Origin of the sequence: Streptomyces sp. NPDC047072 (assembly GCF_040643855.1) — a bacterium.
GTDB lineage: Bacteria > Actinomycetota > Actinomycetes > Streptomycetales > Streptomycetaceae > Streptomyces.
On record NZ_JBEYVC010000016.1, the window covers coordinates 1 to 113,062 of the forward strand.

General features: G+C 68.5%; 85 protein-coding genes and 4 pseudogenes. 57 read left to right on the top strand and 32 right to left on the bottom strand.

The genetic code is table 11. The features are described 5' to 3' along the window. Nucleotides 1-126: 126 nt before the first annotated feature. The 15 genes and pseudogenes from serB to ABZ896_RS09885 form a co-directional block, all read right to left on the bottom strand. Nucleotides 127-1,341 carry a phosphoserine phosphatase SerB gene (serB, locus tag ABZ896_RS09815; protein ID WP_360924707.1) on the bottom strand — a complete coding sequence of 405 codons (1,215 nt, stop codon included), beginning with the start codon at nt 1,339-1,341 and terminating at the stop codon, nt 127-129. 203 nt (nt 1,342-1,544) lie between these two features. Then, a complete protein-coding gene (locus ABZ896_RS09820) occupies nt 1,545-2,657 on the bottom strand; it encodes a site-specific integrase (RefSeq protein ID WP_360924710.1) in 1,113 nt (370 codons plus the stop codon). Between the two features lie 1,069 nt (nt 2,658-3,726). After that, nucleotides 3,727-3,846, bottom strand: a pseudogene (locus tag ABZ896_RS09825) (IS5/IS1182 family transposase); the annotation flags it as partial. Between the two features lie 190 nt (nt 3,847-4,036). Next, the gene (locus ABZ896_RS09830) at nt 4,037-4,690 is read right to left on the bottom strand and encodes a PIG-L family deacetylase (protein WP_360924713.1); all 654 of its coding nucleotides are present in this window, start codon (nt 4,688-4,690) and stop codon (nt 4,037-4,039) included. Beyond that, nucleotides 4,687-6,000: a hypothetical protein gene (locus tag ABZ896_RS09835; RefSeq protein ID WP_360924716.1), complete on the bottom strand. Its 1,314-nt coding sequence runs from the start codon at nt 5,998-6,000 to the stop codon at nt 4,687-4,689. Before ABZ896_RS09835 ends, ABZ896_RS09830 begins: the two co-directional genes overlap by 4 nt. Continuing rightward, nucleotides 5,997-7,022, bottom strand: a complete 1,026-nt coding sequence (locus ABZ896_RS09840) for a phosphotransferase (RefSeq protein ID WP_360924719.1) — start codon at nt 7,020-7,022, stop codon at nt 5,997-5,999. The genes ABZ896_RS09835 and ABZ896_RS09840 overlap by 4 nt, the downstream gene beginning before the upstream one ends. After that, nucleotides 7,019-8,533 (bottom strand): Gfo/Idh/MocA family oxidoreductase, encoded by a 1,515-nt coding sequence (locus tag ABZ896_RS09845; RefSeq protein ID WP_360924722.1) that lies wholly within the window; start codon nt 8,531-8,533, stop codon nt 7,019-7,021. Before ABZ896_RS09845 ends, ABZ896_RS09840 begins: the two co-directional genes overlap by 4 nt. A gap of 55 nt (nt 8,534-8,588) precedes the next feature. Then, nucleotides 8,589-9,731, bottom strand: coding sequence for an LLM class flavin-dependent oxidoreductase (locus ABZ896_RS09850; protein ID WP_360924725.1), 1,143 nt, complete (start codon nt 9,729-9,731; stop codon nt 8,589-8,591). Nucleotides 9,732-9,765: 34 nt separating this feature from the next. After that, a complete protein-coding gene (locus tag ABZ896_RS09855; protein ID WP_360924728.1) occupies nt 9,766-10,758 on the bottom strand; it encodes an Ldh family oxidoreductase in 993 nt (330 codons plus the stop codon). Nucleotides 10,759-10,954: 196 nt separating this feature from the next. Then, a complete protein-coding gene (locus ABZ896_RS09860; RefSeq protein WP_360924732.1) occupies nt 10,955-11,893 on the bottom strand; it encodes an aminoglycoside phosphotransferase family protein in 939 nt (312 codons plus the stop codon). A 99-nt stretch (nt 11,894-11,992) separates the two neighbouring features. Continuing rightward, nucleotides 11,993-13,171 (bottom strand): GNAT family N-acetyltransferase, encoded by a 1,179-nt coding sequence (locus ABZ896_RS09865; RefSeq protein WP_360924735.1) that lies wholly within the window; start codon nt 13,169-13,171, stop codon nt 11,993-11,995. Between the two features lie 12 nt (nt 13,172-13,183). Then, nucleotides 13,184-13,717: a MaoC family dehydratase gene (locus tag ABZ896_RS09870; RefSeq protein ID WP_360924738.1), complete on the bottom strand. Its 534-nt coding sequence runs from the start codon at nt 13,715-13,717 to the stop codon at nt 13,184-13,186. Then, on the bottom strand, nt 13,710-14,633 hold the full coding sequence (locus ABZ896_RS09875; protein ID WP_360924741.1) for an aldolase/citrate lyase family protein: 924 nt from the start codon (nt 14,631-14,633) through the stop codon (nt 13,710-13,712). Before ABZ896_RS09875 ends, ABZ896_RS09870 begins: the two co-directional genes overlap by 8 nt. A gap of 338 nt (nt 14,634-14,971) precedes the next feature. Continuing rightward, complete coding sequence (locus ABZ896_RS09880; RefSeq protein WP_360924744.1) at nt 14,972-15,796, bottom strand: aminoglycoside phosphotransferase; 825 nt, start codon at nt 15,794-15,796, stop codon at nt 14,972-14,974. A gap of 44 nt (nt 15,797-15,840) precedes the next feature. Beyond that, nucleotides 15,841-16,677: a DUF6415 family natural product biosynthesis protein gene (locus tag ABZ896_RS09885; RefSeq protein ID WP_360924747.1), complete on the bottom strand. Its 837-nt coding sequence runs from the start codon at nt 16,675-16,677 to the stop codon at nt 15,841-15,843. A 195-nt stretch (nt 16,678-16,872) separates the two neighbouring features. Between ABZ896_RS09885 and ABZ896_RS09890 the strand changes: the two genes are divergently transcribed. Then, on the top strand, nt 16,873-18,264 hold the full coding sequence (locus ABZ896_RS09890) for a hypothetical protein (RefSeq protein ID WP_360924750.1): 1,392 nt from the start codon (nt 16,873-16,875) through the stop codon (nt 18,262-18,264). Nucleotides 18,265-18,275: 11 nt separating this feature from the next. Continuing rightward, nucleotides 18,276-18,827, top strand: a complete 552-nt coding sequence (locus ABZ896_RS09895; protein ID WP_360924753.1) for a GNAT family N-acetyltransferase — start codon at nt 18,276-18,278, stop codon at nt 18,825-18,827. Nucleotides 18,828-19,834: 1,007 nt separating this feature from the next. On the opposite strand, the gene ABZ896_RS09900 is transcribed toward ABZ896_RS09895, so the two are convergent. Together ABZ896_RS09900 and ABZ896_RS09905 are read right to left on the bottom strand one after the other, a co-directional pair. Beyond that, on the bottom strand, nt 19,835-20,458 hold the full coding sequence (locus ABZ896_RS09900) for a 2'-5' RNA ligase family protein (protein WP_360924756.1): 624 nt from the start codon (nt 20,456-20,458) through the stop codon (nt 19,835-19,837). 14 nt (nt 20,459-20,472) lie between these two features. Further along, a complete protein-coding gene (locus ABZ896_RS09905) occupies nt 20,473-21,897 on the bottom strand; it encodes an XRE family transcriptional regulator (RefSeq protein WP_360924759.1) in 1,425 nt (474 codons plus the stop codon). 379 nt (nt 21,898-22,276) lie between these two features. Between ABZ896_RS09905 and ABZ896_RS09910 the strand changes: the two genes are divergently transcribed. From ABZ896_RS09910 to ABZ896_RS09950, 9 genes are all read left to right on the top strand, one after another. Next, nucleotides 22,277-22,825, top strand: a complete 549-nt coding sequence (locus ABZ896_RS09910) for an ATP-binding protein (RefSeq protein WP_360924762.1) — start codon at nt 22,277-22,279, stop codon at nt 22,823-22,825. 69 nt (nt 22,826-22,894) lie between these two features. Next, complete coding sequence (locus ABZ896_RS09915; protein ID WP_360924765.1) at nt 22,895-23,404, top strand: ATP-binding protein; 510 nt, start codon at nt 22,895-22,897, stop codon at nt 23,402-23,404. 184 nt (nt 23,405-23,588) lie between these two features. Further along, entirely contained in the window at nt 23,589-24,962 is a 1,374-nt protein-coding gene (locus ABZ896_RS09920; protein WP_360924768.1) for an ATP-binding protein, read from the top strand. Further along, nucleotides 24,959-25,726, top strand: a complete 768-nt coding sequence (locus ABZ896_RS09925) for a roadblock/LC7 domain-containing protein (RefSeq protein WP_360924771.1) — start codon at nt 24,959-24,961, stop codon at nt 25,724-25,726. The genes ABZ896_RS09920 and ABZ896_RS09925 overlap by 4 nt, the downstream gene beginning before the upstream one ends. Beyond that, entirely contained in the window at nt 25,723-26,121 is a 399-nt protein-coding gene (locus tag ABZ896_RS09930; RefSeq protein WP_360924774.1) for a DUF742 domain-containing protein, read from the top strand. The genes ABZ896_RS09925 and ABZ896_RS09930 overlap by 4 nt, the downstream gene beginning before the upstream one ends. A 7-nt stretch (nt 26,122-26,128) precedes the next feature. Next, a complete protein-coding gene (locus tag ABZ896_RS09935) occupies nt 26,129-26,725 on the top strand; it encodes an ATP/GTP-binding protein (protein WP_360924777.1) in 597 nt (198 codons plus the stop codon). Then, nucleotides 26,725-27,312, top strand: a complete 588-nt coding sequence (locus ABZ896_RS09940) for a GAF domain-containing protein (RefSeq protein ID WP_360924780.1) — start codon at nt 26,725-26,727, stop codon at nt 27,310-27,312. Before ABZ896_RS09935 ends, ABZ896_RS09940 begins: the two co-directional genes overlap by 1 nt. Nucleotides 27,313-27,451: 139 nt before the next feature. Next, complete coding sequence (locus tag ABZ896_RS09945; RefSeq protein ID WP_360924783.1) at nt 27,452-28,696, top strand: acyl-CoA dehydrogenase family protein; 1,245 nt, start codon at nt 27,452-27,454, stop codon at nt 28,694-28,696. 1,424 nt (nt 28,697-30,120) lie between these two features. Continuing rightward, entirely contained in the window at nt 30,121-31,203 is a 1,083-nt protein-coding gene (locus tag ABZ896_RS09950) for a zinc-binding dehydrogenase (protein WP_360924786.1), read from the top strand. Here ABZ896_RS09950 and ABZ896_RS09955 read toward each other — a convergent pair. Further along, the gene (locus ABZ896_RS09955; protein ID WP_360924789.1) at nt 31,200-32,225 is read right to left on the bottom strand and encodes a phosphotransferase; all 1,026 of its coding nucleotides are present in this window, start codon (nt 32,223-32,225) and stop codon (nt 31,200-31,202) included. The two genes, ABZ896_RS09950 and ABZ896_RS09955, sit on opposite strands and share 4 nt — an antisense overlap. Nucleotides 32,226-32,294: 69 nt before the next feature. Between ABZ896_RS09955 and ABZ896_RS09960 the strand changes: the two genes are divergently transcribed. The 13 genes from ABZ896_RS09960 (at nt 32,295) to ABZ896_RS10020 (ending at nt 45,724) form a co-directional block, all read left to right on the top strand. Next, nucleotides 32,295-32,432: a hypothetical protein gene (locus ABZ896_RS09960; RefSeq protein WP_360924792.1), complete on the top strand. Its 138-nt coding sequence runs from the start codon at nt 32,295-32,297 to the stop codon at nt 32,430-32,432. A gap of 129 nt (nt 32,433-32,561) precedes the next feature. Beyond that, on the top strand, nt 32,562-34,148 hold the full coding sequence (locus ABZ896_RS09965; protein ID WP_360924795.1) for a hypothetical protein: 1,587 nt from the start codon (nt 32,562-32,564) through the stop codon (nt 34,146-34,148). A gap of 91 nt (nt 34,149-34,239) precedes the next feature. Continuing rightward, the gene (locus ABZ896_RS09970) at nt 34,240-36,609 is read left to right on the top strand and encodes a Helicase associated domain protein (protein WP_360924798.1); all 2,370 of its coding nucleotides are present in this window, start codon (nt 34,240-34,242) and stop codon (nt 36,607-36,609) included. A 531-nt stretch (nt 36,610-37,140) separates the two neighbouring features. Further along, nucleotides 37,141-38,031, top strand: a complete 891-nt coding sequence (locus ABZ896_RS09975; protein WP_360924801.1) for an aminoglycoside phosphotransferase family protein — start codon at nt 37,141-37,143, stop codon at nt 38,029-38,031. After that, the gene (locus ABZ896_RS09980) at nt 38,028-38,492 is read left to right on the top strand and encodes an NUDIX domain-containing protein (protein ID WP_360924804.1); all 465 of its coding nucleotides are present in this window, start codon (nt 38,028-38,030) and stop codon (nt 38,490-38,492) included. Before ABZ896_RS09975 ends, ABZ896_RS09980 begins: the two co-directional genes overlap by 4 nt. Before the next feature lie 116 nt (nt 38,493-38,608). Continuing rightward, nucleotides 38,609-40,402 carry an ABC transporter ATP-binding protein gene (locus tag ABZ896_RS09985; RefSeq protein ID WP_360924951.1) on the top strand — a complete coding sequence of 598 codons (1,794 nt, stop codon included), beginning with the start codon at nt 38,609-38,611 and terminating at the stop codon, nt 40,400-40,402. Nucleotides 40,403-40,571: 169 nt separating this feature from the next. Further along, entirely contained in the window at nt 40,572-41,261 is a 690-nt protein-coding gene (locus tag ABZ896_RS09990; protein ID WP_360924807.1) for a class I SAM-dependent methyltransferase, read from the top strand. Nucleotides 41,262-41,393: 132 nt separating this feature from the next. Continuing rightward, entirely contained in the window at nt 41,394-41,936 is a 543-nt protein-coding gene (locus ABZ896_RS09995) for an NUDIX domain-containing protein (protein WP_360924809.1), read from the top strand. 44 nt (nt 41,937-41,980) lie between these two features. Then, a complete protein-coding gene (locus ABZ896_RS10000; protein WP_360924812.1) occupies nt 41,981-42,949 on the top strand; it encodes an endonuclease/exonuclease/phosphatase family protein in 969 nt (322 codons plus the stop codon). Continuing rightward, the gene (locus ABZ896_RS10005; RefSeq protein ID WP_360924815.1) at nt 42,946-43,635 is read left to right on the top strand and encodes a hypothetical protein; all 690 of its coding nucleotides are present in this window, start codon (nt 42,946-42,948) and stop codon (nt 43,633-43,635) included. Before ABZ896_RS10000 ends, ABZ896_RS10005 begins: the two co-directional genes overlap by 4 nt. Beyond that, on the top strand, nt 43,632-44,276 hold the full coding sequence (locus ABZ896_RS10010) for a 2'-5' RNA ligase family protein (protein ID WP_360924818.1): 645 nt from the start codon (nt 43,632-43,634) through the stop codon (nt 44,274-44,276). Before ABZ896_RS10005 ends, ABZ896_RS10010 begins: the two co-directional genes overlap by 4 nt. A gap of 70 nt (nt 44,277-44,346) precedes the next feature. Continuing rightward, entirely contained in the window at nt 44,347-45,156 is an 810-nt protein-coding gene (locus ABZ896_RS10015; protein ID WP_360924821.1) for a tetratricopeptide repeat protein, read from the top strand. Nucleotides 45,157-45,265: 109 nt separating this feature from the next. Continuing rightward, nucleotides 45,266-45,724 (top strand): DUF6082 family protein, encoded by a 459-nt coding sequence (locus tag ABZ896_RS10020; RefSeq protein ID WP_360924824.1) that lies wholly within the window; start codon nt 45,266-45,268, stop codon nt 45,722-45,724. Between the two features lie 315 nt (nt 45,725-46,039). Here ABZ896_RS10020 and ABZ896_RS10025 read toward each other — a convergent pair whose 3' ends face one another. After that, nucleotides 46,040-46,840 (bottom strand): GntR family transcriptional regulator, encoded by an 801-nt coding sequence (locus ABZ896_RS10025; protein ID WP_360924827.1) that lies wholly within the window; start codon nt 46,838-46,840, stop codon nt 46,040-46,042. Nucleotides 46,841-46,954: 114 nt separating this feature from the next. Between ABZ896_RS10025 and ABZ896_RS10030 the strand changes: the two genes are divergently transcribed. After that, nucleotides 46,955-47,815 carry a PhzF family phenazine biosynthesis protein gene (locus ABZ896_RS10030; RefSeq protein ID WP_360924829.1) on the top strand — a complete coding sequence of 287 codons (861 nt, stop codon included), beginning with the start codon at nt 46,955-46,957 and terminating at the stop codon, nt 47,813-47,815. A 229-nt stretch (nt 47,816-48,044) separates the two neighbouring features. Here the strand turns inward: ABZ896_RS10030 and ABZ896_RS10035 are convergent, their stop codons facing one another. Further along, a complete protein-coding gene (locus ABZ896_RS10035) occupies nt 48,045-48,920 on the bottom strand; it encodes a 6-carboxytetrahydropterin synthase (RefSeq protein WP_360924833.1) in 876 nt (291 codons plus the stop codon). Nucleotides 48,921-49,362: 442 nt separating this feature from the next. On the opposite strand from ABZ896_RS10035, the gene ABZ896_RS10040 reads away from it, so the two are divergent. The 3 genes from ABZ896_RS10040 to ABZ896_RS10050 all read left to right on the top strand — a co-directional run bounded on the left by ABZ896_RS10040 (nt 49,363) and on the right by ABZ896_RS10050 (nt 52,154). Continuing rightward, nucleotides 49,363-50,961 (top strand): hypothetical protein, encoded by a 1,599-nt coding sequence (locus ABZ896_RS10040; RefSeq protein WP_360924836.1) that lies wholly within the window; start codon nt 49,363-49,365, stop codon nt 50,959-50,961. Nucleotides 50,962-51,070: 109 nt separating this feature from the next. Continuing rightward, nucleotides 51,071-51,571: a hypothetical protein gene (locus ABZ896_RS10045; RefSeq protein WP_360924839.1), complete on the top strand. Its 501-nt coding sequence runs from the start codon at nt 51,071-51,073 to the stop codon at nt 51,569-51,571. A 187-nt stretch (nt 51,572-51,758) separates the two neighbouring features. After that, complete coding sequence (locus tag ABZ896_RS10050) at nt 51,759-52,154, top strand: hypothetical protein (RefSeq protein ID WP_360924842.1); 396 nt, start codon at nt 51,759-51,761, stop codon at nt 52,152-52,154. 62 nt (nt 52,155-52,216) lie between these two features. On the opposite strand, the gene ABZ896_RS10055 is transcribed toward ABZ896_RS10050, so the two are convergent. After that, nucleotides 52,217-52,978: a hypothetical protein gene (locus ABZ896_RS10055; RefSeq protein WP_360924845.1), complete on the bottom strand. Its 762-nt coding sequence runs from the start codon at nt 52,976-52,978 to the stop codon at nt 52,217-52,219. Nucleotides 52,979-53,350: 372 nt separating this feature from the next. On the opposite strand from ABZ896_RS10055, the gene ABZ896_RS10060 reads away from it, so the two are divergent. Next, nucleotides 53,351-54,454 carry a zinc-ribbon domain-containing protein gene (locus ABZ896_RS10060; protein ID WP_360924848.1) on the top strand — a complete coding sequence of 368 codons (1,104 nt, stop codon included), beginning with the start codon at nt 53,351-53,353 and terminating at the stop codon, nt 54,452-54,454. Nucleotides 54,455-54,507: 53 nt separating this feature from the next. On the opposite strand, the gene ABZ896_RS10065 is transcribed toward ABZ896_RS10060, so the two are convergent. From ABZ896_RS10065 to amcB, 4 genes are all read right to left on the bottom strand, one after another. Continuing rightward, nucleotides 54,508-55,248 carry a hypothetical protein gene (locus ABZ896_RS10065; RefSeq protein WP_360924851.1) on the bottom strand — a complete coding sequence of 247 codons (741 nt, stop codon included), beginning with the start codon at nt 55,246-55,248 and terminating at the stop codon, nt 54,508-54,510. Between the two features lie 31 nt (nt 55,249-55,279). Continuing rightward, on the bottom strand, nt 55,280-55,966 hold the full coding sequence (locus ABZ896_RS10070) for a pentapeptide repeat-containing protein (RefSeq protein ID WP_360924853.1): 687 nt from the start codon (nt 55,964-55,966) through the stop codon (nt 55,280-55,282). 73 nt (nt 55,967-56,039) lie between these two features. Further along, nucleotides 56,040-56,231 (bottom strand): multiple cyclophane-containing RiPP AmcA, encoded by a 192-nt coding sequence (amcA, locus tag ABZ896_RS10075; RefSeq protein ID WP_360924855.1) that lies wholly within the window; start codon nt 56,229-56,231, stop codon nt 56,040-56,042. Continuing rightward, complete coding sequence (amcB, locus tag ABZ896_RS10080; protein ID WP_360924858.1) at nt 56,228-57,385, bottom strand: cyclophane-forming radical SAM peptide maturase AmcB; 1,158 nt, start codon at nt 57,383-57,385, stop codon at nt 56,228-56,230. Before amcB ends, amcA begins: the two co-directional genes overlap by 4 nt. A gap of 210 nt (nt 57,386-57,595) precedes the next feature. On the opposite strand from amcB, the gene ABZ896_RS10085 reads away from it, so the two are divergent. Together ABZ896_RS10085 and ABZ896_RS10090 are read left to right on the top strand one after the other, a co-directional pair. After that, nucleotides 57,596-58,117 carry an NUDIX hydrolase gene (locus ABZ896_RS10085; protein ID WP_360924861.1) on the top strand — a complete coding sequence of 174 codons (522 nt, stop codon included), beginning with the start codon at nt 57,596-57,598 and terminating at the stop codon, nt 58,115-58,117. A 36-nt stretch (nt 58,118-58,153) separates the two neighbouring features. Further along, nucleotides 58,154-59,080: a restriction endonuclease gene (locus ABZ896_RS10090; RefSeq protein ID WP_360924864.1), complete on the top strand. Its 927-nt coding sequence runs from the start codon at nt 58,154-58,156 to the stop codon at nt 59,078-59,080. Between the two features lie 40 nt (nt 59,081-59,120). On the opposite strand, the gene ABZ896_RS10095 is transcribed toward ABZ896_RS10090, so the two are convergent. Further along, nucleotides 59,121-60,461, bottom strand: coding sequence for a hypothetical protein (locus ABZ896_RS10095; protein ID WP_360924867.1), 1,341 nt, complete (start codon nt 60,459-60,461; stop codon nt 59,121-59,123). Between the two features lie 505 nt (nt 60,462-60,966). Here ABZ896_RS10095 and ABZ896_RS10100 point away from each other — a divergent pair. The 4 genes from ABZ896_RS10100 to ABZ896_RS10115 all read left to right on the top strand — a co-directional run bounded on the left by ABZ896_RS10100 (nt 60,967) and on the right by ABZ896_RS10115 (nt 65,863). Next, nucleotides 60,967-61,683: a hypothetical protein gene (locus tag ABZ896_RS10100; RefSeq protein ID WP_360924870.1), complete on the top strand. Its 717-nt coding sequence runs from the start codon at nt 60,967-60,969 to the stop codon at nt 61,681-61,683. A gap of 507 nt (nt 61,684-62,190) precedes the next feature. Continuing rightward, nucleotides 62,191-64,368 (top strand): hypothetical protein, encoded by a 2,178-nt coding sequence (locus tag ABZ896_RS10105; RefSeq protein ID WP_360924873.1) that lies wholly within the window; start codon nt 62,191-62,193, stop codon nt 64,366-64,368. A gap of 90 nt (nt 64,369-64,458) precedes the next feature. Then, nucleotides 64,459-65,202, top strand: a complete 744-nt coding sequence (locus ABZ896_RS10110) for a hypothetical protein (protein WP_360924876.1) — start codon at nt 64,459-64,461, stop codon at nt 65,200-65,202. Nucleotides 65,203-65,344: 142 nt separating this feature from the next. Further along, nucleotides 65,345-65,863: a hypothetical protein gene (locus ABZ896_RS10115; RefSeq protein ID WP_360924879.1), complete on the top strand. Its 519-nt coding sequence runs from the start codon at nt 65,345-65,347 to the stop codon at nt 65,861-65,863. Between the two features lie 287 nt (nt 65,864-66,150). Here ABZ896_RS10115 and ABZ896_RS10120 read toward each other — a convergent pair whose 3' ends face one another. After that, a complete protein-coding gene (locus tag ABZ896_RS10120; RefSeq protein WP_360924882.1) occupies nt 66,151-66,627 on the bottom strand; it encodes a hypothetical protein in 477 nt (158 codons plus the stop codon). A gap of 427 nt (nt 66,628-67,054) precedes the next feature. On the opposite strand from ABZ896_RS10120, the gene ABZ896_RS10125 reads away from it, so the two are divergent. Both ABZ896_RS10125 and ABZ896_RS10130 read left to right on the top strand, forming a co-directional pair. After that, a complete protein-coding gene (locus ABZ896_RS10125) occupies nt 67,055-67,690 on the top strand; it encodes a hypothetical protein (protein ID WP_360924885.1) in 636 nt (211 codons plus the stop codon). A gap of 224 nt (nt 67,691-67,914) precedes the next feature. Continuing rightward, entirely contained in the window at nt 67,915-69,096 is a 1,182-nt protein-coding gene (locus ABZ896_RS10130) for an NUDIX hydrolase (protein ID WP_360924888.1), read from the top strand. 296 nt (nt 69,097-69,392) lie between these two features. On the opposite strand, the gene ABZ896_RS10135 is transcribed toward ABZ896_RS10130, so the two are convergent. Further along, a complete protein-coding gene (locus tag ABZ896_RS10135; protein WP_360924891.1) occupies nt 69,393-70,187 on the bottom strand; it encodes a hypothetical protein in 795 nt (264 codons plus the stop codon). Next, nucleotides 70,184-71,377 carry a hypothetical protein gene (locus tag ABZ896_RS10140; protein WP_360924894.1) on the bottom strand — a complete coding sequence of 398 codons (1,194 nt, stop codon included), beginning with the start codon at nt 71,375-71,377 and terminating at the stop codon, nt 70,184-70,186. The genes ABZ896_RS10135 and ABZ896_RS10140 overlap by 4 nt, the downstream gene beginning before the upstream one ends. Nucleotides 71,378-71,803: 426 nt before the next feature. Here ABZ896_RS10140 and ABZ896_RS10145 point away from each other — a divergent pair, with 426 nt between their 5' ends. The 9 genes from ABZ896_RS10145 to ABZ896_RS10185 all read left to right on the top strand — a co-directional run bounded on the left by ABZ896_RS10145 (nt 71,804) and on the right by ABZ896_RS10185 (nt 101,433). Further along, nucleotides 71,804-72,127, top strand: coding sequence for a hypothetical protein (locus ABZ896_RS10145; RefSeq protein WP_360924897.1), 324 nt, complete (start codon nt 71,804-71,806; stop codon nt 72,125-72,127). 1 nt (nt 72,128) lies between these two features. Beyond that, the gene (locus ABZ896_RS10150; RefSeq protein ID WP_360924900.1) at nt 72,129-72,932 is read left to right on the top strand and encodes a hypothetical protein; all 804 of its coding nucleotides are present in this window, start codon (nt 72,129-72,131) and stop codon (nt 72,930-72,932) included. Then, on the top strand, nt 72,922-74,451 hold the full coding sequence (locus ABZ896_RS10155; protein ID WP_360924903.1) for a hypothetical protein: 1,530 nt from the start codon (nt 72,922-72,924) through the stop codon (nt 74,449-74,451). Before ABZ896_RS10150 ends, ABZ896_RS10155 begins: the two co-directional genes overlap by 11 nt. Continuing rightward, the gene (locus ABZ896_RS10160) at nt 74,451-75,983 is read left to right on the top strand and encodes an SCO6880 family protein (protein WP_360924906.1); all 1,533 of its coding nucleotides are present in this window, start codon (nt 74,451-74,453) and stop codon (nt 75,981-75,983) included. Before ABZ896_RS10155 ends, ABZ896_RS10160 begins: the two co-directional genes overlap by 1 nt. A 2-nt stretch (nt 75,984-75,985) precedes the next feature. Next, entirely contained in the window at nt 75,986-77,368 is a 1,383-nt protein-coding gene (locus ABZ896_RS10165; RefSeq protein WP_360924910.1) for an ATP/GTP-binding protein, read from the top strand. Further along, nucleotides 77,365-79,182: a TraM recognition domain-containing protein gene (locus tag ABZ896_RS10170; RefSeq protein WP_360924913.1), complete on the top strand. Its 1,818-nt coding sequence runs from the start codon at nt 77,365-77,367 to the stop codon at nt 79,180-79,182. Before ABZ896_RS10165 ends, ABZ896_RS10170 begins: the two co-directional genes overlap by 4 nt. Continuing rightward, nucleotides 79,175-79,780, top strand: a complete 606-nt coding sequence (locus ABZ896_RS10175; RefSeq protein ID WP_360924916.1) for a hypothetical protein — start codon at nt 79,175-79,177, stop codon at nt 79,778-79,780. The genes ABZ896_RS10170 and ABZ896_RS10175 overlap by 8 nt, the downstream gene beginning before the upstream one ends. A gap of 615 nt (nt 79,781-80,395) precedes the next feature. Next, nucleotides 80,396-80,668: a hypothetical protein gene (locus tag ABZ896_RS10180; RefSeq protein ID WP_360924919.1), complete on the top strand. Its 273-nt coding sequence runs from the start codon at nt 80,396-80,398 to the stop codon at nt 80,666-80,668. Nucleotides 80,669-80,730: 62 nt separating this feature from the next. Beyond that, a complete protein-coding gene (locus ABZ896_RS10185) occupies nt 80,731-101,433 on the top strand; it encodes a UvrD-helicase domain-containing protein (protein WP_360924922.1) in 20,703 nt (6,900 codons plus the stop codon). A gap of 35 nt (nt 101,434-101,468) precedes the next feature. Here the strand turns inward: ABZ896_RS10185 and ABZ896_RS10190 are convergent, their stop codons facing one another. After that, nucleotides 101,469-102,965 carry a hypothetical protein gene (locus tag ABZ896_RS10190; RefSeq protein ID WP_360924925.1) on the bottom strand — a complete coding sequence of 499 codons (1,497 nt, stop codon included), beginning with the start codon at nt 102,963-102,965 and terminating at the stop codon, nt 101,469-101,471. Between the two features lie 236 nt (nt 102,966-103,201). Between ABZ896_RS10190 and ABZ896_RS10195 the strand changes: the two genes are divergently transcribed. The 8 genes and pseudogenes from ABZ896_RS10195 to ABZ896_RS10230 all read left to right on the top strand — a co-directional run bounded on the left by ABZ896_RS10195 (nt 103,202) and on the right by ABZ896_RS10230 (nt 108,977). Further along, nucleotides 103,202-103,642: a hypothetical protein gene (locus tag ABZ896_RS10195; protein WP_360924927.1), complete on the top strand. Its 441-nt coding sequence runs from the start codon at nt 103,202-103,204 to the stop codon at nt 103,640-103,642. Beyond that, nucleotides 103,639-104,850, top strand: a complete 1,212-nt coding sequence (locus ABZ896_RS10200; protein WP_360924930.1) for a hypothetical protein — start codon at nt 103,639-103,641, stop codon at nt 104,848-104,850. Before ABZ896_RS10195 ends, ABZ896_RS10200 begins: the two co-directional genes overlap by 4 nt. Beyond that, nucleotides 104,847-106,148 (top strand): DUF1173 family protein, encoded by a 1,302-nt coding sequence (locus ABZ896_RS10205; protein WP_360924933.1) that lies wholly within the window; start codon nt 104,847-104,849, stop codon nt 106,146-106,148. Before ABZ896_RS10200 ends, ABZ896_RS10205 begins: the two co-directional genes overlap by 4 nt. Before the next feature lie 272 nt (nt 106,149-106,420). Beyond that, nucleotides 106,421-107,074 (top strand): annotated as a pseudogene (locus ABZ896_RS10210) (NUDIX domain-containing protein); the annotation flags it as partial. 188 nt (nt 107,075-107,262) lie between these two features. Continuing rightward, a complete protein-coding gene (locus ABZ896_RS10215) occupies nt 107,263-107,463 on the top strand; it encodes a hypothetical protein (protein WP_360924936.1) in 201 nt (66 codons plus the stop codon). A 98-nt stretch (nt 107,464-107,561) separates the two neighbouring features. Beyond that, nucleotides 107,562-108,134: a hypothetical protein gene (locus ABZ896_RS10220; protein ID WP_360924939.1), complete on the top strand. Its 573-nt coding sequence runs from the start codon at nt 107,562-107,564 to the stop codon at nt 108,132-108,134. Between the two features lie 151 nt (nt 108,135-108,285). Continuing rightward, entirely contained in the window at nt 108,286-108,540 is a 255-nt protein-coding gene (locus ABZ896_RS10225) for a hypothetical protein (protein ID WP_360924954.1), read from the top strand. A gap of 125 nt (nt 108,541-108,665) precedes the next feature. Continuing rightward, entirely contained in the window at nt 108,666-108,977 is a 312-nt protein-coding gene (locus tag ABZ896_RS10230; RefSeq protein WP_360924957.1) for a hypothetical protein, read from the top strand. Nucleotides 108,978-109,042: 65 nt separating this feature from the next. Here ABZ896_RS10230 and ABZ896_RS10235 read toward each other — a convergent pair. Next, a pseudogene (locus ABZ896_RS10235) lies at nt 109,043-109,366 on the bottom strand (DUF6233 domain-containing protein); the annotation flags it as partial. A 155-nt stretch (nt 109,367-109,521) separates the two neighbouring features. After that, nucleotides 109,522-110,238 (bottom strand): hypothetical protein, encoded by a 717-nt coding sequence (locus ABZ896_RS10240; protein ID WP_360924942.1) that lies wholly within the window; start codon nt 110,236-110,238, stop codon nt 109,522-109,524. 449 nt (nt 110,239-110,687) lie between these two features. Between ABZ896_RS10240 and ABZ896_RS10245 the strand changes: the two genes are divergently transcribed. From ABZ896_RS10245 to ABZ896_RS10255, 3 genes and pseudogenes are all read left to right on the top strand, one after another. Then, nucleotides 110,688-111,197, top strand: coding sequence for a hypothetical protein (locus tag ABZ896_RS10245; protein WP_360924945.1), 510 nt, complete (start codon nt 110,688-110,690; stop codon nt 111,195-111,197). Nucleotides 111,198-111,631: 434 nt separating this feature from the next. After that, nucleotides 111,632-112,636 carry a hypothetical protein gene (locus ABZ896_RS10250; RefSeq protein ID WP_360924948.1) on the top strand — a complete coding sequence of 335 codons (1,005 nt, stop codon included), beginning with the start codon at nt 111,632-111,634 and terminating at the stop codon, nt 112,634-112,636. A 120-nt stretch (nt 112,637-112,756) separates the two neighbouring features. Further along, nucleotides 112,757-112,900 (top strand): annotated as a pseudogene (locus ABZ896_RS10255) (tetratricopeptide repeat protein); the annotation flags it as partial. Nucleotides 112,901-113,062 lie beyond the last annotated feature (162 nt).

Sequence of the window (113,062 nt, forward strand, 5' to 3'; positions counted from 1 at the left end):
GAGGAAGGGCACGTTCACCGCGGTGTGCGCGGCCTCCCGCACCACCGGCTTGGCGTTGAAGGCGACCCCGAGCCCGGCCGCGTTGAGCATGGTGCCGGGCCCCTGATGCGTGCGGGTGCGCGCCGGTCAGTCCTCCTCGTGCGCGTCCGCCGCCTCGACCTCTTCGCGGGTGATGCCCAGCAGGTACAGCACGGTGTCGAGGAAGGGCACGTTCACCGCGGTGTGCGCGGCCTCCCGCACCACCGGCTTGGCGTTGAAGGCGACCCCGAGCCCGGCCGCGTTGAGCATGTCCAGGTCGTTGGCGCCGTCGCCGATCGCCACCGTCTGGGCCAGCGGCACCCCCGCCTCGGCGGCGAACCGGCGCAGCAGCCGCGCCTTGCCCGCACGGTCCACGATCTCTCCGGTGACCTTGCCGGTGAGCCTGCCGTCGATGATCTCCAGCGTGTTGGCCTGGGCGAAGTCCAGCCCCAGCCGCTCCTTGAGATCGTCGGTGACCTGGGTGAACCCGCCCGAGACGACGCCCACTTGGAAGCCGAGCCGCTTCAGCGTCCGGATCAGCGTGCGCGCACCCGGCGTCAGTCTGACCTCGCTGCGCACCTTGTCGACGACCGAGGTGTCCAGCCCCTCCAGGAGCGCCACGCGCGCGTGCAGCGACTGCTCGAAGTCCAGCTCACCGCGCATCGCGGCCGCCGTCACCTCGGCGACCTGGTCCTCGCAGCCGGCGTGCGCCGCGAACAGCTCGATGACCTCGTCCTGGATCAGCGTCGAGTCCACGTCCATGACGACGAGCCGCTGGGCCCGCCGGTGCAGACCCGCGGCGACGACGGCGACGTCCACGCCGAGCCTCGCCGCGTCCGTCACCAGCGCGGTGCGCAGGGGCTCGGTCTCCACGCCCGAGACCGCGAACTCGACCGCGGTGACCGGGTACTTGGCGAGCCGGAAGATACGGTCGATGTTGCCGCCCGCCTTGGCGATCTTGGCGGCGGTCGCGGCGGTGGCCTCCGCGGTGAGCGGGTGGCCCAGCACGGTGACCAGCGAACGGCCGAGGCCGCGCGGGCGGTTGTCGCCGAGGCCGGAGATGATCTCCGCCTGCATCTTGATCGACTCCGCCCAGCTGTGGACGGTCGCCCGCAGATCACCCTCCAGGGCGCGCGGCGGTGCGGTCACGAGCGCGCACAGCACCATCCGCCCACGGGTGACGACCTGTTCGATGTCGACCACGTCGACGGAGTAGGCGGCGAGGGTGTCGAAGAGACCTGCCGTGATGCCCGGCCTGTCCTTCCCGAAGATCTTCACGAGAAGGGTGGGCACGTCGGAGGACGGAATCTGCTCAGCGCTCATGGTGTACCCACCGTACATTCCGGTGTGTTCCCTCGCACCAGCCCCGCCCTGGTCAGAGCGGGTCTTCGCTGTTCCCTGCGCGTCCCGGGGCGAATCGGGGTCGAATCAGGCGAGTCAACCGTTCCACGGGTCAACTCACCCTTCGTGCCACGATGGTTAGCCTCGTTGCGTCAATGAGTCTTGCACATCAGGGGCCTCTGGGGTCAAGTGCCCAAGTCAGCCGATACTTGGACGAGATCAAGGCCATCGTGTCCGTACTCAACTGACTGATCGGCGCCGACGGGTTCTGTGGTCTCAGGGTCAGAGGTACCGAACAGTTGGCTGAACGTGTTCACCCTCACTCCCTGCACGGCGATCGGAGGGTGCGCATATGTGTCCCACGTCTCAGTGAACTGAGCATGGCGAGAGAGCGCCTGAACGGTCTTCGGGTCGTACCTTCCGTCGGCGCCCAACCTCGTTGTGTAGAAGTGTTTCAAGTCGTGGAAACGCGTTCCCTCGGGCAGGCCGGCGAACTGGACGGCTTCCCGCCATTTCTCATTGAAGGTGGTGGGTGCCACGGGCCGTCCAAGTCGCGTGGTCACGATCAGCCCCTCATCGAGTGGGGGGATGTAACCGCTCCGCCTGCGCATCCTTTGCGCGGCCTGGCTGACGGGTGCCGGGCCCCTGAAAAGGGTCATGTGCTTGGCTAGGCGCACGAGCAGGAAACGGTCGATCGGCAGCGTGGCGTAACTCGCTTTAGTCTTGAGCTTCGCCGCCCGGCGTCGTTGTCGTTGTTCCTCGACGTATAGCACACTCTCTTTCCAGTTCACCGAGGTTTCCTTGAGGCCAAATGCTTCACCCTCGCGCAGACCGGCACACGCGGCGATCCAGACGAGGATCTCGTAGCGCGGCTCAATATTTCTCATAGCCTGCGCTACCGCAGCCACCTGCTGCGGGGAGAGAGTCACGTTGACTCTGTCTTGAACTTCCGGCAGCTCTATCCGGGAAACGATGTTTGCTGGGAGCGGAACGTCTGCATCAATCATGTAGTTGACCAGGATGCGCCAAGTTTTGTAGATCTGGCCGATATAGTCGGCAGATTCCACACCGGGCTTTTCGATCAGGTAATCGACGAGAGCCGTTGTATCTCGACGTTTTAGTGTCTTGGCTGTCCTGCTTCCCAGGAACGGGATAATGTGCGTGCGTATGTGGCTTTCGTAGGTCTCAGTGGTGCCCTCGTTCTTATTGCGTTTCCTTCGGCCGTCGATCAGCTGCTGTGCGAAGGCTTCAACCTTCTCGTTTCCTAGGTCGGGGTCGACCCAGGTTCCGGTGCGCATGGTGACCCGAACCTCGTCGAGGTGGTCACGAGCCTCCTGCCATGTGTTGAATGCTGGCCGTCGCGGTTTCCCGTTTGGATCTGTGTAGCGCGCCTGCCACTGCTGCCCTCGGCCGTGGTCAGCAGACGGATGTAGGGGGGTCCTCCTCGTGCCGCACTTGCATTGAACGTCATCCTTCTTTGGGTAACTTTTGTGCCACCGATCGAACGGCACATCGGACTCGGCCATATTTCCCTTCCATGGAATGTTTGCAGCCTTTCTCTGTCTGCAGGGTCTAGGGTGCCATTGGTTTCGGCGGCCGGGCAAGCTCGCCCTGTTTGATTCGCTCAAAAAGATCGTTGACCTGTTTCTCGCTATAGCGCACCCGACTGCCGTTTCTGTTCCCTGCCCGGTTGTCTCCTGGTCCGGGGCGGTAGTGAGGGCCAAGAGGGATGGCGTGGAGTAGGCCGCGATTTGTCCATCTACGCCGCGTGGAAGGTGAAATACCCAGGCGGTGTTCGACCTCGCTTGGCATCATATAGCGATCTGCTGCTTTTGAAGCGGCGGTCTCGGATGAACTTTCCGCTCGTTTCATAGCAGTATCGCAATCGGAGTTGCGAGCGAAGTCGAGGAGGAAAACCTCCCGTGAGTCAATCTGCTGTCCGGCAAGATCGCGCCTCCCATGGCTGAGCTGTTCTCCCCTGGATGGGCGAGCTGGGCGAGGAGCCCATCCTTCGGAGCGGCTCTCCGGATCCATCAACAAATGTAGATGAATGAAGCAGACGGTAGCTCATGGAGAGGTGATGCAACAGGCGTCGCTGTGCCTATATGTGCTAGTTGGATACTTTATGTCGTAAACATTTGTAGATGAATGATGGGGCTCTGTGAGTGGCTGCGTGTGACAGGCTTGGGCGGAGGTCGTGGTGAACGTGGCTTGCCTCAGCGGAGGCTGACTGCTGGGCGAGCCCAGCTCGGTCCCGTGGAGGTCTAGCCAACCCCTGGCCGCAAGCTGCAAGGGAGGGGAGCAGAGGATGCTCCTTCTGTCAGCTGCTGCATCGCGAGCTAGGGTCCGTCTTCAAACTGATCTTGCTCAGAGCAGGAATGACGCGAGACTGACCGCTGCCTCGTAGGAGGTGGCAGTCTTGTCGCACCTGGTGGCGATGCCTCGAAAGCCTTTGAGGCGGTTGAAGCACCGTTCAACTGCGTTGCGGCGGCCGGCCACCGGCGTTCAGCCCTCACATTTATCGCCGCCGCAACGCAGCTGAACGGTGGCGTACTGCTCCGTCACCAGGCCAAGGGAGCTGTGGTGAACTTGCCTGACTGCACGTGAGCGCTGCCGCCCCCTCCGTTCGCGCGGTTCCGGGAGACACGGCTAGGGCGGCTTCTCTGAGGGGTGGAGTTCAGGTCACCGCTGCGGCGAAGTCAATCTGTCTCACGGTCCGAAAGAGTTCGGCGTAGGTCAAGCCTGGTGGGAACCGCTCGACTACCCGGTGATGTATGTGCTGGCGGTATCCGACCTCGGCCAGCATCCGGAAGACGTGCATGTCGAGTTGTCGCTGGGAGGCGAAGCATTTCAGTGCGGCTTCCTTCGCGTCCAGGAGTTCTTGAGTTCCCACGAAGACGTTGGTGGGTTCGAAGTTGGTGCTGTAAGGAGAGCGGTAGTAGGTGAGATTGTTCGCCTCGCGCAGAGCGACCGTTGTCGCCTCCTGCCCGGTGATGCTGTGGTCGAGGTGCTGGTCGTCGGGGAAATGGGTGTAGACGATGTCAGGGCGCGCCTCGCGGAAGATCCTGAACAACTCGGCGTTGATCTCGCCGCGGTGCTCGACGAAGCGGGTGTCGGGGATGTCGGAGAAGGTGTACTCGGCGACTCCGAGGATGGCGCCGGCAGCCTGGGACTCCTCCCGCCGCGGCGTCGTGCCGTCTGGGCTCACGCCGCCAGTGGTCAGGCAGTGCACCCGGACCCGGGCACCGTTGAGGGCGTACCAGCGCATCCGCATGGCCATGGCGATTTCGGGGTCGTCGGGGTGGGCTCCCACGACGAGGACGCTCGTCATCTCGGCCTTCCCCCGTGGTGGCTGCTGATGGCGATGGCGCTGTGCAGGACCCGGCCGTCCAGGCCCTGCCAGCGAAACTGGTCTCCTTGGCCGCGTGGCCATCGGAGGTAGTGCATGCTGCCGGCCACGTCAGTCGTGCCTGCGTTGGTGAAGGCGATCTTGGAGGAGGCCCCGCCGTCCAGGTGGTAGATGTGTCGGGGGTCAAGGCTCTCACGAGCGCAGAGTTCGGCGGTCTCCGCGGAGGTGACGCCGCGGAAGGTGGGCGCCGAGGGGGCGCCGTCGAGTACGTGGAGCCACAGTTTCTGTCCGTGCACGCCGATCAAGGTCCGGGCGTGGCGCGTGACGCGGAACGGGTCGGTGCCCAGGCACTGGTCGTAGCCGGTGGTGCGGCCTGCTGCGGCGTCGGCGACGCTGGGCCCGAGAGAGAGGCCGTCGCTGAGGGAGCATACGTCCAGCCCGCCGATCTGGGTGATCTCGACGGTCGAGCCCACCCGGAGGTGTTCGGCGTGCGTACGGTCGGCGCGCAGCACAAAGTTCCCGGCGAACAGGTCGGCGCCTCCGCCCGGATGGATTGCCGTCACCCGGTGGCCGCGCTCCGGTGTCCAGGAGACAACGACGTCGACAGCCGTGGGATCGGATGGGGTGATGTTGGTGGCCGGGTTCACATCGCGCAGGAAGCCGGTGCGTGGATCGTCGGTGTAGCGTACGCGGCAGTTCGCGGCGCCGAAGACGGTGAGCACGCCGGGTTCGCGCCGAGCGCTGCTCCGCGATTCCTTCGAGCCGACCCACCGGTAGGGCCGTCCCTGGATGGAAAGGCTCCCGGAGGCCTTCAGCATGCCGATCACGGCTTGGCCGTTGCGGGTGAGGAAGGCGGGCTTGGAGACCGTGGGCAGGCTTACGACGTGCCCGTTGCGGCAGCAGAAGTCAAGACATGGTTCGGCGGGCTGGTAGTCCGGGTCGTCGGAGATGAAGGAGAACGAGCCGCTGACAACCGCGAGCGTGCCACTGATTTCGACCAGATCGCGCAGATGAAAGCCGTCTGTGTGGGAGATCGCCTCGGCCCGGACCTGCTGCAGGTCGAGGCGGAGCGTGAAGGCGTTGGTAAAGGCTCCCTGCCCCAGTTCTATCGCCCTGGCCTGGAAGCCGGCCCCTGGGGCGATGCGATGTCGGCGTTCGGAAACGCGCACGGCGAAGGCCCGTTGATCGCGGGCGAGGGACTGGATGTCCGAGACGTTGTAGCCGAGCGCGCGCAGGGCGGCAATGGAGGTCGTATCCCCCTCGCCGGGTGGCGTGGAAACGGATGAGGTCATGGAGTCGTCTCCCGGGAAGTCGCCGCGGCCCGAACCACGTCCTGCACGGTGAACGTTTCGGCGTCGAGGAGCCGCAGCACCCGTGTGCGGCACTGGTCCGCCAGGACGGTCGGTCCCGGTAAGGGGTAGGGCACGGTTTCGTCCAGCCGGTACAAGACCACCCCGGCCACGACCTTGGCCAGGAGCAGCGCCTCCGCAGGAGCCAGACACAGCGGCGGCTCGGCATCGAAATACGCGGTGAGCAGGGCCGGCACGAGCGTCCGCAGGTGCCCGGGCCGGCCGAGGTGGTGGATCAGCAGGTGGGCCAGGAAGTAGGCGATGTCGTACGGCGGCCAGCCCGCGTGAACGTTGTCGAGGTCGCAGATTGCCACGGAGCTGGTGGTGAGATGGAGATTCTTGGGGGCGAGGTCGCCCAGGACCAACTGCGGGTGGGGTACGGCGGACAGTTCCTCGCACGTCTGCGCGAGTACATGGTGGCCGGTGGCACGCAGACAGAAGAGGAAGGACCGTTCCTGGAACCACTGGTTGCTGCGGGTCCGGAATGCGGTGTCGGCGTCCTGGGCGGCGTGGTGGATTCGGCGGAGGGTCCTGCCCAGGAGGGTCATCTCCGCGGCGGTGGCGGGGCGTTCGGTGAGCTGGTCGTGGTAGTTGCGGCCGCCGGGGAAGACGTCGGAAAGGATCATGGTGTGGGCCTCGGCGTGGAAGCCGAGGACCTGCGGGAAGACGGTCGGCGCGATGCTCCCGTAGACCGTCAGGGCCCGGCGTTCGTCATCGATGACGGTCGGGTCGGTGCGCAGCGACGGCATGCGGGCGTAGCGGTCTCTACGGATCTTCAGGATCACGCTCGTGTGCTCTCCGCGGACCCGGAAGACATGGGCAACGTTGCCGCCGTGGACGCGTTCGATACTGGTGATCAGCCCGACGCGCCGCCGGCAAGAGGTGAGGACGTCGGGCAGGTCAGGACCCAGCAGGCCGGACAGGCTCGGCAGCGGCGGTGCCGGTCGCGGCCGTCGGTCGTTCACAGTGCGGCCTCTAACCCGGCCGGAAGTGCCTGTGCGGGGAGCGGCGTGGCGAGGAAGGGCAGCCTGCTCACGAGGGAACCGCCGATCCGCTGCTGGGCCATGGACTGGTAGGCGCCTGCCATCAGTGTGGCTGCCCGGCGGTGCTGGGTGAGCTCGGAGCGCATCTCTTGCCGGCCCCGCTGGTCGTTCAGGTATTCGAGGAACTCCCACATCGCGCGATGCCGGGAGGACTCCTGGGTGGGCAGGGTCTCCACGGGGGCCGTGGCCGCACTGAGGGAACCGAAGTCGTAGCTGGTGTACTTCTTCCAGGTGGGGCGGAACGTGCTGTTGCGGAAGACGTGTACCTCGACATGACGTTCGCGGCCCAGCGCGTAGGGGTCGACGCTGGGGTGCCCGTCGCTGAGGGTCTGCAGGCAGTGAAGTTGGAGGGCCTGGAACGGGCCCTGTTCGATGATGTGGGTTTCGTGCCGCACCCGTCCGTTGCCCTTGTAGAGGCTGGCACGCGTGGGGGTCAGGCTGCCGCGCTGGGAGAAGCCAGTGTGCACCAGGTTGATGCTGCCCAGCGTCATGGTCCGGCCGTGGCTCTTGTAGGCCATGGATATGAAGGCGTCGATCTCCCCGAACCCCTCGGTCGCCGCGCGCAGTTCGGGCTCGGAATACGGGTTGCGGGCGGCGAAGCCGGGGACGAGCCGCTCGTGGTCGAGGACACCGAGTTGGGCCAGGAAGTCTTCTGGACGGGTGACATAAGCGTGGACGTCCACAGCGTCGAGTTCCTTGCCGGGCCTCTCGCCAGCGGCCAGCAGCCACGGCACGATGTCGAAAAAGTGGTAGCCGCTGTGGGCGGCCTTGCCATAGCCCTTGTCGAAGCCGTGGTAGGAGATGTCGAGCAGCTCGTCCGGCATCCGCCACTGCCCGTCGCTGTGAAAGGACTGGACACTGGTGACCGGGCAGTTGGTCTCCGCCGCGACCTCGGCGATGCACTGTCGCATCCGCCAGAAAGCCGGGTGGTAGCGCCGCTGGCTCTGGACGGTGACCAAGATCTTCGGAAACCGGCGCCGGGCCCGCCGGTAGCAGTCCAGGAGCTCGTCGAAGTCGTTGAGGATGGCTTCGGCCTTGCCCAGATTCAGCGAGCAGCCGGCGTGCACGCTGAGCGGCTTGTCCAGGAGCACGCTCAGCCCCCTCTCCAGTGCCCACCGGGTGTAGACCATGTGGTAAGCGGGCTCGGTGGACACGACGACGGCGTCGATGCCGCGGCGCTGCACTATTGCGTCCAGGACGTGGCGCACCGCCTCGGGCAGGGCTGCGACGTGGGAGTCGAACGGCCCGATCAGCGTCACCGGGATCGACCGAGACCCGTCGGCGGCGTCGTAGGCGACCAGAACGTCCGCTGTCCCCAGGAGATCTACTCCGCAGACGGTGCCGACGAGGCCAGCCGCCTGCCCTTCCGCCAGCGTCGGCAGGTGACTTCTGCGGGCGTGAGGTCCGACACCGACCACCAGAATGTTCTTCATCACGTCGTCCTCTCATACGCCGCTGGTCGAGATCGGTTGCGGGCAGGTGACGCTGTCACCGTGGCCCGGGGGCGGCCACGTGATGCCCGTGCAGTTCCGGCAGCAGGCCCTCGCCGACCATGTACGCCTCCTCCAGGTGCGGGAACCCGGAGAGGATGAACTCCTCGATTCCCAGGGCCGCGTACTCGGCGATGCGGTTGGCGACCTCGGTGTGGCTGCCGACCAGGGCGGTGCCGGCGCCGCCGCGCAGCAGCCCCACTCCGGCCCACACGTTGGGGTAGATCTCCAGGTCGGAGCTCTTCCCGCTGTCGCGGAACCGTTCGTGGAGCGCGCTCATCCGGGCCTGGCCCGTGGATTCACTGGCCGCCAGGGCACTCTGGACGCGGCTGACATGGCCCGCATCGATGCCCTCGATGAGGCGTTCGGCCGCCGCCCAGGCCTCCTGCGAGGTATCCCTGGTGATCACGTGAAAGCGGATCCCGAAGCGCATCTCGCGCTGGTGCTCGCGGGCGAGATCGCGTATCCAGGTGAGCTTCTGCGCAACCTGGTCAGGCGGCTCGCCCCAGGTGAGGTAGGTGTCCACGTGCCGGGCTGCGACCGGGCCCGCCTCCGGGGAGGATCCGCCGAAGTACAGCCGGGGCAGCGGATCAGGCGGAGCCAGGACGGTTGCGCCGCGGACGTTGTAGTGCTCACCCTGGAAGTCGAAGAGCTCACCGCTCCAGGCCCCCCGCAGCACGGCGAGGAACTCGTCGGTGCGGGCATAGCGATCTGCTTTGGTGAGGTGGTCGCCGAAGCGGGCCTGCTCCTCGCGTTCGCCACCGGTCACCACGTTCAGCAGCAGCCTGCCGCCGGACAGGCGCTGGAAGGTGCTGGCCTGCTGGGCGGCTAGTGTCGGGGAGATGAAGCCCGGCCGGAAGGCGACCAGGAACTTCAGCCGCTCGGTCTCGCGCGCGAGCGAGGCGCACATCAGCCAGGCGTCCTCGCACCAGGTGCCGGTCGGGGTGAGCACCGCGTCGAAGCCGAGGTCTTCGGCGGCCCTCGCGATCTGCGTCATGTAACGGATGGTCGGCGGCCTGAATCGGTCCGCGGTGGGGCGGAGCGCTCGGGCTGCTGCGGCCTCCGGCCCGTGGGTGCCCCGGGTGCCCACGGTCAGGGACCGGCCGTCGCTGATGGTAGGGAGGAACCAGTGAACCTGCATGCCGCACTCCGTCCAGCAGGATTGACAGGGGTAGTCAGTCGGACGTGAAATCGCCGGCCGCGCGTGCTTGCAGGCGGCGGTACACGGCCTCGTCCAGTTCGATCGTGTCGGTGTCCCGGGCATGGTCCGCACGCTGTTTGCTGGTCTGGCCGGGCAGGCGCACAGGGTTGCCGTTGCGTGTCACAGCGCTCCTCATCTCGTCCACGAACTTGGTGTTGCTCTCGGTGAACCCCGCGACCTGCCCGCCGAAGGACGGGTCGATGGCGAGGAACGTGTAGCCGGTGCTCCAGGTGGAGTCCACCTCGGCGCCCATGGGGAATCCGAAGAGCGATCCGGTGAGGATCTGCACGAGCAGGGAGATTGCGAAGCCGCGGTGTTCGCCGAACACCACCGCTGAGGTCGCGGCGTCGGGATCCTCGGTGGGGTTCCCGTGCTCGTCTACGAAGCAGCCGTGGGGTAGCGGGCGGTTGCCGCGCCGGGCCTCCCACAGGACTCCCATGGGCGCCATGGTGGTGGACATGTCCGCGACGACTGGTTCGCCGGCCGTGGGGATGGCGAAGGAGATCGGGTTCACCCCGAGGAGGGGGGTGCGGCCGCCGTGCACGGTTGCCTCGGCCCGGGAGGTGTTCATCGCGATGCCGAGGAAGCCCTGCCTGGCGATCCGCTCGCTCCACTGGGCGAGGATGCCGTACCGCTGGGTGTTGATCATCCCGACGATGCCAGCGCCGGCTCGGGCAGCCTTGTCCAGGGCGACGTCGACGGCGTACGCGGCGCTGAGTGGTCCGATCTCGCGGTGGGCATTGATGACGGCCAGTGCTCCGTACTCGCGGACGATCTGCGGGGCCCCCTGGCGCTGGGGGAAGAACCGGGATTCGAAGCAGAACTTTGCGACGCCGTGTACGTGTCTGCCGCGTATCTCGCCGGTCAGGTAGTGGTCGACGACGAAAGGGGTCTGGTCGGCGGGGACGCCTGCTGCGCGGCAGGCGTCGGCCATGAGCGTCCGCACGGCTTCGAGTTCCGTGAGCACGGTCTACTCCTCTCTGGGAGGGGGCACAAGCGGGGTCCCGGGCAGGACGCGGGGCCGGGCCGGTGGTACAACGGTGCGGGAGGCCAGCCTTGTCGAGGCCATGGGGCCGGTGATGCGGAGTCCCGGGCGTCGTCCGCCCGGTGTCCGGTGCACGGAGCAGGTACGGGTGGTGGTCCGCAGAGGCTGAGGGCGCGCCCTATGAACGGTGGGTGAGAACCTCGGCTAGCTGATCGAGCAGTGTGGTGAGCTGAAGGAGCTCTGGGCCGGTGCGCGCTCGGCGGAAACCGTGGCGGCGTCCGGAGAAGGTGGCCTGGACCGCGTGGAGTTGGGCCCATCGCCGGGCGCGCTCGCGGTCGAGTTCGGCTGCTTCGGTGAAGGCATCGAGGGTGCGCTGAGCGGTCTTGCCCAGGTCGTCGGCGTTCAGGAAGGCCGGAACACGCGACTTCAGGAGGGTACCGGCGTCATAAGCCGGATCTCCCGCGAGTCCCTTCGGATCGACGGCGAGCCACGGTTCGCGTTCCGCCCGCAGGATGTTGCGGGCGTGGAGGTCGCCGTGTACGACCCTGTCCGCCTGGTGGTGTCCCAGCTCTCGCACGGTGGCCACGGCGGCGTCCACCACATATGCGGGAAGCGTGTGGGACAGCTCCCGGGCGTCGGCGCGTAGCCGCTCTTCCCACTCCTGGGCCTGCTGGTGCAGGCGGGGCAGGCCGGCCGGGGCGGGAACCGCGAGGCGGCGGCTGAGCTGTCCGGCGATCGCGGCAACGTCCTCGTTGGTGTCGGACACCTGCGCCAGAGTTACCGGCTGAGCGCGCTCCAGCAGCATGGCAAAGCGTTCGTCGTCGCGCTCATACAGCTTGACCGCGCCGCGCCCGCGCCACACATCCAAAGCGTCCGGCTCCTGACGGTTGCCGGGATGTGGGAAGGACACCTTGACCACGGCCGCGTCGTTCACGCTGCGACGGCGGACCGGGACGATCAGGCCGATGCCCCCGTGCAGGACTTCACCGTCGAGAACACAGCCCCAGTGCTCCAGCAGGTCCTCCACGAGGCTTGGAAGACCGGCGAGCCACGACCGCCCGGAGTCACCCTCGCGCGCGAGGGTGGTGCGGACGAACGTCTGGGGCGTGGCGATCACCGGGGCATCGTACGGGGCGGGCGGCGAGTGGCGGGAGCGCATCACGAGATCCTGTCTATGCGTGAGGGGGAAGCCAGTAGGTCTGGCGGGTTGGCTGGGTCAGAAGTAGTCCGCCAGCCACGGTTCGCGCTCCGCGGTCGCCATCAGGAGGTGGGTGAGTGCGGTTTGATCGCCGCTCACTCCGGCCAGTGCGGCTGCGGCCCCGTTGCGGTATCCCCCGGCGTACCAGATGGCGAACTGGCCCCGGGTCAGCGTGAGCTGCCCGGCGCGGGTGGTGGGCGTCAGTTCTGCCTTGCCGTCGGCGATCTGGAGGGCGAACTGATCCGTGCTCTCGCCGCATTCTGTGACGACTTCGATCGGGAGGGCGAGGTCGACCTCCTCGCTCCAGCCGCGCAGGTGTATGGCCTGCTGCAGGTCCAGGATGCGCAGCATCCACGGGTGCCACGCCCGCGCGGCGAGCTGGCCGCAGCGGTGCAGGTGATGCAGTAGGAGCGGTGCGGGGGGTAGCCCTGTGCGCTGGAAGGAGACGGTGGGGATGCGGCTGTTGTGCCGGCCGAGGAAGGCGAACATGGCGGCGGCCGCCGCTTGGTCCGCGGCCCAGAACTCGTGCACCGTCAGCTGCCGTCCCTGGGTCGGATGCCGCTCGCCGGCCACGGACAGCACGCCGGTCGGCGTTTCGCCGGGCAGGTTGAAACAGTACGTGGCCAGGTCGGGGTGCTCCCCCTGCTGCCACTCCTCCCACCAGGACGGACGCTGCCACGGTCCGTTCCACCGTGCGGCAAGGCCGTTACGTAACCGGCGTATGTGCTCGTTGGTTCCGTAGGAGATCTCGAAGCGGGACTCGTGGAAGCTGCGCCGAAGTTCGTCGGTGGGGACGGTCCACGAGTACACCGGGGTGGGCGCCTCCCAGCCCAGGCGGCGGACGTAGCCGGTGGAGGCGGTCCAGAGCGTGGCCACCACCGCTCCCTGCTCCTTGAGGGGCCGCAGTCGCTCGGTGACCAGGTCGGCGGCGAGATGGCTGCCGCGTTCTTCGGGGGCTACGCATCCGCAGGCCATGCTGGCGGCGGGCACCGGGCGGCCGCCGAAGTACTGAGGGATCAGAAGCCCCAGGCCGCCGGCGACGATCTGCCCGTCGCGGACAGCGACACGGCGGTCGGCGTGCTTCCCAAGGCGCAGGATGTCTGGGACCGGGTGGCCGTACGCGCGCCGGGCCAGGGAGTCGTACCTCATCCACAGGTCGTCGTCCGCTTCCACGATCTCCAGTGCACGGGCTGGCATGCCGTGCCTCCTTCAGTAGTTGGTCGCGTCGCGCAGAACGCTCGCGTCGGCGGGGACGAGGAAGGTGCGGGTGCAGCTGAAGACCCGCTGGTCGTGCTGGTTGTAGCCCTCGATCCGGCACGACACGATCCCGGTTTCGGGGCGGCTTGCGGAGCGGCGGGCGCTGAGGACCATGCTCTGTGCACGCAGGGTGTCGCCGACGTGCACGGGCTGCTCGAAGCGCACCTCGTCCAGGGCGAGGTTCGCGGTCGTTAGGGCGCTTGTGGTGCGGACGGTGAGCCCCAGGACGATGTTCATGGTGAGGATCCCGCAGACCAGGACCTGATCGCGTCCGGTCCGCGTGCAGAACTCGGTATCGGAGTGGACCGGTGCCTCATTGCCGGTGAGCGCCAGAACCTGGACATGCTCCGTCTCCGTCACGGTGCGGGCCGGCCGGTGTTCGATCACCATGCCCACGATGTCGGCGAAGCCCTGAAGACCGAGCCCGACTGCTTCACGGATCCGGTTCTCGCTGATGCGCCGAAAGCCCTGCGGGACGCTACTCACTGCGTGCCTCCGTCGACGTGGCGAATGCGGGCGTGGCACCCGCACAGTCGGTTACCGCGCGGGCCGCGGCGACGAGCGGCGGCCCGATCATGTGACCGTCGACGGTGGTGATCTCTCCGTGGGCGGCCTCCGCGGCGGCCACCACGGCAAGCGCCGCCGCGAGTTCCTGGGGCGTGGGCCGGAACGCCTTCTGGATGACGGGAAGTTGCTGGGGATGTATGGCGACCTTGCCGAGGTATCCGAGATCCGCGGCTTCGTCGGCCTCGTGCTTGAGCCCGTCCGGATCACGCAGGTCGAAGTAGGGGGAGTCGATCGCGGGCAGGCCCGCGGCAGCCGCGCCGACAGCAAGAACGGAACGTGGCTGCCGCAGGGCCCGGCTGTTGAGGCGGCAGTGGGCGGCGGCCGCGTAGTCGGCGGCCCCGAACAGTACTCCCGCCAGAACGCGTGTCTGCAAGATCGTACTGAGGCGCTGAATGCCCACCGGCGTTTCGATCAGTGCCCAGACACACCGCTGTCCGTCTTCATCCGCGATGATCTCCGCGACGATTTCCACGTCCCGCGCGGATTCGACCTTGGGCACGACAAGCACGGCCGGCCGCACCCCTGACTCAGCCACCGCGAGGAGGTCTTTCAAGCCGTGCACCGTTCCCGGAGCGTTGATCCGCACCCCCGCCGCCGTAGTGCCTGAACCCTCAGCCGCCGCGCGTTGGGACAGCCAGGTGATCACTGCCTCGCGCGCGGCGTTCTTGCTGTCGGGCGCAACCGAGTCCTCCAAGTCCAGCAGGGCGACGTCCGCGCCTGAGCGGACAGCTGTGTCAAACCGTCCAGGCGCCGTACCCGGAGTGACGAGCCAGGTGCTGCGGCCTTGGGCGGACGCACCCTGGCGGCCTCCGGGGAGAGATCGAGAGCGCTGCACGCCGCCTCCTGAGGTCTGTTGTCGTCCCATCTGGTGTCACTCTCCGAGGATGGGCTCAGTTGTTCGATGGGGGCGACCGTGTGAAGGGCGTCCCGCAGGCGTCCCGCCCTGGCAAAGGAGTCACAAGACGAGTGCGCTGAGTGATGGGATGAAGGAGTGGATAGAGACCGCTTGTCTTCCGCTGACGGTGGCCCGCCGCGCGCACGGCCTGTCGATCCGTGACCTTGTCGCGACCACCTTGTGTCACATCCGGCCTGACAACGTGGGTGGTGCCTCGAAGTCGTGGCGCGGCGAAATTATTGGGGACAGTTTCTTGGCCTTCGCTGTGGGCCCATGAGCTAGGTCCAAGTGTTCTTCAGTAAGTAGGCCTTCAGCTCGGAGGCGTGGCTGGCCATGGCCACGGCGCCCGGGTCGACCTCGGCGATCTCTCGCCACATGCGGACCGTGACTGTGGCGAACGCCCGCAGGGCCTCCGGTGTGGCCTGGCGCCAGGACGGCAGGCGGCGTACCCAGCTCAGTGCATGGCCGACCTGGTGGCCAGCTTCCATCATCCGCAGGACCATCCCGAACGGGTCGATGAACGGGGCGCCACGGGCGGGACGCACCCAGTCGACGATGTACGCGTACTTGTCGATGAGGATGCTGTGCGGGCCGATGTCGGTGTGTAGCAACGTCCTGCCGGCGAAGTGCTTGGCCATGCCCTCGTCGGCGTATCGGGCGTACCGCTGTTCGGCCCAATCGATCTCGGTCAGTTGCCAGAACGACGCGTACTCGTCGGGGATGTGTGCCAGCGACACCTCGCGTAGGGCGTCGATGACGTACGTCAGGTCGCCGCTGTTGGTGAAGTTGGCGCGGTAGCCGTCGATGGCCTGGAAGCCGGTCATCAGCCAGCCGTCGGCGTCGACCCGCCACAGCAGGCGCGGGCACGCGTTCGGCAGATGCGGTGTGATGGTGGCTTCCCGCACGAGGGGCAGCGCCGTCGGGGAGTCGACGGGGGCCGCCTTCATGAAGACGGTTCCGCGCTCGGTGTCGAGGAACGCGGCCAGCTCGCAGCCGACCGGGTGGCGGTCCCTTCTGGCCCCGCTGACGCGGCCCGTCTGAGCTTCGACGGTGCGTCGGACTTCCTGTGGCAGATCCTCGAAGGTGTAGGCGGTAATGGACACAAGAGCGGTTCCTCGTCTGTCAGTTAAGTGTGAAAGCTCGATGGTCATGAGGGGTAGGTCGCCGTCAGCGCCGCGAGATCCGCCAGCGCCACGAGTGCGCGGGCCACATGGGCGAGCCCTTCCAGATGGTCGGCCGCGGTCAGGTCGTTCCCGCCAGCGCCCTTCTGTAGTTCCCTGCGCGCCGACGACACAGCCCATTCGGCGGCCCGGCGGTTGCCGTCGTTGGAGATGAACCTGATGAGCGCATCCACGTGTGGGAGGAGCGTCTCGACGTCAGTCCGTAAGAGCGGGGTCAGCTCTTCGACGCGCTGGCGTGCAGGCAGGGTCTGCGGCAGTTCACGGGTCGCCATCAGCGCTTCCTCGCAGCGGGCTCTGCAGGCCACCGCGTCCATACCCGCCGTCGGGGACTGTGCGACCTTCAGCTGGGCGCGCGCGGCTACCTGCTGGACCGCGGCCGGTGAGCACAGGGAGTGCGGGGAGTGCATCGGCACCGACCAGTAGGAGCGGCCGCCACCCGCGGTCGCGGCGGTTAGGTCGGGGCGCGGCACGCCAATGTAGTAGTCGGATCCGAGGAGCATCGCCCCGGGGATTCGCCAGTCGCGTGGGACGGTCGGCGGGAGCAGGAAGTAGAAGGCGGCGTTCCTCTCGTCCACGAAGGCCGGTCCGCCGTGCAGCGTCGCCTCCAGGTGAGAGGCGACGCCCTCGGGCTCCGTGGTGCCGGCCGCGAGGTGGACGAGGGCAGCGGGCATGCGCACGGCGGCGAACAGGACGCCGACCGAGAGCAGCGTGACGCCCCGCTTCTCCCACTCTGCAGAGGCGGCGGATGAGCTGGACGAAGCCAGCAATAGCCATGCCGCGACCCTCGGGTCTGTGCCACGCATGGCGGACATCCCAATCCCGGGCTCAAGGCCCTGATGGGATGCGAAAGCGCCTACTCCGGCCATACCGAGCCCCCAAGCGGCTGTTCCGTTAGCGGATACGGGGAGTAAAACGAGGACTACGCTGGAACGGGTAGTGCCTGTAAGCATCAACCGGTATACCGTGTATAACGCCCTGCTTGGGAGGGTGGACCGATAGTGACCAATGCACGTCAGCGCAACGAACGGCTCCAACAGGCTTTGAAAGATGCCAGCCTGACGTACGACGGCCTCGCTGCCGATGTGCGGGCCATCTCCGCTGAAGCAGGTGATCCGCTGCGTACCAACAGGTCCGGCGTCATGCAGTGGGTCAAGGGCAGGCCGCCCTCCCCTGTCACGGCCGGATACATTGCCGAAGCACTGAGCCGTCGGCTTGGCCGTCAACTGCGGCCTGCCGATCTGGGGTTCGACGCCCCGGACATGGAACAGCCCCACAGTCGGCTTGGGTTGGCTGTAGGGCTGGATCCAGTGGACACGCTACGGCGAATCGGGGAGGCAGACATCCATCGGCGCAAATTCCTCACGGCGGCCGCCTATTCCGTCGCCGCAGCGGCGCTGCCGCTGGGCACAGAGCAGGCCGTCGACTACGCGCAGCGCGCACGTACCGCCCACACCGGGCGAGCGGGCCAGGCCGAAATCGACGCCGTCCGCGACATGACCAACCTGTTCACCGCCGTTGATGAGCGCCACGGCGGACAGCACGGGCGCAGCGCGGTCGTGCAGTACCTTCGCACCGATGTCGCCGCCCTGTGCGAGGCGCAGTTCGCGACCGAGAGCGAGCACAAGCAGGCCATGTCGGCAGCCGCCGCAGTGGCCTATCTGTGCGGCTGGAAAGCCTACGATGCCTCCGAGCACGGTCTCGCCCAGCGCTACTACCTTCAAGCACTGGCACTGACCCGCGAGGCCGGGGACCGCCTCCACGAAGCGTGGATTCTGCGCATCCTCGCCCACAACGGCATGGACATCCGGCGACCAGAGCACACCCTCGCCCTCGCCGACTCCGCGCTCGCCCTCGTCAAGAACCGCGTCAACCCGGCGACCGAGGCCCTGTTCTCGGTAACCAGGGCACGCGCCCTCGCAGTCGCTCGGAGAGGGCCTGAGGCGGCCAGCCAGATCCGCGCCGCCCAGGATCTCGCCATGGCCGGCCAGGTCGAAGCGCTGCCCGAGTGGGCCGCACGCTGGGGCTCACCCCTGGCCACCGTGTCCAGCCACACCGCGAAGACGTTCCGCGCACTCGGCGACCACGCCAACGCCGAGCGCCACTACGGAGCCTCCGCGCGCGGACGAGTCCAGAACGAACAGCGCCGCATCAGCGCCCTCACCATGGCCGCGCAAGGCCGAGAACAGGCCGCCCAAGGGCACCTGGAAGAAGCCTGCGGCACCTGGTCGAAGTCGCTGACATCGTTCAGCGGGGTCCGCTCCGACCGGGCCGCGAAGGAAGTCCGGGCGATCCGACGGCATCTGCGGATCTTCCACGGCCGCGGTGTCCGCGCAGCCTCTGTCCTCGACGAACAGGCACACGCCTGGCAGAAGGCGTACGCCGCCAACTGACGGAGGGCTTCATGAACGAGGTGAGCTACCAGCGGCACGAGGATGGAGCAGCCGCCGGAGAGCTCGACACGTTCCTGGCCGCCTACCAGGAGGTGTACAAAGAGCCACCGTACTGTGAAGGGCCCAGCGACGTCAGCGAGTTCATGGAGCACTACCAGGTGCATGCGAGGCGCCCGGGGATGCGGCTCGTCCTGGCCCGCAACGAGGACCAGGTCGTCGGCTTCGGCTACGGCTACCACCTCGCACGGGACACCCGCTGGTGGGCGAACGTCCAGGACGTCGAGCTGCCCGCCGAGTTCATACAGGAGGATGGCAAGCGCACCTTCGTGATCATCGAGCTGGCTGTGCGCAAGCCTTTGCGGCGGCGGGGGATCGCCGCCGCGATCCACGCGCGGCTTCTGGACGGTCTGGACGCTGAGCGCGTCACGCTCACGATGCGGCCCGAGGCGGAAGCGGCGCCCGCGCAATCCGCATACGCCGCGTGGGGCTACCGGAAAATCGGCGTGTCACACCCGTGGGCCGAGGCACCGCTGTACGACTGCATGCTCCGCGACCTGCGCTGAACCGACCCCTCCGCCGATGTCAGCGGGCCACTGGACGGTGTACGTATGGCACCCACCCGGCCCGATAGCCTGGCGGCGCCCGATCCGAACAGCATCAAAGCGGGGGATCCGCTCGCTCGTTCAGCAGCCGGAAGACCCGACACGGACCGAGGTGCACGAACGCCGCCCAGGGCCAGGTATTCCTGCATCGGCATCACAGGCCTCCTCCGGCCATCACGAGACGGTTGATGACACGGTCAGCGCTGGCCCGTCCGGATCCGGCTTCGACGATGTTGAAGTTGTTCGTGATGCTGGGCCCCACGGGGGCCTGGGCGGCACGGCCACACTGGCGCCCGTACGTCTCCAGAGGTCCGCCGCCGTTGCCACCCCGCCCGCGCGGCCTGCGCGTGGGCGGGGTGAGGGTTCGGTGTCGGCATGGGCCGGTGCGGCGGCGAGGGTGATGATGGGGCGCGCGAATGGCTTTAACACCGCTGGACGGCCCCACTTTTCCGGCCTCAGCTGGACCAGCCCAAACCGGACGCCCGCTGATCCGGCCTCCGTTGGCCCCACCTGACACCTGCTGTAGATCCGTAGGAAGGGGCCAGAGCGGGCCGGAATCGAACCAACGAGTGGGTCCAGGTCGAGCCGAGTTTGGTGGGGCCAATTGCGCCGAGGAAGCCAGCGCGCGACACATCGAACAGCTGATGATCAACATCGTGAACGGAATGCAGACCGGGCGTTGTGGTCGCAGACGGGCTGGCCGCAGGAATCGACGCGGGTGATCCGGACCGTGTCGAGATTGGCGAAAAGGGGGGTAGGGCATAGGGTGCGTCTCCCTCGTCGTGCAGGAGGCTCCCGGCCCACAACCAGCGGTGCTACCGCGGAGCATAGCCAGCAGTAACGCTGTCACCCATCAGGGCGCAGGGGGCTCGTCCACGTCCGTCTCAGTCCCTGCCCTGCTCGTCGGCGCGCCTGCTTGCCTCGCAGGCGCGCCCGGGGCCCAGTCGAGCGGTGACTGGGGCAGCTGCTTAGCCAAGAGGCACCTTCGCGAAGGGCTCCCATTCGTACATCTGGTTATCTCGATGGATCACGATGAGTTCTGCGCTGGTAACGCTGGCGTGCGCCGGTGCGAGGTCGATGCCGTCGAGGATCTGCGCGAGCGTTTCGGCAGGCCCGTCTCCGGCGCTGTACGCCACGGAGACGTGCGGCGTGAACTCTTCGGCGTTTTCCGGGACCTCATCGAGGACATCGCCAATGGCCTGCCGGATGGAGTGCCGGACGTCCCGGACGGGGCCATCGGGATGAACGTGCAGCAGCACCGCTTCGGGATCGAGGACCTCCGGCCCGATCCGCAGGTTGAAAGCCGGAATGGCGGCCAGGCGTATGCGTGCCGCCTCCACAATGGCGTTCACGTCTGCTTCCCTAGCCTCGCCCACGAAACCGATCCCCTGCATGGTCAGGTGGAGCCACCGGTCAGGGATCGGAGTGAGGACATCTCCGAGAGGGGCGAGAGCGGACCGGTACTCAGCGGCCAGCCGGTGCACATCGTCTTGGCCTTCGAACGTCAGGTGCCAGGTGTAGAAGCGGCGGCCGACACTCCAACCGGGCCGCCACCACCAGTGGTTCTGCATGGTCTCGGGTCGCGTGGTCATAGTCCGTGATCAAATCAGGTGGAGCCCGACCCTGGCGAGAGGGCGGCTTGTCTGGGAGCGGAGTCGCGGCAGAACTCTTCGATGGCTTGGCGTAGCCCGGTGCCTGCGGTGCCGCCGCAGTTTGATCGGCCGATCCCAGAGCACAGTTCGCCGAGCCGGCGGGTGACCGGCGTCATACGGTGGTCCGAGGGGAGAGCGAAGACGGGCGCGAGGGCTTCGAGCGCTCCTTCTGCTTCGCCCGCGGCGAGATGGGCTGCGCCCTGGCTGATGTGGATCTGCGCCTCGGTGCCGTACGCCCGGATCGGCTGCGCGTGCAAGAGAGCGAGGGCGTTGTCGGCGGACCGCAGGGCATCGGCTGGCTGGCCGATACGCAGCTGAACGGCTGCCGCATAGTTCTCCTGCCGCGCGGGCGAGCAGGAGAATATGCCGCCGATCTCGTCCTCGGGAGTTGCTGCTGCGCGCGCGTCCTGGGCACGGAAGAGGGCTCCCGTGGCCTCTTCCTGCGCCCCGAGTTGAGACCAGGCGTCGGCTTCCTGGCAGGCGAGCAGCACCGCGACTGTGCCCGTGGTGTTGTACGTGGCGCCGCGCCGGGCGAAGTTGACCGCCTCGCGGAGTCGGCCATCCCAGAACGCCACCTTGGAGCGGGTCGACAGCACCCAGGCGCGCAGGTCGTTGTGCCCGGACAGTTCGGCGCACAGCCATGCCGTCCGTCCGTGGGTGTCCGCTTCGCGGAGTTGGCCCAAGTCGGAGGACATCCAGGCCAGGAGCCCGCACAGGTAGCCGGCGGCGACGTACAGGTCTGCCGACTGGCGGGGGTACTGGTGGCCTTCGAGAAGGGCGAAGACACGGTCGCGCAGTGCCCGGGTCCTCGCGAAGAGCGCCAGCGGTTCTGACGTGAGGTAGTCGGAGGCGAGCGTCCGCGTGTCAGCCACGAGTTGTTCAAGGGCAATGTCGCCGACGTTCGAGGATTCCGCCCACTGTGCCCATGTCGCGGACTCGTCGGCGGCGAGACGTAGAAGGTCCGTCCCGGCGGGGCCAGTTGGGGTGACGATGGGCGACGGCGTGATCGGTGCAATCGGCGGTGCGACGGATTGCGGCTGGCGGGTGAGCAGTTGGAGGTCTGCCTCCGGCAGCATACGCCGGTCTTCCAAATCGAGCAGGTCTTCGACCCGGCACCCCATGGCGTCCGCCGTGGCGAACAGGACGGGCAGGCTGGGTCGGCGCGATGAAGGGCCGGGCCATTTCTCCCACTTGCCCACGAGGGATGCGTCGGCGGCGACATATTCGCCTGAGGCTCTGGTACTGGCTTGGGTGATGCGGTCTGCTGCGTCTTGAAGCGTCCAGCCGTTGGCGTGCCGCCAAGCCTCTCTCGGACGCATACGGAAGCGCGTGCGCATCTCTATGGCGATGTCCGCGAGCGAGCATCCGGCGGCGGTCATGTCCTGGCGGAGGGCGTCCCGGTCTGCCTTGGAGCCAGGTTTTGAGGAAGCGTTCATCGGCATGCTCCCGGTGCGGTGTGTGACCTCAAAGTAGCCGCGTCGCCGCTCTCCCGGGCGGGGGTGACCTTGAAAGTGCGGGATACGCAGTCCAACCATCTACCTGGGCCTGTCAATCAGCCCAGGTCAAGGGGCTGTTGGGCGTCCAGAAAAGTTGGTCATTGGCGCCCGTGACGTGAGCTGTCCGGCTTGGAACCGTAGTAGCACCGCAAATAACTACAGCCCCAAGGACAGAGATGTCAGCTGGTCAGGACACGCGTGACTGGGACGGTCTCGCCACGCGGGCGACACCTGTCCCGGTGCCGGATCAAGGAGTCGTTGCATGACGCAGATGGTGAGCGCTGCTCTCACCGTTGTCTCGGCTCAGATGCGTGCAACCGATGCCCCTGCACTGTCTGTTGGACCGGACGGTGATGAGAGCGTGCACGATCCGAGCGACAGCAGGCCCGCCTTCCTTCATGGTCTGCGGCCGTTCGTGCGGGGATGGCCGGTGCATCCGACAGCGGTCCGGCTGGCGCGGGTGCATGCCCGGACCTGGCTGACGATGTCCGGGTGGCCGGGAGACCGGGATGAGGCCCTGCAAGTCGTGCACGAGATCGTGGACAACGCAGTCCTGCATCCCGTGGACGTTCTCGACGACGGGATGGTCGAACTGGCCTTGTCCCTCTCCGAGGACGGCGACTTGGTCATCGAGGTGACCGACCCGGACCCCCGGTTCCCCGGCTTCACCGACGCCGTCAACGCGGGGCCGGACACGGGACTTGGCCGTGTCCGTGCGCTCGGCGGCGAGATCGCCTGGGGAACGCCGGACGCCGAGCACGGTAAATCCGTGCGAGTGCGGCTGCGCCCATCCCCACCCTTCCGTGCCTGAACACCGCCCCCTCCCCCTGGCGTTACCCGTCCCGCCGGCCCCCGTGAACCACGACTTTTGAGGATTGTCATGCCGTCCCCCGCTGACGCCGCCCCCACCGAGCCTCATGCGACACCCGCCGACGCCCCCACCGCTCCGTTAGAGGTGCGCGAGGACATCGCGGCCGGCTTCGAGCTGAGTCTGACCGTCGTAGTCCGTCCGGACGCCGACGCGTACACGCGCGAGCTGGTACGGACCACGCTGGAAGGCAAACGCTGGCCGGGCAACGCCACCAGGGCCGCCAGCGTCGCCGCCATCCTCATCGACAACGCTGTCCGCCACGGCGCGGTTTTCCCCGACGGCACGGTCAGCCTGCGCCTGGCCGTGGACGCCGACACCCGCGAGCTGGCCATCGAGGTCGAGGACGCCTCCCACGAGTTCCCCGGCTTCGCCGGAGCCACGCAGCGCAACGACGGCAGGACGCCCAACGGGCTGTGGTGGGTCGCCCAGTACAAGGGCCGCCTGTCGTGGACCGTGACCAAGGACGACGACGCCCAGACCGTCGGCAAGCGCGTACAGGTCATCCTCCCCGCCTACTGAAGAGCGCCACCAGCCCGCTTTCCCCCTCTACGCCGAGGACCCCATGCCTTCCCCCCAGCCCGTCCCCCGCTCTTCCGGTCACCGTCGCCGCGGGCGAAACCGCCCCCGGATAGACCGCTACCTGCTCGACACGGTCGCCGGCGCGCTAGTCGCTCCTCTGGCCTGTATCACGGTGCTGTCCTGCGTGACCGTCGCCGCGACCGCGGCATTCGGCCTGACCGTCGTGCAGACCGCGATCGCTCTAGCGGGCAGTCTGCTGGTCACGGGGATCGTGGGCGGCGCACGCGTGCACGCGGTCGCTGCTTCCTTGCAGGCCGCCCGCGACGCCGACCTGGAGCGGGTCGCGAGCGCGGTGGCGGCCACGGAGAAGAGCCTCATCTGGACTGCGGAGGAGCTGTGCCGGGGAAAGGTTCCCCCGCTGCCCAAGGAGCCCGACCTGGAGGAGACCGGCGTCCTCGGTACGGTTTTGGCGGCAGTAGGGAACCTGAAGGTGCAGGGGGTCGCCGCGCAGCTGAGGGTGCACAACGAATCGCAGGCGGCCGTCCTGGTGACGATGCACCAGACCCTGGCTCGGCGCCAACACACCCTGATCGCAGGCATGTTGGAGCACCTGACGCTGCTCCAGGACAGTATCGAGGACCCGCATCTCCTCCACCGGATCTTCCGGATCGACCACCTGGCGACACGGTTGCGCCGTCTGGTCGAGAGCGTGGCGATCGTCCTGGGCGGGAAGTCGCTGCGTCAGCCCCGCAACGCGGCCCTGGTATCGAACGTGTTGCGCGGTGCGAAGAGCGAGGTCGTGAAGTACGAGCGGGTGCTGACCGCCAGCGCTGACGTGGGCGCGGCATTCGCGCTGCCCGCTCACGTGCACCCCGACGTCACGCACCTGCTGGCCGAACTCATCGACAACGGCCTGGACAGCTCGGACCCGAATTCCAAGGTGATTGTCCGGGCACAGAAGGTCGCCAAGGGCATAGTCATCGAGGTCGAGGACCGTGCGCTGCTCGTCATGGATCCCATCAAGAGGGCCCGGTTGAACGAGCTGCTGTGCGACCCGAACCCCGTCGACATCGCGGAGCAGGTCCGCACGGGCAACCTGGGTCTGATCGTCGCCGCCAAGACCGCCGCCAAATACGGTCTTGAGGTGTGGCTGTCGGTGAACCCGACGGGCGGTACCACGGCCAACGTTGTCGTGCCGAACCACTACCTTGTCCCGGCGGCGCCGGTCATCGGTACCGTCTCCGTCCCGGCCGTGCGGGAATCCGTGCGCACTCCCGGACGGGAGTCGGAGCGTACGGCCGATCGCGAGCCGCCTCCGCCGCCCGTCCCGGCCGCCGCTTCCGCCCCGCCGCCCGAGAGCGCGGGATCCGGGGGCCTGGATCCCCTCCCGAAGCGGAGGCGCGAGCCGATCCCCGCGGCGTCCCCCAAACAGGAGCCGGCCGTTGCGACCCAGGCCGCGAACCCGCGGACGGCGGCGAGCTGGCGCCGAAACCTGCGCGCCGGCCTCCAGGCCGATCGACCCCCCACCCACGACTCACCCCAGAGTTCCACCTCATGACCCACGCCCCCACCGCACCCCGGCCCTCGTCCAAGGAGATGCGGCAGGAGCTGGCCCAATTGCTCGACGCGTACGCCGCCGTCTGGTCTCTCGGCGTCACGCACTCTCTTCCGAAGCGCAGGCGGAAGCCGGCCCCCGTGCCGTCCCCCGAGCAGGAGCCGGCCGTAGCGCGCCAGGCCGCGAACCCCCGGACGGCAGCGGGATGGCGCCTCAATCTGCACGTCGGCCTCCAGGTCGATCCGTCCCCCACTCCACGACTCACCCCGGAGTTCCACGTCATGACCCACGACCCCACCACACCCCTTACCTCGCCCAAGGAAGTGCAGCAGCAGCTGGCCCGGCTGCTCGACGAGTACGTTGCCGACACCCCCGGCGCCACGCACGCTCTGCTCGCCTCCCGGGACGGCATGCTCCAGGCGGCCGTCACGCACATGGACAGAGACTGGGCGGAGAAGACGGCCGCCGCGTTCGCCTCGGTGGTCAGCCTCGCCAGGGGCCTGACCGGGCCGACGGACAAGCAGATGCCCGCGAAGCAGTGCCTCATCGATCGGGACGACGTCCTGTTCCTGGCGACCGAGGCGGGCGCGGGCAGCGCCTTCCACGACGACGGCAGGACTGTGGCGACGATCCTGGTCGTGTTCATCAGCCCGGACGCGGATGTGGACGGGGTCTCCTTCGAAGCCGGCCGACTGGTCCAGAGGTTCGCCCCGTTCATGACCACCCCTGTTCGTGTGCACGATGGTCTGGGCGCCGGTGTCGAATGAACTCCCGTCCCGGCCCGGATCCGGACCCTGCAAACGAGACGTCCAGCATCGTCCGCCTGTACACGCTGACCGGCGGGCGCACTCGCCCGCGTCACCGGCTCAGCATGCACACCGTGGTCGGTGCCGGGCGCCGCACGCCGCCCGATGTGTCCGAGGAGAGCGCGAAGATCATCGAGCTGTGCGGTCAGCACTCGCGCCCGCTCGTCGAGCTGTCCGGGCTTCTGAAGGTGCACCTGACCGCGGTGATGGTGCTCGTCTCCGACCTGATCGACGCCGGTGCGGTGAGCCTTCCAGTGCCGGAGACACCCGGCCAGGACCGCGATACGCAGAAACTGCTCGCGCTGAGCGCCGCGCTCAAGACCCGGTGGCCGCAGACGACCGTGAAGGCCGGGTGAGACCGGCATGACCCATCGTTCCCAGGCAGGCGAGCGGATGGTCTGCAAGGTGGTCATCTCCGGAGGGTTCGGCGTGGGCAAGACCACCGCGATCGGCTCCGTCAGCGACATCCCGCCCCTGCGCACCGAGGAACAAATCACCCAGCAGAGCGCGGCGACGGACAGCCTCAACGGGGTCGAACGGAAGACGACCACCACGGTCGCCATCGACTTCGGCCGGGTCGGATGGGACGTTCCCATCCCGATCGAGCTGTACCTGTTTGGAACACCGGGACAGCCCCGTTTCTGGGACTTCTGGTACGACCTGTCGGACGGCTCTTTCGGCGCGTTGCTCCTGGCCGACACCCGCCGGCTCGACACCAGTTTCCGCGCCGCCGACTTCTTCGAGGAGATCGGCCTCCCGTACGTCATCGCCGTCAACGTGTTCCCCGGCACCCCCCGTCGGCCCATCGCGGAGATCCGCGAGGCATTCGACGTCGAGGACCGTGTGCCGGTGTTGTTCTGCGACGCCCGCCGCCCGGAGTCCGTGGCCGGAGCACTGCGCGCTCTCATCAAGTACGTCGTACAGATTCGTTCCGCTACTTCCAGCCTCTTGGACGCGTGATGACCTCCCCTTATCCCCCGGCTGTAGCCCCCACCACCCAGCACCGGATCCAGACCTTCACGGACGACCCGGCCACCGAACTCGCAGAGATGTCCGCCCGCCTCACTCGCTTCGCCGAGCTGGGCATCACCATGCAGGGCCAGGAGATCCTCGACGACATCGCCACCGAGATGGCCAGCCAGAGCGGCTTCGTCCACGCCATGGTGAACGCCTTCGGCGAGCAGCAGACGTTCCTGGGCCTGCACAACCCGCCGCCGGAGTCGGGCTATCCCACCGTGGGCCGCACCATGCGCCGCGACCACGGCTACTGCCCGGAAGTCGTGCGCCGCAAGCTCGGCCTGCCCCTGCCCGACGTGGCCGCATCCCCTCGCTTCCAGAGCAACCACGTCGTCGATGCCATCGGCATCCAGTCCTACTTCGGCGAGCCCATCGTCGACCAGACGACCGGCCTGGTCCTGCTCACCGTCTGCATCGTCGACCCGGAGCCGAGGACCCTCGCCGACGCGGTCCGGCTGCAATCCACCGTCCGCAAGACCACGTTCATCACCGCCGACATCCTCAAGATCCCCATACCGACGACTCGTTGAGGCGCCGCCCGCGCAGGAACCCTCCGCACGCGGGTTGTGTCTACACCACGCCTTCGCCGCCCCCACCCGGCAGCCCCCCGAACCCCGGGGCCCGGCCGCACTGCGCCTTGCGACCCCGTACAGGGAGAGGGAGACGACCATGCCCACCACACCGCCGCCCGCGCTCACGACCCTCCTCAGACCCGACCACCATCGGCTGTGGAACGAGGCCGACGCCTTCGCCGCCGAACTCATCGCGCCCCGCGTGAAGTTCATGGAAGAACACCCGGACAAGATCGAGCGGAGGATTCCCCAACTCATGGCCCAGAGAGGATGGTTCGGTGTGACCATCCCCTCCCAGTACGGCGGGATGGCGGCCGGGCATGTCGCCAAGACCGTGTTGATCCACCGCGCAGCTGTAGTGTCCGGGGCCGCGGCGGCCATCCTCCAGGCCAGTCTGATACCCGTCGGCGCGGTGCAGAACTGGGGCACCCCCGAGCAGAAAACCCTGTGGCTGCCGCAGGCGGCCGCGGGGACGACGCTGTTCTCGATCGCGGTCACCGAGCCGGATGCGGGGGGCCACATCGGGGGTATCGAGACGGTCGCCGAGCAGGTAGGAGATTGGTGGGTGATCACCGGCGAGAAGCTCCACATCGGGAACAGCCACCTGGCCGGCCTCCATGTGGTCGTCGCCCGCACCGCCCCGCCCGACGTCCCCGCTTCCCGGGCTCTGACCGCGTTCCTCGTCGAGGACGGCCGCAAGGGGCTGACCAAGGACAAGCACCGGCGGGGACTGGGCATGCACGGCTTCAGCGCGGGCCGGCTGCGCCTGGACCACGTCCGGGTACCGGCGGGCAACGTCCTCGGCGAGGTCGGACGGGGCATGGCCGTGGCGCAAAGCTCCAGCATCCTCTACGGGCGCCCCAACCTCGGCGCAGTCTCCCTCGGTATCCACGAAGCTCTCGTGGAGACAACCGCCCGGTGGATGGCGGCCCGCCCCCGCTACGACGGGCACCTGTCCGACCTCCCCGTCCCCCGATTCCGCCTCGGCGCCATGCAGGACCGATTCCAGACCGCGCGGGGCGCCATCTATCAGGCTGTGAACCTGCTGGACGAAGGCGCGAGCTGTGACGCCGAGCTGATCGGCGCCAAGCACACCAGCCACCGGCTCGCCGCCGACTCCGCGCGCGAGGCGATGGAACTGCACGCCGCCGCTGCCCTCGGCATCGACTACCCCCTCCAGCGGTACTTCCGCGACGTCCAGTACACCTATCCGCCGGCCGGAACCGGGGAGGTCCAGCTCATCCATCTCGCGGCGGAGGCTCTCCACCAGCGCTTGATCAGCTGGTCGGAGTGGCTGGCCGCCGACGCGTCCTGGGCGCCCCCCGAACCGCCCCCCGCATAAGCCCCCGTACGCGGCAGCCCCCGTGAATCACAACCTGCCTCCCACGGGTCCGCGCCCTGACGCCGCGCCGATCCTTCCCGGTCCGGTGGCGGGGCGAAGTCCCTTTGTTCTTCCGGTTGTTGGCGTCTCCTGAAAGAACGAAGGGGCTGCTCCTGGCCCTGTGTCGCCGAGTGTGGGGTTCTGCGGCACAGGGCTGGAGCGACCAACCGGCCCGGACACCGGGCCTGCTCCAGCCAGCGATCGAATCAACCATGGGGAACCAGTGACCTCCCTCACCGGCCGCCACCTTGAGCTGCGCCATCGGATCACCACGATCGCGCGCACAGTGTCGTCCCTCGTTCAGGAGACAACCGGCCTCCCGGCGGAGGTCCGCTTCCGCCCCGTACCAGCGTTGCAGGAGCCCCATCCGTGTCCATGAGCCCGACCACGTCCGCCACTCAGGCATTCGCCGAGATACAAGCGGCTCAGTACCGTCACACCAGGGACGGGTTGCCTCCCCTCGTGTCGTCGGTGCTGCCGGTCGCCGTTGAATGCCTGGTGTGCGGCACTCCGCGCGTCGTGACCCTCAACCGCCTCCGAAGAGGACGCACTTGTAAGCACAAGAGTGTTGTTCCGCAGATGGCAGTGCAATTGGCTGCCCAGCACGGGTGGCGCCCACGTCGTACTTTCCCGGGCAGACGCTCCGATGCTTGGGCTCTTGAGTGCTCGACGTGCTCCAGACCCGATTCCCTCAGCCTGAACGACATAACGGAGAGGGGGGCCGTCTGCCCGTGCGCCGGGTTCGCCGCCGAGCTGCGCACTGCCGGGTACGAACCGAAGGTCCCCTATCCAGGGACCGCGAAGAAGCCTTGGCCGTCGGTCTGCACGGCCTGCGGAAGCGATCGGACCTGTTCCCTGAGTCACGTCCGTGCAGGTCTCCGTTGCAAGCACCGCGGGGCGCTGCCTGGCGGTGTTGGAGTGATGCTCGCCGGGAATCCCCTCGGCGCCAGCCGGTGACGGTGCACCGCGCTCACCTGCCGGATGAACGATGGGACCACATCGCGGCTGCCGTTCTGCCGATGCTGTTCGACCTGACGCAGCAGATTGCGCGCTTCGGCGCCGCTGCCGATCCGTGGAAACACCTGCCTGGCTACGACACCGAAGAGTTCGCTTCGCCCATCACGAACGGAACGGCGTAACCACACGATTCAGAAGCTTCCACCGGTAAGAGCCCCTGACTCTCCCTGAGTTGCTGGCTGCTGTCTCCGGACAGAGGTGATGCGGGGACAGCAGCCAGCCCCTCCATACGCGGGGCCGGTCAGGTCTGTCCGGCCCCGACGGCATCGCAGTGCACGGCACATCCCCTCGCCGCACTGACAGACGAGGAACTTCATGGCGACCCCAATTGGCCTCTTCAACCCCTGACCGCCCCAAGGAGCCCTGTTGTGACCCTCACCTGCCAGGCCGCCGTCCTGCCCGCCCCCGGCCAGCCCCTGGAGATCCGCGACATCCAGCTCACCGAGCCGCAGCCCGGCGAGGTCCTGGTCCGCACCGCCGCCGCCGGGATCTGCGGCACCGACCTCCACTTCGCCGTCGGCGCGTTCCCCTACCCCACCCCCACCGTCCTGGGACACGAGGCCAGCGGCACCGTCGCAGCCGTCGGCGCGGGCGTCACCTCCGTGGCCCCCGGGGACCGGGTCATCGTCTGCGACCAGACGTTCTGCGGGCAGTGCGCCGCCTGTCTGAGCGGCGCGATGGTCTACTGCACTGACCCATCGGCCAAACAGCGCCAGCACCAGAGGATGCGGCTGGGCGGCGATCCGATCCGCCAGTACCTGGGCGTCTCGGCCTTCGCCGAACTCATGGTCGTCGACGCGCACGCCCTCATCCCACTGCCCGACGGCATCTCCTTCGAGGCCGGCGCACTGCTCTCGTGCTGCCTGACCACCGGACTGGCCACCGTCTTCAACGTCAACCGGCCCGCGCCGGGCTCCGCCGTCGCCGTCATCGGCACCGGCGGGGTCGGCCTCGGCGCCGTCCAGGGCGCACGGATCGCCGGGGCCTCCCGCATCATCGCGGTCGACGAACACCCCCACCGCCTGGCCATAGCCGAGGAACTCGGCGCCACCGACACCCTGCTCGCCAACGTGGCCACGGCCGCCGACATCAAGGAACTCACCGGCGGCGGGGTCGACCACGCGATCGAAGCGGTCGGCTCGATCGACACCGCCGAGCAGGCTTTCTACGCTCTCGCCCCGGGCGGGCGGGCCACCGTCATCGGCATGCTGCCGGCCGACACCGACATCAACGTGCCCGGCCGTCTCCTACGCGGCGGCCGGTCCCTGACCGGCACCGTGATGGGCTCCGTACGGACCCAGGCCGACATCCCCCGCTACGCCGACATGCTGCTGCTCGGCGTGCTGCACGCCGAGCCCCTGATCACCTCGACACGGCCGCTGAAGGGCATCAACGACGCGCTCGGGGACGCCTCGGAGTGTGCCGGCGTGCGCGCGCTGATCCGGTTCTAGGCCACGAACGCCGTCTGGACCTCGTCGAAGTGACTCGTCCACCACTCCAAGAACAGCGAAGCCGAGAGGAACAGGTGATCACACGAGTGATCGCCGCGGTCGTAATGGAACTCCAGGTGCCAGTAATCGCACATCCGCTTCCACCACAGGCGCAGCACCGCGTCGTTAAGGTCCTCGTCGGCCAGAGGACGCACGGACCGGTAGCCGTGGACGAAGGCCGTCACCCGGGCCAGATCCAGGTCACCCTGCTCGCGTCCGAAGAGCAAGGTGGCCGAGCGGGCGACCTCCTCGCCGAACGAGCCGACCCGGATCCGGTCCCAGTCCAGCACCGCGCTGATCCGGCCCTCGTACCACTTCACGTTCAGGTGCTGGAAGTCGCCGTGCCGCCAGCCGAACGGGCCCAGCGGCGCATCGCTGGTCGGCCGCTGGCCCGCGTACTTGTCCAGCAGCACCAGGCGCTGCTGCACAAAGCCGGTCGCCTCGGCGGCGAACGCGCTGCCGTAAGCCGCGGCCAGGGCCAGGAAACGCTCCGCCTCGGAGCGTGCCCTGTCCGGGCTGGCCACCGACGCGGTCAGGCCGGCGGGCTTCTCGGGCAGCAGCTCCTTTCCGACCTCGTTGAGCGCCCCGTGGATGCGGGCGAGCACGGCGCCGAGCGCGCACGCCTGCTCCTCTCTCAGGTCGGTCCCGGCGATGTGCTCGCCCTCAACCCACGGGAACAGGGCGTAACCGCGGCCGTCCGTCTCGAAGACGAACTCCCCGCCGGTCGTCAGCGCGGCCGGGGCCGCCGGCACACCCGCCGTCGCAAGCGCAGCCACGACCGCGAGGTTGCGCCGCGCCAGGGGCAGCGACACATCGAGGATCTGTTTGAGCACGAAGTCGCCGCGCGCCGTGGAGAGGCGCCAGTTGCGATTCATCAGGCCCTCGGCCAAATAGCGCACCTCGTGGACCCGGCCCAGGTCGTACGCCTTCACCAAGGGCGCAAGGTCGGTGGACACGTCCGGTGCAGACGCCTCAGAAGTCACACCGGCAGGCTACCGATCTCCTCGATCGCCTGCGGCACGTACGGCGAACGCAGCCAGTGGACGACGTCTATGCCTGACCAGCGCGCCGTAATGCACGTCGCGGGCGTCGACATGACGGGCCTGAGCGATCACCACTGGCTGGTCGTGACGAATGTCCTCGACACGGCCGTCGATTTCCACCGAGACCGCTTCGCTCTCGCCACCTGATCCACCACCCGCCGGAACCGGACCGGCTCCGATTGCCGCTAGTTCCGTTCGTGCCCCCGTCACGGACCGAACTGGCCCCCGCACTACACACCGACCAACCACACCGAGAGCGCCGACAGCGACTAACTCATGTCCCTAACCATCGAACACCTCGACGACTTGCCGCCCGCCCCGGTCTCCGCCACGCGGCCCGCGCTGCCCGCCGGTACGCCGATTCTCCTGGAAACGGAGGACCTGACCGTCCTGCGCCTGATCGCCGCCGGTCACCGGCGCATCGACATCGCCGACATCACCTTCAGCAGCACGACCGCGATAGACACGCGCAGGCGGCGGCTGTGCGGCGCTCTCGCAGCGGACAGCAGCGAGCACCTCGCCGCCCTCGGCACGGTCTACGGTCTGATCACGCGCGACCACCTGCCCGACGCACCCAGGACATCGCCCGAAGTGTCCGAGGACGATCAGCAGATCCTCGATCTGATCGTGACCGGGTTGAACGGAACGCGCATCGCGGCCCGGCTCCAGCGCGACGTCGGCCCAGTGAACACCGCTATAGCACGGCTCGTAGGCGCGTTCCACGCGGACAACCGGTGCCAACTCGCCGTTCACGCCGTCCTGGTGGAGGCAGTGACCGGCCGTGCCGTCGATCGGCGCTTTGCCTCCAAGCCGTTGTCGAGTCTGCCTCCGTTCCACCTGACCGTCACGGACACCGGCATCCTCCTGCACACCGCGCCCGCGCAGCCGTCGGCGGATTCCGATCACCGAAGCCTCGCCGACAGCAGCCCGGCTGATCAGGAACCCGAACCGACCGGATCAGACCAAAGCCCGCAGAAGGACATGGCATCGATCCCGCCGGAGCTGGCCACCTGGGTCAGCAATCACGTTGGCCGCCACCACCCGTGGCCCCTGCCGATCGACGTGTCCGGTGCTCGCTCATGGCGGATGTCCTCACCAGAAGGAATCATCGAACTCCGGGTTCCCCGGACCTACGGTGACCTCCAGCGCGAGGTATCCGCACACCGGCACGCCATCAATCGGCTGGACGACGGACGTGCGCCCCACCTGGTCGGGTTCGACCCCAGACTGCGCGCGCTGTTGATCCGCGAGCCGCGGGGCGAACGCATGGACGGCACCCCAGGCACGGGCCTTCACCGGGAATCCGTGCACGAGCAGGCCGGGCAACTCCTGCGCACCCTGCACGACAGCACACTGGGAACCCACGACCGGCAGGCCCGAGCGGCAGAGAACACTCTGCGATACCTCGACTACGTCGACCGCGTGCTCGGCCGGATCGATTCCCCGGTGCTGACCGGACGACGAACGGCCGTCCGGCGCCGCATGCTCGTCCTGCGAGAGGCACTCCCTCAGCTGCCGGCCGCCTTCTGCCACGGCTGCTTCGGAGTCGGCGCCTGGCGGTGGCAACGGCCCACCAGGTCGCTGGCCCTGACCGGGTTCACCCGCTCCCAGTTGATGACCGCGGTCACCGACTTCGCCAGGCCGTCGCTTCTGTGGAGCGACCAGCCCACACTGCAGGACGCCTTCTTCCGGGGGTATGGCCGGCCTCTGGACGAGCGGGAGCAGCTCCTGCTCGGCGATTTCGCCCTCCTGGCCGCCCTTGAGGACCTGCACCACGCTATCCGCCTGGACGACACCGAGGCGCGCCTGTATCTCGCCGATGCCGTCTGTGCGGCCATGGACCGACTGCCCGGCCAACCGTAGCCCCACCCGTGTGAACCTCCCCGGAACCCCGCCCCGTTCCCCGCGATCGCCAGGTATCGGCAATCGCCTGCGGTCTTTCGCACCTCGAACCGTGCCCGACGCCGAAGAGGAATCCGTGCCTAGCCCTCTCATCGATCGCACCGCCAGCAGCAGGCCGCAACTATGGCCGCACCAGCAGGAGTTGGTCTCCGCAGCCGCCCGAACCCTGAGCACCGGCCCCCGGACCACCGGGGTGATGGCGTGCGGTCTCGGCAAAACGCGCGCCGCCTGCGAAGTCGCGCACCTCGTCGCTGCCGACGACCGCGTGCTGATCGTCGCGCCCACCATCGACCTGGTCGGGCAGATCCTGCGCGACTGGAGAGACCACCGGGGCGCCGCCCATCTGGGCCGCGTCGTCGCCGTGTGCTCCGACGACAGTGTCCTCCTGGACCAGGACGGAGAACCGCTGGCGCCGCAGCCGATGATGGTGACCACTGATCCGCAGCAGCTGGCCACTTTCACCAAGGGCCCCGGCCGCGTGACCGTGGCCATCACCTATCAGAGCCTGCCGACGCTGGCCGCGGCCCATGCCCATCACGGGCTTGCGCCCTGGCGCTTGGTGATCATCGATGAGGCGCACCGCAGTGCCGGACCGGTCACGAAGGCATGGGGCCTCGTGCACGACGACGTCGCTCTGCCCGCCGAACGGCGCCTGTATCTGACCGCGACGCCGCTGATCACCGGCGACAGCGCGATCAGCATGGACGACCCGAAAATCTACGGCCCCATCTGCACGAACATCCCGTTCTCCCGTGGTATTGAACTGGGCATGCTCGCCGACTACCGCCTCGTGGTCGCCGTGGCCACCAGCCACGAGGTGCGGGCGCTCGCCGAAGCGGAGACCCACTTCCGCGTCGGGCGGTCGGGAGTGTCCGCCGCCATGCTGGCCCGGCAGATCGCGATCTTGCGCGCGGCGCGGGAACACGACATCAGGAACCTGATCACCTTCCACCGACGCGTCAGCGACGCCCAGTGGTTCGCCGCGACACTCCCGGCTGTCGCCGACCTGCTCGACCCCGGCGAACGCCCGCCCGGATCTCTGTGGGCCGGCCACGTCCACGGCGGTCAGCCGGGCCATGAACGACGCGAGATCCTGGAGCGGCTCCGCACCCGCGACAACGGCCTTAAGGTCGTCTCCAACGCGCGGGTACTCACCGAAGGGGTCGACGCGCCGGATGTCGACGGGGTCGCGTTCTGCGATCCCCGCGAGTCGGTCATCGACATCGTCCAGGGCCTCGGGCGTGCCCTGCGCACCGGTGGCCGCACCGGCAAAGTCGCCTCCGTCATCGTCCCGCTCCTCCTCGAAGACGGCGACGATCCCGAAGAAGCCCTGCTGGGCACGAAGTTCGGGCCCGTCCTGCGCGTCGCCCAGGCTCTGCGGGCCACCGACGACACCCTCGGCCGGCGGCTCGACAGCGCACGCCAGGCCCTGGGCACCCGCGAGCACGGCAGACTGGACCTTGACCAGCGGGACGACCCTGATCCGCACAGCTCCCTTCCCGACTGGATCAGTTTCAGCGGGATTCCCGTGCCGCCGAGCTTCGCCCGCGCCATCTCCATACGGATCGTCCGGTCCGCCAGCAGCGACTGGGCGGAAGGAATCGCCGCCAGCGCTGCCTACTTCGAAACTCAGGGGCATTTGCAGCCTCCCCGCGGCTGGACGACCCCGGAGGGACTCCATCTCTTCCGATGGCTCACGCACCAAAAGATCCGGTATCGCGAGGGTCGGATGACTTCGCAGGAGGCCGCCGAACTCGAACGGCTCGGCATCATCTGGAACCAACGCGACCACATCTGGGAGCAATTCCTCGCAGACCTTGTCAGCTTCAGGAAGGAGCACGGGCACCTCGATGTCCCGCGGAAATATGTGACACCGGCTGGCGGGCCCCTCGGGATCCAGGTGACCGACCGGCGTTCGACCTGGGACAAGCTGAGCGCCGAGCGTCAAACCGAACTCCTTGAACTCGGCTTCATCCGTGACCGCATTGCACACTCCTGGGACCAAGGCTTTCCGGCCTGGCTGGAGTTCACGACGGAATATGGTCACCCTGTCGTTCCAAAGGACTACATCACCGCCAACGGAGTGAAACTCGGGGCATGGCGCATCCTGCAGCTCAGGAGACTCAAGCTTGGCAGGCTGCCACCTGAGCACGCCGAACTCATCACGGCCAACCAACTGCACGTCGACGGACCAGAGGTGCATGAGCGCCGGCATGTGCAGGCGCTCAAGGACTTCCACCAGGCGCATGGCCATGCCGAGGTGCCCTACGACCACGTCACGGCCGACGGTCTGAAACTCGGGACCTGGCTGAGCTACCAGAGGAAAAAACTCCGCGACAACGCCATCGGCGAAGAAATGGCCCGGGAATTCTCCCAGCTCGGCGTGCGAGCCGTACTTCGCAAACTGCCCGGAGGCGGCTGATGCCGAACCCCGCCAGCGTCCCCGGCCCCGCGTTTCCTTACGCCCGTGGAACGGGACGTCGCCGCGCAGCGGCGCACCGAACGCGGAAGCCGCGGCCGTCCTCAGGATCACGCTGCCGGTCCGCGGCGATTCGGCCACGACCAGAGCTCTCGTCCGCCGCTCCATTCAGGGGTGGGCGACATCCGCCCCGCGTAACCGCGGGGGTGCGGACGCGACTCAAACACGCGTGTTCGAAAGCGGTGTCCGGCTCGTTGTCCCGGTCATCATCAGTCATCCCCAACCCGGCCTGCGGGCCGCGCTGTTGGTGATGCGTGCTGGTCGCCGCCTTCGGCGCCTGCCACCGGCACGTTCTCGTTCTCTTGTCCTGTCGACCTGAGGAGTCTCCATGAACCCCGCCCTCGTCACCGCCCATCCTCTCCCTGGACAGCCCGGGGCCGTCCGGGCGGCTGCTGCTCTTTGCCTTGTGACGATGTGCGACAGCACCTCGGCCGGCATCGCGGAGATGTCACGTCCGGATCCGAGGTGGGGGGCATGAGCGTCACCACTCCGATTCCGGCCGCGCTACTGGAATGGGTCCAGAGCATCGTCGGTCCCGTGTCCGAACGCGACGTCTCCCACGACCGCCCCAATTCCCGCGTGTGGGAACTGACTTATGGCACCGGGCGGGCTTTCGTGAAGTTGTCCCCGAACCCGACGTCCTTCGCCCGGGAGACCCGCGCCTTGCGCGAAGTGGCACCCGGTCTGGAACCGGGCACCGTCCCCGTGCTGAGGGGAGCCGACGCGCACCAGCAGGCGCTGCTCCTCTCACCCGTCCCCGGCCGCCCGGTGAAGTCACTCTCTCTCACCCCCGGCGGCGAGCGCGCACTGCACCGCCACGCCGGAGGCTGGCTGCGGCGCTTCCACGGCGGCCCCGGCGATCTATCGGTCCAGGACCACAAGGACGCCGCCGCCGAGATCGCCCGGGCCGCAAGCGGTGCCGACAGGCACCTGGAACGGGCCGGGGATCTGATCAGCGCCCAGGAACAGCAGACCGTTCGGTGGCATGCCGCCGAGTTCAGCCACGTCGGACCGCTGCCCGCCGCATATGTCCACGGAGACTTCCAGCCCCGCAACTGGCTGCTGGACACCGACCGCGCGAGCACCACGTTCGGGACCGTGGACTTTGAACGCGCCCGACCGCACGCCGCAGTCGCCGATGTCGTCCTTCTCGCCTGCGGACCCTGGGTCGGGCGGCCCGACCTAGAGCGGGCGTTCTGGGACGGGTACGGCCGCGGACTTACCGGCGAGGAGGAACGGGCGCTGCGCTGTCTGTCCGCGCTGGACGCGGCGAGCGCCATCGCCTGGGGCGTGCCAGGCGGGGACCAGGAGATCGTCGAGCGCGGGCGGGCCACGCTGGCCCGGCTGGAGGTGCCGGCCGCGTGAGCGATCTGTACCTGAGCCCGGTGAACGTGATCGTTGTCCTGGTACGCGACGACGGCCGCGTTCTGGCGGTGCGGCACAACGCAGCATCCACGACCTCACCGCGTCAAGTCACCGTGGTCGGGGGCAAGTTGGAGGCCGGGGAGTTCGTGGACGAGGGCGCTCTGCGTGAACTCGCCGAGGAAACCGGTGTCCGTGTCGCGCCCGAGGATCTGGAGTTCTGCCAGCTGATGCACTACGAGGGCCCGGACGGAGTGCGGGTGATCGGGGCCGTGTTCACCGCTCAACGCTGGCAGGGCGAGGCTCACAACGCCGAGCCCGACAAGCACGACGCGATCGTATGGATCGATCCCGGGAATCCGCCGCCCGACTGCCACGCCTATACCCGGGAGGTCCTTACGAGTTTCACCGCCGGGCGGCGGTACACCACCCTCAGCGTGCCGGCGGGCGGGGGCGTGTCATGACCCAGCCGACCGTGCCCGCGCAGGGCTCCCGCCTCTCAACCGAGGCGGCCGGGACGACGGTTGCGTCGCCGGCGCCCGCGGAGATCAAGTACACCGGGCAGTACTCGGTCAACCCCATGGACGGGATCTCGTTTAGGGCGTTGTGCGCCCGGATCCCGTCGGTGATGAAGAGGATCGCGGGCATGTCGTGGGCGGTCGACCGGGCGGCGGTCGTCCTGCTGCTGGTCTGCCAGGTGACGGTCGGTCTGGCGGCGGCCGGGCAGCTGACCGCCACCTCGAAGGTCATGCGCTCGCTCCTGGGGGACGGCACCGTTGAGGAGCGGCTGCACCAGGCGCTGTCGGCGCTGGTCTTCGTCGCGGTGATGGCCGCCCTGTCCCGTACGGCGAGTGCGGTCTCGGCCTACGGGGACCGGCGGATCACCCCGAAGCTGACCACGGAGGCCGACACGGCGCTGGTCTCTGCGGTGTGCCGGGTGGAGGCCGCCGCCTACAGCGAGGACGGCTTCCACGACCGGCAGGAGGCTGCCGAGATGGGCGTGATCCGCACTCATGTGATGGTCGCCGACGCCCAGCAGCTGATGTCCTCGCTGATCCAGCTGGTCACGGCGTGCGGGGTCCTGGCGGTGCTGGACTGGCGGCTGCTGCCGTTCCTGCTGCTGGCCGTCCTCCCGGCGGGCGTCGGCTCGGTGCTCACCGCGCGCGTGGACTACGACATCCACTACGCGAACATCGCCAACCGCAACGCCCGGGGGATGATGCGCTGGTGGGCGACGAGCCCCAAGTACGGGGACGAGGTCCGCGCCAACTCGATGGCCGGCTACCTGCTGTACTGGTACTGGGCCTTGTCGCAGCAGGCTGATGCGCGTTCGCTGGCCGCGGCTCCCCGGATCCTGCGGATCAACCTGGGGGCGGCGGCGTGCGGCGGGCTGTTCCTGGTGGCCACCTGGGCGGCGCTGTACTGGCTGGCGGCCACCGGCCAGATCGCGGTGGCGATCGCCGCGACCGCGGTCTTCGCCGTACGGACCACCCTGGGTGCGCTGACCCAGCTGGTCCGCAGCGCCGCCGCGGTCTTCCACACCAGTCTCTACCTCGGCGACATGACCGCCTTCCTTGACGAGGCCCAGGAAAAGGCCCCGCACCGCGGCGAGTTGACCGTCTCGGCGCCCCTCGACGAGGTCCGGGTGCAGGAGGCGGTGTACCGCTATCCGGGCAAGGACAAGCCGGCCGTCGACGGGGTGTCGCTGACTCTGCGGCGCGGCCAGATCCTGGCGCTGGTCGGAGTCAACGGCTCGGGCAAGACCACCCTGACCCGGCTGCTCGCGGGGATCCTCACGGCCGACCAGGGCACCGTGACCTGGAACGGAACCGACCTCGCCGCGGTGGACCCGGACACCGTGTGGGCGCTGACCGGTCTGGTCCCGCAGGTCTTCGCGCAGTGGCCGCTGCGGCTGCGGGAGAACGTCAACCTTGGCCAGCCCCGCCCCGGCGGCGACGTGCCGGTGTGGGAGGCGATCGACGCTGTCGGACTGCGCGCGGCGGTCGAGGACCTGCCCGACCAGCTCGACACCCTGCTGGCGCGGGAGATCTTCAGCGGGGTGGAACTGTCCGGCGGGCAGTGGCAGCGGGTGGCGTGCGCCCGGGGTCTGCACCGGCTCCCGGAGCTGCTGATCATGGACGAGCCGACCTCCCAGGTCGACCCGGAAGGAGAGCACCGGGCGTTCGAGACGCTCAAGGCCATGGCGGCGGACCGCATCACGATCGTGGTGACGCACCGGCTGGAGAACACGAAGATCGCTGACGAGATCGTCGTGATGGAGGAGGGCCGGGTCACCGAGCACGGTACCTACCAGGACCTTGCCGCCGGCGGTGGAACCTTCGCCCGGCTGCTCGCCTTGTCACAGGACCGATGACTGCCCGGGTGCCGCCCCCTCACGTGTCGGGGCGGCACCCGCCCTCGCACCGATTGCGGATGTCCCCCCCTCCTGAAGGAACTGTGATGACGACCGAACGACATGAGGCAGATGCCGGGCAGCTGCAGCCGGGCTTCGTCTGGCCGAAGCTGACGGGCAGGACGACACGATGACGCCCGAGGAGTCAGCGAATCTTCAGGCGTGGACCGCCTACGGCAACTTCCAGCTGGACCGCGGATTCCGCACACCGGATCCCGACCAGATCCACTGGGGCACACCGGGAGGCACCGGGCCGGGCACCGCCGTGCTGGGTGACATCCGCGGCAAGCGGCTGCTCGACCTGGGCTGCGGCGGCGGCCACCACGCAGCCCACCTCGCCCGCGACCACTACGCCCAGGTCGATGCCATCGACGTCGCCCCCACCCAGCACCAGCGCGCGCTCGCCCAGTACGCCGCCGTCCCCGGCGTCCGCTACCTGCTCGGGGACGCCGTCGACCACCTCACCCGGTGCGAACCGTATGACCTGGTGTATTCCGTCCACGGTCTCGGCTACCTCGATCCCCACCGCAGCCTGCCCGCCGTACATCACGGACTGCGCCCGGGCGGGCGGCTCGTCTTCTCCGTCCTGCACACCGATCTGCGCACTCAGCCGCCCTCCAGCAGCGTCGAGCCGCGACAGCTGAAAGTCCAGCTCAAGGGCATGGAACCGCAGGACGTGCATCTGTGGGTGCTCTCTCCCCAGCTGTGGAAGGACGTGCTCACCGACCACGGCTTCACCGTCGAGGCGAACGACCTCCTTGGCCGCCCAGACGATGACCCGGTCGTCGACCAGCTCATTCAAGCCCGGCGCCGCCCTTGACCGCCCCGCCACCCCCAGCGTCAGGACAGCCGGCCGAAACCCCCACCTCACGACTCCCGCCTCCACCCGGCAACTCGTGCGCCGCCGCCCGCACCGCAAACCCGGTACACCACTCGATGATTCGGAGACCTGATGACCTCCCTGCCACCCGGCACTGCAACGAAGGCCGCCGAGTACGGGGCCTCCCGGGCCACCCTGTGGACCGGGGTGTCCGTGCTCATCACCGACACGGCGGGCCGCATCCTGCTCGAACGCGTCACCTACCGCAAAACACGGCTCCTGCCGGGCGGCGCCGTAGACCCCGAGGAAGCCCCCACCGAGGCCGCTGCTCGCGAGGTCCTGGAGGAACTGGGCGTCCACCTGCCCATCAGCCGGACACTGGCCGTGGACTGGGTCCCGTCGACCACACCCGGCTTCGACCCCGACGCCCGCTTCCCCGGCGAGATCATCTACGTCTTCGACGGCGGCACCTGGGACAGCGAACAGATCGCCGCGATCCGCCCGCGCCCCGGCGAGATCGAGGCCGTTGACTTCGTCGACCCCGCCGAACTCCCCGCGCTGATGGCGCCCGGGAACGCCCGCCGTGGCTTGGCCGCTCTCCACGCGCGCGCTACCGACGGCGCGGTGGTGCTGGAAGACGGCTACCCGATCACCCCACCTTCCCCTGCTTCCTGACCCGCCCGCGCACCTCAACTCACCTGCTGTGAAAGGACATACCGTTGCTGACGATAGGCAACTACAACGCCTACAAACTCAAGCTCAGCGACCACGGCACCGACGCCTGGAACGCCCGCACCGCCGCCGTCCGCGAACTCGACCCGGACATTCTGGGTGTCCAGGAAATCGTGGTCGACGCAGCGAACACCCCGCGCAAGCAGTGGGATGCCGTAGCCGCCGACACCGTGGCGGCTTTCGCCGACGACTGCGGACTGACCGCCGCGATCACACCCACCGACGGGTATCCGCACGGCACGGCGATGGCCGCCGACGGCCACCCCCACCGAGCCTGGTACACGGCCGCCCTGTGGAAGCCCCAGACGGCCGGCTACGTCCCGGACAGCTACCGTCCCCTGGGCGTACCCGACTTCTGGCACGGGCTGACCACCATCGCCTTCGACATCGGTGCCGCCGAACCCCTCACCGTCGTCAGTTACCAGGGGGACCCGTTCCGTCCGAACTGGCGGGCGGAGGAGGCCCTGCGCATCAAGGGCCTCCTGCGCCGCACCGGAGGCGTGAAGTCCGCCGTCGTCGTCGGTGATTTCAACGGCCTGTCCGCCGCCCGGGTACCGGGTCCGGACGGGGCGCTGGTCTACTACGACGGTGAGGCGTATGCCGCCCAGGACCACGACGATCTCGAATACCAGGTGCAGGCCGGCACCATCGGCGGGGAGCAGCTGGCCGACCGGCGCCAGAGTGAAATCCTGCTGCGCAACGGCTACATGGTCGATGTGGCGGCCCATCTGGGCGTTCCGTGGCAGGCGACGACGGGGCACTGGGAGGACGGCAAGGGCGACCCCGACCCCTGGGGAGCGCGCAGGATCGACCTGATCCTCGCTACCCGTCCCGTCGCGCCGGCCGTGACCGGGTACGGCGTTCTGGACAGTGAGATCGCTCTGGCCGGTTCGGACCACCGGATCATCTGGGCGGCCGTCGATCCCGCTCTCATTTCCGTGGAGGGTGGGCGGTGAGACGGTTCCTGAACCCGGAGCGGCTGTGGACGACCCCGGACGGGCTGGACGAGGACCGGATCACACCGCACGTGCTGTGGCTGCCGCACGACCAGCCCCAGGTACTGGCCTACTTCGCCCGCTTCCGTGACGTACTGGCCCCCTACCAGGACTTCATCACGCCGGTCGCCGAGCGTGACCTGCACGCGACCATGCAGAAGATCAAGCGCCGCGATCGCGACGGACGGCGCATCGACGCCAAACGCCTGCGGCAGGCCACGCCGGCCGTCCAGGAGGCACTCGCCGCTGTCGCGCCGATCGGGATCGAGATCGGCCCGCCTCGTGCGTCCGCGTCTGCAGCCGTCGCCGACATGTGGCCCGAGGAGGAACTGCACCAGCTCTACCTGGGCGTACGAGCAGGGCTCGATGCCGCAGGACTGCCCCTGCCCCCGCCCGCCGACTGGTACTGGGGACACATGACCGGAGGCTATGGCCTTGAGGACACCAATACGCCCGAACTCGCTACGCGCTCGGACCGGCTCGCTTCCGTACTCGGCCGGGCTCTTCGCCCGGGCGCCCGCGTCAGGGCCACCGTGTCTTCCCTCTGGCTAGTCCTGGAACGGCAGGATCCAGTGACGAACACCTACACCTTCGAACGCGTCCAGGAGATTCACCTGGGCCGCACCGAACCAGGAAAAGGATCATGAAGCAGTTCGTGCCGACCTTCCAAGGCCAGGACTGGGAATCCGGGGCAGGAGCACTCCATCTCTATGTCCGGCCCGAAGAAGCCGATACGGAGTTCCACGACCTCGTCGCGGCCTGCCGCGAGACCCTGGACGGTTATCCCGTATGGTGCGTGCCCGACGATCTCGTGCACATCACCGTCGAAATGGACGCCTCCGCCCCCAGCAGCGACATCGGTGCCGCCGAGCGTACGCGCCTCATCACCGCGCTCAAGGGTGAGCTGAAGCGCATCGAGCCGTTCACCGTGCTGTGCGGAAGTCCCCTGGCCAACCGCTCGGGGGCCGTCCTCGATACCCATCCCGACCAGCGCCTTGTAGCCCTGCGGAACCTGGCGCGTTGTGCGCTGTGGGAGGTACGCGACACCTCGGCGATCACCCATGAGGGGGGCCGCGGGCACGCCTCCCTGGGCTACGCCTACGACAGCGCCGACTCCGACCCGCTCCAGAGCGCCCTGCGCCGGATCAGCCCCAGCCACGCCCCGCTGACCGTGTCTCGCCTGCACCTGCTCGACGTGCGCTGGACCGCGCACCCACGAGCGGACGGAGGCGTCCGCTGGGAGGCGGACTGGGACCCCGTCGCCGTCCTGCCGCTGGGCACCTTCTAACCGGCCCGCAGACACCACCCTCCGTAGACCATGGCATGAGCATGCCTCGGTCTCACCGAAAGGATTCGCCATGAACGCGTCCGCGCTGGACGACAATCTGCGCCAGCAGGCCGAACGTGCCCTGAAGACCGGCGACTTCGCCGCCTCGGCCCGCCTGTACGAGCAGCTCCTCCCGGAGGTGTCCCCGGCCTCGGGCACCGAGGACGCCGATGCCCTCGCCGCGCGTGTGCAGTATGCGCTCGCGCTGTACGGTCTCGCCGACTACCCGGCCGGCGAAACCCAGCTCCGGCACGTCCTGCACGGACAGCAGCAGCTCCTGGGCCTGGACCATCCCGACACACTGACCACGACGGCCCGGCTCGCCGACAATCTGGGCGAGCAGGACCGCTGGACGGAGGCGGGACAACTGGCCCGCGCCGCCGTCGAGCGCGCCACCACCGTCCTGGGCACCGAGCACTCGGCCTCCCTGACCTGCCGCCTCACCCTGGCCTGGGTCCAGTACCACACGGCCCCGCACGAGTCCGAGGAGGTGATCCGCGCCACCGCACGGGACATCGTCGCCGTACACGGTGATGGTCACCGCGACGCCTGGGCCGCCCGCCACCTCCTGATAGAGACCCTTTGGGCCCTGAACCAGACCGACGAAGCCGAGTCCGAGGCCCACGCCCTGATCGCCTTGCGGGAAGAACGGCAGGGCGCCGAGCACCCGCATACCCTGCGCGCCCGTGCAGACCTCGCCCTGGTCCTGCACACCGCCGGGCAGACCGATCAGGCCCGGGCGCTGATCGACGACGTGGCGGAGACGAGCAGTCGCGTGCTGGGCGGCGACCACCCGTACACCGCCGGCATCCGCGCCACCCGCAGCACCATCGCCGCGTGAACACCGCCCTGCGGCAGACCGCCGCCCGGGGGTGCCGGGGTGGCCTTGTCACCCTCTCGATCACCGGGGACGATCAGGCGGCGGACGCCGAACAAACCCTGGAGGAAGCGTGATCGTGCTGCTCGCCGTGCATGCTGTGCTGATCGCTGCGGCGATCGCGCTGTGGGCCGTCTCGGTGGCCCAGCAGCGTACCCGGACTCGGGACGGGCTACGGCAGCAAGCCCTCCAGAGCCACCTCGACCTCCTGCGCCAGGGAATCGCGGACCCGGAGCTGGCCCGGCTGTGGATGACCGAGCGGCTGGAGGGTCTCAGCGACGGCGAGATCCGGGCCCACCTATTCCTGAACGCACGGATCATCGTGCTGGAGTTGGAGTGGGAGACCGGCGCGCTGACGCCCGTGCATCTCCGGGTGGCGGCCGAGTCGTTCCTCTCGACACCCCAGGCACGCCAGTACTGGGAGCGTGCTCGTACGGTCCGCGCCAGGGTCGCCGAACAGGCAGCACAGCGCACCTTTCACACGGCCTTCGAGGACGCCTACAACCGCTACGGAACCCCCGTCGCCGGCTGAGCACCGTACGTCCTGACGTCATCGGTGGTTCTCCGCTCCCGGCTGGAGGGGAGAACCACCGATGGCTGCTCCTTCCACGGCGGTGCACTTGGGGCCGGCGCAGGTCGTGTCCGCAAGCGATCAAGGTGGTCTCGGTGACGCGTCCGACTGCCGCCGACACGACCGGACAGCAGAGGCTCCTGGCATGCGCCGGTTTCAGCTCCGGAATTTCGCGCGATGGAGCACTCGTCTATTCGCGGCACCCGCACGGGTAATTGAAGGCGGGCATCGGCAAGGATGCCCGCCCAACAGAGGAGTTGACCTCGTCGCGTTTCCTCAACGCGGTTCGCCGCCGGTCCGCGGTACCTCCAGGGCGGGTGGCGGGGCGGGTGCTATGGGGTGCTGATAGGAGAGTTCCCAGTGGAGTGCGGGCACGAGCATGTCGGCTGTCTCGACAGCTCGGCCGTCGGATGCCGTGAGGGTGCGGGTGATCACGGTCGCCATCGAGCCCGCTGGGGAGGACACCCGCTGTGCCTGGGCACGGTCGAGAAGAACCGGCACGAGGGTCTCCTTCACGGCCGTCACCCTGACGTCTACCTGCGTCATCCGCTCGGCGACGGTACCGCTGGCGAAGGGGCCGTGTCCGGGCAGGACGATGAGACTGCTCCCGGTCAACTCCATCGGCTCCCAACTCGTCACCGCCAACAGCGGCCCCTCGGCCACAGCGTGAACGGTGTATTCCGTGCGCACGCACAGCGCACCCGGCTCGATGCCCAGCCGTTCGGCGATGGAGTGCGGCGCGGGCACCCGCGGCGCGCTCTGCGCCTGCCACGTTCCGTCGAACCCGGCCGGGAGGAGTCCGTAGAAGGGCGCTGTCAGCACGTGTCGGCGCCGGGGCGTACGAACATAGGTTCCCGAGCCCTTGCGGGCCTCCAGCACGCCGGCCTCGATCAGAACCTCCTGGGCCCGCCGGACCGCGTTCTCCCCGCCCGTGCCACCCAGCAGTTCGTGCGCGAGAGCCTGCCGTGAGGGCAGCCGGTGCCCCGGCGGCCAGACACCCGCCGCGACGCGCTCCCTGATCGCCAGAGCGACACGCTCATACGGGAAGCCGCTGTCGCTGTCGGAAGGACCGCTCACCGCCACCCTGTTCCTTTCACCAAGAGCCGCTGGGAACAGCCACCGTAATCCACGCACGACAAGCTAGTTCACCAGCTTTCCCGCCCCCCCTCGACCACGATCCCGGAGCCGCATGTGCGCTATGACCTCGCTGACGTCTTCGCCCAACAACCCCTGGAAGGAAACCAGTTGGCGGTCTTCACCGACGACGGCCGTCTGCCCGATGACCGGCACATGCAGGCGATCGCGAGGGAGCTGAACCTGTCCGAGACCGTTTTCCTCACCGCTCCCACCGACGGGGGCGATGCCAGGGTGCGGATGTTCTCCACCGTCACCGAGATCCACTTCGCCGGCCACCCCCTCCTCGGCACGGCCGCCGTCCTGGCTCACCGCCAGGGACGGGACGCGGCGACGCTGCACATCGAGACGAACGTCGGCCCCATCCCCGTCACCGTGACCCGCCACGGCGCGGGACGCTACACCGCCTCCATGAGCCAGCCCATTCCCCGGATCGAGCCCGTACCCGACGAGCAGGCCGCCCAGATCCTTGCCGTCCTCGGGCTCGCGCGCAGCGCACTGCCCATCACGCTCTACGACGCCGGCATCCCCCACCTGTACGTGATGGCCGACAGCGCCGACGCGGTCCGGAATATCGAGCCCGACTTCCCGGCCCTCGGCCGAGCCGGCGGCCCCGGCCGGCCCCGCATCAACGTGTTCGCCCTCACCGGACCGACCACGGCCCTGACCCGCATGTTTTCCGCCTTCGACCGGGGAATGCCCGAGGACCCGGCGTGCGGCTCCGCAGCCGGACCGCTCGCCGCGCAACTCGTACGCCACGGCCTCCTCGCGTCCGGAACCGAACTCATCCTCAGCCAGGGCGAATCCGTGGGCAGACCTTCCGTTCTGCACGCCACTGCCGATGCCGACGCCAGGGAGATCCGCGCGATCAAAGTCGCGGGCGGAGTCTGCCTCATCGGCTCGGGAACTCTGCACTAGCTGCAGATCGCGATGCCGTGGATGCACTCCGCGATGTCCCGTGAGGGGCGGCGCGGGCAGGTCGCTCGGCCTAAGCGGAGCTGGGGCATGCTCGGGTCTTCCTGGTGGTGAGGGAGCAGATCTTCAGTCCGTCGTGCTGCCGAGGCCCTGTTGGTCTCGGGCTGCGCGGTCGGGCGTGGCCCGGCAACCGCGCCACGCCCGAGATCGCGCTCGGCGATACCCTCCGTGTTCAGGATCGAGCGGTCACGGGCGGGGGCGGCGGCACCTCGTCCGGCGCCGGGCGGTGGGCCCGCTCCAGTGCCTTCACCCACTCAGGAGTGCCCTCGCCCATGGTGGCCAGTGACTGCTCGCGACGGGGCTCGATGACCTGGCCCGTCTCGTCGGCGTCCAGAGTCTGCGCACGGGTGTAACTCGACCACCACGCCGGCGCGGGCAACGTCGTGTACTGGTATTGGAAGGAGACCGACTCCACGCGCAGCAGCTGGGCGTCGGGGGCGGCCCAGTCGGACAGGACGTTCCCGCCGTACCGGCGGACATAGGGGTGGTGGCCGTCGGCGAAGCACACCGTGACGTTCCTGACCGTCTCCACCGTGCGGGCTCCCTCGGGCCCCATCCACAACTCTCCCCAGGACTCCTCGACCTCGGCGACCTGGATGGCGTCATTGTGCAGCACGTACCGACCGTAGCGAGGGTCGTCTTCGGGGCGGTACGTGAAGTCGTATCGCTCGATGGCCGGGAAGGCGCCATCCGAGCGAACCCTCCTCTGCGGGCCCTGCACATGCACTGCAGCAAGGTGCGGTACCCGATCGACCCAGGTAGCGAAGATCCACCGGCCCAGATCCCAGGGACCGCAGTTTCCCGTCAGGGAGTCACTCAGGTCGTTCAGGTAGTGGTGGACCAGCTGTTCGTCGACCCAGCTGTCGAACTCGGCGAACGCGATGTGCGCGGCGATCGATTCGTCCTCGGCGAGGTTGTCGTTCGCCACGACCTCCAGCCGTACCGCCCACTGATGTTCGTGGGGGTGGTGACATCCGTGCCAGGACGGCAGGAGCTGCTGGCTGTGGACCGCGGTGAACTCGGGACCTTCGTGGGTCAACGTCATCATCTGTGGCTTCTCCCCTGGGACTTCAACCGGCGCCGCCCCAACGAGCCGTCAACAATGCCGCGTTGGGGTCAGGGCGGAGCACTTCGTGGACACCCCTTGGGTAGACCGTAGATGATGAGCGTGCCGTCATGTTGATCACCTGCGGACTTCGGCCGCCGAGCCGACTACTCCTCGGGAAGCGCGGTGTTTCCGCAGGGGCGGCGGCGGGCGTTGGGTGCGGCCGGTCTGTGGGCGAGCGAGACGCGCGGGCGAAGGGGGCTAGGGAATGGCAGGAGATGCCGATGCTCATGAGTTTGCTCTGAGGGTGCGGTGTGTAGCCGTGGCGGAGGGAATGACGCGGTGGTGGATCGGTGCGTGGCCTGATCCCGCGAAGGCAGTCTTCTCCCGCTGGGCTGATTCGACGTCACGGGCGCCTTCCCGGTTGCGGGAGAGGGGTATGGGCATGGCCACGCTGGTGCTCGGCATGGTCCTTGACCGTCTGGCCCGCGACGCCGGCCTGACGGCCGAGACCCTCGATGGCCTGCGCTATCCGGCAGCCGTGGACATCCTGCGGGACGGGGAGCGGACTGCCGCTGTGGTGCGCGCGTTTCCCGCGCACCTTGCCTACAGCGGCCCGTCCTTCGACGGCTATGCCGCCAGCCTCGGCTTTGGTGATCACAGTCGGCTTGTCAGGCTGCTGGACAAGGACGCCGACCTCGTGGCCGGGAGCGACGCAGGGCTCAGCCCTTTGTCCGTGTTGGGGGAGGCCGCCGTGTCGGTCCTGGAAGCCCACGCCTTGGACTGCCCGCATTGCCTCGCCTCTCCCGACACATGCGAGCTTGCCCATCGTGGCAGCGACATCTTCCCGTGGGGGCCCGTCCGATCGGTGCGCCTGCTCGACCGTACGACCGAGGTCCTGACCCTGGCAGACCACCGTGTGGAGGAACCGGTCGACGACGCGCCCGCCGGCAAGCCCCGCGACCACCGGTGGCAGTTCACCACAGGGCGCATCCTGCTGGAGAGGTGGTCGGCCGCACCGGCGTGGGAACCCGGCCCGGTGCCGGGAGAGGCCGACGAGTTCCGCCACGTCAACCTGGACAGCTTGAAATGCCCTGCCTGCGGAAGTCACACAGCCTTTGAAGCCGAAGGCCGCTGGGGCGACCCGCTGACCCTGTACTGCCGCTGCGGCAGTACCCTGGCCACCCCCGACAACTCCTTGCCCGACGGCAGCAAGGGACGTCAGCTGTTCAAGCGGCTCATCCTGCGCGAGGCGGACCCCCTGTACGAGGTCCGCCTCGCCCAGGTTAGGGTCGCGGCCCTCCGGCACAACCAGGCGCGGGCGCGCGCCAACCAGCACTACATCGGCCCCAGCTCGGATGAGGTCCTCGTTGCCGAGAAGCTCGATCCCGACGCAGCCGACCCCACGCAGGCTCTGCTGCGGTGGGCCCGCTCACTGCGCGCAAGCCCCCCTGGAGGCGCGAACATCGGGTTCGTGGCGGTGCCGCTCGTGCGCGCGGGGATCGCCCTGGAGATGCCGGGAGCCCGGGGCAGCGACGCCGGCCGGGGCCTGGTGGCCGATATCCGGGAGATGGCCATCACGCTCCGGGAGCAGAGCGCCCGGTGGGCACACACTCGGCAGCTGGTGATGGACCGGGTACGAGGATGGCAAACCGAGGGCGGGCCCCAGCAGTGGCAAGAGGCGTTGGCGCACACGGTGCCCCTGGCCTCCCGCCGTCTGGCGGGTGAACAGGTCCTCGACGGCGAAGAATCCGAGGGCTGTGCGGCACTTGCCGTGGTCCTCTATGTCCTTTCCCGCGAGCAGGGCATTCACCCCGAACAGATCGACAAACAGGATCTAGTGGCCGCCTGGCGCCATGCGAAGGACCACCCGCACGCCGTGGAGCGGCGATGGCAGCAGCGGCTCCAGGCGCTCGGGCACGACCTGAGCGCGCCCGATGATCCTGTCGCCCGGCGCTGGCGGGAGATCTGCGCCTGTCCGGAGCTGGATTACATCGTGCGAAAAGGGCTGAGTCACAGGCATTCCTTCACGTTCCTCCTGTGAGACGGAGAGGAGCCGGTGGCCGTCTCCGGGGGCGATCGGGGTCGGCGGCTGCATGCTCGATCAGGCGGATACGGTGCGTCGCATCGCATAGCCGGGGCAGAATTGTTCCGTGACTTTTTGGCAGATGGTGATTGTCGCCGTTGGGTCGGCGGTGGCCGGCGGTCTGGTGACCTACGGGTTCGCCCGGCCAACCGGTCGGCCTGCCGCCGAGAAAGAGGAGCAGCCCCTGACCGCCGTTGCTCTGGCCTTGGCAGCGATCGCTGATACTCCTCGTCAGGAACGAGAGCGGGACGTCGAACGCTCGGCGTATGTCGAGTTCCTCGTTTGCGTCGAGGCCGCATTCCGTCATGCCGCGCCGGGCAGCGCATCGCCCTTGGCGCACCAACGGGCCGTGGGCGCGGCGCTCGACATCCTCAGGCTGGTCGGTCCCGACGAAGTCGCCGACGCCGCGCAGCGCCTGGCCTCGCTCGCAACCACCGACCATGGGTGCTTGCCTCACGAGGTGGAGGACGCGAGGAATGCGTTCCTCAACGCCGCCCGCAGCGCCCTGCAACGTTCTTCGGTTCTCGCCCCCGCCAGCGGGCTGGACGTCCCCGGTCCTCTCGGCTGAGCACGGACACAGTCAGGAGGACGGTGGCGCCGGCCGCAGGCTATCGGCCAGGGCAGCGGTCGGGGCGTCTCGGCCACAAGGCTACGGGCACGCCGACTCGGATCGGATATTCTCCCGGCCCGATGCGGCAAACTCGGACGTATCGCCACGTTGAACGCTTGACTCCGCCGGAGAACAGGACCTCCCCTTGCCCCCCACCACTGCGCCCGCCGCACGACTGACGGCAGCCGACCTGACGCTCGCCGATGTCGAGGCGCTCATCGGTTTCATCGACAGCAAGGTGAGCGGAGTCCTTTCCGCGCATCGGACAGAGACCGACACCTGGAAGGCCGCTCTGGGGCTGCGCATTGCCCTGAACAGCCGGGCGAAGCGGGTTCGTGAGGCGTACGGCCGAGCCGACCAGTTTCCCGAGACCGTGCAGGCTCGGTTCCGCCAGTGGAATCGCCTGGCCATGCTCGCTCTGGGCTGGGAGAAGGACGCGGGTTACGACCCGCGGTGGAAGATCGTCCGCCATCCCGACGCCGAAGGAGCCGCCCTCTTCGCAGCGCTCACGGGCCGCTCATACCCTGCGCCCCCTGCGTGATCCACATGTGTTCGAACCGGATGAGGATGACGTCGCTGGCCGGAACCGGCCCGGGCGGACAGCTACACCTCACCGTCAGTCAGGCGTAGCGCCTCTCTGACATTTTCGTTTCGCAGCGGCACGTAGCGCCCGTCAGAAATCCGTCCTCCGCCGAAGATCTTCATGAACTCGGCTGATGCCTCTTCGTCGAGCAGGGAAGAGTCTCCTTCAAGCATCCGGTTAATGCCGTCCGTGATATGCGGTGCCGCGAGTTTCCCTAGTGCGCTCTCCAACTCCAGGGAGGCGTCTTCACCTTCGATGCGCGCATTTTTCAGCACCCGCATTTGATCGGCGATGAACGCCGCAGCCATCAGTAGCGCGAGTAGGCGTCTGTGGGCTTCCGCGCTGCTCATGCTCGTTCTGTGCTCTTCGAGCACGGCATCAACTTCGCTGGAAAAGGCCGAAGAAGCAGCACTGTTCAGGGTGACCATCTCAGCGGCAGGGGCCTGGCCGTCGGCCTCGTTCCTTTCGGAAGCCTTGCTCCGTTTCGACCTGAGGTCCTTCAACCGGCTCTTCGCGCGCGCCGCAGCCTTGATGATCACGAGGGTCCCGGCAACGCCCGCCGCTACGCCAATGGCCACCTTGAGTACGGTTTCCGATACCTCGTGCTCGTCTTCATCCCCGGCCGGGAGTAGCGTGACCTGTGTTTCGAGTTCATTCGAGTCGTCGCCACGCACAAGAGGGCTGAATCCGCCGGAAGTTCGGGATCGCGATAGATGCGTTCCCTGTGGGCGCCCAACCAGCATTTTTTCCCAGACCATCTCGGTCGGGTCATCGGAAGCCATGCCGCAACTGTACTTGCGGCCAGGGGTGCTATGGCAGGAAACGGGCTCGTTCCCCCGTCGGGGCAGAGGTGGAGCAGCAGGCGGCAATCTCGCGAGTCCCAACGGCCGTGCCCCTGGCTCTCGGTCGCTGCCTCGGGCTCCGGACGATGTCGCGACCGCAGCCCTTCACGGATTGCCCAGGGACGGCCTTGCAGGTTTCCTCGTGTGGGGTTGCGCGCCTTCGGCAGATGCGTCGCCAGGGCGGCCGTGATCGCGGATCGTCGAGCCTCTTTTGAACCGATGTCGGTGGTGGCTGGTATACCCCGGGGCATGAGCGATGGACCCGCACCGGGGCCCGGAGGGCTCCTCCCGTCCCCCCGAAATGCCAGCGACGTGCTGCATCAGGATGATCCGGAGCGCCGCGCGGCGATGGAGTGGCTGCACGGTCAGGAGAAGGCTCTGGCCGAGGTGTTTGTGCAGGAAGGGATGCGTGAGCTTCCGGTGGACGGCAGCTACCTTCTGTGGCGGCAGGCCCAGCGGCGGCGCCTGGGGAAGTTCCGTCAGGGCTGGATGACGATGCTGGCCGAAGCGGGGTGGACCGGGCTGGGGAGCCGGTCGCTGGCCTACCTGCGTCCCGATCTGCTGGCCGAATACGACGGCGAGCATGAGGAGAACGCGCCGGGGGTGGCTGTGACCGGCCGGCTCACGGACGTGGAGAGCGTGTGGTGGCGGTGCCTGCGCGACGACAGTCACCGGTGGAAGACCTCGATCAACAACCGTCACGTCGCGGGCACGGGGTGTCCTCGGTGTGGGAGGAAAGGGGTCTCGCGGCGGGAACAGGAGATCTTCACGGCCCTGCGCCGGCGGCTGCCCGCCCTCGTCAGCCCGGGTACCGCAGTCCGCCGCACCGCTCCGGAGGGAAGCAAGCGACGTCAACGGTCGTGGAGGGTCGACATGCTGCTGCCGGGACCGTCTCCCGTCGCGGTGGAGTACGACGGCGCCTACTGGCATCGGGACGCCGCCCAGCGTGACCTGGACAAGGCAGCCGACCTGGCCGCCTCGGGCCACCATGTCATCCGTATCCGGGAACTGCCGCTGCCCACGCTGACCCCCAACGACATCGTCTGCACCGCAGACCAGCCGGCCGAGGAGATCGCCGAAGCGGTGTACGAGACGATCGTCCGGCTCACCGGGTTGCCCGGCTGCGAGACCTTGGCGGAGCCAGGCGCCCCGGACGCCACCCAGCTCGGTCTCTTCGACGACACTCACGAGACCGCGTCGGCTGACGGGAGCGGTGCCGGGAGGCGTCCCGTGGCCGTGTTGCTGACGCAGATGGTGCGGGAGGTGCACCGCGGGGACGTCGCCGCAGATGTGGCGTTGGCCCAGCACCTCGTGTGGGGTCTACCGCTGGACGCCGCGCTCATGACCGTTCAGCAGCAAGTGGGCGGTCTCCGCGCCCTGGCATCGGCCGTCGACCTGTTGATCGACCAACCTTGATCTGCCTGGCCTTCCCCGCGCTCGGGGGTCGGCGTACGGCTGGACGCGGGTGGTCAGGGCAACGAAGCCTCGTGGGCTTCGGGTTGCCGTCCGAGCCAGAAGGCGGCGACGGATGGCTCGGCCGAGTTCAGGGTGGATCCGTCGTGCACCAGCAGCTCGGTGGGGGCTATGTAGCCGTCGCCCGGGTCGAGGCGTAGGCGCAGGCAGCGAAGGCGGTGGCCGGCGGCGACGTAGCGGCGGACATCAGCGGTGTGGGGGTAGTGGTGGTCCAGGTCGCGGTAGAGGGTGCGGCAGATGTGCTGCACGTCGCGGTCGCCGATGAGCAGGTAGCGGGTGCCGGGGCCCAGGTTGAGGCACAGCCGTCGTCGGCTGTAGGGGCGCTTGGGGTACGGGAGCCGGTCGAAGTTGTCGACGTGGAGGCCGATACGGTGGCCGATGGCGGAGTCTTCGGTGGTGGTGGTCCAGTTGCCGGGGCTCGCGGTGCATCCCAGGAGGGTCGTGGGCCAGCCGCCGTTGAGGGGATCAAGGGTGGCGGCGGCTTCGAGGCGGCCGGTGAGGTTGTCGGGATCGAGGTCCGGGAGCGGCCGGTGGACGAGTTCGATCAGCGTCTGGCCGGGGGTTGTGTCGTCGGGGCGCAGGCTGTCCGCCTCGGTGGTGGTGAGGGGCTCCCAGTCGTCGCAGGGGATGAGGGCGCCGGGGTCGTAGCCCGGCTCGCTGCGGGTGAGCCGGACGGAGGCGATGTCGCATCGCCGGCGGAGGTCGCTGACGGTCCCGAAGAGCAGTCGTGGTCCCATGGCCGTGCCTTCCGGAGGGAGGGGTGTGCGGCTACTGGTGGTCGAGGTCTTCGCCGTAGGTGACCTCCAGCTGGGTGGCGAGCGCCTCGGCCAGCTGCAGCGTCTGTGCCCGGTCGATGATCACGCCTTTGAGCGAGGTGACGCCGGTCAGCCGGGACAGGTCGTTGCCCCGTAGGTCCAGGCCGCGATAGGTGCCGCCCGCGAATTCGGTCTGGCGCAGATCGCAGTCGTCGAGCAGGCAGTCGGCGAGGTCGGTCGCGGTGAGCGTCGTTTCCCGCAGGGAGCATGCGGAGAAGATCACGGGTCCGGCGGCGCGGACGCGGATGAGGGTGCTGTAGTCGAGCTTGCAGTTGTCGAAGAGGACGTCGTCGAGGGTGACGTCCTCCAGCGTGGCGCCCAGAAGTTTGCAGTCGCGGAAGACGACGCGGTTGAGTTTGCTGGCCGACCAGTGCAGGGAGGACAGGTCGCAGCCGGTGAACTCCACAGAGTTCACCCGGACTTCGTCCAGCCGGGCGCGCTGGGTGCGCAGGCCGGTGACACGGCCGTCCAGGAGGTGGGTGTCGGCCAGGTCGAGGGCGCGCAGGTCGGCGTCGGCGTGCTGGAACTCGCTGAGTCGGCCCCGGCCGCCTTCGAGCGAGGTGACGTTGGAGAGGTACAGGCCGGGCTCGTCCAGGGTGGGGAGGGTGACGCTCGTACGGCGGATCGTGCGGGTGCTCATCAGGTGCCTTCCATCGCGCGGGGGCGGCTGCCGGTGGCGCGGGCGGCGACGGTGTGCCGCCCGCACCGCCGGGTCAGCTCTTCTTGCTCCAGTTGTCCCAGGTCGGTCGGTTGTCGAAGGGGGACGGGGTCTTCTGCCAGTTGTCCCAGGTGGGCCGGTTGTCCCAGGACGCTCCCACGGTGACGGGCAGCGAGAGATCCGGGGTAGTGATCAAGTCCATCACGACGGGCGCGTCGGAGGTGGCCAGTTGGTCCAGGAGTGTCATGCGGCTGGCTCCGTTTCCTGTGTGGCGAGGGTGGACAGGGCGGTGATCAGGGCCTGCCGGGAGACCTGGCAGTAGTGGGTCTGGGTGGTGGCCAGGCTGCCGTTCTCGAAGTAGCGGTTGGCGGCTTGGGCGCCGCGGCAGTAGTCGAAGAACGCGCACGCGTCCCGGCAGCCCTCCAGGCCGGTGAGGAAGTCGCGCACGTAGCGCAACCGGTGGGCCTGGCCGAGGAGTTCGGGCAGGGGCCTGTGCAGGATGTTCCCGGCGAGGAAGTTGCCGTAGGCCGGTGCGGTGGTGTCGGCGAGTTCGGGCGAGAGCAGGACCACGTCGCCGTTGACGGACACGGTGGGGATGGGGTCGAGGCGGCGCTGGTCCCAGTCGGCACGCCGCCCGCTGCGGATGAGGCGCAGGTACTCGGACAGGCGGTCGATCTCGCGTACCCGCAGCCGGTTGCCGGGGCGGCGGGTCCAGGTGATGGTGCGGCGCCAGAATTCCTCGGCCTGCTCGATGGTGGGCGGTTGACGGACCGTGTTGACGCCTTCGATCTCCTCGATGTTGAAGCCGGCCTCGTGGCAGCCCAAGCCGGACAGGAAGTCCAGCAGTTCCTCGGGCCGCGCGATGGTGTCGGTGCCGACGACGCAGATCACGGAGAACGGGACGCCGTGCTCGCGCAGGCGCTGGATACCGCGCGTGATCCGGTCGAAGGCGGGTTGGCCCTTCAGGTCGACGCGGTGGGTGTTCGCCGAGGGTGGTCCGTCGATGCTCACGCCCACCCGGACGTCGTACGCGGCCAGCAGCTCGCACCACCTGCCGGTGATCAGCGTGGCGTTGGTCTGCACGTAGTGCTGGACCCGCTCTGCACGGCGCAGGTCCTCGAAGAGCGCGAGCAGGGTGGTGAACTGCTGCCGGCCGGTGGCCAGGGGCTCCCCGCCGTGCCAGACGACACCGACCGGACCGCCGTGTTCGGCGAGCCGGGCGACCGAGGAGGCCAGGGCCGCGGCGACCTCCAGGGGCATGGACCGCCGCAGCTTGCGCAGCGGCAGGTAGCAGTAGTCGCAGTCGAGGTTGCACCAGGTCGTGGGCTGGACCACGACGGTCTGCGGGGCGGTGAACCACTCCTTGTAGCGGGAACGCCAGTCGGCGGTGCGGGCGCGCATCGAGGTCCTCTCCCTCGGCGACGGGGACACGGCCCGTCCCGGCAGGACCAGGGCGGGCCGTGTCCACCATCCGCCGGTGGATGGCGTGTACCCGATGACATCGCGATGTCATCCGCGATGACGTGTCATCCGGGCGGCGATGACATGTCAGCCAACTCGGCTGAGCGGCAGTGAAGTTCGCCTGTCTGCGGGTGGGCTATCGTGACGGGCGTGCCTCGCTCGATTCTGATCCATGACGGCCAGACCTCCCGTGACATGGGCCTGGTGTACATCTGCTCGGGCTACCTGGTCGAGGGCGGCAAGGTGCTGCTCGTCCACCACAACCGCTTCGACAAGTGGGTGCCGCCCGGCGGTCACATCGAGCCCGGCGAGTCCTTCGCCGACACCGCGGTCCGCGAGTTCAAGGAAGAGACCGGGCTGCTGGTCGAGGCGATCTCCAGCCAGCCTGCCATCCACCCTGCCGACGACAATGCCACCCCGGAACCTGTGCCGTTCTATGCGGATATCGAGCGCGAAGGCTTCGCTGTCCCGGCCCTGGCCCAGTTCTACTTCGTACGCCGCCAGGCCAGCGCCCAGGGCAAGGCGGTGGAGGCGCAGCTCAAGGAAGTCCACGGAGCCGACTGGTTCGCCTTGGACGCACTCGCCGAATTGCGGACCTTCGAGCAGGTCCGCTCGCTGGCCCGCTTCGCTCTGCTCAACTATCCCATCGCCTCCGAGCGCGCCGCGCAGTAAACGCCCCACCCAACTTCGAGTCCGAGGACCGATCGCGTGGACCTACGTCAGGAGCTTGCCGACCTTGAGGCTCTGGCTGGTGGCATCAATGCCCAGACCCGCGGCCGCAAGTTCGAGAAGTGGCTGACCGAACTCCTGTCCCGGGACAATCTGGCCCCTCGCGCATCGTTTCGTCCGAGCGGTGAAGAGGTAGACGGCTCCTTCCTGTTCCAGGGCCGCTACTACCTTCTGGAGGCCAAATGGTGGGCGGACGGGGTGCCTGCTTCCGCGATCTACCAGTTCAAGGGGAAGGTCGACGGCAAACTCGTCGGCACTATCGGCGTGTTCATCTCCATGGCCGGCTACAGCGATGATGCCGTCGACGCACTGCGCGTCGGCAAGGACATGAACGTCGTCCTGTTCGACAAGAACGACATCGAGTACGCCGCCGGCGTCGGTTTCGCTGACGTGCTCAAGTTCAAGCTGCGGGAGGCTGCGGAGCAAGGGAACGTGTTCGTCCCTTACCGAGCTGCTGTCGCTCCGCCGGTGACAAGGGCGAAGCCACCGTTGACCATCGTGGTTGAGGGTCCAAGGGACGAACTCATCATCAAGGGAATCGCGGAGGCGCTGCGCCGCAGAGGCAAGAGTGTGCGTGACCTGAACGTTCTCGTCGGCAGGGGGGTGGGCGGCCTCGCCCCGGTCGCGGCAACGGCGGCGCAGACGGCCTCAGGAACCATTCTCATCATCGCCGACTCCGACGGAGTACGGACAACCATCCCCAACGCCGAACAGCTTGAAGGTTGTGACCACGAGATCATGGTCATCGACCCGCGGATCGAGAAGTGGCTCGGTGTGCCTTCGTTGGACGAAGCGAAGCGACTCCGCATGAAGGAAGCTCACCTACTTGCCATGGCGATCGATATCGATGACCAGGCGGCACAGGATGAGCAATTCGCGCTGCTGATCAAGTTCCTTACGTCCTAGTGCCCCGGGCTCCGGGGCCGGTGCCGGTCGGTCACGTCGCCTAATCCTCACTGGCCAGGCGATAGCCGCTGGCGCCCTCCACGGTGCTGGCGATCAGCAGCCGCACCGGCACGCCGCCGAACGCCGAGGACACGGCCTGATTGAGGCGCTGGATGTATTTGGGTACCGAGGACGGGGCGACGAACAAGGCGCTGGCGATCGTTTCGGTCGACAGTCCCTCGCCCGGACCGGCGTGGACGGTTTTCACCAGATCGAACAGCCGCTCCGACAGCACACACTCGACCGCCGCATCACGGTCCGGCGCGGACAGCAGGAGCGTACGGTCGGGGGCGAAGACCGTGCTGGTGATCCGAACCTCGCCGCTCACTCCGTCGGCGGCAGGCTCGTCGTCGCGCAGACCGAGACGAACGAGGCTCCGTTGGGCTTCCCGGTAGGCCGAGACGGTGTAGTACGCCGCGCGGATGGTGGCCCGCTTGCCTGGGGCTCCGGGCTCGTTCCACATCCCGGCCTCGGCGTCCCACAGGTCATTCATCAGCCGCCATGCCTTGGACAGCCGCGCGTCCCGCGGGCTGGCGCCGGAGCGGATGGCGGCCTGGGTGCACAGTGCGTACGCCATGTGCTCCCAGGCGGTGCCCTGCACGTCCTTGTCGTCCTCGACAAAAGTCTCCCAGCGGGGGTGGTTGCGCAGCAGCCACTGCCCGGCCTCCGTGACGGCCTCCGACAGCCGCTTCGCCTGTACCTGCCCGTGGACCCCGCCGGTCTCCCGGGGAACGTCCTCGTACGCGGGCTCGCCGGACGGGCCATTGCCTTCCACGACGGCGCAGAACGCCAGCAGGCACAGCGCGGTCTTGCTCGGGCTCGGATCGGTGTCGACGTAGGTACGCCAGCCCCACGATCCACTGGGGCGACGGTGATAGAGCAGGCCGTGCACCCCATGGCTGATCAGCGGTTGGACCCGCTCCAGGAGACTGCTGGTGTCGATCCCGTCAGCGAGCCGCAGCCCCGGCCCCAGCTCGTGCAGGGTGTCCCTCAGCTGTGCGAGGGCGTGGACGACGAGCGCAGTCTGGTGCAGCGACGTGTCGTCAAGGCCGAGCACCTCCGGCCACCCGTGATCGACCTGATGGTCTTCGAGCCAGCCCACACACCAGGCGACGGTCTCGGCGACACCGTCATGGTGGAAGAACCGCGGCTGCGACAACAAGCCGGCCAGTCCGAAGGCGACGAACCGGGTGTGCTCGCCTCGCCCACCCTTGGGACGCGGCCGGCAGTGGTCCGCGATCGCCGTGGTGAGAAAGCCCATCGCGTCACGCACGGGCTGGCCGGCGACACCAGCAGCTGTCAGGACGGGCAGCACCTCACTGGTGTTGACGATCGACGACACCGAGGTGAGCGTGAGCCCCCAACCTCCGTCATACCCCTGGTTCCGCAGCAAGGTACGGGCGGCCTGCCCGGCTCTCGCCTCAAACGACGAAAACCCCGCACGCGCCGCCTTCATACTGTCCCTCCACGTCAACAAACCGGACCGTCCAACGAGTCCGTACCCAACTCGCCGTGCAGGGAAGCCAGTTCGAGATCCAATCCGGCCACCTGGTAGTCGGGTGAACCCTACGAGGCTTGCTGCCCGACACCGCGGTGAACGAGGACGACGTCCCCGGCATGTCTGCCTGACCGCCCCCCTTCTGCCCGGGTGTCTCAGGAGCCTTATAGGTCCGGCCGCAATGATCACGTCACTCCGGGTGCGGGCGCTGCTCCTGTGCCACCCTGCTGCGGTGCCGTGAGGTTCATGGCCTCGTGAAGGAGGTGGCGATGCCGCAGGGAGCACTGTCGGCAGATTTCGAGCTTCTGCGAGCAGTGACGAACGCCTCACCGAGGACGAATCGGTCACGGTGCACACTGCCCTGGCCGAGTTCGACGCCTGGGTCGAGGCCGAGCTGGCCCACCAGTACCTCAACAGGCTGGACGACTCCCTGGCGGAAAACTGCGGCTCTTGGCAGCTGGGCCGGTGGGTCTACGCCACCTGGGTCAACCGCGTGCCTCACCTCGCGGCGGTGCACGTGCAAGGCCCGCGCAAGGCAGTCCGGTCGCAGGACTCCTTCCCGGCCCGCGAGCGGTACGAGGTCACCTACCGCCCCGAGGATGACCGTCGCTACGGCCGGTACCCCCTGGACAACGACGCTGTCGAGGTCGCCGAGGTCGAGGCGTCCTGGGGTGAGTTGTGGATGGGGCCCGACGGAGCCCGCACGGTGGAGACCGTCAGAAACGTCACGGTGCGCTTCGTCGACGGCCACCAGCCCTACGCCCGTTGGCACGGCGGGAACGTCCTGACCGACTGGGCCGCCCCCGACGCCCAGTTGCTGCGTGTGGAGTCGGTCTCCTTCGAGTACCGGTATACGACGTGGCCCGCGCCGGCGTGGTGGTCCGGTTACGCGGACGCGGTGACTCTGCACGCCGACGAGAGCGGCCGGGTCATCGAGCCCCGGCAAGAGGGGTCGCTGAGCACCATGGGCGAGGGGATTCCCGAGTGGGTGCGGACGCTGGAGCGGGCCTGCCGTCCCGCGCCGGAGGAGGCGCCACCAGCGCCGCCTCCGGCTGCTCGCCCCTGAACACGGCGCGGGGCGGGAGACGATGCCGGGCAGCGGCCCAGCGCAGTGGGCCCGCCACCAGCAGGAGTACGGCCGCCGAATTCTGCTGCCTAGCTCCCCTATTCTCTGGCAGCTGGTGCGTTGACCGATGATGACCTGAGCCGGCGTGCCGTCGGCTGGGGAGGGCCGGTCGACGGCGCCGTGGTCGTTGGCGAAGCGGTTGGCCGCAGCCTGCGAACCGCGGACGGTGCAGCCAGTGGCCGGATGCGATCGAGGCGATCTGTCGCTGGCCCAGGGCCAGCCGCCAACGCGTCCGCCTGGCTCAAGGACGCGCAGTGCCCATGGTCGGTGAGCCTGTTGGCTGCCCTTGAGTACGGGTGCGCTCGGGGGCAGTCGGGGATGAATCCGGGGCTGACTGCGGGAAGTTGACGCCAGCGCGGTTGTGGTGGGCGTAAGGCGGGCTGGGGCACGGCACTATGGTGACGTCAACGGCACGGAGAGCAAAGGAAGAAGAGGCGGGGAGCAGGAATGGGGGCGCACGAGCACGGGCCGGTGGATCTGCCCGGAGGACCGGTCAACGCCGAGGGACGAGCCGTCAACGAGCCGTTGCTGGCAGCTTTGACGGGAGCGGCCGTCAACTGCTGCATGCCGTGTGTGGAGCGGCTGCTGGACGAGGTCGCGGCCGAACCGGCCTGCGTGGCCCGCCTGGTGGAGGTAAGCCGGCTGACCGCGATCCGCATGGACCGGGGAGAACTTCCCGGGTACATGACCGACGATGACGACCCGTTCGGACCTGCCGCACCGGAGTTCAAGCGGCTGGTGCGTGCGGTCACCGCGGCGGAGCGGGTGACTGAGGTGTGCGAGCAGATGACGACCTCCGAACGCCGCGCGGCGGCCGACATGGCCATCGAGATGCTCGTGGGTCAGCTGACGATCGCGAACGAGACCGGCCTCGACGACAGGGCGACGCTGGCCGAGATGTGCCGCGGGGTCGCCGACCTGCTGGTCGAGTGGTGGTTCTCGACCGCGCCCGTGGCCCGCCGGGAGTTCACCACGACCTGGGAGCAGTACGCGTTCGGCCACCGGGAGGCAGGGCTGCCGGGCAACGGCGTCGACGCGCTGGCGCTGGTACTGGGCTCCTTCCTGCACCACCAAGCCCGTCAGGACCAGGTTCCGGTCGAGGACTTGGGGTCACTGGTGTTCACCCGTGTCCTGCCGGTGCTGGAGAACCCGCAGCAGGCCCGCGTGATTCTGGATGCGTTCGTGGCCCCGCCCGAAAACGACGCCATCACGGTGCCCGTCAAGCGCTATGCCCGTAGCAACCTCGACTTCTTCGCCGAGCTGTGCCGCTACGCCCGGCACGCGCTCACCTTGCACGTCAGGGACTGCCCGCACGGCCTGCGCGAGACGAACCACGCCTGCACCCTCTGGCATCGTGGGCCCGCCCTGGACCAGGGTGCGGGGGCCCAGGTGGCCGCACCCACACCGGAGGAAGGACCCAGGGTCGCCCTGCCCCTGATCGGCTTCAGCGCCGACGAGCCAGCCGAGGACGCGCCCGCCGGCCACAATTCGGACCACACCTGGCAGATCAACGTCGATCGGATCGTACTGGAGCGGTGGGACCACCAGGTCGCCCACTGGAACGAGGCCATCTCCGAGGACTCCTCGATCAGCGAGCCGAACTACCAGCACGAGGTCGGCCTGGAACCCTTGCGCTGCCCCGCATGCAACAGCCACGGCCCGTTCCTCGCCGAAGGATCCTGGGGCGATCCGCTGACACTGCACTGCCGCTGCGGTGTGACAATGATGTCGCCGCTCGACGCCACCGCGGACGACCTGGGCCGTCGCGTCCTGAAGCGGCTCATCCTCTGTGAGGCGGACCCCGCCTACGCCGCCCGCCGGGTAACGGCACTCCTGGTGGCACACCAGAAGCAGCAGATGAAAGGCCGGGCGAGCAGCTGGTACCGCGGCCCGGATAGCCAAGACATCTCGATCGCCGAAGCAGTCGATCTCACCAGCAGTGACGTCGTGGGAGCTCTGACCTCCGTACTCAAGCCCCGGCTTCCCGAGCGGCACGAGGGCCGGGCTCTCAACCTGCTGCTCGTACAGGTCGTCGACGCTGTGTCCGCCCCGGCCGTCCACGACAGCCCGGACGGCCAGCAGTTGGCCGAGGCCGTGCGCGACCTGTTGGCCGATCTCAAAGAGGAGAGCGACCGGTGGGCTCCGACCCGGGAACCGGTCGTGGACCGGCTGCGGACCTGGCAAGCCGAAGGAGGCCCCCAGCTGTGGCAGGACGCCTGGGCACGCACGCTGAGGATGGCCGAGACCCGTTTCGCCCGCTACCGCGTCGGGGACGGGCGAATCAGCGACGGCTGCGCCGGTGTGACCCTGGCCCAGTATCTACTGGCGCGTGAGGCGGAGACCGGTATCGAGCAGGTGACGACGGACGCCGTACGCAGCCTGATGCCGCCGACCGAGGAACAAGGAGCGGACCGGGACCCCGCAACCGTCATGCGCCGGTGGGCCGAGCGCCTTCAGGTACTGGGCCATGACCTGGACGCCCCCGACGATCCCGTCGCCCGACTCTGGCGGCATCTGTCGACCGACCGGCCCGCTGGCGTGCTCGGGAAGCGTCACGAGCCCGCCCTGACTCTCGGCCTGGACACTCTCCTGGGAAAGCACTCGGTCTATTGTGTTCGCCTCTGACGGCGCCGTGGACGGCGGACGGAACTCCTCGTATCCACACCGGGAGATCGGAAAGCACTACGTGGTCAAGGCCATCTGGGGGTTCGGCGCATGACAGAAGCGCAGCCGGGGACGTGGTCCGAGGCGGTTCGGCGTGCTGACCACATCGCAGCGGTGGACCATCATCCCGTCGGCTCGTGGGATGGGCGGGCCATTCGTGGCGTGCTCGCGGTGGTCCTCGCGGGCGTGGCCGCGCGGCAGGGCCGGGCCGTGGGCGAGGTGGACATCGGCAGCGTCGTGTGGCATCTCGATCGAGGACCCACGATGGTGTACGAGTTCGGCGCCGAGCTGGGGTTGGCGGCCCAAGGGGCTCGTCCTGAGGATGCGGCGGCCGAATGGGCGTGGCTGATCCGCCGGTGGCCGAATCAGCCCGCGCTGGCGAACAGCGGCGGGTTTCCTCGCGGGATCGGCCGTGGTTCCTCGGCCCCGGCGGTCGACGTGGTGACGCAGTGGGCGGGTGCAGCTGCGCAGGCCGCGCTCGCCGCCGAGCGTCCGGCGGGTTTGGCAGCGCGAACGCGCGTGCAGGTGGTGGACGGCGAGGACAAGGGGCGCACTGGTGAAGTCGTCGCGCCCGCTTGGTTGATGGACGACGAACACCGCACGGTAGTGCCGGGACCGCCGCCCGGCTACGAGATCGTCCTGACCGTCCCGGGGCAGGAATCCGGGTCCCGACAAGCGGTGATGGTGACCGTGGAAGGCGACGTCAGTGTCGAGGCCCCGGGCCCGCACGGCGAGCGCGCGATCATTCGGGCAGAGCACCTGGAGCCCGCGGACGCCGGTTCTGCCTCTCAGTGATCGTCGCCCCGCTCCTCGGCGAGCCGGTCCAGCTGGCGTCCCGCCTGCACTGCCAGGGCATGTCCCCGGTGGTGCCGCCACGCTCCCGTGGAGGTCTCCAGTTGGGTGAACGGTCCAAGTCGGCGGGATGCAGAATGAGCACATGACGCGATCGGCTCGCCTGCCTGCCAAAACCGACACCCGGACGGTATCGGCCACCGGAACCCGCTGCTCCTGGACGGTGGAGCCGGACAACACCGTCACGGTCACCTTCGACGGCACGCTCCTGATCGCCGGCCAGGAGATTCTCTCCCCGCACCAGCTGTTGCGGCTCTGGGAGGACCAGGCGCTCATGCAAGTGGAGATCGGTGACACGACCCTGCGCGACACTGATGTCATGCCTCCCGATCTGAAAGCCAAGATGGGCTTCTACGGCAGCGCGGTGGCGACCGTCAGGAGGGGGCGCGCCAAGGGACTTACCGACGCGCAGGTGCCGGAGTTCCTGGAACTAATGCAGCGCGCCGCGGCCGAGCAGGGGGAGCAACAGGCCAAGACCGCCAACCATTTCGAGGCATTCGAGTACGGTCAACGCCTATTTTCCGAGATGACAGATGCCTGGCGGCTGGCGCTGACCGTCGAGTGGCTCGACGATCCGGATGACGGCACGGCGGTTGAGTTGTAGGTCCACAACGACCGACGGCGCGGTTCGGTGTGGGCGCCGAGGAGCAGGGTGCTCGGACGACCGAAGGGACCGTGGTCGTCACGTCCTGGTTCATGGGGCACTTGGCGGGATTCCGGTGAGTGTCGGAGTCCGTTGTCGGTGTGCTGGCGGGTGGCGTGGCACGGCAGATTCGAGGAGTTGTTTGCCGGCGAATCCGCGGTCGTGGATCTGCGTCGTCTGGTGTGGCGTGCCGTTGGATGACCCGCCGTCGGCGTCCTCGGCGCTCGCCGTACCGATCCGATGGAGGATCAGGCCGCGCCGTGCTGGCGATGAGCGGCAAGGTCCCGTCCGGTGATGGACACCAGTTGCGGTTCGAGGGCGGCGAGTTGCTCCGTCAGCGTCCGAGTGCGGCGGCGCGCCGTCTTGTAGCGAGGCCAGTCTCGTACACGGCCCGGACTGGAAAACTCACGGTCCATGGCGAGGGTCTCGTCATCGGTGCCTGATCGTGCCTGCTCGGCGCAGTAGGCCACCCAGCTTTCGTGGAGCACGGACACGTCCGCGCAGGCGCACTTCGCCTGGACGACCGTGGAGGTCAGAGGATGGCTGGGGCCGAGGATGTTCAGCAGGCCGGTGAGTGCTTCCTCGATGGGGACGCTGTGCTCGACCGTCGCGCCGATGACGCTGTCCGGATCACCGGAAGGAGTGCGCGTGGCGAGTGTGAACTGGAGCCGCCACGCAGCGGCGTGAACCTGCTCGTCATGCGCCTCTGTACTGCGCCGCTTCATGGTCCATCGCATCCGCGGGGCCTCTCCCCTTGTTGTTTCTCTGATCGGCTTCTCCACTCTGCCAGCTGAGCACGCACCTGTGCCAGCGCTGTCGCCTCTGGGTGGTCGGCTGGGAGGGCTTGGCGGACTTCCGGTCCATGCGGAAGATCACCGCATGGAGCCCCGTCGTGGCCGCCCGGTCCGCGAGAACCCTGCCGGAATCGGACGAGCGCGGCCCAGGGCTCAAGATGCCGACTACCAGCAGGCATGCCGGAACCGTCCCCGCGCGACTGCGTCCAGGACACCTACCTTCAAGCGAGTCCGCACTGACGAGGCCGGCTGGGCACCGCACCGCGCTCCGGGTGGGGCAAGGCCAACTCCCTGTCCCACCAGGGGCGCTGCTGCGTAGGCCGCTTGCGCGAGGCCGCCACCGGGTAGATTCGATGCCATGGATTTCGTTGCTGACACCGTCCGTCTGACGCCGCTCAGTTCTCAGATGCTGGTCGTCGAGCGAGCGCCGCTCGTCCTGTCCGGTGTGAGCGTCCGCATCGCGGCAGGGCGTGAAAGGCTGCTGGCCGACGTGCTGGCAACGGGCGTTCTCATGCCGCGCCGCCATCCTGAAATGTGGAGGAAGTTGGAGGTCACCGTCACCGATTTGCCCGCGGGCCTGTCTGCCCCAGACGCAGGCAATCTGGTGCGAGCGATCACCCGCACGTCCCACGTGGCCCTCGAAGCCTGGTCCTCTCCGTGCGAGTCAGAAGGGCCGTGGCCGTACGCGGTGGTGCCGTGGTTCGACACCCAGAGCGTGGGGGCGTCGGTCGCCACGTCGCGGGACTGGATGGAGTTCGGCGGCGACCTCTTCGAATCCTGCTGGTGGGCGGGAGGGGAGACCTGGCATGACACCCTGGTCGGCGCCATCAGCACGGAGCGTTTCGTTCCGCTCGTACCGGTTGAAGAGGGAGCGCTGTGGGGCCTGGGCACGACCACGACGCCGCCGCCGGCCGCGACGAGCCTCCAGGAGCGAGAAGCTCTTCGCGCCCACGATGTGCAGTGGCAGCGCGAGAAGTACGGTGCCTACGTATGAGGTGTGGCCGCCGAGCGCGAACCGGTCGGAGAGGCCCTGGTACGCGGCGACCTGCGGAGGCTTAGGGCGGCATCCTCTGCGGCCCACCGCCGCCCCAGCATTCAACGCGCCCTCCTTGGCAAGGACCGCACTGTCCACGCCTCCGAAGCGCTGGACCTGATCGAGTCGTTCGGGACCAACGTGTCACGGCGACCGAGCGCAGGGGAAAGGAACACCGAGATCCCGTGAGCGCTCCCAGCCACGTACAGCCCGTCTACCTCGGAGAAGAGCCGCCCGAGGCCTATGCCGCGAGCCTCTTCTTGTCCGGATTTCCGGCTGCCGACGATCCGACGTGGCCCGAGCGGGCCCTTGCGGAGGCGACCCGCCAGTGGTGTCACCCTGGCACCCTCGTCATCTTTCTCCCCGCGGCCCGAAGCGGCTCCTCCCGCTTCGACGCGCCTCGTCGGCTCACCTGGGAACACGTCCAGCGCGCCCGCGCCGATGAGATCATCCAGTGGGTGCGCGACCCGCTGGCCGCTTCCGGCCAGCCCTTCGGAGCATGGCTCAGCGCCGATGCGGACGACGGTCGTTCCGTCCTCGGCGGCCTCACCGAAACAGAGGGCGCCAGCCAGAGCCTTCGCCTCCTCGCCGAGGAGCTCTGCATTCCCATCGCCGGGACCCTGCCGCAGTCCATCTTGCTGGCTCTCGACCGCATCGGCCCCGGCGCCCCGCGCTCCGCCGGACAGCGCGACGTGCCGCTCCTGCTCTGGCGCACCCCCTCTTTTCGCGCCTGGCTCGACGCCCAGGAGGACGCCGGCAACAGGCTGCTCGGCGGTCGGATCTCCTGGATCCTCCGGGTCGGCCCGAACCGTTCTCATGTCTTCTTGTGGGCGTACGCCGCCCGCGTCTGGGTCGGGGCGGAGAGCCGTGTGAAGGACAACGAAGTCGTCCTGGGGCGGCCCGATCTCACCAGCGTCGTGGCCTACCGGCCAGCGCCCCGCTGGGACGACACCGAGATCGTTGTCATCCGCGAGTTCCGCTCAGCAGCCCGAACCCCGGACGGCCTCATCCGCGAGGTCCCGGGCGGATCCAGTTTCCGGCCCGGTGATCCCCGAGCAGTGGCCGCTGCCGAGTTCACCGAGGAGACCGGTCTGCGGCTGTTGCCGGCACGGCTCCAACTCGTCGGCAGCCGCCAGGCGGTCGGCACACTATCGGCCCACACCCAGACCGTCTACGCCGTCGAACTCAGCGCCTACGAACTCGAACAGCTGCGAAGCGACACAACGAGCCACGGCAACACCGACGAGACCGAGCACACCTACGTGGAGGTCGCCCGGCTCGGCGACCTCCTACGACCGGACAATCCCCGACCAGTGGACTGGGCCACCCTGGGGGCCATTCTCCAAGCCGTACCACCGATGCGATAACCGGAAGTCTGAAACCCCCAGGTTGCGGCGAGAGCTGGAGGCCAGCTCGGTCACCGGCTGCGGCGATCGACAGGCCGTCAGGCTGCGTGGCTGCCTCGCCGACTACGCCGCCAAACCCAGAAAGCACCTATGGCGGCCACTGCCAGGGCCTCGAAGGCAGCGCCGGTGCCTCCGGGCGCGCTGGCGACCTTCGATGCAGCGAGGACTCCGGAGACGATGAGGAGGTACGGCAGGAGGAAGAGGACGGTACGGCCGAGACGGATGGGATCCATAGGCCAAGTATCCCTATTTGTCCGCTACTTGGCCAGAGCGATTCTCTGTGCCCGGTGGTATATGGTCCGCACTGCTGCTTCGCTGTCTGGGAATTCGACGTCCCGGAGGAATCTGACTATGTAGGGGACTGAGTCCGTTGCTTCGGAGGGTTCAAGCCGTCGCCAGCAGCCGAGCGCGTTGCCGACGGCGCGAATGGTGGTGCTGTGTCGGGGTCCGAGGTGGAGGTGCCAGGCCCGAGCCATGAAGACCCAACTCGTCAGGCTGTATGGAAAGTCCTGGTTGAGCCAGGCAATGTCGGCGCGTACGAGGCCGACGGCCAGGGTGTAGAGGTGGTCCGCGCCGAATTGGGCGGACAGCTCTGTGAGTAGGTGATCGGCGGCGCGGCCGGCTTCGGTGAAGAGGTTTTGGTTGGCGGTGGCGCAGATGGAAGCGAGCCGTCCGCGGTAGGGCTCGGGCAGTGGTTCGTACGGCCGGTCGGGTGGCACGGGGTCCACCGCGCGCGACGTCGGTGGCGACAGACGCGTCGGCGACGCCGCCGTCTGGGGGCGGCTTGGTGCGGCAGCGACCGGAGCGTTGCTGTCCAAGGGGTGGCTGGTGCCGTCGGCGTCGACCCGGATCGTGGTCGTGTACTGCGCCTGCTCGTCCTGGATCACTGCCCGGAGCGGCATCTCCAGTGCAGCAGCCTCCAGTTGGAGGTGCGCCAGGACGGCGTCGTTGAGCGGGACGCCGGGAGGCGGCGCGAAGTACTCCTCGTCTATGAAGCAGATCCCGTCGGGTGTGATCCGGATCTGCACCGATTCTGGAGAGATATCACTCACTGCTGGTCCACCTGCTTGCCCGGGAGGAGGGGGATGGTGCTGATTCCGCCGGCGCTCGGAAAGCTCGGTTCAGCCCATCCGCGATACCGCAGACGCCAAGCACCGTTGGTGAGTACTTTCCGCGAGACGATGGCGATCTTGCCCTGGTGTGGGTACTCGTCCCCCACGTCGTTGCTGGCTACCTGGTCGTTGCCGAGGTACAGGGCGACGTGTCCCGCCCTCTTGCCGGTGTCGTAGAACAGCAGCGCTCCTGCGGGCGGTGACATGTCGCCCGGGTGCGCGAGTCCGGCGTCGACGAGCCGGTTCCAGTGGACGTTGGCTGTTGCGGACCCGGACGAGCCCCAACCGTAGGCCTGAGCTACGAAGTTGTCGCACATCCGGTACCAGCCCGTCTTACCCGCTTCGTTCCGGGCGCTCGCGATCGCCTGGGCGGCGGTGCGAGGGTTCTTGACCTTGAACGTTGCCTTGGGATCCGCGCCGCCTGTGGCGGCCGGGTCGTCGCAGCCCGTGCTGATCGACGTGACGGCGTGTTCCCCCCAGGTTTTGGCGACGAGCGCGCCCGCTGTGGACTCCCACTTGGCGTACTCGTTTCGGTACTTCTCGGCGGGACGCTGGATGCTCGCGGCGACCTTGGTGAGGGCCTTCTCCTGCCAGTTGTCCATCTCGACGAGCTGGTCGTAGAACTGCCCGGACGCGTAGACCGGGTCGGTGAGGTCACTGACGGTCCCCCAGCCTTGGGAGGGCCGTTGCTGGAAGAGACCCACGCTGTCCGCGTGGCCGTGGTGCAGGTTGTTGAGGGTGCTTTCCTGCATGGCCACGGCCACGGCGATGACTGCGGCACGAGGCGCTAGGTGCCGGGTACGGGCGACGTTGGTGATGGTGCTGGCGTTGCGTACCTGCCGAGGAGTCCATTCGGCGCTGTTCTGGGCGCCTTGGGGATGCAGCGGAACTGTCACCTGGGCGGCGCCAGCATCCGGTTCGCCGTCGAACTTCGGCTTCTCGCCTCCCGCGCCGGCTCCGCTTTCCCCGTCGCCGACTGGCTGAAGGCCGCTTTGGCAGGTGTTGGCGTTGGCCTGGGTCGTGGCACCGCTGACCGCGAGCACGCAGAGAGAGAGCACCGAGACGCCTGCTGCGGTGACACCTATGGCGGCCTTCCCGATCCCGTTCATCCCCACCTCGACCATAAACATATGTAGATGACAGAAGGTCAGTGAACAACAGGAGCGCCGGAACGGCCACCCATCCCAGGCGACTCCGACGAGTATCCAACTTCCTCCTGCATGGCGAAGGGTGTACGCGGGCCACCATTCATCGCGCTGCATTCAAGGTGGCTGAGGTGTCACCCTGCACTCCACGGGGTGCCCTGCGACTGCCAGAGATAGATCTATGACCTGCAACTATGTGAGACTCCTCGGGCCCGACCGGGCCCGAGGAGTCCGAAGCTGATTCCTGTCGAGTGACTGGGGTGGGATGCGTCGCCCCGTCACCTCTAGGGCCCTCAAGGCAGGTCTCTCATTCTGTAAACGCTTGTTGTCAAGTTTACGTGTATGTACCTTTCATCGTCATGGCTCGGTTTCGAGCCAGTCTCCGTGACGAGGGTGGAAGGGAGTCGGGGGATGCCCGTTTCACAACACCTGGTGGATCTCGCGGCGAGTGGTGACATCGGCACCCTCGTGAACGGGCTGTCCCCGGACTGGGGTCCATTCGGTCAGCTCGGGAAGGTGGGGCGGACGGTGATCCAGGCCCTCATGGCCGGCGTCGTTCTGCTCCTGCTGGGCCGCGCGATCCTCGGCGCAGTGCACATGAAAGTCGGTGAGGGCCAGCACGACGTAGCCCAGGTCAGCAAGGGCAAGAAGGACATCGCCGGGAGCCTGGTCGGAGCTTTCGTCGTCGCCTCGATAGGGACGATCTTCACCATCGTGTACGGGATGGGCATCTGAGATGGCCCCCAAGAGCGCCCCGAGGAAGGGCACCCGCGTCCTGGTCGACGAGACGCCGACGGAGCGGACCGGAGGAAAGCCCTGGTGGCGGGGGATGGCTATCGCTGGAGGGATCTTCCTCGCGGTGCTCGTCCTCGCTGTGTTCATGGGCTTGTCCGGCGGCAGCAGCGGATCTGATTCCGACGGCTCGTCGGACGGCCGGAGCCAGACCGCCCCGGCGCAGCGGAACGGCACCGGAGGGGACCCCAAGAGCACGGCCAAGAAGCTGGTCAGCGGTGTCCCGGTGGGCTACTCCCACAATCAGGCCGGTGCCGTGCAGGCTGCGATCAACTATCAGGTGGCCCGATCGTCCGCCGCGTACTTCACCGACGAGACGGTCCGCCACCAGACCCTCACCGCGATGATGACCAGCCAGGCTCTGGACCGGCAGATCCGCAACGACGACAACGGGATGCGGCAGGTCCTCGCCTCCCTGGGCGTCACCAGCGACAACGAGGACGCGCTGGTCGCACGTGGGGCGGCGATGGGCACCCGGGTCACCACGTACACCGATCAGGTGGCCACCGTCGACGTGTGGATGACCGGTCTCGTCGGCGTCACGGACAACAACGCTCCGATGCCGGTCTCGGCGTCATGGACCACTTACACGTTGACGCTTCAGTGGGAGTCCGGTGACTGGAAGCTGTCCGCGATCACGTCGGTCAACGGTCCGACCCCCTTGGACGCCGGAAGCGACAGCCCCACCAGCGTCGACGAGTTCCGCACGGCAGATCGGGAGTTCAATGCGCCCCCGTATGTCGGCTGAGACCCAGCAGCGGGTCCGGACCCGGCTCATCTGGATCACCGGGCTGACGGCCACGCTCAGCATCATGCTCGCCCCGGGCCAGGCCCAGGCGAACGACTTCTCCGACTGGTCCTGCAAGAACATCCCGTTCGCGGACAGGGTCTGCAACGTCGTCGAGGCGACGAACCAGGCGATCGACTTCGCGAGCGACCCCCTGGGCTATATCGCCCAGTTCTTCAACAATGCCGTGACCAGCCTCTTCACCCAGATGATGAAGGCGTTGGGGTCGACCACGCGGATCGACTGGCAGGATCCCGGGTTTCTCCGCACCTACACCATGGCGTTCGCCGCCTCCACGGTGCTGACCGTGATCCTGTGGCTGGTCGCCGTGGCCAAGAGGGCGATTCAGGGAGTTTCACCGTTTCAGGCGCTCGGGGAGTCGATCGGTTTCCTGCTCATGTCGGTGCTGGTCTCCGCCTTCGCGCCGCTGGCGGTCGCCTACATCGTGCGGGTCTTCGACGAAGCCGCAGAGACGATGTTCAAGCCGGTGGCGGGAGACGCAGCCGACATGGTCGTCACCGTCACGACGGCGATGCTCTCGCTGATGGCGATACCCGGCGGCGCAATCATCGTGATCTTCTTCTGCATGGCAATGCTGGCGGCCGTGGCCGGCGTGTGGCTGGAGCTCATCGTCCGCAACGCGCTGATCCTGTCGGGCCTGGTGTTCGGTCCGACCGTTTTCAGCGGTCTGGTCGACCGTGACCTATGGGGGCACACCAAACGCTGGTGCGGCGTAATGGCCGCGATCATCGCCTCGAAGTACGTCACCTTCACTGTCCTCGCGCTCGCCACCGGCACGCTTGCGTCGGACCCTCCGAAACCCAGCCTCGCGCAGTCCTTCGCCACGGTCTTCACCGCGCTCGCGCTGCTGTTCCTCGCCCTCTACATGCCCTTCCAGCTCTCGAAGTTCCTGCCGGCGTTCGGTGACGAGGTGCGCGACATGTACGCGGCCCGTGACGAGCTCAAGGGCCGGGCCAAGAACGTCGGCAGCCAGATGGGCGACTCCTACGGGGAGCTGAAGTCGCGTATGGGCGGCGGTGGCGACGGCGGATCCGGCGACGAAGGCGACGGTGGGGATGCCGAGGTGGCGGACGGCGATGCCCTGAGCGGTGGCGGCGAGGAGGCGGCCGAGTCGGGGGCGGCCGAGGGGACAGCCGCCGCGACCGGTGTCGGTGCGGCGGCCGTGGCCGCGAAGAAGGGGGTCGACAAGACCAAGGACGAGGCCGAAGCCGCAGTAGAGCGCGGTGTCGACGGGGCAACCGCCGGTCTCGACTCCGATGGTTCCTCGGCCGGCTCGTCGGCGGGCGGCGACTCCGACGGAAGCGACGGTCACACCCCGGGCGGGACTCCCGACGCCGCAGTCCCGGACAGCAGGACGGCCGGTGGGGGGCCGGTGGATGAGGCAGGCCCGCAGTCCTGGCCTCCGCCAGAGCCACCGGACGAGCCGGAACCTCCGCCACCGGACGAGGAGATGCGCTGATGCCCGTCCCCTTCGCACGCCCAGGAGTAGTTGTGGCTCGCACCTTCACTTACCCACGGCCGAGGCCGCGCGGTTTGCTCGGCCGGAAGCTCGATGCCGACGAGCAGCTCGTCTTGGGAGCCGGCTTCGTCGGCGGACTCATCTCTGCCTGGATCCTCGGCGGCATCCTGCTGAAGATCGTCGGCTTCGTGCTGGTCGCGGGCGTCTGTGCCTGGGCCACGCTGGCGCCGCACAAAGGGCGCACGTACGTCCGGTGGTTCGAGATCAACCGGACCTACAAGAAGCTACTGCGCGACGGCTCGCTGCTGTACAAGTCCCGGGCGCCGTACGCCGGCCGGTACGCCGACGGCCGCCGTGTCCCTATCGACTTGCCGGTCGGCGTGCCCCGGAACATGCAGTGGATCACGGCGCGCACCGCGTTCGGTGAGATCGCGATCGTGCTGCAGCCGGACGAGCTGATGTTCACGGCCGCGGTCGAGGTCGAAGGCCTGCGCGACTTCGGCAGCCTCGACACCGCCGACAAGGAGGCCCTGATCCGGGCCTACGAGCACCTGCTGAAGACCACGGCCGACAGCGGCGGGCGGATCCGGCGCCTTCAGTGGATCAGCAGGGTCATCCCCACCGACCCCAACGCCCACGCCCGGGACGCCGCTGAGCGCCGGGACAGGAACAGCCCGACGGAACTGCAGCAGTCGTACGACGAGTTGATCCAGCGCGTCGCCGTCACCGCGGAAGACCGCCGGCTGCTGCTCGTGGTGGGCATCCCCTACACCTCCGGCCTGGTCGCCGAGGCCCGCCGCTACACCACCCTCCACGAGGGCTACGCGATCACGCTCGGGCAGGAGATCGAGAGCTTCATCCGGACGCTGGGGCGCGGGCAGCTTCGTCACGTCCGCAACCTCGACGAAGCCGGCCTGGCCTCCTACCTGCACCACTCCTACGACCCCAGTCACTGGATCGACGACACCGCCGGGATGGACCGGGTCACGTGCTGGCCCGCTGTTCTCGATGCCCGCAACAAGAAGTACATGGCCTCCCGCAGCTGGGAGGCGGCCGAGGACGACTGGTACTCGATGACGGCCTGGGTGAAGGAGTTGCCCGTCCTCCCGGTCGGCATCAACTTCCTCGCGCCCGTCCTGCTCTACGTCCAGGACATCATCCTGTCGGTGTCCGTGGTCATGGACCTCGTCAGCACGGACCAGGCGATCACCGAGGCGATGGCGGACGCCACCAACGAACTGGGCCAGGCCGACAAGAAGGCCGGACGCATCGAGGACCCGCGCGAGCAGAAGGCCCAGAGCGCCTCGATACGCACCATGCGGGACATCGCCGACGGCGCAGCGGGCACACGGCTCGCGGCCTGGATCACCGTCACCTCGCCCACCCTCGATGCCCTGCGCCGGGACGCCGACACGGTCCGCGCGGGCGCCACCCGTGCCGGACTGCGCATGGAGTGGTGCGACAGCGAGCACCACCGCGCCTTCGCCAACACCCTGCCCTTCACCGCCGGACTGCTGAAGGAAGGGCGGTAGCGATGCTGGAGATGCTGCGCCGCCAGACGCAGACCCGGCGACGGGCTGTGCGCTCGACCACCAGCCACGCCTGCGGCCTCTACCCGGCGGTCGGCGCGGCCAGCATGGACCCCCGCGGCGTGATCATCGGCCGGGAGGCCTACAGCGGCAAGGCCTACATCTACGACCCGTTCATCCTCTACAACCCGCTCGCCCGCGTACGGCTTGCCAGCGGGCACGCGCTGGTCCTCGGCAAGTCCGGCTACGGCAAGTCCGCGCTGGAGAAGACCTACGTCCTGCGCCAACTGCGCTTCAGGGACCGCAACTTCGCGATCCTGGACGCGCAGGGCGAGGACGGCGCGGGCGAATGGGACGGCATCGCACGGCAGCTGGGCATCACCCCGATCCGGCTCGTCTACGGCGCCTCAGACGCCGGCGAAGGAGTGCGGATCAACCCGCTCGATCCGCGGATTCCCGCCGAGCACCAGTTCAAGGTGCTTACGTCCATGATGGAGATCCTCACCGGCACGCTCACCTCGCAGACCAAGTTCGCCCTGGCCGAGGCCCACAAGAGGGCGATCGCTGCCGCCCGCGAGCGGCAGCGCGTGGCGATCCTCTCCGATGTCCTGGACGCCCTCACCGCCCCGCAGCCGACCCTGCTCGGTCAACAGCCGGTCACGCCGGAGGATTTGACGGAGTGGGGCCAGCCGGCCGCCCTGGCCCTGGACTCGCTGTGCAACCCCAGCCGGGACCTGGCGGGCATGTTCGACGGCCCGACGACCGAAGGCATCGACCTCGACCTCGACGCCCGGTTGATCATCTTCGACCTGACGAAACTGCCGCGTGAGGGCGAGGCCATGCCCCTGCTGATGGCGGTCATCGGGCCCTGGCTCAGGTTCGGATGGATCAAGCCGGACGACCGGATCAAAAGGACTTTGATCGTCGAGGAGGCCTGGCACATCCTCTCCCACCGCCCGGTCGCGCGGCTCTTCGAGGAACTGGTCCGCTACGGCCGACGCCTGGGACTGAGCTTCTGGGCGGTCCTGCACCACCTCGGAGATCTGCTGCTGGAGCAGGCCCCGGAGGCGGCAGCCATCCTCAAGTTGACGGCCACCCGGGTCCTGTACCACATGGACCGGGACGAGGCCGAGACCACCGCCGACTACCTGGGACTTCCCGACTGGGCGCGCAAGGCGCTCGCGGACGGCTCCAACGTGTGCGCGCCCGGACGGGCCATCTGGCAGGTGGGCTCCCGGATCAACCTCGTTGAACATATCCGGACAAAGCTGGAGATACATCTCACGGATACCAATCGCCGGATGTCCGAGCGGCTGCCCGGGTCCGCAGACCGCCATGGCCATGCCTCGGCTCCGATTATCCCCCTCCGCAAGGGGGCTGCGGCATGATGCCGAAAGCGGCCACCCCGAAGACAGCGGCACGCGTGCGCCTCGGGCGGGACGCCGTGTGGATCATCCCGCTGATCGCGGCGTTCGTGCTCACCGCGCTGCTGTGGACGACCGCGCTGGTGTCCGGAGTCCTGGCGCACGGCCGGCCCGCGTCCATCACCTGGGACTCGGCGGGCAAGGCGGTCGTCGCCGTCTTCCGGCACCCCGGCGACCCTGCGGCGGCCTGGCCGGGCGACGCGGGGGTTGCCGGTCCCTTCGTGTTCTGGCCCACCCTCCTGGTGCTGCTCGCCGTGGCTGTGTGGGGCACGTGGAAGACGTACTGGTGGTGGAAGCGCCGGGGTGCCGACGGCGCCGACGGGATGGCGACCCGTGTCCAGCTGGAGAAGGCCATGGGTGAGCCGCAGGCCCTGTCCCGCGCCGGGTCCCTGCGTCCCACGCTCGCCGAGCAGAACCCCAAGGCCATCTCCATCCGTGACGTCGCCGTCTACATCGGAAGCGCCGACCCCACGGACATCCCTCTGTGGATCACGATCGAGGAATCGATGATCCTGGTCGCTCCGCCCCGCGAGGGAAAGACCTCCCAGATCATCCTCCCGGAGATCCTCGAATTCCGCGGAACGGTCCTCGCCACCAGCAGCAAGACCGACGTCCTCTACAACACCGCACTTCTGCGGCAAGAACACGGTCCCGTCTGGGTTCTGGACCCGACCGGGCTGTCCGGCTGGCCGAATCAGCTGCGCTGGCCGTTGACCGCAGGATGCGAGGAGTACCAGGTCGCGCGAAAGCGGGCCGAGACCCTCGCGGCAACCACCAAAAGCGAAGAAGGGACAAAGAATGGCGGTTATTTCGCGCTCAACGCGAAAACCCTTATTACCTGCTGGCTGCACGCCGCAGCCCTGCACCGGCGTCCGGTCCTCGACGTGCTGGCCTGGGCGACCGACCCGGACAACCGCGAGGCGGTCGACCTGCTGGCGGCCAAGGGCAAGCACCTCCTCGCCGCCGCGCTGGCCGGCCAGCACGCGGCGGCTGAGGAGGAACGTTCCGCCACCTGGAGGACCGCGGAGCAGAGCTTCATCGCGCTCTATGACGAGAAGGTCGCCGAGATCTTCGCCCCTCAGGGGGACGTGGAGGTCTTCGACATCGAGACCTACCTCCGGCAGTCCGGAACCCTGTTTTTGATCGGCGAGGACGAAGAATCAAGCGCTCTCGCCCCGCTGAACGCGGCCTTCGCCAAAGCGATGTTCGACACCGCCAAGAGGGTTGCCGCCCGCAGCCCCAACGGCCGCCTTCCGATTCCGCTCGGCTGCTTCCTGGACGAGCTGGCCAATGTCGCGCCGCTGCCGGAAATTCCGAGCCTGATGAGCGTCAGCGGCTCGCAGAACATTTTCATCATGGCCGTACTCCAGGGCTATGCCCAGGCCGAGGAGCGCTGGGGCGCCCTGGGGGTCAGGAAGATGTTCGCCAGCGGCACCGTGAAGGTGTTCCTGGGCGGTATCAGCGACCCCGAGGAACTGAAGTCCTACAGCTCGCTCGCCGGTGAATTCGACGAGGACGTGGAGACCGTCTCCGACGACGGGGACCGGGTCTCGGTGTCCACGGCGGTCCGCCGCCGGGCGGTCGTCGAACCGGCCACCATACGCATGATCCCGGAACGCGGCGGGATGGTGTTCCACCGCCGCACCCCCGCGACCCTCGTCAGCTTCGTCCGGGCTCACGAGGGGCCGCGGGCGGCGGAGATCAAGGACGCCACGCGCCGGGCGCACGAGATGGTCGCCGATCGCGTCCGCCTGGAGAAGGCGGGCGGTCATGGCTAGCGGCTTCGAGGACATCTTCGCCGAGCTCACCAACATCAACGCTGAGCAGGTCCTGCTCAGCGAGCGCGTCAAGCTGCTGGAGGAGCAGCTGTCCGCCTCCGGTGCGTCCGGCGGCGGGGACGAGGACGGCGAGCGGGAGCGCCCGGCCGGCGAGCCGGTGCGCTGGCACGAACTCGACGCCGAGCAACACGCCGTGCTCTGGCCGCAGTTCGTGTCCTGGGTGATCTGGGCGGCCGACCGCTACGAGATGACCACCGATCAACTGCCGCGCCAGTGCTGGTGGCAGCACGGCGCGGTCGTCGAGGAACTCACCGCCCTGTGGACCTCCCACGAGTCGGCGTACGCGAACGGGGAGGATGGCGGCTCGGCGCCCTACCTGTGGCAGGACGCCCTGGCCCGCGCCCTGGAGCGCATGGGCCGGTTCTGGCTCGGCTCCTGCCGCAACGGCCAGCACAAACAACGGCACCGCGATGCCGCCTGGGGCGGCGACGCCGACTATCTGCTCCTCCTTCTGGCCGCCGGAGACCGTGAGCCCGGCGGCGACCCACCCGGACCGGGTCGCGCGGAGCCTCTGGACGACGAGGACGGCAACGGATGACGACACCACGCAGGAGGCTCTCCATGGTCAAGAACAGGTACGGGCGCACCGTATTCGCCCCCTGGCGAGAGCGCCTGCCGCACCGGTACGGGACGCGGCCAAATCCCCGGGAGTACTTCACCAGTTCGGATCGCGGCCGAGCAGCAGGCCGGGGAGTTACGGGACGCGATGGTCCTCGCCGGAACTCCCGTCGGCGGCGAGGCCGAGGAACGGCGGTCCCACCCGGACCGGCTCCGCCGGGGTCGAAGCCGACCGGATCGTCCTCCACGAGCTGATCCACCCGCTCGCCGCCACCCCTGCCCGCGGCATCCCTGTGCCGCTGCCCCTCTCCTAGCCACCGGCCCGCCGGTCGCACGCACCCCCGCGGCCCTGGGCCCCGATCCACGCATCTGCCTTTCGCACCCTGGGAGCAGGCGTTGAGTACACCGCAGCCGCCCGCCGACGACCAACCGACCAACAGTTCCGACGGCTTTCTGCCCGGTCTGGACCTCGATGCCGAGGCTCTTCAAGGGCGGAGCCGGTCTGCGGCACGCCCGGATGATACGCCGGCGGGAGAGGATGGGACGGGGAGCCCCACCCCGTCCGAGGGCGCTGAGCAGGCAGGAGACGTTGACGATGAACCGGTACGGCGAGCAGGCGATGGAGCACTGGAGGCAGAACCGGCCCCAGGCCTACCGGGAGCTGGAGGATCCTCAGGAGTACTTCACGGACCTGGGGACGCAGATCGAGCAGGAAGTCGAGGCGCGAGCCCGGCAGTTGGCGGGCACGGAGCCGGACGGGGAGGGCTACCTTCAGCGCCTCGGGCGGCTGAACACCGCCCGGTTGGAGGCGGAGGGCGCGGTACTGCGGGAGAGGGCGCTCCTGGAGGAGGAGCCGGAGCAGGACTAGGAGCGCCCGCCCGGCCCGGACCGCGTACGGAGCGGGAGCGGGTCGCCGCGAACATCGCGGCCGTGCATGTCGTCCTCCGCCTGCGGGCGGAGAACCGGCCGGCCACCGAGGCCGAGCAGCAGGTGCTCCAGCAGTGGACCGGCTGGGGCGCCACCCCCTACCTGTTCGACGAGCGGAAGAAGTTCGCCGCCACGTTCGCGGCCGAACGCGCCCATCTGCGGGACATCCTGTCGCAGGACGAATACGCCAAGGCCCGCTCCTCAACTCTGAACGCGCACTACACCGATCCGGTCTACGCCCGCGTCGTCTGGCAGGCCCTGCGGCAGTTCGGCGTACCGGCTGGCGCGCAACTGCGGGTGCTGGAACCCGGAGTGGGCGCGGGACGGTTCCTTGCCGATGCCCCTGCCGACGCCGAGATTGTCGGCGTCGAGGTCGACCCCATCACGGCGGCCGTGGCCCAGGCCCTCTACCCGAGCGCGCAGATCCTCACCGAGTCCTTCGCCGATACCCGGCCACCGGAAGAGGACTTCGATCTTGTCATCGGCAACGTCCCCTTCGGCAAGTACAAGCTCCGCGACCCGAAACATAACCCCGGCCGGCGCCAGTCGATCCACAACCACTTCATCCTCAAGAGCCTGGAACTCACCCGGCCCGGCGGCATCGTCGCCCTGATCACCTCCCGCTACACCCTGGACGGCACCGACGAGGCGCGCGAAGCCCGGGAACAGATGGCCGCGGTCGCTGACCTCCTCGGCGCCGTCCGGCTGCCCAGCAACTCCCACCAGGATGCCGCCGGCACCAACGTGGTGATGGATCTCCTCATCTTCCGGCGCCGCGCAGAAGGCGAGACACCGGCCGCAGCCGACTGGCTGACCGTTGAGCCGGCGGTCCTGCCAGGAGCCCGGCCCGGCGTCGCCGCGCAGCCCATCGAAATCAACAACTACTTCGTGCAGCACCCACAGATGGTCCTCGGCACGCCGAAGGCCGACGTCGTCCGATATGGCCCCAAGCTGGTTGTCGAAGGAAAACCGCAAGCCGAAGCCGCACTCCGCACAGCCCTAGACCACCTCGCGCAGCAGGCCCAGGACTCGGGCCGTGCGTTCACTGAGCGCCTGGTTTTCCACGGAACGCTGGAGAAATATGACGGGCTGCTGGAACTCGGCCCCGACGGCACCTTCACCGAGATCCGCAACGGCCGCCCCGTCCCGCACGTACCCGCCAAGTCACAGGCCCGGGAGCTGCGCGAGCTGATCGGCCTGCGCGACATCGCGGTGGCCCTGCTGGATGAGGAGTCGGAGAACCACCTCACCACCCCCCGCATGACGCAGCTGCGAGGCGAACTCAACCGCCGCTACGACGCGTACGTGACCCGGTTCGGTCCGATCAACCGCTTCAAGGTCAACAACCGCCCCTCCGCCGACGGGACACCCGCCGAGGAAGCGGCCGAACGTCGGACCTACCCGCGCATGGGCGGGTTCCGCAACGACCCCTTCGCCCCGTACGTCCTCGCACTGGAGAACTTCGACGAGGACACGCAGACCGCGAAGAAGGCCGACCTGTTCGCCAAGCGGGTCGTCGCACCGCCTGAGCCGCTCAAGCGCGCGGACAGCCCCGAGGACGCCGCGCTGATCTGCTGGGACCAGCACAACGACATCCGCCTCGACACGGTGGCCGCCCTCCTCGGCCTGGACAGCGAACAGGCCGCGCGCGAGGCGCTGGGCACCCTCGTCTACGACGATCCGGACGGCGGGCTGATCCGCCGCATGGAGTACCTCTCGGGCAACGTCCGCCGCAAGCTCGCGGCAGCCGAGCAGGCCGCGGCCAAGGACCCCAAGTACGCCGTCAACGTGGAGGCGTTGAGCGAGGTCATCCCCAGGGACCTGCAGCCCGCAGAGATCGAAAGCCGGCTCGGCGCTGCCTGGGTCTCCGCCAAGTACGTGCAGGAGTTCCTGCGCGAGATCCTCGAAGACGACGACGTCAAGGTCAGCAATCTCGGGGCCCGCTGGAGCGTCAAGGGCGGCGACACCGGCAGTCTGCTGGCCCGCACCGTCTGGGGCACCCAGGCCCGCTCGGCTCAGGCCCTGGCCAGCAACCTGCTCAACAACCAGGAAATCCTGGTCACCAAGAAGCTGCCCCCCGATGGGCCGACGGTCACGGATACGAAGGCGACGGCGTTCGCCCTGGCCAAGTCCAAGCAACTGGACGACCGCTTCCGGATGTGGCTCTGGGAGGACCCGGACCGGGCCGAAACCCTGCTGCGCTACTACAACAACCGCTACAACGCGATCGTCCCCCCGAACTACACCGGCGTGCAGATCACCGCCCCCGGCCTGTCCAAGGCCTACACCCTGCACCCCCACCAGAAGGCCGCGGTCGCCCGGATCCGCGCCACCAAGACCGGCGTCGGCCTCTACCACGGCACCGGCGCGGGCAAGACCCTCGAAATGATCGTCGGCGGGATGGAACTGACCCGCCTCGGCCTGGCCAAGAAGCCTGTCTACGCCGTCCCCAAGGGTGTCCTGGGCCAGTTCCAGCGGGAATTCCTCCAGGCCTACCCCCGAGCCCGGATCCTGGTCGCGGACTCTTCCGACCTCACCGGAGAGCGCCGTCACCAGTTCGTCGCCCGCTGGTCGACCGGCAACTGGGACGCGGTCATCATCAGCCACACCGCGTTCAAGAAGATCCCCATGTCCAAAGCGGCCCGCCTGGACTACATCAGCCAGGAGGTCAAGCGCCTGGAGGCGCACCTCGAAAACGCGGACGGCGGCGACAAGTTCACCGTCAAGGACATCGAGAACCAGATCGCCACCTTGAAGGGGCGCATCGAGGACGAGATCAAGACCCCGGGCGACTCCGGGGTGGAGTTCGAGCGGACCGGCTCCACCTACATCTTCTACGACGAAGCCCACACCCTGAAAAACCTGAGGGTGATCTCCTCCATCCGCGAACTCGCCCTCGAAGGCAACCAGATCACCGCGGACATGGACATGAAACTGTCCTACCTGCGCAAGAACTACGGCGGCCGGGTGACGACCCAGGCCACCGCCACGCCGGTGGACAACTCCCCGATGGAGATCCTGACCGCCATCAAGTACCTCGCCCCCGACCTGCTGCGCGACGAGTGGGGAATCGAGGAGGACGACCAGTTCGTCTCCACCTTCATCCAGCCCGTCAACCGGGTCGAGATGAGCCCGGACGGCAATTCCTTCTCCACTCGCGCCCGCTACGCCCGGTACGTCAACCAGACCGAGCTCAAGCGTGTGCTGTTCAGCATCGCCGACGTCAAACTCAAGCGCGATCTCCAACTCGGCGAACCGGCCATCATCGGCGGGGAGATGCGGATCCTGGAAGTCGACGCCTCCCCGGAACTGCGCACGGTGATGCAGTCGCTCGGCACCCGCATGATGGGCATCCGCCTGGGGGATCCCGCCCTGAAGTACAACCGCAAGGGCCGGCTGGTCGAGGACAACACCCTCTGGATCTCCACCGACGGGCGTCTGGCCTCGCTCGACGTACGTCTGGTGAACAGGTCAACCAGCGAACCGCAGAAGGTCGACGTTGCCGCCGATGAGATCTTCCGGCTCTGGCAGCTACACAAGGACGACGTCTTCTACGACGAGGACGGCAATGAGGAGCCCAACCGGGGCAGCCTGATTTTGGGGTTCTGTGACCTCGGTGTGCCCGCACCGGACAAGGAGTTCGTCTTCTACGAGGCGCTGCGGGAGGCGCTGACGTCCCGCGGCATGCCGGGAAGCCTCATCCGCTTCGACCAAGAGGCGAAGAACCCGCAGCAGAAGGCCCGGCTCGACAAGGACGCCCGCGAAGGACGGGTCGCGGTGCTGGTCGGCAGCCGGTCCGGCCTGGGTACAGGCCGCAACCTGCAAAAGCGCGTCATCGGTGTGATCCAGATCGACCCCACGTGGAAGGCCACGCCGATCATCCAGAGTCTGGGGCGGGGTAAGCGCCAGGGCAACCAGCACAAGGCGATCCACCACATCGCCATCGTCACCAAGAAGTCCTACGACCCGTTCCTGTGGCAGAAGGTCGCCACCAAGCAGGCGTTCGCCGAGGCCATCCTCGACGTCAACGACACCTCGCGCATCCTGGAGGCCGCCGAGGACGGCGACGACGGCCGTATCCCCGCCGGCGTCATGTTCGCCGTCGCCGCGGATAAGCCCGAACTCGAAGAGCTGGAGCGCGTCGAGGGCCGGCTGGCCAAGCTGCGCCTGGACCAGCAGATGTGGCACGACGAGCAGTTCGCCTACCAGGTTACCGGCGAGCAGGGGCGCCGCCGTGTCCAGGACCTGAAGGCCCGGATACAGGAGGCCGGAGCCGCCATGGAGCGGCGCACCGACACCCGCGGCGACGCCTTCACCATGACGGTCGAGGGCCACGCCTTCGACGAGCGCCGCGAGGCCGGCGAGGCCCTGGCCCAGCGGCTGGAACGCCTCGCCCGCGCCTCGGTCGCCACCGGTATGCAGAAGGACGCCGTCGTCGGGGAGCTGGGCGGGTTCCTGGTCGTCGCCGTCACCCAGCGCGCCTTCGACGGCATGTACGTGCAGCTGTACTTCCGAGATGCCCCCGTCGACGAGGTCCGGCTGACCGCGAGCGGGCTGGCCAACCAGGATCGCGTCGGGCTGATTCGCCGTCTGGAGAACACGCTGGACAGCCTGGAATCCGTCCACGCCAAGGCACAGGAGCACATCGCCCGTATCGAGACGAACATCGAGCGGGCCAAGGAACTGGTGGGCAAGCCCTTCCCGCAGCAGGCCGAACTCGACAAGGTCACGGCCGAGCACCGCAAGCTGACCAAGGCGCTCGGCGTGCACGGGGCCGCGGAGGCGGGCGAACTAGAAGCCCACGATAAGGCGGTCACCGAAGACGGCACCGACCTCGTCGACGCAGCGGTCCACGACCTCATGGTCATGGCGGGTGGCACGAGTGACGGCTGGGTGGAGGTCGACCCGGCCACCATCACCTCCGACGACCTGAGCGATACCACCCGCAGCTTCCTGGACGCACTGGCCAACACAGCGAACACCAGGAACGGTCCCACCACGGCGCCCGCCGCCTCCGGGGTTGGATCGTCCGTCGGCACCCCCTCGGAGCAAGACCGCGGATCTGACCGCGTGGCGCTGGCACCGTACGCCGACGAAGCTACCGCCGTGACAGGCGAGGCGGCTGTTCTGGCGGCCTTCGCCGTCTGGCAGGACCTCGACGTCGTCGATGGGATGAGCGGCCGTGGCCAGCAGTTGGCCCGCCAGATGGATGAAGCTGGGATCACGCTGGCCGAGGCCCTGGAGCAGGAGCGCACGAGCGTCCGGGGAGAGTCTGGACCGGGGGGCGGTCCGTGGGCTCTGGGCCTGTGCCGAGAACTGGCGCGCACCAGTGGGGAGTTCCTTTCCTTCCTCGACTCGCCCAACTTCAAGCTCAACGAGGCTGGACGCGCGATGCGGGACCGTGTTGAGCAGGTGGTGAGGGCCGCCATCGAGCACACCCTTCGGGTCGCACCACTGACAGATCGGCGGCGCCCGGCCCCGCCGACACCGGCAGGTCCTTCTCCCGCACGCCCCTCGACGCCCACAGCGAGCGGACCGTTCGCCCCGGACCGCTGGTACCAGCACACGATGCTCGGCGGGGCGCTCAGCGACTCACGCGGCACGTTCCTCAACGACATCGTGCAACAGCTCGGCCAAGACGGGTCGGACGTCACCATCGAACCAGGCCCCACGGGCACGGTGGTGATCACTGGTCCCCTCGGGCCGGTGACGGTGACACCGCTCACCGAGGAGTTCCCCGCCAGCGTCGCCCCTGCGTACGAGGACGCCATCGAGCGGCTTCTCCAGGATGCCCAGCACGCTCTTCGCGCCAACGGCCAGCAAGCCGGTGACCTGTTCGACGACTGGCTGAGCTCCCAACTCCACGGTCCGGCCCGCAACTTGAGGGCCGCCCTGGTAGACGATGAAGAAGCTGCCTTCCGGCAGGCGATGCGGGTGCGCTTCTATGCGATCTCCCCATGGGCGCACCCGGACACGGCAGAGCGTCCCCAGCCTGCCTCCCGATCGCGGCAGGAAGACGCGGCCGATGAAACCGATGCTCCACAGCGGTCCCGCGAGCACGTGCCGGAACAGGCTTCCGGTGGCGCCATATCCGTGCCTGTGGCCGAGCCGGTCAAGGAGCCGTCTGCCGGAGGAGGCGACCGTTCAGACGGTGAGCATCCGGCAGACACCTCCCGCACAGCACAGGAATCTCCCGACGCCGAAGATCTCGTGGAGTCGGTGCCGACGACGACACCCCAGGCCGCCACCGAGCGCCCCTGGAGCGTTCCGACTACGCCCTATGCCGACCGGTCCGAATACTGGAGCGCTGAGGAAGCGGCACTGACTGCCTACCGCCGCTGGGCGAGGGACCATGCCCGACGTCTGGCCACGGTCGAGCAGGAGGAGGCTCTGACTGCGGCGGCCGACACCGCGATCGCCTCCAGCCGAACGGGCCGGATGGCCCGCCTGCTCGGCATGGACGTAGCGCCCGAGTGGACGCACCTCCAGCGCCTCGCCGACCAATGCCGTGCCGTGGTCGAACAGTGGGAGCGTGAAGACGGCCGGAGCACGGAGGGGAACTGGGAGGTCTTCACCGGCCTGCGCGATCACGCGTCGCGGTGCCGCAGCACCGTGGAGGACCTCACCAGCGACACCTACCGGCGCTGGGCGGGCTCTGCGGAACCCCTCACGCTCGGCGAAGACGCCGTGGAATTCATCCCCGGCATCCTTCCGTGGGACCAGTACGTCGTCGCCGGCCCCCAAGGCCTGCGCGCGGGCCCGGTCAGCGGCCGTGAACTCGCTGCCGGCCTGGCTCAACTCATCGCCGACGGCACCGGTGTTGAAGAGACCCAGGACGGACTCGTGGTCTTCGGGCCCATCGAAGTCCAGTTCTCCGTTCAGCTGGCCGCAGCACAGCCGAGTACTCCCGTGCCTCCGCCCACCGAGACGACCACGCCGGCACCGCAACCGGTGTTGAGCGCCGCCCCCTCACCGGAGCCGGATCCGACAAGCGACCCGCAGGACGAGCCTCCCGTAGCCGAAAACTCCACCCCGCTGGCCCATGAGGTGGGTGCGGGGGGCGATGGCTTTGTCTCGGCACTACCCCAGGTGGCAGACCTCTCGATCGTCCTCGGAGGCTACGCGGACGCTGCGGAACTGGTTGCTGGACGCCGCTACACAGATATGGCCGCCGAGCAGCTCCAGCGGGTCCTCGCACGACATGAGGGCGACCCCCCTGGCCCGAAACCCGCCCACCAGCAGGCCGCCGCGGCAGCCGCCGCGGTCATCGAGAGTGAACCGACCACGTCCGCCGACGTGTTCAGCCTCTACGACCGTCTCGCCGAGACTGCCGTCCAGCTCGCAGACGACCCCCGACACGAGGTGAGCACGGCCGCCCAGAAGGCCGCCCAGTACACGGAGCGCCATCTGGCCCGCATGCAGGCGCGACGAAACGACCTCGCCGACCTGTTCCTGGACGCTGACGATCTCGACGAGGACCACACCGCGGTCCTCGACCACGATGATCCACTCCGGCTGACAGCTCTCTGGTACCAGGACAGTGCCGAGATCGGACGTGCGCTGACTGACATCTTCGACACCTTCCCGAAATGGCCGCACGCCTACGACGACCACGGCGGGCCGTACTCGGACCAGTTGCGCGGAGCCATGCTCCTGCTGCGCCGGCCGCACGACACGGTCGCCTCAGCCCTGACCGACTGGATGCAGGTCACGTCCTGTGCACTCGGTGCCGCGCAGGAGGCCGAGGACGGAGTCAGCCGGTACACGCTGCGGGACCTGGCGCGCAGGACCTTCCAGCACCACCAGCGCCTCGCAGCCCACGAGTTGGGCCTGGAGCAGCCCCCGTACGAGGATGCCGACGCCTTCGTCGGCGGTGCCAACAAGGCGGAATCCGCCTGGAACTGGTGGATGGCGAGCGATACCGCCAAGGCGTTGCTCGACGGTGCGCCCGAAGGGTCCGCCGCCCGCGAGGCGCTCGACGCTGTCCGGGACTCCCGGTATGCCGCTGATTTCGTCACCCTGGCCGCTGAGACCCTGGATGAGGTCGACCGGCGTGTGACGGCGATGGCGCACGCGGCGTACGACCTGGTGCTGAGCCTGGACACGCGTGACTACCGCCATCCCCAGGACGCCAAGCGGCTGGGCGATCTCGTCCGCCACTCGTACGAGCACGCGGTCGCCTGCCGGGCCTCCAACGCCCGCCCGGAGACCGTCGCTGCCGTGCGGGCGGGCGTGGCCCAGCGCCGCCTGCGGCTCGAAGCAGAACGCGGCCCCGCCCCCGAACCGGAGCAGACGACTGCGTCGAATGCCGCCCTGGAGATCGAGCACCACTACCGGGGCACCGTGGTCCGCGGCACCACCGCGGAGGACACCGACGCTCCCGTACGCGCTGTCCTGGACAACCTCAAGTTCAAGTGGAGCCGCAACAAGGGCTTTTGGTACCTGAAGCGGAACTTGAGCCAGGCCACACGGGACGTCCGCGTACGGAAGCTAACCGCGGAGCTGACCCGCCTGGGGCGCCCCTACCGGATGGTCGAGGAGCCCGGGCAGGAGACGGCCCCCGAGATCGTGATTCCCGTCGGCGAGCCGTACGCGTCGAAAGAGGAAGCCCAGCACGACTTCTGGGAAATGTACGGTGCGCTGTCCGGACTCAAGGAGACCCCAGCGGGCCGCCGCCTGATCGGACGGGGACTCACCGACCAGGGCGTGCAGACCCGACCGGATGGCCAAGCCGTCTGGCTGGCCATGGAGGAACTGTGCGACGGACCGGTGGGCCGGGTCAGCGACCCGTTCGCCCATCCGGCCGCCACCGTGGTCGAACGCTGCACCCAGCTCGCCCACACCGTCCTGGTCCTTGCCCACAACCTGGAGGAGGAGCGCTACCGGGCGCCCGTGGTGATGGCCCGATTCCGCACGATGAAGCAGCACGCCGTGCAGTTGGCCTCCCGCATCACCGCCAGCGCCCAACAGGCAGCCGACTGGCAGGAGATGTTCGGGACCCCCGCCCTCCCCCCGGCGCAGAGCACGGATGCACCTCCGGAACCGGTAGGACAGGAGCCTGCCCCGGGGATCGACGTCCTGCCTCACCCTGATGGGCTTGAGAGCGAGCCGCCCCTCCTGCCGACCGCCGAGGAAGGCGCCCCCCTGGGCTCCGAAGGCGAGGCCGTACCCCGTCCGGAGCCGGCATCACAGCAGCGCATCGAGATCACCATGGCGGCCAGGAGCGCCGCCGGCCACCTACTGGTCAACGTCGCGCTCCCCGCAGACCGCGGCAACGCCCAAGAGGTTCCCGACCTGCGCAGCGCCGACGTTCCCGGCCTGGTCCTGCCCGCCCACACCGCACTGCCCCTCCTGGTCCGACCGGCGAAACTGTCCGACGCACTCGTGTCCGACGAGGAAGTCGAGGCCTGGCTCGACGAACATCTCCCCGCCAGTCCGATAGCACCGGCGTGGAACTCTCCCGCCGTACGAGCGGTGATCCAGCAGACGGTGCGCGACGCCCTGCGCGACTCCATGGCCCCCGACCCCGAAGATGTCGCGGCCTGGCTGGTGAGCACCGCGAGCGAGAACCGGGCGCTGATCCAGGCCGCCCACGCCAATCAACAGGCCGACTTCCTGCCCATCTTCGCGACCGCCGCCGACCAACTGATCGCGGACGGTGGCTCGGAACACCTGCTGTGGACCTACCTCAAGGAGGACGGACGCCGCGACGTCCTCCACCTGGCAGCCCCCCGTGTCCACCGCGAGCTGCGCCAACAGGCCTTGGAACCTGTGCCGCCGGAACAGGGCCCCTCGGTCCCAGAAGAGCAGCCAGCCGTTGCGCCCGGTGTCAACGAGAGCGAACGAGAGCGCAAGCGCGCCGAGTTCCAAGCTGAAAACACCCGCTGGGCGACGGAGATGCGCGAGGACGCCCGGCAACGAGCGGTCCGAGCGGCCATCGCGGACGATCATCTGCGGGCGCTGCTTACGGACGGGCGCTCACGCGAGGAGTCCCGCCAGCTGTTCACAGACTGGCTCAGCCATGCCGACCTGTCGGCCACTGGCACAGAAGGAGACCGGTTCCGGGACTGGTTCCGCCACACCCGTCAGGCGGTCGAGGACCAGTACGCGAACGTCGCCTTCAACGAGGTGTACGAGACCGTGTCCGCAGCACAGCCCGGTCAACCCGCTGGGGCCGACACGACGACGGTCGAATCCTCGAAGCCCTCCGCCGTGAGCCCACATGAAACGACCACTGCGTCGCACCACAGCAACACTGCCGAGTCCCCGGAGATGACGGAGAGCGACGCCTCTGCCGGCACAGTCATGGCCCCCTACACGGCGGAGACGATGCTGGAGGCCGTGGACCGGCTCAACTCGCTGTTCGCGCGGGTGGGCGAGGCGCTTCCGGCAGCGCTGAAACCCGAGGGGCCGCCGGGACCGGCTTCCGGAGCCCCGGACTCGTGGTTCAAGGGTCCGGCCTCCGTCGAGATTCCGGACGGGTTCGCCCCGTACACCAACGACCGTGCTGTCCTGAAGCCCGGCGATGTGGTGCGCGAAGGGTTCAAGCGCTGGCCCAATTCCCGGAGGCTGTCGTACCGAACCCTCGTCATCACCACGAGCTCGTGTGACCGCGACGGCTACTACTACGCCGCGCCGAGCACACGCATACACCCGCGCGAGATCGTCGCTGTTCCGGCGGACTCCCGTCTGCTGACCGAGGCCGAAGCAGACACGCACACCATGCGGTGGGAGTTCGGCATGCGCTGGAACGGGGCGGGGGCGATCGGGCGAGCCGCTGTCCGACGGGGCCGACCCTTCCTCGAAGCGGTGGATGCCTACCGGTTGGCCTTCGCCGCTGCTGGAGCCCTGGCACGCGAACTGGACCGTACCCAAGCGCCACAACGCGCCCGCGACCTGCTGTCCTCCCTGCTCACGCAGACCGAGCAGCACCTCATACGGCTGTCACTGACTCACCACATGGCCGAGCGGGCCGAGGAGCCCGAGCCGAACCCGCAGGCGCTGAAGCACCAGGCCACCCGGAAAGCCCCACCAGCTGCTCAAGCCGCAGAGTCTGCTGATGCCCCGGCTCAACAGCACGCTGACGTCGAGCAGATCCTCGCCGAGAGCCTGGAGCGCCACCACCATCGAGCCAGGGAGCAGGCAGTACGGGCCGCCCTGGCGAGCGGGCGTGTTGGCCTGTGGTTCGCCGAAGCGCCAGACGAGAAGACCCTGCGAGCCCACCTCCTCGACTGGCTGAACTGGGCGGACATTGGCGATCCGAACGGCGCCGAAGACCAGTGGCAGGACTGGTTCCACGCCAGCCCGCAGGGCGCGCGGCAAGAAGTCACCGAACAAGCGATCGCCGACATCCGAGCCGCGCTGATCGCGGCGGCAGAACCGGCAGACGCTGTTCCCAGCTCACGGGCGACAGAACCCGAGCCCGGCGTAGTGGCTGCGGAGTCGGCCGAGGCCGGCAACCTTCTGACCCCACAGCATCTTGACGAGCTACCTCACCACGACGGCCGGCGCGGTGACGAGGACGCCCGTCTGGCCATTCTCACGACGCTCTCCTTCCGCGATGGCCAAGTCCATGACGCCCTGCTCCTGCTGCAGTCGGTTGAGGTGGAGGAGGACACTGGAGAAGACCCGATTGTCCGTGGCGCTCAAATCGTTCCGGCGAACGGGCCGGTGTCCACCAGTCTCAACGGCCGATACAGGCCTGCTGACCTGCTGGCTGTGCCCGGCTCCCGGGTACTGCCGCTCGCCCTTCCGGTCACCTGGCCAGCAGTCGAGGCGCTGGCGGCGTTGCCCCATGACAAGGCCTTGGAACAGCTGCGTGCGATACAACATCTGCTCCCGACCCAGAGGGTCGCGAAGGGCCCCTGGCCAGCACCGCGCCCGGAAGCCGCTCCTCGGGTAGCAGTAGCTCCCGGTACGCAAGGGGATCACAGCGAGCCCGTCGCCACGCTGCCCGTCGTGGCGGACGAGTTCTCGATTCTCTTTGCGGCTGACAGGGACTTGCTGCGTACAGGGGAGACTTCGGAGGGGCAACGGGACCCGGCAGCCATCCACCTGGGCGGGACCGACGACCAGGCTGGTGTCCTAGCGGACCCTTCCACCGTGAGTCGGCTGATCGACGAACGCGCTCTGAAACTCGGCCCGGGGCAGGCCGTTGTCCTCGCGCCGGAGGGGCGGCGACGGCTGCGGGACGCCAGGCTGGCGGACCGCCCACTGACCGCTGTGGGTGACCGTGTCCTGAACATCTCCACCGGAAGCACGGGCATAGTCTGCGGCTATGTCATGAGTGTGGGCGGGCAGTTCGCGGCCGTCGCGGCTGACCGCGAGGGGTGGCCGCAGGGGGTGCCCGCCACCGCCTACCCGCAGTACCTGACGGTGCTGGAGCCGGGCGTCATGGATCCGGGGGACGCTGCGGAGCTGTACCGCTCCTTGGCATGGGGGCATCAGCCCGACCCCAATCCGAAGGCGCCGCCCGAAGAGGCCGCGCCAGCCGAACCCGGGCTGGGCGATACACAGCATCTGTTGAGCGCATCGACTGAAGCGCTGACCCGTGAGCACCTTCGTGACCTGCCGCGTTATCCGACACGTCCCCCGATCGACGCGGAGATTCAGTTCGGGGTCGTGGTCACGCTCTCCTTCGCCAACGGCGAGATACCCGACGCTGTTCTCCTCCTCCAGGCCGCCGAGGTGGACCCGCAGCATGGCGACATCCTGCACGGTGTTCTGATCGCGCCCGACAGCAACCTCTCCTTGAAGTCCAGGACCGGGTACACGATCTTCCCGCGCGATCTGCTGCATCGAACGGACGCCCGGCTTCTGCCCCTTGAGGAGGGGCTGGCCTGGGGCCAGGTCGAGGAACTCGTCCGGCTGCCCTACGCCCAGGCCCTGGGCCGACTGCCGTTGGCCGCTGCGACCGAGACCTACGCCAGTTCGCCCGCTCAGGATCTCCACGAGCCAGTCCGCCCTCCGAAACCGGAGACCGGGCCGTTGAAGGACCTGATCGGCGCCCTCGGGGACCGGGTCTCCATCGGTCACATCGGTCCGGACAACCGTCGGCAAGGAGAGCAAACCCCTTCAGTTTCGGAGCAGGACGCTGCACACGCGTCGACGTCTTCGGCCGCAGCTGACGAGGAGCAACAGGAGGACACCGTGGCGGCGACCGAGCCGGAGACGACGGCCCCCGGCCCCTGGACGAGCCGGATCAAGATCGTCAGTGATGTGACCGGTACCTACGTCACCGGCACGACGGGCGCCCCGCAGGAGGACGGTCTCCGCGAGCTGCTGAAGCGGGGCAAGAACTTCAAGTACGAGAAGGGCCGCTGGCGCTACGCCGGCATGCGCGGGCAGAAGGAGCAGGTCCTGGACGAGGTTCGGGCCTTTCTCGCGGCCAGGGACGCTCAGGAGCACGCGGTCACCACCGTGACCGGCGGCAAGTACCCGCCCACGGCCCAGCAGCAAGCGATCATCACCGCGGCGGTGGGAGGCAAGAACGTCGCCGTGCAGGCCCTCGCGGGCACCGGCAAGACGTCCACGCTCGTGATGATCGCCGCGCAGATGCTGGAGCGGCGCATCGGCTACATCGCCTTCAACCGGGCCATCGCCGACGAAGCGGGCCAGAAATTCGGCCGCAACGTCACCGCCCGCACTAGCCACGCCTTCGCCCGTCAGGACCTGCGTAACACCCCCTACCGTCACAAGGCCTCCACCGCAGGCCGCAACAGCGGAGCCCGGCGCCCCAAGGACGTCGCAGCCGCACTCGGCATCACCGCCGAGCTACGCGTCGGCGACCCCGAGGGTAACGTTCAGCACGTCGGGCCCGAGGAGATCGCCAAGATCGTGATGGGCGCCGTCCGCCGCTACCGCCAGAGCGCCGATGCCGAACTGGGACGTCAGCACCTGGGGGAGAAGTGGGCGCATGTCCCCGCCGCGCGCACCTTGCTGGACTACGCCCGCCGGGCCTGGGCGGACATCGCGGACCCGAACAGCAACAAGATCGTTTTTGAACATGACGACTATCTCAAGATCTGGGCCTTGGGGAACCCGCGTCTGAACTTCGACACGATCTTCTTCGACGAGGCGCAGGACATCAATCCGGTGCTGAAGAAGGTGATCCAGGACCAGGACGTCCAGATCATCGTCGTCGGAGACAGCAATCAAGCCATCTATGAGTTCCGCGGTGCGATCGACGCGCTGAAGGACTGGCCTGCCGACGTGGTCTTGCCGTTGACGCAGAGCTGGCGGTTCGGCCCCGCCGTCGCCGAGGCAGGCAACGCGTATCTCGCGCTCCTGGCATCCGACCTCCGGCTGGAAGGATCACCCGCTCTCGACACGGTCCTTGGTCTTGTCGACGAACCCGATGCGATCCTCACCCACACCAACGTCGGCGCGATCAGTGCCGTGTTCGCGGGATTCGAGGCCGGCAAGCGCGTGGCCCTTGTCGGCGGCGGCCGGGACATCGAGGACATCGCCCTGGCCGCCCGCGATCTGCAACAGGGCCGTCGTACCGCGCATCCCGAGTTGTCGGCCTTCGAGAACTGGAGCGAGGTCAAGGAGTACGCGGAGTCCGACGAGGACGCGCAGACCCTGCAGACCTTCGTACGGCTCGTCGACCGCTACACGCCTCAGGGCCTGATCAACATGATCCGCGACCTGGTCCCGGAGGAAGCACGGGCCGAGGAGACCCGCCCGGAGCTGGTCGTCTCCACCGCCCACAAGTCCAAGGGCCGCGAATGGGACCAGGTCCAGATCTGGAGCGACTTCCCCCAGCCCAAGGAGGACACCAAGACCGGTGAACTCCTGCTGCCCGCACAGGACAAGCTGCGCCTGGCGTACGTGACGGTGACCCGAGCCAGGCAACGCCTCGACATCGGCTCCCTCGGCTGGATCCACTCCGTCGGCTCCCTCGCGGACGCCCACCCAGCACAGATCACTGCCGCCCCGGCCCCCGAGCAGGCCGCCCCCGCTCCCGCCACCGCCGCTGTCCCCGAACCGCCCCTGCCCCCCGTGTCCATCGGGGCCACAGAGATCGCGCCGCCGACCGATGTCCCTGAAGACCAGCCGGGCCGTACGGTCACCAAGCCGGCAGCCGAGGTGACCCCCACCCCGGCACCCCCGCCTGCTGCGGAGCCCGCAGCCCCCGCGCCGACCGACGAGGCCTCGACCACGACGGAACCAGACACCCCGCCGACTCCTCAGGTAGAAACCGGCCCCGAGGAGCAGCCCGAGACGACCGCCCCCACCTTGCAGGACCCGGGCGAGCCGCTCACCGGAGCCGACCAGCCGTCCCTCTTCGCTGGCCCGGAAAACACCAGTCCTGCACACGAGCAGGCACCCATCCCCGCCGCCACACCAGACACCAACTCGGATATTGCCCCCTTGCCTTGGGACGACGAGAAGATCAAAAAGCGGGGCACTGCTGGAATCCGCCGCGGGCAGAAGAAGGAGATTCCCAACCTCGCCCGCGAGATGCGCGAGGCCCTCGGCGAAAACCAGGTCCGCGACGTCTGGGAAATGGACAACCCCTGGGCCCAGTTCGAGGAGAACCTCCGCCACACCCAAAGCGAGCTCGGGCAGCCGGACTCTGCCCTCAACACCCTGGTGACGGAGGCCGCCGCACAACTGCGCACCCAGATCGACCAGCTCGCCGCCCAAGCCTTCAACACCTTCGAGGCCATGGTCCAGGCCTGCGCTGACGCCCCGGACCAACTTGCCGAACTCGACACGCAGTTCGCCGACGCGCACCGGCTGCCGGAACTCACCGACCCGCTCGTCCGCCAGGCCCTGATCGCCTGCCTGGAGGCCGTGGACGCAATCGAGCGCATCGCACGCAACCGCAAGGTCAGGGCCGCCGGTGCGCGAGACGCCCTGGAACAGGTCATGGGACTGGCCGGCACCTCGTACAGCCCCGATGGCCAGCAGATCTGGCCGAACCTTGACGCGGCCCTGGCCCCCGTCAAGGTGCAGGTGGACCGGGCCCGCGAACGGATCGCCGACCTGTCCGACTCGACGGTCACTGAGCAGTACGCCCGCCTCCGCGCTCTCATCGCCGCCCACGAGGCGCAGCCAGCTGCCGAGTCCCGGGCCACGGACGTGGCGGCAGCAGCACCCGAAGCCGCAGAGAGCACCGTCGAGCCTCCCGCTTCCGTCAAGCAAGAGGAGCGCGTACCCGAGCCGCTGAACGACCGGGACATCGGTGCGGTGCTCAGCAAGATCAGCCCGTGGCACTTCGGGAAACTGATCTTTGAACTGGACCAGACGAAGCGGGCGACCCCCCAGCTGTACGAGGGGTGGCTTCGCCTGCCGTCGGAGCCTGGCTACAACGAGGCGGGCAACGAGTTCGCCAGCGCCTTTTCCGCCAGCGGTGCCTTCGAGATCGAGGTCAAGACCGCCGACGACGCGGCAACGGTGATCCGGGCCGGGCGGCTCACCCTGGCCAAGTCCATCGCGTGGCTCAAGCCGGGCATGCCGCCGGAACGGCGTCAGCTCGTGGCGGCAGCGTGGCGGTCCGGGAACGCCATGTCCCGCAGCGACTTGGGCTTCGAGGTCCTCGGCGAGTCGGGCCGCTGGAAGGTTGCCGACGGGGAGCTAGGACGCATCCTCAGCGACAGCCAGGCGAGCGTGATCAAGGCCGCCCTGGAGGCGCACCTCACTGGTACCGCGGAGGAACGAGTCGCGCGCATCCGGGCCGCCGAAACCTGGGACCAGGGGCAGACGCTGCCGCTCGACTTCGGCGGCATGGAGGACGCCTTTGCCGACATTGCCACGCTGGAGCGGGTGAACGCGCTCAGGGCAGTGCTGCCTGACCGACGCAACGGCGTCCGCCGCCTCGGCGAGGTCGAGCCGGGGGACTGCCTCACCGGAGTGTCCGATGAACGGCTGCCCTTCATCGTTCGCGAGCGCCCCGTCGTCAGTGACGACAATGAAGTCTCCCTCGTGGGTGAGCTCGTCGTCGGCCTGGGTGAGCTGCGCACGTACATGTGGGAAACCGGTCGTCGCCCGGACGACCATGTCGAGCCGCTGCTGCTGCCGCAGTCGCTGGCCGGACTCGTCGACGTTCCCGCAGACGCGCCCCTCCCGGGATCTCCGGCTCCCGCCGACCCGGTGGCTGTTCCCGACGTACCCCCAGCTGCGGAACTCGTGCCACAGGCCGCGACCCCCGCGGTCGGATCGTCACCTGCCGAGCACGCCCCCGCGCCCCCGCTCGAAGATGCGCCCCGCGCCGCCGAGCAGCAGCCCGCGGCCTTGGCGGCGGCCGAGGCCGCCCCTCCCGCATCCAGCGCCAGCATCGGGGAGCGGCATCTGCCGTACGAGACCCAAGCAGCCCTACTCAACGATCTCTATGCCACGGAAGGCAGGTACGAGGCCTGGGCCAACTCGGCCACGGGCCGGTTGCTGCTGTCGGAGGCCCGGGAACTGCAGGAGGAGACCGGAGTCGCAGACTCCAACGAGGCGGCACGTATTCAGACGGCCTTCCGCAACGTGGTCCACACATCCGACACCACGCGCTCCTCGGCCGACGCCGTCCTGCGCGCTTGCCGGGACCTGCACACGACCGTTGCCGAAGCCGGGCGTTCTCTGGCCGCACGCACGGCGTTCGTGTCCGAGGACGATCGACTGCTTCTCCTCGCGGTGTACTCCCAGGCGCAGGAGCAGCTGGCGCGTCTGGAGGCCACCGAGAGCGTGCAGGCGCTGCTCGACAGTGCGCACGAAGGGGCCAGTCTGTTCTCCCGCTTCACGGCCACTCGTCCGGCGCAGAGCCCTTCGGCCTCCGAAACCCCCGAGCCCGCACCAGCGCAGGAACCGCGTGCGGTCGAGCCGCAGACGGCTGCTGCCGCACCGCTTCCACAAGCCGGCACCGCTGCCGCGAGCGACGAGCTGGAGCCCGTGCCGCTCGAAGCCAATGTGCCGCACGTGGACAGTGTCGAGTTGCCCGAAGTGCTGGAGGAGAGCACTCCGGAGCCCGCTCCTGCGGCTGAGGCCGACCAGGAGCTGGCCGGGCCTGCGACGAGCGAGCCGGCCGTCGGGGACGACGGCTTCGATTTCTGGACGGACGTGATCGGCGACGACCTCGTCGTGAACGGGGTCGTCTACAGCAGCAGCGAATGGGAGCCGGACCCGGAGGACGGCGTTCGTCGCCGGAGGGACGAGGACGACGAGCCCGTTTCCGCCGAGGAACTGGCCGGGCTGGAACTCGACGAGGCGTACGAGGCCTTGATCAGGGAGGAACACATGGCTGCGACCGAGGCAGTCCCGGGACAGCCGGAGGTTGCACAGCCTGAAGTTCCCGGGCAGGACGATTTCGACCGGCACTTCGAGGACATCGTCGCCCTGCTGCGGAGCGCCGAACCCCCGGCTGGGACACAGGCACCCATACCGCGACCGCGGTTCAGCGCCGAAGACGAACAGCACCTGCGCGAGCAGTACGCGGCCACTCGGCAAGCGCTGTCCGGGATCCTCACCAGCATTGACGCAGACCCCATCCTGCCGGTGGCTGAAGATCCTGCGGTCGAGGCCGGTGACGCCGCCGCTCTCGAAGCGGCGATGAGCAACGCTCAGACCGAGGCGGGCTACTACTGGGGCACTCCCGAATGGGCGATGATCCGCTCGATCGGCCAGGCAGGACAGCAGCTGCGTGGATCCGTCCGGGAGGCGTTGCTGACGTATGCGGAGACCACGCTCGGTGACATCCGCGCGCACGGCATCAACCGTACGATCGAAGCCCGCACGGCACGAGCGATCTCCCACGGGGCGATGCTCCTGGCGCGTCGCCTGGAGCGGTCCGGCCAGCGCGACTCGCGCGGCTGGCGGGCGGTATGGGGTCTGCACCGGGCCGCCGCGACCCGCGCGGACCGCCTGACCGGGTTGCTGCCCGCCGGCCAGCGGACCGATCTCGCCGGCCAACTCGGCCGCGCCTGGCAGTGGTTCAGCGAACGGCTCTCCGCCCGCTCCGAGCGCACCGGCACCAGCACGGACGACACGGGGACCAGCACCAGCAGCGATGAGCCGGGGCGCGTCCGCGCGATGCTGTCGAACGGTGTCGAGTCGATCGGCCGCCTCTACGGTGCGGTCTCGGAGCGACTCGGGAACCTGGCGCAGCATCCCGCATGGCGGCGAATCGCCTCGCTCTGGACGGCCGTACGCGATGCCGTCCGCCGGGGCTGGCTCGGTGTGGGGCGCTTCATGGCGGATCGTCAAACCATGGGCGCCGGAAGGGCGTTGTGGCTCCGGACGCTGGAGATCATCTCTTCCGGGGCGCAGGCGTTGATCAACCGGCTGGACGCGAACGGCGGTCGAGACGGCCTGCGGTGGAACCTGCTGCGGGTCCTGCGCCACGCTGCCGAAGACCACATCGCCCACCTGCACGGCCACCTCCCCGAGGAGGTGAGCACTCCGCTCGGCACCTACGAGTCCGCCGTCGACGAGGCGGCCGAGCAGGCTCCCACGGCGGCCGAGGGGACGGCGCCGCAAGAGCCCGCGTCCGAGGGGCCCTCCGCTGACGGGGCGGACTCGCCGCCCGGCGACGAGAACCCGGTGGAGAATTCGGATCTGTTCCGTGCGGTCGTGCTGCAGGTGGCGGCGAGGGACTACACCCTGGCCATGGACCTGAGTTACGGCTACGGCGTCTCGGCGGCCGACGCCGACATACTGCTGACCCGCATGGAGGAACTCGGCGTCGTCGGGCCTCAAGGGGATGGCGGTGTCCGGGAGGTCTTGGTCACGCCCGGCGAGGCGGAGAGCCTCCTGGACGCGAGCCCGGCGGCCGACCGTCCCGCGCCGCGCTGGCAGCCGGTCAACGAACCGCTGACCCCGGCCTGGTTCGACGAGGTGCGGACCGCCGTACGAAGCGACGTGCAACGCGACCGCGGGCTGTCCCGCCGGGACTTGATGAGCCTGCTCGGCCACGAGAACGCGCGGCCCGGCAACCGGGCGGACGCCGGCCTGCGCGCGAACGAGTCAGTGGATCTTTTCCTTCAGGGCCGCGGAGCAGAAGTCCCGCAGCACCTCGCGGGCGAGGGCTTTGCCTACGTACGCGGAGAGGCGAACAGGGACTGGGCGCTGCGCGAGGCCACGTCCCCCGCGGTCTCGCCGTCGGCCGCGAGCGGATCGGCGGAGGCGGAGGCTGACCAGCAAGCTGCTGCCGGGCAGGGACTGCCGCGTCGGCGTCGTCAGACGCCGACGGACGGCCCGTCGAGGATCGAGCAAGCCGCTGCGGGATCGCGCCGGCAGCCCGCCCCGACGGCCGGACAGAACCCGGCGGTCGCTGCGGACACCTTCACGGTTCAGGCTCAACGCATGCAGGACCGCGCCGACTTCGCGCGGGCCGCCGCGACCAGCCCGGCCGAGGAAAGGGCAGCCGGAGTTCTCCAGACCATCGCGGCGAACTCGCGGGCCACCGCTGACCGCATCGCCGGAGCGGCGACACCCGACGGAGGACCACTGGCATCTGGGCAGCCCGCACTGACCGTGGAGGCCTTCCTAGCGGCCCTCAGGACCACGGCCCAGGCTCAGGGGGCGCAGATCCCCGATGACCTGCTGGCCAGCGCCATGGAGGCGGCCCACGAGGCGGTCGCCGCGGCAGCGCCGAGTCCTGCGGGATCCGCCGCAGCAGGGTCGCGCCCGACGCGCCGGGGACAAGCGGAACGAGAGCAGGCCGAGCACCGGCTTCCGGGGCAGCACAGCGCCCCGGGCGGCGTCGGCCGCAGGTAGGCGCGACGATGCTCGGGGCTCAGGGCGGTGGACGCTCAGGAAGCAGGGTAGACCGCGACCACGTCGCGGGTGCGGAAGACACCGTGCCCGTCCGCCGCCACGTACAGGGGGACCTCGGCGGCTGCGGGCAGGGCCTTGGCCGTCCCGGTCCGTACGCTGACGCGGGCCGAGTCCCGCTCGGGGGTGTCCGTGCCGTCCGTCGTGATCGGCAGCCGCCCGTACAGCGAGGTGGCTTCCGCCCGGTCGACGGCGTGCACGATGCCGTACGCCGTGCCGTCGTCGGCCACGGCCGTCAGGTCGATTCCCTTGGTGCTGGCGGTACTCGTGAAGCAGCGCCCGCGTCCGGTCGCCAGGTCGAACCCGGCCTGGCCGGAGATGAGGAAGTCACCGTTGGGCGAGAGACGGGTCGAGGACTGCGCGGATCCGGGCTGAAGGGTGAGCGCCTCGGCAGAGGCGCAGCTGACCTGCGCCTTGATCTTCCCGGTAGCAAGGTCGTGCACCACGAGCATGGTCTTGTCGGTGCCGGAGAGAGCGGGCGGGTCGGTCTGCGTGTCGCTGGTGTGCCAGGCGGCCACCAGGTACTGGCCGGCGACCGCGAGCGGGACGCCGACGCGCATGCCGTCGGGGGCCACGCTGGTGCTGGTCCAGACGCTGCCGACCTGGAATCCGTAGGTGCACGGGGCGCCGCTCCCGGTCCACTGGTCACAGCCGTCCTGCTGCTGGAAGGCGGAGACGACACCCTCGGCGGTGGCGAAGGCCGGAGAGGCCTGAACGGTGCAGAATCCCGAGCCGCAGCCGGGCACCTTCAGCGACGTCGTCCGCACGGTGCGCTGGCCGCCCGTGGCAGCGTCGACCGCGACGGCCGTCTCGTGTACGCCGCCGGATGCGGGGCCGACGAGGAAACCCGAATCGGTGGCGGTAAAGGAGGAGACGGTGGCGTCGGGCGCCACCAGGTCGAAGTGATGTTCGGCGCTCGCCGTACGGGCGGAGTCCGCCGCAATGACGTCGATCGTGGTGGTAGGGCGGGACGTGGTCAGGCTGTTCCCGCTGGTCTTGCCCAGCCGGGCCAGCACCACCTTCTCGCCCGCCGTGCCCTCCTGGACGAAGACACCGGCGCGGGCACTCGTGAGCGCCTTGGGAGTGAAGGTCCATACAGCCTTGCCGCTGGAGAGGGAGAAGGCACGCACCCGCGAGCCGTCGGCGGCTGCCTGAATCACCAGGGCGCTCTTGGGTGCGACGGCGACCAGGGGGAACCCGCTGGAACCCGGCTCGGTGTCGGTGGCCTCGACGCTCGCCGACGTGCTCCAGCCGGCCGCGGGGACAAATCCGTCCGGAACCGGGAGCCGGACCGGGGCCGCGGCCTTGCGCGTGGCCCCGGACGTCGGATCGGCCTTGACCCCCGATGCGTCGCTGCATCCGGCCAGCGAGCCGAGGACGAGTGCCGCCACCCCCGCAGCGACCACACGGCGCGATCTTGCCGTCGAGAGCGCGCTACGGGCACCGGTCGGCGCGGATATGGAGCAGTCAGTCATCAAGTCCTCCGTTGGGAAACGTGCATTACCGCCGGTCGACGCCACACTCTCACATTTTCATATACCCCATGGGGGTATTTTATCGTGAGGTCGGCGCGACAGCCGGATGACTTCTCCACATGGGGAAGCCGCCGTTCAGTGACGGTAGAGGCGCGTCGTGCGGACAACGGGCGGCATCGCCGCAACTAGTCAATCAATGCGTGTACTTGACGCATCACCGAAGGAGAACGGACCACATGGCCAGCACCCCCCGGCCCGACTTCGCGCGCGTGGCACGCCTGCGGGGCGCCGAGCAGGGAGTACTCGACGAAGCAGCCCGCCAGGGGTTGATACCCGAGGACATCGCTCACGCTCTGACCGAGCCCGGTGTCAGTGACCTTCTCCTGTTCCAGGGGTTCGCCGTGGTGGCGGACCTGGACGCCCTCGCGGGCCCCTCTTCGGGGTTCGTGGACGTTCCGCGTCATCTGACCGACAGCGAGGTCCCCGCGCGCGTGGACGTGGCGGACACGGCGCAGTGCGCCGCGCTGTACCGCAGACTCCTCGTAGGCGGGACCGCGTCGGAACAGGCAGCACTGATCAACCGTGAGGTTCTGTGCCAACTGTGGCCGCGACGGCTCGCCCCGCAAACCGTCGCGGAGGTGTGGGAGCGACGGTTCGCGGAGCTGACCGCGCCGTGAACACCGAAGCAAAGCTCACGGTCGCCCGCCTCGTTCTGGACTCATGCGGCCAGCTCGGCTACCACCTGTCCGGCTCGCTGGCGCTCCATGCCCTCGGCATCGCGGGGGCCCGGTCCGCAGACGACATCGACGTGTTCACGGACCAGATTCAGGCCCACGCCCCGGCCGTACGTGCCGCTGTCATAGGCACGCTGACCGCCCGCGGGTACCGAGTTGAGGAGGCCCGGACCTGGGCCTTCCACCCACTCGCGCAATGCGACCAGAACGGCGACCTGCTGGTCACCCACCCCGAGTACGGCACGGTCACTGTTCAAATGGCCCGCATGACCAGCTACTTCGCCCCCGCCACCGTCAAGGCGACGCCCGTGGCAGCCGTAGGCGACCTCCTCTACGGCAAGCTGGAGGCTCCTGAACACCGCCTGGCCGCCAAGGACTTCGTGGACCTGGCCGTGCTGACCAGCCATCTGGGACAGGGAGCCGTCGACTCTTACCTGGCCGACTACGTCACCGGGATCGCAGGGCTCCGGCAGATCCCCGAGACGCAGGTGCGCGAGGACCTGTACGTCCGGCTGGCCCAGGTCGCCGACATCCCGGACGCGGCCTTCGCCAGCTACGGGTTGGCCCCGCAGGCCGTGACGCTACTGCGTGCCGACCTGCTGGCCTGGGCCGAGCGCATCGCACCAGCCGAGATCAGTCAGAGCCGCCTGGAACCAGGCGTGGCCGCCGGCTTGGAGGGCATCGGACAGACGGACGTGCTGGCCGCCCTGACCCGACTGGCACGCGCGGACTCCCTGGCCCTGCTGAGCCCGCCCGAGCTGAGCAGCCGGCGCGGCCAGATCATGGAGACGGCGCTGACCGCCTCCTACGGACTGCGGCAGCTGGCCGAGCAGCTCCCCGAAGGCGCACCGGTTCCCCCGGACACTGCCGAGGCGATGCACCATGTTCAGCAGCTCCTCGACGAGGTGCAGCGCATCACCCTGGAAATCCAACGGCGCTCCCGGCTCACCGCACGCCAACGTGCGGAAGAGGCCGCCGTGCGGCGCGCACTGGCCGAGCAGCTCGATACCGACCCGAGCCCGGACCCGCACCACGCCGCGACCGAGCTGATGGTGCAGGTGGGTCGGCGCCGTCGGCACGCCGAGGCTGAGGAAGAACTCCAGCACCACCGTCCGCAGACCGGTCCCGGCTATGGAGGCGTACGGACATGACCGCCCTGGAAACCACCGCGCCACGAGACGAGCCCGGCCGTCCTCAGTCATCCGACGCGAACAGCGCCGGGGGTGACGGCACTTCCCGCCGTGACCGAGCCGACCGCGTACAGCTTGCGGACAAGGCACTGCCCCTCCGCATACTGCGCGACCAGGCCACCAACTACGCCGCGCTCTTCGCCCGGGCCAGGGCCGAGGTGGGCCACGGCCAATGCCTCTGCCAGACCCCCGCCCTCCGGCTTGTCATCCGGTGCAGCCGGGGCGGCCGCTACCACCTGGCCGGATGGCCCGGCGAGGGCGAACTCCACGATCCCAGCTGCAGTTTCCACAAACTCGCCTCCGAGCTGACCGGCCGCGACGCGTACAGCACGGAGGCCATCCGTGAGGACGACGAGGGCGTGGCGATCCGCTTCAGCGCCGCCCTCGCCAGAAAGCTCAGCGACCCGGAACCGGCGAAGGCATCCACCGAATCACGCGAGGGACGCGCACGCCGGACCGTCGGACTCCTCGGCCTTCTCCACTGGTTGTGGGAGTCAGCCCAGCTCACTGCGTGGCACCCACGCTGGCGCCGACGCAGCTGGTGGATCTGCCACGCGCGACTGAGCGAACAGATAGCCGGATGCTCGATCAACCACGAGAACCTGGCCGACGCCCTGTACGTCGTGCCGCCCTTCCGCAAGGAGTACGCCCGTCGCAACACCGCTGCCTTCGAGACCTTCCTCATCACCCGGCTGAAGCAACGTCCCGACACCCAGCGCCGCGGGCTCATCCTGGGCGAGATCAGGGATACCAGCCCCACCCGGTACGGAGTCCGGTACACGCTGGCTCACCACCGCGGCGCCCTGTTCGCGACCACCGCTCTCGACGAGCGGCTACGCCGCTCGTACCGCCCGGCCTTCTCCAATGCCGCTGCTGAACACGGAGCCCGCCGGATCGGCCTGTTCCTGGTCGAACTCAGCCCCAAGGGCAACGTCAAGGTGGTCGACATGGCGGCCATGCTGGTCTCCGAGCTTTACATACCCGCCGACTCCAGTCATGAAGTGGCGATGGCGAACGCCCTTACCGACAGCGGACGTGCCTACGTCAAGCCGGTGCGGTACGACGGAAGCGATCTCGTGTTCCCGGACTTCGTCCTCACCGACACACACCCCCACTCCTATGTAGAGGTCTACGGAATCCACGGCAGGGAGTCCTACGACCGACGCAAGCGGATCAAGCAGGCGCACTACCAGCGGCAAGGAGCCGAGCTTCTTGAGTGGGACGTAGCCGACTCAATCCCCAACGTGCGACGCCGCTAGCCGCCGTCGCGAACAAGCTGCGAACCCGTAAGCGACATGCCGCCCCGTCCGAAACTAATGAAGTCACCAAATGATCACACCGGGCTCGTCAAGTACGCGCGGGATGACGAGTTTTTCGCCGACGCCTCCTTGGCGGTCTCCTTAGCCGCCGTCACCTTCTTGGCGGTCGCCTTTTTCTACCGTCACCGATTTCTTAGCTGCCGCGGCCCGACGGCGCCACCGTGGAGTAGCCTCACGCCGCTGCCCCGGATTCCGTACGGGTCCTCGCCGTACACCGGGGGCGGATCGCGACGGTGACCCAGCACCACTACCTCCACGACACGGAGATCACCGACCTGCCTGGAGGGCTCGTCGACCCGGCGGAAGAACCTGCTGCCGCCGCCCGCCGGGAACTTCAGGAAGAGACCGGCCTGCGCGCAGCCTGGCTGTATCCGCTCGGCGCGGTAGCCACGGCTCGCGCCACCAGCACCGAGACCGCGCACCTCTTCCTCGCCCACGGCTGCACCGAAGGCCCCGTAGCCCTGGACCCCGGCGAGCCGGTGCGTACGCAGTGGTGTTCATGGCACGACCTGTCGGAAACCGACCTCATGGCCGCGACAGACACAGCGCCCCGGACGCTCGGCGACGCGGCATCCCTCGCCGCCGTCCACCAGGCAGGGGTGACGCTGCGGGCCGTCGGTGGCCCCCTCCCCACCGGCCGGGACGGCCTTCCCCGAGCCGCATACGCCGCCTACACCGTGGCCGCGCTGCGCGATCCGATCGCCGACGACCGTCTCAGCCTGACCTGGCTGGACCTGGCTGTCGGCCGGTACGCGCAGGGCGCGGCCATCCTGGCGGAACTGGAGAAGACGTACAACGGGCCGGACTCCGAGGACGCCTGGATACGCGCGGCCAACCAGTTCTCCGAGATAGCCCGGCCCAGGTAGCCGGCACACGGCACGCACGCCGCGCCTCGCCCGCGCCATCACTACAACACCCGCCGCCCCTGCCCGTGGAGGGGACTCCAGCCGCTCCAGCCGCTCCGGCCACGGACGTGAGTCGAACAGACGTGCCCACCGGCCCGGTATGCTGCCCGCCGGGAGGCGGCACTTCACCTCCCAGAACAGGACACACCATGACCACTCCTCCGCCGCCCATCACCGAGCCGGACCCGTCCGCGCGCGTCTGCTCCAGCGACAAGGCCGGACCCTGCACCGGCTGCCGGCGCACAACCCACCGGTACGCCAACGGCGGGTCACCGCTGTGCCAGTGGTGCATGGAACCCGTGCAGGCCCGCTGGGGATCGAGCGTGCGCTTCGTCAACACCCGGCCGTAGCCCCAGCAGGCCCACCCCCAGGTCTGTGCCGCCAGGTGGGCATCCGCGATCAGGTGTGTAATGGGAAACGAAGGGTGGTCCAGGCGGAGAGCAGAGCCATGAGTGACCACGCGCAGAATCCCCGACTGCCGGGCACGGCGAGCACGGACAAATGGAAGGCGCCCCAGTGGGGTGCGGAGATGCCGCCCCGGATGGTGTTCCCCGGCTACGGCAAGCCGATCGCCCCCGAGCAGCGGGAAGCGGAGCTGACGCGGTTCGTCGGCTGTATGACGGCGCAAGGGTGGACCGAGATCCACCGCATGCCCGGCGCCGCGCTCCTGGCCCAGGTCCAGCACGCTGACAGCGCGACGGCCGTGGGCGTGGGCGCGACCGGCGTCGCGGCCGGTGCGACGGTGGGCGGAGTCGGCCTCCTGGGCGTGCTGGGCGGCATCGGCATGATCGTCTTCGGGGTGCTGCTGACCCTCACGATCATCGGAGCCGTCATCGGGATCCCCATGGTCGTCGCGGGCGCGGCCGTCTTCACCGGGGGCACCGCGGCCGCCACCGCCGGCGGCGCGGTCGGCGCGGCCGGTATGGCGGTCGGCATCAGCGGTACCGCCTCCCACGATCTGACCCTGCGCGTTCACGTCTGGACCGATGAGACCGGACGCATCTTCACCAAGGGAGCCTGAACGCCCTTTCCTTGGCGGGTAGTTGCGGCGCCGGAGCGGACTACATCGCCGCAGGAGCCGCGTGAGAGACGATGGCCCTCCGCCGGACAGGGGCAAGGTTGCCGCTTCGGCGTGGCATGATCCCCCCACCGTTTTAGGCCGTGGGGGGATCATGCGCTTGACGAGGGAAGTACGCCAGCAGCTGCTGGAGCAGAACGAGGGCTTCGAGGTAAAGACCTGCACCAGGGAAAAGAACTTCGTCGAGTACCGGCAGTACCTGATCACGGGAGGGGAGTTGCGTATCCGTTCCAGCGGCAAGACGTCATGGGCAGACAGCCGCTTCGATAACGAAGCCGTCGCCACCGACGAGCAGACACGCCGGTTCCTGCGGGAGCACCTCGCCGAGCTGAACACCGACGGGGTGTAGGGGAATCCTGAGCCGACCGCGCAGCACCCCGGTACGGTACAGCACTGACGACAGCCCAAGGAGCGGCAGACCGTAGAGTTCTGCGCCGCATGGCAGCCTCACACGGCGAAGAGCAGACTGGCTTCATGGACCCGTACGTCGGCCCTGCCACCGTCATCATCGACGGCGATGAACATGAGGTCGCGGCATCCCTGTGGCCCATCAGAACAAGGCACCCCACTCCAGCCAGACGCGGCCGTCGCCGCTCGGCTAAGGGCGGCGTCAAGTGGGACGGACTGCTGGCGCCGGCCACCGAGGCGGCGGCCTGGGCCATCCGGCGGGCCCTCGACCCGGAGCTGAAGCTGCCGAACGGACGCCGGGGCAGCTTCACGGTGTGCACCAAAGTGGCAGAGTTGATCCCGATCGAGATCAGAGGAAACGGCGCACAGCCGTTCTGAAGCGTAGTTCCAGGCGCCACGAACCTCCGCCGCTGGGTAGCTAAGTCGGCGATGCGCAGTTCGGTGTCCGGGCGGCAGATCGGGCAGGCGGGCACTCCGTCGGTAGCGAGGAGGCGACGCGCGTCTTCCCTGCCGACCGGCCGTTTCCGGCGGCCAGCGATACCGCAGTCGCCGATGTGCACGGCTACCGGATGGCCGGTGCCACGGTGGAGTTCGAGGATCCAGTCCGGCACCGGAGGGCGGCGTGCCCGACCCCGTGCTTCTTCCGCGCGGCGCTGCCGCAGGTAAGCGGCCTTGTTGTCGATGCGCTCCAGCCACATGGAGTGCCAGATCCGTAGAGTCTCGAGCTGCTCCAGGGAGTCGGGGAGATCTCGCGAGTGATCGAACATATTTTTGATTCTAGGGTGATGCCCCCGCGCGTTCGACGTCCCGCGTCATCGCATCTTGAGCGTGTGCCAACGAACCTTGACGGATGCGAGTTCGCGTCACCGAAGTTTGATTGCGCTGGCCATGTCGCACGTGCAGTCAGAGAGTCACACCAAGCCTATGGCTGGCCGGGAAGCAGCTCTTGCAACTGCTGCACCAGGCCATTCACGTCCAAAGGAACGTTGGACCCAGGCCCCGCCGCGATCGTCTGGACCAGCAGGGCGACGACCTCAGCCCTCTTCTCATCGGGCAGACCCGCATCAGCCAGCAACCGCTCTGCCGCCAAGTAGCGGGAGAACTCCAAGGGTTGGTCGAAGTACGCCTTGAGGTGGTCAGCCGCAGACTGCTGGGACTTCACGAATGTCTTGCTGATGAACCCGGCCAGCGCCGCCGAGACCGCCCCGAGCCCGCCCGTCACGATCGCGCCGGCCGTGTTGCGAATATTCAAAGCCAGAACGACAAATAGCACCAATAACGCGAAGCCGACCCCCATTGAGATCTGCGCACTCACGAACGATCTGCGCGCCTGGTTCGTAGCAATCTCGTGGTAAAGGTCCAGCCGACGATGAGTCAGCGACCACAACCGAGCCAGCGCTAGATCCCGGCGATCGTGTTGCGCCTCTGCCTCATCCCGGGCCGCCGAGGGCTCCCCGGTCATCGCGATCGCCGGTCCGGAGCGAGCAGCTAGGGCCCCTTCCACTCCGCGCTCGGCCGCGCGAACGGCTTCACGGCCGGCATCGATCGCTCGATCGGCTTGACGCTGTGTCGCCCATGCGGAGAGAGCGGCCGCCCCCGCAGTCACAGCCGCAATGGCTGCACCCAGCCAGGCCGCCACGGAATCACCCGCTGGGTTTGCAGTAAGCCAGGCGGCACCCCACGCAAACGCCCCGACCCCGGCTCCACTAGCCACAGTGATGCCAACCCCGCGACCGAGCCGCGTCAACAGTGACGACCAGGAACTCTCTGGCGACGGTCCATTACCCATAGCCGACCAGCATGGTCAGCAAGCATCAGCACCGCCACAGGAATCACAGAATCAAGGTCCGTCAGCGGAACGACCACCCGAGCGCGCCCCCGCAGTCTCGCCGCCCAAGCTTCGATGACACCTACTCAAGGTTCGACGACACAAGACATCCGATGCCCATGCCATCCACATCTTGCGTGCGCGCCATCACCCCTTGACGGGGCGAATCGGCGTAGCCGGGGCCTGATCGACCGAGTCAGGATCGCTCCGTGACGTCGTCGAAGCCCGCGCGCCGGGAACATGTCGCTTACGGTCAACCCATGATGGACGCAACCTCTGGTACATCGGCAGACGAACTTCGAGGGCTGGTGGGAGCAGCCGCAGTGGAGGGGGCGCGCGCCGAGTTCGCCCTGCGAACCCTCCTAGTAGGTCTTCTCGACTCGCAGTACGCGGAGATCGTTGCTGCTGGCGTGCCGGTGAGCACTCTGATCGCCAACTGCCGGGCGATCACCTCCGTGCACCTCGATCTCGACGAGCAGCAGCGGAGCATGGTGAAAGGCTGGCTTGGCGACATCGACGGCTTGATGACGGCCCGCAATCGCCTCGTGCACAGCATCCTGGCGATTGACCAGTCCGATCCCGCCGACGAGCAGGCCCAGCGGATCACGGCGCTTTACTCGAAGTACCAGAAGCCGGGGCTGTCGGCGACCATGTCGCTAGACGAGGCTCGCGAGGTGGCAGGAAAGCTGCGGACCGCCACGGACGCCTTGCTGCTGTGGACGTTCTCCACCCTGCCCGCCGCCTCCCAACAGCAGGTGCACCCCCTGTAGCCCGGGTGGCGGGCCGTGGCCGACGGGAGCACCTTGGGAGAATGCCGAACCTCACGTACCACGACACCGCCACACTGATAGTGGGCGACCACCAGGTCGACGTAACCGCAGACCTCCGGGCTTTCGGCCCCGCCAGCGCCCGCGAATGGGATGGCACTCTCCACGACGTACCAACGCACCTGATCCACCAGCTGGAGAACAGCCCGGTTCACCTACGCCTCACGAATGGCGAGGAACGCCCCGTCTGGCCACAGGACGACACATACCTTCACGGCGAGGAGACCGCCTCCGTGCCCATTTCCGGTGACGGACTCCCTCCGTTCTAGCAGTCGAGCCGAGGGGCGCCTACGACCTCGGTGGCACGCATTCAACTTCTCCGACACTCGCGCGTTCGATTGTACGTTCGATATCGTGGTGGTGGAGGTGGGTGATGGATGAGCGGGGAGCAGAGGGAGCGCCGGCCGGGTGTGGTGATGCATGTGCGTTGCCCGGAGCGGCTCCCGGAGGAGGCGTACCGGCAGGTTCTGGAGCAGATGGAGGAGCTGTCGCCGGTGGTGCAGGCTCTGCCGCCCACCGCGGCCCTGGCCGATCTGCGGGGCGCACTCCGCTATCACGGTGCGAGCGCTTCCCAGCTGGGGGACGTGCTGCGGCTACGCACGGTCTCCCGTTACGGCGTCGACGTCCGCGTCGGCATCGCCTCGACCATCACCGTCGCCGCGACAGCCTCCGCTCAGGTCCCGTACCCGGGCGGTGTCCTGGCGGTCGAAGCGGCTGACGCCGCGGAATGGCTGGCGCCGCTCTTGGTGGAGGAGCTGTACGGCGTCGGCCCCCGCCAGGCCGCCGTCCTCCGGCGGTACGGCGTCGACCGGGTGGGCGTGCTCGCCGCGCTGCCGGCCACGACCGTGCAGCGCCTGCTGGGCAAGGCGGGCCGTACGGTATTCGATCGTGCCCGGGGCATCGATCCCCGTACGGTCACGCCTCGTCGCCTGCCCGCCTCCGTGAGCGTCCGGCACCGGTTCCCCCGCGATGTCCTGGACGGGGCTGAGGCACGCTCGGCTCTGCTCGGGCTGGTCGTGCAGCTCGGTGTCGAGCTGCGCCGCCGCGGGCAGGCTGCGCGGGGGCTCACGCTCTCCCTGTCGTTCGCGGGCGGGCCAACGTGGGAGAAGAGCCGCCGCCTGGTTGAGGCGTCCGCGCATGAGGACGACCTGCGTCAGCTCACCTACCAACTCATGGACGCGGCGGGCCTTCAGCGGGGCCGGCTGACCGGGCTCGCACTGCGCGGCGAGGACTTGATCGACGGCGACCAGGCGGCTGAACAGCTCAGTCTCGACGCCGCCCGGCACGCGCGTCTTGCGGGTGAGGCGGCGTCCGACCGGATCCGTGAGAAGTTCGGGCCGAACGCGATCGGACCGGCCGCCACCTACCGGCCAGCTTCCTGAAGCCGGACAGGAGGCCGGTGCGGAGACGCTTGCTGTGGCGCTCGTGCGGCACGGCGCCGAACAACCGGCCAGGGAGTTGACACGCTACGGGGCCCATGTGGCCGTGGGCACAACCTCGCATACGCGTACCGGGAGGCGGGGGACCTGGACCGGGCCATCGCACTACATGAACGCACCCTCGCAGACAGCGAGCGGGCGTTGAGCCCAGGCCATCCGATGATCGCGAACGTCCGGGCGAACCTGGAACGGGCGCGGTCCACATAGCGGTTCCGGAGGCGGCCGTTGGGCCGATGTAGTCATCTGCCCTGCGGGGTCGTGAGTGGAAACTCGCCTAAAGGTTGTCCCGTAAGCGATCTTGGAATTGGTGATGGGGTGGTGGCGGCCCCGGCTGCTGGTCTATCCGGCGAGGGCGAGGTTGTGGAGGCG

Coding starts and splice junctions, on each gene's coding strand:
- ABZ896_RS10220 (WP_360924939.1), top strand. CDS start 107,562: ATGAGTGACCACGCGCAGAATCCCCGACTGCCGGGCACGGCGAGCACG.
- ABZ896_RS09930 (WP_360924774.1), top strand. CDS start 25,723: ATGAACTCCCGTCCCGGCCCGGATCCGGACCCTGCAAACGAGACGTCC.
- amcB (WP_360924858.1), bottom strand. CDS start 57,385: ATGCGCGCCCGCACCGCCGACTGGCGTTCCCGCTACAAGGAGTGGTTC.
- ABZ896_RS09995 (WP_360924809.1), top strand. CDS start 41,394: ATGACCTCCCTGCCACCCGGCACTGCAACGAAGGCCGCCGAGTACGGG.
- ABZ896_RS10010 (WP_360924818.1), top strand. CDS start 43,632: ATGAAGCAGTTCGTGCCGACCTTCCAAGGCCAGGACTGGGAATCCGGG.
- ABZ896_RS09985 (WP_360924951.1), top strand. CDS start 38,609: ATGGACGGGATCTCGTTTAGGGCGTTGTGCGCCCGGATCCCGTCGGTG.
- ABZ896_RS10035 (WP_360924833.1), bottom strand. CDS start 48,920: ATGATGACGTTGACCCACGAAGGTCCCGAGTTCACCGCGGTCCACAGC.
- ABZ896_RS10125 (WP_360924885.1), top strand. CDS start 67,055: ATGGATTTCGTTGCTGACACCGTCCGTCTGACGCCGCTCAGTTCTCAG.
- ABZ896_RS10165 (WP_360924910.1), top strand. CDS start 75,986: ATGCTGGAGATGCTGCGCCGCCAGACGCAGACCCGGCGACGGGCTGTG.
- ABZ896_RS09915 (WP_360924765.1), top strand. CDS start 22,895: ATGCCGTCCCCCGCTGACGCCGCCCCCACCGAGCCTCATGCGACACCC.
- amcA (WP_360924855.1), bottom strand. CDS start 56,231: ATGACACTCCTGGACCAACTGGCCACCTCCGACGCGCCCGTCGTGATG.
- ABZ896_RS10150 (WP_360924900.1), top strand. CDS start 72,129: ATGGCCCCCAAGAGCGCCCCGAGGAAGGGCACCCGCGTCCTGGTCGAC.
- ABZ896_RS10180 (WP_360924919.1), top strand. CDS start 80,396: ATGAACCGGTACGGCGAGCAGGCGATGGAGCACTGGAGGCAGAACCGG.
- ABZ896_RS10160 (WP_360924906.1), top strand. CDS start 74,451: ATGCCCGTCCCCTTCGCACGCCCAGGAGTAGTTGTGGCTCGCACCTTC.
- ABZ896_RS10155 (WP_360924903.1), top strand. CDS start 72,922: ATGTCGGCTGAGACCCAGCAGCGGGTCCGGACCCGGCTCATCTGGATC.
- ABZ896_RS09830 (WP_360924713.1), bottom strand. CDS start 4,690: ATGACGAGCGTCCTCGTCGTGGGAGCCCACCCCGACGACCCCGAAATC.
- ABZ896_RS10065 (WP_360924851.1), bottom strand. CDS start 55,248: ATGGGACCACGACTGCTCTTCGGGACCGTCAGCGACCTCCGCCGGCGA.
- ABZ896_RS10250 (WP_360924948.1), top strand. CDS start 111,632: ATGAGCGGGGAGCAGAGGGAGCGCCGGCCGGGTGTGGTGATGCATGTG.
- ABZ896_RS10070 (WP_360924853.1), bottom strand. CDS start 55,966: ATGAGCACCCGCACGATCCGCCGTACGAGCGTCACCCTCCCCACCCTG.
- ABZ896_RS10040 (WP_360924836.1), top strand. CDS start 49,363: ATGGCCACGCTGGTGCTCGGCATGGTCCTTGACCGTCTGGCCCGCGAC.
- ABZ896_RS10225 (WP_360924954.1), top strand. CDS start 108,286: ATGCGCTTGACGAGGGAAGTACGCCAGCAGCTGCTGGAGCAGAACGAG.
- ABZ896_RS10115 (WP_360924879.1), top strand. CDS start 65,345: ATGACGCGATCGGCTCGCCTGCCTGCCAAAACCGACACCCGGACGGTA.
- ABZ896_RS09835 (WP_360924716.1), bottom strand. CDS start 6,000: ATGACCTCATCCGTTTCCACGCCACCCGGCGAGGGGGATACGACCTCC.
- ABZ896_RS10190 (WP_360924925.1), bottom strand. CDS start 102,965: ATGACTGACTGCTCCATATCCGCGCCGACCGGTGCCCGTAGCGCGCTC.
- ABZ896_RS10195 (WP_360924927.1), top strand. CDS start 103,202: ATGGCCAGCACCCCCCGGCCCGACTTCGCGCGCGTGGCACGCCTGCGG.
- ABZ896_RS09900 (WP_360924756.1), bottom strand. CDS start 20,458: ATGACCACGCGACCCGAGACCATGCAGAACCACTGGTGGTGGCGGCCC.
- ABZ896_RS10230 (WP_360924957.1), top strand. CDS start 108,666: ATGGACCCGTACGTCGGCCCTGCCACCGTCATCATCGACGGCGATGAA.
- ABZ896_RS10215 (WP_360924936.1), top strand. CDS start 107,263: ATGACCACTCCTCCGCCGCCCATCACCGAGCCGGACCCGTCCGCGCGC.
- ABZ896_RS09820 (WP_360924710.1), bottom strand. CDS start 2,657: ATGCGCACCGGAACCTGGGTCGACCCCGACCTAGGAAACGAGAAGGTT.
- serB (WP_360924707.1), bottom strand. CDS start 1,341: ATGAGCGCTGAGCAGATTCCGTCCTCCGACGTGCCCACCCTTCTCGTG.
- ABZ896_RS09905 (WP_360924759.1), bottom strand. CDS start 21,897: ATGACCGCCGCCGGATGCTCGCTCGCGGACATCGCCATAGAGATGCGC.
- ABZ896_RS10055 (WP_360924845.1), bottom strand. CDS start 52,978: ATGGCTTCCGATGACCCGACCGAGATGGTCTGGGAAAAAATGCTGGTT.
- ABZ896_RS09910 (WP_360924762.1), top strand. CDS start 22,277: ATGACGCAGATGGTGAGCGCTGCTCTCACCGTTGTCTCGGCTCAGATG.
- ABZ896_RS10110 (WP_360924876.1), top strand. CDS start 64,459: ATGACAGAAGCGCAGCCGGGGACGTGGTCCGAGGCGGTTCGGCGTGCT.
- ABZ896_RS09925 (WP_360924771.1), top strand. CDS start 24,959: ATGACCCACGCCCCCACCGCACCCCGGCCCTCGTCCAAGGAGATGCGG.
- ABZ896_RS09935 (WP_360924777.1), top strand. CDS start 26,129: ATGACCCATCGTTCCCAGGCAGGCGAGCGGATGGTCTGCAAGGTGGTC.
- ABZ896_RS10105 (WP_360924873.1), top strand. CDS start 62,191: ATGGGGGCGCACGAGCACGGGCCGGTGGATCTGCCCGGAGGACCGGTC.
- ABZ896_RS09895 (WP_360924753.1), top strand. CDS start 18,276: ATGAACGAGGTGAGCTACCAGCGGCACGAGGATGGAGCAGCCGCCGGA.
- ABZ896_RS09975 (WP_360924801.1), top strand. CDS start 37,141: ATGAGCGTCACCACTCCGATTCCGGCCGCGCTACTGGAATGGGTCCAG.
- ABZ896_RS09990 (WP_360924807.1), top strand. CDS start 40,572: ATGACGCCCGAGGAGTCAGCGAATCTTCAGGCGTGGACCGCCTACGGC.
- ABZ896_RS09965 (WP_360924795.1), top strand. CDS start 32,562: ATGTCCCTAACCATCGAACACCTCGACGACTTGCCGCCCGCCCCGGTC.
- ABZ896_RS09845 (WP_360924722.1), bottom strand. CDS start 8,533: ATGAAGAACATTCTGGTGGTCGGTGTCGGACCTCACGCCCGCAGAAGT.
- ABZ896_RS10140 (WP_360924894.1), bottom strand. CDS start 71,377: ATGTTTATGGTCGAGGTGGGGATGAACGGGATCGGGAAGGCCGCCATA.
- ABZ896_RS10015 (WP_360924821.1), top strand. CDS start 44,347: ATGAACGCGTCCGCGCTGGACGACAATCTGCGCCAGCAGGCCGAACGT.
- ABZ896_RS10145 (WP_360924897.1), top strand. CDS start 71,804: ATGCCCGTTTCACAACACCTGGTGGATCTCGCGGCGAGTGGTGACATC.
- ABZ896_RS10245 (WP_360924945.1), top strand. CDS start 110,688: ATGATGGACGCAACCTCTGGTACATCGGCAGACGAACTTCGAGGGCTG.
- ABZ896_RS10175 (WP_360924916.1), top strand. CDS start 79,175: ATGGCTAGCGGCTTCGAGGACATCTTCGCCGAGCTCACCAACATCAAC.
- ABZ896_RS09960 (WP_360924792.1), top strand. CDS start 32,295: ATGCCTGACCAGCGCGCCGTAATGCACGTCGCGGGCGTCGACATGACG.
- ABZ896_RS09865 (WP_360924735.1), bottom strand. CDS start 13,171: ATGCCAGCCCGTGCACTGGAGATCGTGGAAGCGGACGACGACCTGTGG.
- ABZ896_RS09940 (WP_360924780.1), top strand. CDS start 26,725: ATGACCTCCCCTTATCCCCCGGCTGTAGCCCCCACCACCCAGCACCGG.
- ABZ896_RS09945 (WP_360924783.1), top strand. CDS start 27,452: ATGCCCACCACACCGCCGCCCGCGCTCACGACCCTCCTCAGACCCGAC.
- ABZ896_RS10205 (WP_360924933.1), top strand. CDS start 104,847: ATGACCGCCCTGGAAACCACCGCGCCACGAGACGAGCCCGGCCGTCCT.
- ABZ896_RS10120 (WP_360924882.1), bottom strand. CDS start 66,627: ATGAAGCGGCGCAGTACAGAGGCGCATGACGAGCAGGTTCACGCCGCT.
- ABZ896_RS09885 (WP_360924747.1), bottom strand. CDS start 16,677: ATGCGTGGCACAGACCCGAGGGTCGCGGCATGGCTATTGCTGGCTTCG.
- ABZ896_RS09850 (WP_360924725.1), bottom strand. CDS start 9,731: ATGCAGGTTCACTGGTTCCTCCCTACCATCAGCGACGGCCGGTCCCTG.
- ABZ896_RS10170 (WP_360924913.1), top strand. CDS start 77,365: ATGATGCCGAAAGCGGCCACCCCGAAGACAGCGGCACGCGTGCGCCTC.